General features: G+C 36.7%; 78 protein-coding genes and 8 pseudogenes (1 of these 86 running past the window's edge). 40 read left to right on the top strand and 46 right to left on the bottom strand.

What is annotated here, in order from left to right:
* Window positions 1-703: 703 nt before the first annotated feature.
* The gene (gene gmhB, locus B8W84_RS01425) at window positions 704-1,264 is read right to left on the bottom strand and encodes a D-glycero-beta-D-manno-heptose 1,7-bisphosphate 7-phosphatase (protein ID WP_094751548.1); all 561 of its coding nucleotides are present in this window, start codon (window positions 1,262-1,264) and stop codon (window positions 704-706) included.
* A 67-nt stretch (window positions 1,265-1,331) separates the two neighbouring features.
* Between gmhB and rcsF the strand changes: the two genes are divergently transcribed.
* Window positions 1,332-1,706: an Rcs stress response system protein RcsF gene (rcsF, locus tag B8W84_RS01420; protein WP_257797879.1), complete on the top strand. Its 375-nt coding sequence runs from the start codon at window positions 1,332-1,334 to the stop codon at window positions 1,704-1,706.
* A 2-nt stretch (window positions 1,707-1,708) separates the two neighbouring features.
* A complete protein-coding gene (tsaA, locus tag B8W84_RS01415; RefSeq protein WP_094751546.1) occupies window positions 1,709-2,419 on the top strand; it encodes a tRNA (N6-threonylcarbamoyladenosine(37)-N6)-methyltransferase TrmO in 711 nt (236 codons plus the stop codon).
* On the opposite strand, the gene B8W84_RS01410 is transcribed toward tsaA, so the two are convergent.
* Window positions 2,379-2,933, bottom strand: coding sequence for a rhomboid family intramembrane serine protease (locus B8W84_RS01410; protein WP_094751545.1), 555 nt, complete (start codon window positions 2,931-2,933; stop codon window positions 2,379-2,381). The two genes, tsaA and B8W84_RS01410, sit on opposite strands and share 41 nt — an antisense overlap.
* Window positions 2,934-2,994: 61 nt before the next feature.
* On the opposite strand from B8W84_RS01410, the gene B8W84_RS01405 reads away from it, so the two are divergent.
* The gene (locus B8W84_RS01405) at window positions 2,995-4,716 is read left to right on the top strand and encodes a proline--tRNA ligase (protein ID WP_094751544.1); all 1,722 of its coding nucleotides are present in this window, start codon (window positions 2,995-2,997) and stop codon (window positions 4,714-4,716) included.
* A gap of 213 nt (window positions 4,717-4,929) precedes the next feature.
* Window positions 4,930-5,436 (top strand): ribonuclease E activity regulator RraA, encoded by a 507-nt coding sequence (rraA, locus tag B8W84_RS01400; RefSeq protein ID WP_094751543.1) that lies wholly within the window; start codon window positions 4,930-4,932, stop codon window positions 5,434-5,436.
* 220 nt (window positions 5,437-5,656) lie between these two features.
* On the opposite strand, the gene B8W84_RS01395 is transcribed toward rraA, so the two are convergent.
* The 3 genes from B8W84_RS01395 to rlmD form a co-directional block, all read right to left on the bottom strand.
* Window positions 5,657-5,887 (bottom strand): cell division protein ZapB, encoded by a 231-nt coding sequence (locus B8W84_RS01395; protein WP_094751542.1) that lies wholly within the window; start codon window positions 5,885-5,887, stop codon window positions 5,657-5,659.
* A 799-nt stretch (window positions 5,888-6,686) separates the two neighbouring features.
* Window positions 6,687-8,900: a GTP diphosphokinase gene (gene relA / locus B8W84_RS01390; RefSeq protein ID WP_094751541.1), complete on the bottom strand. Its 2,214-nt coding sequence runs from the start codon at window positions 8,898-8,900 to the stop codon at window positions 6,687-6,689.
* Window positions 8,901-9,010: 110 nt separating this feature from the next.
* Window positions 9,011-10,348, bottom strand: a complete 1,338-nt coding sequence (gene rlmD, locus B8W84_RS01385; RefSeq protein ID WP_094751540.1) for a 23S rRNA (uracil(1939)-C(5))-methyltransferase RlmD — start codon at window positions 10,346-10,348, stop codon at window positions 9,011-9,013.
* Between the two features lie 91 nt (window positions 10,349-10,439).
* On the opposite strand from rlmD, the gene barA reads away from it, so the two are divergent.
* On the top strand, window positions 10,440-13,193 hold the full coding sequence (gene barA, locus B8W84_RS01380; protein ID WP_094751539.1) for a two-component sensor histidine kinase BarA: 2,754 nt from the start codon (window positions 10,440-10,442) through the stop codon (window positions 13,191-13,193).
* A 118-nt stretch (window positions 13,194-13,311) separates the two neighbouring features.
* Here barA and B8W84_RS01375 read toward each other — a convergent pair whose 3' ends face one another.
* The 4 genes from B8W84_RS01375 to rplU all read right to left on the bottom strand — a co-directional run bounded on the left by B8W84_RS01375 (window position 13,312) and on the right by rplU (window position 16,476).
* The gene (locus B8W84_RS01375; RefSeq protein WP_094751538.1) at window positions 13,312-14,388 is read right to left on the bottom strand and encodes a mechanosensitive ion channel family protein; all 1,077 of its coding nucleotides are present in this window, start codon (window positions 14,386-14,388) and stop codon (window positions 13,312-13,314) included.
* An 84-nt stretch (window positions 14,389-14,472) separates the two neighbouring features.
* Window positions 14,473-15,642, bottom strand: coding sequence for an Obg family GTPase CgtA (gene cgtA / locus B8W84_RS01370; RefSeq protein ID WP_094751537.1), 1,170 nt, complete (start codon window positions 15,640-15,642; stop codon window positions 14,473-14,475).
* Between the two features lie 248 nt (window positions 15,643-15,890).
* Window positions 15,891-16,148, bottom strand: a complete 258-nt coding sequence (rpmA, locus tag B8W84_RS01365) for a 50S ribosomal protein L27 (RefSeq protein WP_015464273.1) — start codon at window positions 16,146-16,148, stop codon at window positions 15,891-15,893.
* A gap of 16 nt (window positions 16,149-16,164) precedes the next feature.
* A complete protein-coding gene (gene rplU, locus B8W84_RS01360) occupies window positions 16,165-16,476 on the bottom strand; it encodes a 50S ribosomal protein L21 (RefSeq protein WP_094751536.1) in 312 nt (103 codons plus the stop codon).
* 1,404 nt (window positions 16,477-17,880) lie between these two features.
* On the opposite strand from rplU, the gene B8W84_RS01355 reads away from it, so the two are divergent.
* From B8W84_RS01355 to B8W84_RS01330, 6 genes and pseudogenes are all read left to right on the top strand, one after another.
* Entirely contained in the window at window positions 17,881-18,585 is a 705-nt protein-coding gene (locus tag B8W84_RS01355; RefSeq protein WP_094751535.1) for a porin, read from the top strand.
* A 39-nt stretch (window positions 18,586-18,624) separates the two neighbouring features.
* Entirely contained in the window at window positions 18,625-18,792 is a 168-nt protein-coding gene (locus B8W84_RS08225; RefSeq protein ID WP_094751534.1) for an OmpA family protein, read from the top strand.
* A gap of 360 nt (window positions 18,793-19,152) precedes the next feature.
* Complete coding sequence (ispB, locus tag B8W84_RS01345; RefSeq protein ID WP_094751533.1) at window positions 19,153-20,124, top strand: octaprenyl diphosphate synthase; 972 nt, start codon at window positions 19,153-19,155, stop codon at window positions 20,122-20,124.
* Between the two features lie 856 nt (window positions 20,125-20,980).
* Window positions 20,981-22,543 carry a sulfatase family protein gene (locus B8W84_RS01340; protein ID WP_094751532.1) on the top strand — a complete coding sequence of 521 codons (1,563 nt, stop codon included), beginning with the start codon at window positions 20,981-20,983 and terminating at the stop codon, window positions 22,541-22,543.
* 282 nt (window positions 22,544-22,825) lie between these two features.
* Window positions 22,826-22,924 (top strand): annotated as a pseudogene (gene treR, locus B8W84_RS08220) (trehalose operon repressor TreR); the annotation flags it as partial.
* 366 nt (window positions 22,925-23,290) lie between these two features.
* A pseudogene (locus B8W84_RS01330) lies at window positions 23,291-23,463 on the top strand (helix-turn-helix domain-containing protein); the annotation flags it as partial.
* A 34-nt stretch (window positions 23,464-23,497) separates the two neighbouring features.
* On the opposite strand, the pseudogene B8W84_RS01325 reads toward B8W84_RS01330, so the two are convergent.
* From B8W84_RS01325 to tsaE, 9 genes and pseudogenes are all read right to left on the bottom strand, one after another.
* A pseudogene (locus tag B8W84_RS01325) lies at window positions 23,498-24,613 on the bottom strand (adenylosuccinate synthase); the annotation flags it as partial.
* A 149-nt stretch (window positions 24,614-24,762) separates the two neighbouring features.
* Window positions 24,763-25,629, bottom strand: a complete 867-nt coding sequence (gene hflC, locus B8W84_RS01320) for a protease modulator HflC (protein ID WP_094751530.1) — start codon at window positions 25,627-25,629, stop codon at window positions 24,763-24,765.
* Entirely contained in the window at window positions 25,629-26,804 is a 1,176-nt protein-coding gene (hflK, locus tag B8W84_RS01315) for an FtsH protease activity modulator HflK (RefSeq protein ID WP_094751529.1), read from the bottom strand. The genes hflC and hflK overlap by 1 nt, the downstream gene beginning before the upstream one ends.
* Before the next feature lie 89 nt (window positions 26,805-26,893).
* Window positions 26,894-28,186: a ribosome rescue GTPase HflX gene (hflX, locus tag B8W84_RS01310; protein WP_094751528.1), complete on the bottom strand. Its 1,293-nt coding sequence runs from the start codon at window positions 28,184-28,186 to the stop codon at window positions 26,894-26,896.
* Between the two features lie 104 nt (window positions 28,187-28,290).
* Window positions 28,291-28,518 carry an RNA chaperone Hfq gene (gene hfq, locus B8W84_RS01305; protein ID WP_094751527.1) on the bottom strand — a complete coding sequence of 76 codons (228 nt, stop codon included), beginning with the start codon at window positions 28,516-28,518 and terminating at the stop codon, window positions 28,291-28,293.
* A 261-nt stretch (window positions 28,519-28,779) separates the two neighbouring features.
* Entirely contained in the window at window positions 28,780-29,733 is a 954-nt protein-coding gene (gene miaA, locus B8W84_RS01300) for a tRNA (adenosine(37)-N6)-dimethylallyltransferase MiaA (protein WP_094751526.1), read from the bottom strand.
* Window positions 29,726-31,552 (bottom strand): DNA mismatch repair endonuclease MutL, encoded by a 1,827-nt coding sequence (mutL, locus tag B8W84_RS01295; protein WP_094751525.1) that lies wholly within the window; start codon window positions 31,550-31,552, stop codon window positions 29,726-29,728. Before mutL ends, miaA begins: the two co-directional genes overlap by 8 nt.
* 18 nt (window positions 31,553-31,570) lie before the next feature.
* Complete coding sequence (locus B8W84_RS08085; protein ID WP_094751524.1) at window positions 31,571-34,147, bottom strand: LysM peptidoglycan-binding domain-containing protein; 2,577 nt, start codon at window positions 34,145-34,147, stop codon at window positions 31,571-31,573.
* The gene (tsaE, locus tag B8W84_RS01285) at window positions 34,144-34,602 is read right to left on the bottom strand and encodes a tRNA (adenosine(37)-N6)-threonylcarbamoyltransferase complex ATPase subunit type 1 TsaE (protein WP_094751523.1); all 459 of its coding nucleotides are present in this window, start codon (window positions 34,600-34,602) and stop codon (window positions 34,144-34,146) included. The genes B8W84_RS08085 and tsaE overlap by 4 nt, the downstream gene beginning before the upstream one ends.
* Window positions 34,603-35,158: 556 nt before the next feature.
* Between tsaE and B8W84_RS01280 the strand changes: the two genes are divergently transcribed.
* Window positions 35,159-36,751, top strand: a complete 1,593-nt coding sequence (locus tag B8W84_RS01280) for an ABC-F family ATPase (protein WP_094751522.1) — start codon at window positions 35,159-35,161, stop codon at window positions 36,749-36,751.
* A 99-nt stretch (window positions 36,752-36,850) separates the two neighbouring features.
* On the opposite strand, the gene clpB is transcribed toward B8W84_RS01280, so the two are convergent.
* The 3 genes from clpB to rluD form a co-directional block, all read right to left on the bottom strand.
* Window positions 36,851-39,421 (bottom strand): ATP-dependent chaperone ClpB, encoded by a 2,571-nt coding sequence (clpB, locus tag B8W84_RS01275; protein WP_094751521.1) that lies wholly within the window; start codon window positions 39,419-39,421, stop codon window positions 36,851-36,853.
* Between the two features lie 126 nt (window positions 39,422-39,547).
* Window positions 39,548-40,309, bottom strand: a complete 762-nt coding sequence (gene pgeF / locus B8W84_RS01270) for a peptidoglycan editing factor PgeF (protein WP_094751520.1) — start codon at window positions 40,307-40,309, stop codon at window positions 39,548-39,550.
* Window positions 40,310-40,350: 41 nt separating this feature from the next.
* Window positions 40,351-41,319, bottom strand: coding sequence for a 23S rRNA pseudouridine(1911/1915/1917) synthase RluD (gene rluD, locus B8W84_RS01265; RefSeq protein WP_094751519.1), 969 nt, complete (start codon window positions 41,317-41,319; stop codon window positions 40,351-40,353).
* Between the two features lie 171 nt (window positions 41,320-41,490).
* Here rluD and bamD point away from each other — a divergent pair, with 171 nt between their 5' ends.
* A complete protein-coding gene (bamD, locus tag B8W84_RS01260; RefSeq protein ID WP_094751518.1) occupies window positions 41,491-42,252 on the top strand; it encodes an outer membrane protein assembly factor BamD in 762 nt (253 codons plus the stop codon).
* Between the two features lie 121 nt (window positions 42,253-42,373).
* On the opposite strand, the gene glnB is transcribed toward bamD, so the two are convergent.
* The 6 genes and pseudogenes from glnB to murJ all read right to left on the bottom strand — a co-directional run bounded on the left by glnB (window position 42,374) and on the right by murJ (window position 48,907).
* Window positions 42,374-42,712: a nitrogen regulatory protein P-II gene (gene glnB, locus B8W84_RS01255; RefSeq protein ID WP_094751517.1), complete on the bottom strand. Its 339-nt coding sequence runs from the start codon at window positions 42,710-42,712 to the stop codon at window positions 42,374-42,376.
* A 67-nt stretch (window positions 42,713-42,779) separates the two neighbouring features.
* Complete coding sequence (fkpB, locus tag B8W84_RS01250) at window positions 42,780-43,214, bottom strand: FKBP-type peptidyl-prolyl cis-trans isomerase (protein WP_374220138.1); 435 nt, start codon at window positions 43,212-43,214, stop codon at window positions 42,780-42,782.
* Window positions 43,192-43,712 (bottom strand): annotated as a pseudogene (gene lspA / locus B8W84_RS01245) (signal peptidase II). Before lspA ends, fkpB begins: the two are co-directional and overlap by 23 nt.
* Window positions 43,713-43,779: 67 nt before the next feature.
* Window positions 43,780-46,407: pseudogene (gene ileS, locus B8W84_RS01240) on the bottom strand (isoleucine--tRNA ligase); the annotation flags it as partial.
* A pseudogene (ribF, locus tag B8W84_RS01235) lies at window positions 46,407-47,330 on the bottom strand (bifunctional riboflavin kinase/FAD synthetase). The pseudogenes ribF and ileS, both read right to left, overlap by 1 nt.
* Window positions 47,331-47,338: 8 nt before the next feature.
* Window positions 47,339-48,907: a murein biosynthesis integral membrane protein MurJ gene (gene murJ, locus B8W84_RS01230; protein WP_094751516.1), complete on the bottom strand. Its 1,569-nt coding sequence runs from the start codon at window positions 48,905-48,907 to the stop codon at window positions 47,339-47,341.
* Window positions 48,908-49,321: 414 nt separating this feature from the next.
* Here murJ and rpsT point away from each other — a divergent pair, with 414 nt between their 5' ends.
* On the top strand, window positions 49,322-49,582 hold the full coding sequence (gene rpsT, locus B8W84_RS01225) for a 30S ribosomal protein S20 (protein ID WP_094751515.1): 261 nt from the start codon (window positions 49,322-49,324) through the stop codon (window positions 49,580-49,582).
* Window positions 49,583-49,663: 81 nt separating this feature from the next.
* Here rpsT and B8W84_RS01220 read toward each other — a convergent pair whose 3' ends face one another.
* On the bottom strand, window positions 49,664-49,924 hold the full coding sequence (locus B8W84_RS01220; protein WP_094751514.1) for a DUF4404 family protein: 261 nt from the start codon (window positions 49,922-49,924) through the stop codon (window positions 49,664-49,666).
* A gap of 113 nt (window positions 49,925-50,037) precedes the next feature.
* Window positions 50,038-51,021, bottom strand: a complete 984-nt coding sequence (gene epmA / locus B8W84_RS01215) for an elongation factor P--(R)-beta-lysine ligase (protein ID WP_094751513.1) — start codon at window positions 51,019-51,021, stop codon at window positions 50,038-50,040.
* A gap of 256 nt (window positions 51,022-51,277) precedes the next feature.
* On the opposite strand from epmA, the gene frdA reads away from it, so the two are divergent.
* Genes frdA through frdD form a run of 4 tightly spaced genes read left to right on the top strand, consistent with a single transcriptional unit; the run spans window position 51,278 to window position 54,612 of the window.
* Window positions 51,278-53,059, top strand: coding sequence for a fumarate reductase (quinol) flavoprotein subunit (gene frdA / locus B8W84_RS01210; protein ID WP_219349754.1), 1,782 nt, complete (start codon window positions 51,278-51,280; stop codon window positions 53,057-53,059).
* A complete protein-coding gene (locus B8W84_RS01205; protein ID WP_094751512.1) occupies window positions 53,056-53,793 on the top strand; it encodes a succinate dehydrogenase/fumarate reductase iron-sulfur subunit in 738 nt (245 codons plus the stop codon). The genes frdA and B8W84_RS01205 overlap by 4 nt, the downstream gene beginning before the upstream one ends.
* Before the next feature lie 42 nt (window positions 53,794-53,835).
* A complete protein-coding gene (locus tag B8W84_RS01200) occupies window positions 53,836-54,225 on the top strand; it encodes a fumarate reductase subunit C (RefSeq protein WP_094751511.1) in 390 nt (129 codons plus the stop codon).
* 9 nt (window positions 54,226-54,234) lie between these two features.
* The gene (gene frdD, locus B8W84_RS01195; protein ID WP_094751510.1) at window positions 54,235-54,612 is read left to right on the top strand and encodes a fumarate reductase subunit FrdD; all 378 of its coding nucleotides are present in this window, start codon (window positions 54,235-54,237) and stop codon (window positions 54,610-54,612) included.
* A gap of 54 nt (window positions 54,613-54,666) precedes the next feature.
* Here frdD and efp read toward each other — a convergent pair whose 3' ends face one another.
* Window positions 54,667-55,236 carry an elongation factor P gene (gene efp / locus B8W84_RS01190; RefSeq protein ID WP_094751509.1) on the bottom strand — a complete coding sequence of 190 codons (570 nt, stop codon included), beginning with the start codon at window positions 55,234-55,236 and terminating at the stop codon, window positions 54,667-54,669.
* A gap of 29 nt (window positions 55,237-55,265) precedes the next feature.
* Here efp and epmB point away from each other — a divergent pair, with 29 nt between their 5' ends.
* Window positions 55,266-56,282: an EF-P beta-lysylation protein EpmB gene (epmB, locus tag B8W84_RS01185; protein WP_094751508.1), complete on the top strand. Its 1,017-nt coding sequence runs from the start codon at window positions 55,266-55,268 to the stop codon at window positions 56,280-56,282.
* A gap of 35 nt (window positions 56,283-56,317) precedes the next feature.
* Window positions 56,318-56,635: a hypothetical protein gene (locus B8W84_RS01180; RefSeq protein ID WP_094751507.1), complete on the top strand. Its 318-nt coding sequence runs from the start codon at window positions 56,318-56,320 to the stop codon at window positions 56,633-56,635.
* Window positions 56,636-56,728: 93 nt separating this feature from the next.
* Here B8W84_RS01180 and xerD read toward each other — a convergent pair whose 3' ends face one another.
* Complete coding sequence (xerD, locus tag B8W84_RS01175) at window positions 56,729-57,625, bottom strand: site-specific tyrosine recombinase XerD (protein ID WP_094751506.1); 897 nt, start codon at window positions 57,623-57,625, stop codon at window positions 56,729-56,731.
* Window positions 57,626-57,661: 36 nt separating this feature from the next.
* Here xerD and fldB point away from each other — a divergent pair, with 36 nt between their 5' ends.
* The 6 genes from fldB (at window position 57,662) to pta (ending at window position 66,651) form a co-directional block, all read left to right on the top strand.
* Window positions 57,662-58,180: a flavodoxin FldB gene (gene fldB, locus B8W84_RS01170; RefSeq protein ID WP_094751505.1), complete on the top strand. Its 519-nt coding sequence runs from the start codon at window positions 57,662-57,664 to the stop codon at window positions 58,178-58,180.
* Window positions 58,181-58,881: 701 nt separating this feature from the next.
* On the top strand, window positions 58,882-61,167 hold the full coding sequence (gene pflB / locus B8W84_RS01165) for a formate C-acetyltransferase (RefSeq protein WP_094751504.1): 2,286 nt from the start codon (window positions 58,882-58,884) through the stop codon (window positions 61,165-61,167).
* Between the two features lie 264 nt (window positions 61,168-61,431).
* Entirely contained in the window at window positions 61,432-62,172 is a 741-nt protein-coding gene (gene pflA, locus B8W84_RS01160) for a pyruvate formate lyase 1-activating protein (protein WP_094751503.1), read from the top strand.
* 80 nt (window positions 62,173-62,252) lie between these two features.
* The gene (gene rlmA / locus B8W84_RS01155) at window positions 62,253-63,086 is read left to right on the top strand and encodes a 23S rRNA (guanine(745)-N(1))-methyltransferase (RefSeq protein ID WP_094751502.1); all 834 of its coding nucleotides are present in this window, start codon (window positions 62,253-62,255) and stop codon (window positions 63,084-63,086) included.
* Between the two features lie 128 nt (window positions 63,087-63,214).
* Window positions 63,215-64,432 carry an acetate kinase gene (locus tag B8W84_RS01150; protein ID WP_094751501.1) on the top strand — a complete coding sequence of 406 codons (1,218 nt, stop codon included), beginning with the start codon at window positions 63,215-63,217 and terminating at the stop codon, window positions 64,430-64,432.
* Window positions 64,433-64,497: 65 nt separating this feature from the next.
* Window positions 64,498-66,651: a phosphate acetyltransferase gene (gene pta / locus B8W84_RS01145; protein ID WP_094751500.1), complete on the top strand. Its 2,154-nt coding sequence runs from the start codon at window positions 64,498-64,500 to the stop codon at window positions 66,649-66,651.
* Between the two features lie 82 nt (window positions 66,652-66,733).
* On the opposite strand, the gene B8W84_RS01140 is transcribed toward pta, so the two are convergent.
* The 6 genes from B8W84_RS01140 to B8W84_RS01115 all read right to left on the bottom strand — a co-directional run bounded on the left by B8W84_RS01140 (window position 66,734) and on the right by B8W84_RS01115 (window position 76,624).
* The gene (locus tag B8W84_RS01140) at window positions 66,734-67,648 is read right to left on the bottom strand and encodes a class I SAM-dependent methyltransferase (RefSeq protein WP_094751499.1); all 915 of its coding nucleotides are present in this window, start codon (window positions 67,646-67,648) and stop codon (window positions 66,734-66,736) included.
* Complete coding sequence (locus tag B8W84_RS01135) at window positions 67,626-68,708, bottom strand: AI-2E family transporter (protein ID WP_094751498.1); 1,083 nt, start codon at window positions 68,706-68,708, stop codon at window positions 67,626-67,628. The genes B8W84_RS01140 and B8W84_RS01135 overlap by 23 nt, the downstream gene beginning before the upstream one ends.
* 161 nt (window positions 68,709-68,869) lie before the next feature.
* Window positions 68,870-71,536, bottom strand: a complete 2,667-nt coding sequence (adhE, locus tag B8W84_RS01130; RefSeq protein ID WP_094751497.1) for a bifunctional acetaldehyde-CoA/alcohol dehydrogenase — start codon at window positions 71,534-71,536, stop codon at window positions 68,870-68,872.
* Window positions 71,537-72,283: 747 nt separating this feature from the next.
* A complete protein-coding gene (locus tag B8W84_RS01125; RefSeq protein ID WP_094751496.1) occupies window positions 72,284-72,997 on the bottom strand; it encodes an aldehyde dehydrogenase family protein in 714 nt (237 codons plus the stop codon).
* Complete coding sequence (putA, locus tag B8W84_RS01120) at window positions 72,994-76,182, bottom strand: bifunctional proline dehydrogenase/L-glutamate gamma-semialdehyde dehydrogenase PutA (protein ID WP_094751495.1); 3,189 nt, start codon at window positions 76,180-76,182, stop codon at window positions 72,994-72,996. The genes B8W84_RS01125 and putA overlap by 4 nt, the downstream gene beginning before the upstream one ends.
* Window positions 76,175-76,624 (bottom strand): FKBP-type peptidyl-prolyl cis-trans isomerase N-terminal domain-containing protein, encoded by a 450-nt coding sequence (locus tag B8W84_RS01115; RefSeq protein ID WP_094751494.1) that lies wholly within the window; start codon window positions 76,622-76,624, stop codon window positions 76,175-76,177. The genes putA and B8W84_RS01115 overlap by 8 nt, the downstream gene beginning before the upstream one ends.
* A 121-nt stretch (window positions 76,625-76,745) precedes the next feature.
* Between B8W84_RS01115 and B8W84_RS01110 the strand changes: the two genes are divergently transcribed.
* The 4 genes and pseudogenes from B8W84_RS01110 to B8W84_RS08080 all read left to right on the top strand — a co-directional run.
* A complete protein-coding gene (locus tag B8W84_RS01110) occupies window positions 76,746-77,729 on the top strand; it encodes a WD40 repeat domain-containing protein (protein WP_094751493.1) in 984 nt (327 codons plus the stop codon).
* 12 nt (window positions 77,730-77,741) lie between these two features.
* Window positions 77,742-77,951 (top strand): SlyX family protein, encoded by a 210-nt coding sequence (locus B8W84_RS01105; protein ID WP_094751492.1) that lies wholly within the window; start codon window positions 77,742-77,744, stop codon window positions 77,949-77,951.
* 640 nt (window positions 77,952-78,591) lie between these two features.
* Complete coding sequence (gene deoD, locus B8W84_RS01100; protein WP_094751491.1) at window positions 78,592-79,335, top strand: purine-nucleoside phosphorylase; 744 nt, start codon at window positions 78,592-78,594, stop codon at window positions 79,333-79,335.
* A pseudogene (locus B8W84_RS08080) lies at window positions 79,286-79,573 on the top strand (MFS transporter TsgA); the annotation flags it as partial. The gene deoD and the pseudogene B8W84_RS08080, both read left to right, overlap by 50 nt.
* Window positions 79,574-79,732: 159 nt before the next feature.
* On the opposite strand, the gene B8W84_RS01090 reads toward B8W84_RS08080, so the two are convergent.
* A complete protein-coding gene (locus tag B8W84_RS01090; protein ID WP_257797878.1) occupies window positions 79,733-80,506 on the bottom strand; it encodes a Crp/Fnr family transcriptional regulator in 774 nt (257 codons plus the stop codon).
* Between the two features lie 218 nt (window positions 80,507-80,724).
* Here B8W84_RS01090 and B8W84_RS08215 point away from each other — a divergent pair.
* Window positions 80,725-81,091: pseudogene (locus B8W84_RS08215) on the top strand (IS30 family transposase); the annotation flags it as partial.
* Window positions 81,092-81,220: 129 nt separating this feature from the next.
* Here the strand turns inward: B8W84_RS08215 and B8W84_RS01080 are convergent.
* Both B8W84_RS01080 and B8W84_RS01075 read right to left on the bottom strand, forming a co-directional pair.
* A complete protein-coding gene (locus tag B8W84_RS01080) occupies window positions 81,221-81,601 on the bottom strand; it encodes a hypothetical protein (protein ID WP_094751490.1) in 381 nt (126 codons plus the stop codon).
* Window positions 81,601-82,161: a hypothetical protein gene (locus B8W84_RS01075; RefSeq protein WP_094751489.1), complete on the bottom strand. Its 561-nt coding sequence runs from the start codon at window positions 82,159-82,161 to the stop codon at window positions 81,601-81,603. Before B8W84_RS01075 ends, B8W84_RS01080 begins: the two co-directional genes overlap by 1 nt.
* 273 nt (window positions 82,162-82,434) lie before the next feature.
* Between B8W84_RS01075 and acs the strand changes: the two genes are divergently transcribed.
* From acs to B8W84_RS01045, 6 genes are all read left to right on the top strand, one after another.
* The gene (gene acs / locus B8W84_RS01070) at window positions 82,435-84,387 is read left to right on the top strand and encodes an acetate--CoA ligase (RefSeq protein WP_094751488.1); all 1,953 of its coding nucleotides are present in this window, start codon (window positions 82,435-82,437) and stop codon (window positions 84,385-84,387) included.
* A gap of 207 nt (window positions 84,388-84,594) precedes the next feature.
* Window positions 84,595-85,482, top strand: a complete 888-nt coding sequence (gene prmA / locus B8W84_RS01065) for a 50S ribosomal protein L11 methyltransferase (RefSeq protein ID WP_094751487.1) — start codon at window positions 84,595-84,597, stop codon at window positions 85,480-85,482.
* A 135-nt stretch (window positions 85,483-85,617) separates the two neighbouring features.
* Window positions 85,618-86,577, top strand: coding sequence for a tRNA dihydrouridine synthase DusB (dusB, locus tag B8W84_RS01060; protein ID WP_094751558.1), 960 nt, complete (start codon window positions 85,618-85,620; stop codon window positions 86,575-86,577).
* A 13-nt stretch (window positions 86,578-86,590) separates the two neighbouring features.
* Window positions 86,591-86,890: a DNA-binding transcriptional regulator Fis gene (gene fis / locus B8W84_RS01055; RefSeq protein WP_094751486.1), complete on the top strand. Its 300-nt coding sequence runs from the start codon at window positions 86,591-86,593 to the stop codon at window positions 86,888-86,890.
* Window positions 86,891-87,297: 407 nt separating this feature from the next.
* Window positions 87,298-87,873 (top strand): YjaG family protein, encoded by a 576-nt coding sequence (locus B8W84_RS01050; protein ID WP_094751485.1) that lies wholly within the window; start codon window positions 87,298-87,300, stop codon window positions 87,871-87,873.
* Window positions 87,874-88,048: 175 nt separating this feature from the next.
* A complete protein-coding gene (locus B8W84_RS01045) occupies window positions 88,049-88,324 on the top strand; it encodes an HU family DNA-binding protein (protein ID WP_094751484.1) in 276 nt (91 codons plus the stop codon).
* Window positions 88,325-88,391: 67 nt separating this feature from the next.
* Here the strand turns inward: B8W84_RS01045 and purD are convergent, their stop codons facing one another.
* The 4 genes from purD to nudC form a co-directional block, all read right to left on the bottom strand.
* Window positions 88,392-89,678 (bottom strand): phosphoribosylamine--glycine ligase, encoded by a 1,287-nt coding sequence (gene purD, locus B8W84_RS01040; RefSeq protein WP_094751483.1) that lies wholly within the window; start codon window positions 89,676-89,678, stop codon window positions 88,392-88,394.
* 145 nt (window positions 89,679-89,823) lie between these two features.
* Entirely contained in the window at window positions 89,824-91,416 is a 1,593-nt protein-coding gene (gene purH / locus B8W84_RS01035; protein WP_094751482.1) for a bifunctional phosphoribosylaminoimidazolecarboxamide formyltransferase/IMP cyclohydrolase, read from the bottom strand.
* Window positions 91,417-91,579: 163 nt separating this feature from the next.
* Window positions 91,580-92,647 carry a uroporphyrinogen decarboxylase gene (gene hemE, locus B8W84_RS01030; protein ID WP_094751481.1) on the bottom strand — a complete coding sequence of 356 codons (1,068 nt, stop codon included), beginning with the start codon at window positions 92,645-92,647 and terminating at the stop codon, window positions 91,580-91,582.
* Window positions 92,648-92,693: 46 nt separating this feature from the next.
* Window positions 92,694-93,512, bottom strand: coding sequence for an NAD(+) diphosphatase (gene nudC, locus B8W84_RS01025; protein ID WP_094751557.1), 819 nt, complete (start codon window positions 93,510-93,512; stop codon window positions 92,694-92,696).
* 139 nt (window positions 93,513-93,651) lie between these two features.
* Here nudC and rsd point away from each other — a divergent pair, with 139 nt between their 5' ends.
* On the top strand, window positions 93,652-94,125 hold the full coding sequence (gene rsd, locus B8W84_RS01020; protein ID WP_094751556.1) for a sigma D regulator: 474 nt from the start codon (window positions 93,652-93,654) through the stop codon (window positions 94,123-94,125).
* Between the two features lie 313 nt (window positions 94,126-94,438).
* Here the strand turns inward: rsd and B8W84_RS01015 are convergent, their stop codons facing one another.
* Window positions 94,439-95,344: a peptidoglycan DD-metalloendopeptidase family protein gene (locus B8W84_RS01015; RefSeq protein ID WP_257797877.1), complete on the bottom strand. Its 906-nt coding sequence runs from the start codon at window positions 95,342-95,344 to the stop codon at window positions 94,439-94,441.
* 113 nt (window positions 95,345-95,457) lie between these two features.
* Between B8W84_RS01015 and metK the strand changes: the two genes are divergently transcribed.
* Window positions 95,458-96,606 (top strand): methionine adenosyltransferase, encoded by a 1,149-nt coding sequence (gene metK / locus B8W84_RS01010; protein WP_094751480.1) that lies wholly within the window; start codon window positions 95,458-95,460, stop codon window positions 96,604-96,606.
* A gap of 38 nt (window positions 96,607-96,644) precedes the next feature.
* On the top strand, window positions 96,645-97,103 hold the full coding sequence (locus B8W84_RS01005) for a SprT family zinc-dependent metalloprotease (RefSeq protein WP_257797876.1): 459 nt from the start codon (window positions 96,645-96,647) through the stop codon (window positions 97,101-97,103).
* Here the strand turns inward: B8W84_RS01005 and B8W84_RS01000 are convergent.
* A protein-coding gene (locus B8W84_RS01000; protein WP_094751478.1) for a TrmH family RNA methyltransferase crosses the window boundary here: on the bottom strand, window positions 97,083-97,601 show its 3' portion. 225 nt of this gene lie beyond the right edge of the window; 519 of the gene's 744 nt are visible here — the last part of the coding sequence; the start codon falls outside the window, past its right edge; its stop codon occupies window positions 97,083-97,085. The two genes, B8W84_RS01005 and B8W84_RS01000, sit on opposite strands and share 21 nt — an antisense overlap.

Raw genomic sequence — 97,601 nt, 5'->3', positions numbered from 1 at the left:
TATTTATGGTAGCCATGAGTTTTATAATGATCAAGTTTTTACACTGATTTTAAATTACGCAACATTATTATTTTACAATTGAAAATTACAAAAAAAACATTATTGCTAAATGTAGCTAAATACATAACCCTTTTAATAGTTCAACCTTCCTTTTTAGATTGAATTACTAACTTATTAATTCCCAATAACAATTTCATCTCACATGCACTTTAAGGTTGACGCTTAGGTTAGCGCTTTATCCCTAGTATTTTGAGCTTATGTCTAAATCTAAAGTATGATATTTCTTTGCGACAACATAGCCAGTTCATGACGAACAACGGCTTAAATTTTTACGGGTACACTTAAATAATAAAGATGGAAATGCCATATTAAACAGTAGTTTAACATGAGACTGGAACGATGCGCTCAGATATTTTGTGAATTTACTTCTTGTTTAGGGGGCGCATATTTTTTATATTTACCGTGAACGAGTAACTGCGCCTATAAGATAGAGACTGCGAATAAAACATTCTCACTTTATTCGCTTATTAATGCTCACCTCTAAATTCATAAATATCAATTTGGTATTCTAATTAACCTTACGAGTACACAATACGACCTGGTTTTCTCTGCGATGCGTCAACTCAAAAGCAGTCTATTTCTACACGATAAATATATCCTCGCAAAATGACGACTAAAATTCATTTACAGAGTAATTAATACATCAAGAAACTTGTTCTACCATTTCCTTTAAATCGTCAAAAACAGCCGTAGCTAAGGCTTCAGCCTCTGTCGTAAGTGTTTTTCCTGAGCGAACTAAATAATTATTTTTGACACCAGCTGCGATTCCCGCTTGTATATCGGAAATTTTATCACCCACTAATATAGATTCCGTCACATCAATATTTAACTCTTCTATCGCCTCAAGTAACATACCTGGTTTAGGTTTCCGACAATCACATTCTACTTTATATTTCCCACTTCCTTGCTCTGCATGATGCGGACAATAATAAATGCCATCTAAATTTACACCTCTATCAGCAAGTGACCAATCCATCCATTCTGTTAATCGATGAAACTGCTCTTCGGTGAAATAGCCACGCGCAATACCCGACTGATTAGTGATAAGAACTAATAAATAACCCTTTTCTTTAAATTTTTGTAGGGCATCTATCACGCCATCAATAAATTCAAAATCATCAATTTGAGAAATGTATCCTTTATCGACATTGAGCACGCCATCTCTATCAATAAAAATGGCACGTTTTACGTTATTTACTGTCATACTGTTTCCTATTATATTTTCATCGATACTATTATCGTCTTTTTTTATCTATTATAAAGAATTTATTATGCAACGTTTTATTATTATATTTACAACATTATTCTTAAGTGCTTGTAGCCAATATCCTTTTTCATCTAATGTTGATAAACAAAATTTTGTCACTTACTTTAAACCCAGTAGTGTTCTTATTTACAGCAAAGAAGAAGCAAAAAAATTAAATGTACAATGGAAAGGCACCGTAACCGGTAGTAGCTGTCAAATAAACGTCAACGATCGTCCCGCTAGCCAGAGCGATGCTCGCACTAAAGCACGCATTAATGCAGCAAACTTAGGCGCGAACGGCATTGTTTTTCAAACATGTTTAAATTTTGATGCTGATAGCAGTTGTCTATCTAATGTAATTTGCTATGCACGTGCCCTTTCCGTAGAAATAGATGAATAACAATGCTTAATACTATCGCGATTGTACATAGCCCCTACAAAGAAAAATTTGCCGTACCTCGTCAACCAGGATTAGTACCTAGTGCCAAAGGTTTACTCGAAATATTACCGCCTTACAATGATCCTAATGCGTTCTCTGGTTTAGATGATTTTAGCCATATATGGATAATGTTTCTTTTTCATAAAAACAAACCCGTAAAAAAATGGAGCCCTATGGTCCGGCCACCTCGTTTAGGCGGTAATAAACGAGTTGGCGTTTTCGCGACACGCTCACCTAACAGACCGAACCCTATCGGTTTATCTTTACTTGAATATCATGGCATGTTCCAAAAAAAAGGTAAATTATTCTTACGAATAGGTTGCCTTGATCTTGTTGATGGCACCCCTATTATTGATATTAAACCTTATATCCCTTATGCAGATGCCAAACCCAATGCCCTCGCAGGATTTGCGCAACAAAAACCACAGAGTTTAATGCAGATTCAATTTTCAACAGCGAGTTTAAATTTTTTACAGAATGAGCCTGAGCTAGAGATTTTAATCAGAGAAGTCTTACAACAAGATCCGCGACCTGCTTATAAAAAAAACAAAATCGATACTAAAACATATGCAATGTACTTGCTCGACTTTAATGTTTTCTGGCAAAGTGAGGGAAAAATTAGCACGGTTATCTCTATCGAATATCATTCTTCGCAAATAAATATCCACTTATAGCGCCGGAAAGCGAGCCTAATAAATGACCTTCAAAAGAGATCCCTGAACGTATCGAGAATAGTCCAAAAATAAGCCATCCATAAAAAAAAACAGTTAAAATGGCAATGCTAAGATGTAAAAAGTTTTTACACACAATGCCATAAACAATTAAATATCCCCAAAAAGCATAAATAATGCCACTCATTCCTACATGTACACTCTCTCCTCGAGCAAATAACCACACCAAAAGTCCAGTACAAAATAATTGTATTATAAATAAGTAATAAAATCGTTTTACATCTTTAATACCAACCAAACTTGAAAAAATAATAAAAGGAAAAAAATTACTCCATAAATGTAAGCCACTGACATGTAAAAAAGGTGCAAAAAATATCCCAAAAAGCATATTATTAGAACGAGGATAGATCCCATATTGAGTTAAATGCATTGGTAAAAACGTATTTATCGTCAAAATAAGTAAACAAATCATCATGATGAAGAAACTTGCTTTAACACTTTGTAGATACTGCTTCATTTAAGCTCCATTTTTATATAAAATCTATCTTTTATATTGACCTGAAAACTTAAGGATTACCATGCGGACCACTCAGTATTTACTTTCAACTAAAAAAGAAGCGCCTAGCGATGCGGTTATTATCAGCCATCAGCTTATGCTACGTGCGGGTATGATCCGTAAATTAGCATCAGGTTTATACACTTGGTTACCTACAGGTCTACGAGTATTACGTAAAGTTGAAAGTATTGTTCGTCAAGAGATGGAAAGAGCGGGTGCTATCGAAATATTAATGCCAGTAGTACAACCGGCGGATCTTTGGGTAGACACCGGTCGCTGGGATAAATATGGTGCCGAATTATTGCGCATAAAAGATCGCCATAACCGTGACTTTGTTCTGGGTCCTACACATGAAGAAGTTGTAACGGATCTTATACGTAAAGAGATCAATAGCTATAAACAGCTACCGATTAATTTATTCCAAATTCAAACTAAATTTAGAGATGAAACACGCCCGAGATTTGGTGTTATGCGCTCTCGTGAATTCACCATGAAAGATGGTTACTCTTTCCACCTTGAACACGATTGCTTAGAAAAAACATACAAAAAAATGTTTGATGCATATTGTCGAATATTTGAGCGACTAGGCCTTGAATATCGCTCCGTCATAGCTGACAGTGGCAGTATTGGTGGAAGTTCATCTCATGAATTTCATGTCCTAGCTAAAAGTGGTGAAGATGCAATCGCATTCTCAAGCGATAGCGATTATGCTGCAAATGTAGAGAAAGCTGAAGCACTTGCACCAACATATACTCGCCCAGCTGCCACCCAAAACATACAAAATGTAGAGACACCAAATGTCCATACTATCGCCGATGTCTGTCAGGCATTAAATGTAATATCGACACAGGTATTAAAAACATTATTAGTAGAGGGCATTGCAGACGAAGGACAAGATACACCTATCGTCGCTCTTGTTTTACGTGGTGACCATAGCTTAAATGAAATTAAAGCCGCAAATATTAAGGGTATTGCAAGCCCACTTGTTTTTGCAAATGAAAAACAAATACAAATGGCTGCTGGGTGTGAAGCGGGATCTATTGGTCCAATGGGATTATCTATTCGTATCATCGTGGATTTAAGCGCCGAACGAGTAGCAAACTTCATTTGTGGTGCCAATGAAAATAATCAACATTTAATCGGTGTGAACTGGGATAGAGATGTTAAAGATTATGAAAAAGCCGATATTCGTAATGTACAAGAAGGCGATCTTAGTCCATGTGGTAAAGGTATATTAAGTATTACACGTGGCATTGAAGTCGGTCATATATTTCAATTAGGTAAAAGCTATGCCGAAGCATTAAATGCCAGCGTACTAAACCAACAGGGAAAAAATCAAACACTGACTATGGGCTGTTATGGGATTGGTATTTCTCGTATTGTAGCAGCTGCCATTGAACAAAATAATGATGATAATGGTATTATTTGGAATAAAGCACTGGCACCTTTCTCGGTTGTCATTGTTCCTATGAATATGAAAAAATCACATCGTGTCGAAACTTTGGCTGAAAGATATTACACAGAATTGCAAGCAGCCGGAATAGAAGTGTTGTTTGATGATCGCAAAGAGCGCCCTGGAGTGATGTTTGCCGATGCAGAGTTGATAGGTATTCCACATATGCTTATTATCGGTGAGCGCAGTATTGACAATGGTGTGATTGAATATAAGAACCGTAAATCGGGTGAAAAACAAAACATCAATATAGATACAGTTATTGAATTTATTAAATCGAAACTAAATTAAGATTTATTACCCTTCTAAGCCAGTATTTTATACTGGCTTTTTTTAAAAAAATATCATTAGCGAACTCTATTTTTTAAACTCACAAACATTGCATTCACTAACACAAACTGGTATAAATTTTTAAAACGGAAGGTTTCATATACTAATTCATTGTAAAAAAAATCGTTCAGTTTATAATTAAATGACTCTCTATAACCATAGGCGAACTAATCCATGCAATATAATACATCTCTTCTTTGTGATATTTATGCAGACACTATTGATGTTGTTGAACCTTTACTCACTAATTTTGGTGGGCGGAATTCATTTGCAGGTGAAGTTGTCACTGTAAAATGTTTTGAATCGGTAGGAATGATTTATAAGGCACTCGAAGAAAATGGAGCCGGTAAAGTTTTATTAATTGACGGTGGTGGCTCTTTACGTCGCGCATTGATTAATGTACATATTGCAGAGCTTGCCATTGAAAATGGTTGGGAAGGCATTGTAGTTAATGGTTGCGTACGGGAAGTTGAGCAACTTGAAGAACTCGATTTAGGCATTCAAGCCATTACTGCAATCCCCGTCGGGGCAGAAGATACTGACGTCGGAGAAATTAATGTACCCATTAACTTTGCAGGCGTTACATTTTTACCTGAAGATATTCTATATGCAGATAGCACGGGTATCGTTATTTCACCAGAGCCTCTTGAGATAGATGAGCTTGAAGAAGAAGAAGAATAAAATAACGACCTCAGACGATTTTTTAAAGAATCCGATGTATTATATTTTTTAATTGAGCGTCAAATCAGAGAATAAACCCATGCATAGTAATTTCGCTATGCTTTGGTCTATACCGATGAGCTATTAGGTGTTTGATTTTACCCTAATAGCCTATGTTTAATATTATTAAAAATAGGCTATTACACAACTTTTAAAGTAATACGATGTAAGTAGATATACTTTAAAGCATACATTCAGCCTGTTCGATTTTCCCAACTAATGCACTTAAGCGAGATTGCCATTGTAAATGTTCATCGGCAAGTTTCATGTTTTCAGCTTGCAATAAATCGTTCTTGCTCGCTAACCCTATTTTGTCCTCTTTTAAATCTTCAACTTCCATTTGTAGTAATGCAATGCTATCAACAGCATTTTGAATTTTACTTTCTAGTTTTTCCAATAGATCTAATGTCATTTAATTCGCCCCTTAAAGGAATTTATTCAATTTTCTGAGAGTAAGCATTCCCGCGATTTTATTCAACCTTTGTTTTACATTTAGCTAAATAAAAACAAACATGTTGCTATTTTGACACTTTTAAAGCGTATTGTGAAAAACAAATACAGAATTTAGTCTCTTTTTTAAGATAGCAACACACCAACGGAATTGTTTATCCAATCAACAAGTATTGTGCCACACTCTAATATATATGCAAAATGCTTGGTTATCACTCATTTTGTCATAAACATTTAGATCAATGCTACTTTACACTCTCAATTTTATGAATTAACGAACCTGAAGTCGAGATAATGATAAGAATTAAAATAAATCAAAAAAGTGCCTGCTCCACAATCTGATGGTTTATAAAAAATAGGAATTACAGAGTGTGGAGAATATACAATGGGCTCATTTTTCGATTTTAAACTTCATCTATTGATTAATCTTAAAACTGAAATGATTTCTTTGAATATTATGCGGTAACACTAACGAATTCCAATGCTCGATTTATATGAAATTTTTACCGCTACGACACACAAAGAAGAAATACGTAGGATAAAAATTAAGTAAAACATTGACCTTATCAGATATTTAACGGATAAAATTTTAAGTAATAGCCTGATACAAAATACTTTACTCGAACTATACTATCAAAAACTTATACAACAGACACAATGAATTATCAGCTAAAAACATATACCGAATAGAGCATAGCTGTCATCTTAATAAAACAGGTTCATTTCCTCACGATTAAATGCAGTGCCAAAAAAGACTAAAATCATAAACGACGTACGTTACTAATATCTTCTAATTGACTTAATTTATTTATTAATTTATTAATATCTTCATTATTTTTAACTTCAATATTTAAGTCCATCACCACCAATCGATATTTAAAGTTAGAAGAACTATTCAGACTCAACATTTTCACTTTTTCATTACTTAAAAATGTCGTAATATCTTTTAATAAACCATTTCTATCTGAAGCTTCAAGGCGAATAGTTAATACATACCCAGAGCTTTGTTCCGTACCCCATGTCGCCACAATAATACGCTCTGGATGTACCTCACGTAAATCTTCGAGTTGCACACATGTTTTACGATGCACCGAAATACCTCGTCCTTGCGTGATGTAACCTTCTATTTCATCGCCGGGTACGGCTTGACAGCAGCGAGCAATAGAATGCATTAAATTACCCACACCATCAATGATAATGTTATTTCCAGAGACTTTTACAGGGAGTGAGCGTTTACGTTTTTCTAAAGCTTCAAGTACAGCGAAATCTTGTTGTTCTAATGTTTGTTGATGATAATGATCATTTAAAAAATGTAATAACTGGTTAATGCGTAAGTCGCCGTTACCGATTCCTGCAAAAATATCCTCGGCGCAATTTACATTAAAGCGGGCAATAGCAGGTGCGACATCTGCTAATTTAAGCTTTATTTTATAAAGCTCAACTTCAAGTACTTCACGTCCAGCTTGCACATTTTTAGCTCTGTCTTGTTTTCTAAACCAAGTGGATATTTTGTGTCTTGTACGTGGTGTTTTAATATAACCTAACGACAAATTCAACCAGTCTCGGCTTGGATTCGGCTCTTTTTGAGTTAATATTTCAATTTGGTCGCCCGTTTTAAGCTGGTAAGTAAACGGTACAATACGATTCGATATTTTAGCACCAATACAACGATGTCCAATTTGACTATGAATATAGTAAGCGAAATCAAGAGGGGTTGCACCTGCGGGAAGATCAACGACTTCACCTTTTGGGGTGAAAACATAAACGCGATCATCAAAAACCTGACTACGAACTTCTTCAATTAATGAATCATCCTCTGCAATATCTTCTTGCCATGCCAATATTTTACGTAACCATGCGATTTTTTCTTCATAGCCACTTGAGGCCTTGCCCCCTGCATTGCCTTCTTTATATTTCCAATGGGCAGCGACGCCAAGCTCTGCATCATCGTGCATTTTTTTCGTACGAATTTGCACTTCGATAGCTTGTCCATTTGAACTTAAAACCACCGTATGAATAGATTGATAACCATTGGCTTTAGGATTTGCAATATAATCATCAAACTCACTTGGGATATGATGCCATTGCGTATGAATAGCGCCGAGGGCTGCATAACAATCTTGTAATTTATCCACGACTACTCGTACTGCTCGTACATCAAAAAGCTCTTCAAATTTAAGGTTTTTTTTCTGCATTTTTACATAAATACTGTAAATATGCTTAGGCCGGCCATATGCGGCCCCTTTCACATGAACGTTTTCTAATAACTCTTGAATACGCGTGACAAATTCCTGAATATGTTTTTCTCTATCTATACGTTTTTCAGCAAGCAGCTTTGCTATTTGTTTATATATTTTTGGCTGTAAATAATGAAAAGCAAGATCTTCTAATTCCCATTTTAATTGGCCTATACCAAGCCGATTTGCAAGAGGAGCATAAATAGAGGTAACTTCTCGTGCCAATCGAATTTTCGTTTCTTCGCTGGAATTTTTTACTTGGCGTAAATAACAAATGCGTTCGGCTAATTTAATTACCACTGCACGTACATCTTCGACCATCGCAAGCAACATATGCCGTAAATTTTCAACTTGTGAGGCACTTATTTTATCTAGCCCTTGATATTGTAATACTCGGAAACCTTCCATTTCCGCAGCACCACAAACCAACTTAGCAATACGCTGATGCCACAACTCATGCACTTTCTCTACGGTTAATATTTTATTATCTAAAAGAGGAAAAATGAGTGCGGCATTTAGCGTATCGAGATCCATATTTAAAGTCACTAAGATTTCAACCATCTCAGTGCCCAATTTCAATAATTCAAATTGTTTTGAATCCGAACACAATGCGATAATCTTTTCATAGTTATCTAATAAACTGTGTTGATCAGAAATGCTCATATTGAGTGTCGTCACCCATTTTTGAGGATTTTTTTGTGCTGTTTGATAAAAATGTGTATCGCGAACAGAAACCATTTGAAACTCCAATATTCGATAGCAACCAAAATATTCTAGAATATTTACCAAAAAACCTTTACTCTTTTTTGTTCTGACAACCCCACTGCCTCTTTTATTTTTACACTTACCTAACAACGTAAAAATAATGCCATCGATTCCATATGCTTTGTTTGAGGGAACATATCTAATAAACCTAATTTATCTAATTTATAGCCGTTTTCAAGTAATACAGAACTATCTCTTGCAAGCGTCACCGCATCACATGAAATATATACAATATGTGAGACCTGTAATGATGCAATAAATTCCATACAATTTAAAGCGCCAGCACGCGCAGGATCTAACAATACTTTTGAAAACTTTTGCTGCGCCCATATCTGCTTATTAATTTGTTTATTATTTAAATCAGCTTGATAAAAAACCGAGTTAGAAATATGATTTAAGCGCGCATTTTCTGTCGCCCTATCCACCATTTTTTGTACTCCTTCCACACCGACCACGGTTTTTACCTGACGTGCTATCGGTAAGGTAAAATTACCTAAACCACAAAAAAGATCTAATACACGATCGTCAGCTTCAAGCGCTAACCATTGCAAAGCTTGTGCCACCATTTTTTTATTAACCTCTGCATTTACTTGCAAAAAATCAGTGGCGGCAAATATAAATTTACAATGCCATTCAGGCAGAGAATAAGAGAGTTTATGCTCTCCTGAGCATAACTTAAATTCATTGGCTTGGGCTTGTATAAAAAAATTTAATTGGTGTGCTTTTGCAAAATTAGTAATGCAAATAATATCTTTTTCAGAAAATGCCTTTAAATGTCGCAATAATATAACGACACCTTGCTCACTCTCTAATAATTCAACATGCCCCAGATGTTCTTTAATCTGTAAACTATTTAGTAAGGCATACAAAGGTACGATTAACTTTTCTAATTGTGGTAATAAAACCGGACATACTTTTTGTTTTATAAGTTTATTGGTTTGCGCAAAACGAAATCCCATATCTAACTCTTTACGTTTCCTATCATATTGTAAACCAAATCTCGCAGTGCGACGATAACCCCAAGGAGAACCCGAAATAAAAGGTTGTAAAATAATATCTGATAACTTAGCAAAACGTTTAAATAAATGCCCGAGTCCGGCCTCTTTAATCTGTATTTGAGTACTTTGATCAATATGCTGTAACTGACATCCTCCACAATCTTTATAATGGAGACAATCAGGTGAAATACGTAACGTACTCATTGTATTTATTCTTTTTACGCTTCCCTTTAAATAGCGTTTTTTATCTTCTGAGACTTGCACATCGACGCACTCATCCAATAAAACGCCTTCTATAAAAATAGGTTTTCCGTGCACATGACCCATTCCTCGTCCTTGATGATCTAACTTTTCTATTTTTATATTTTTATAAATACGATTTTTTGTACTATTTTTAGGTATTGCTTTGAAGAACTGAGCCATAAGTATTTCACAGGTTAGGCAAGCTATGCCATCATAGCTTTAACGACACTATTGTCCCACAAACAAAGATTAAAAGTTAGAAGTATTACCTATGAGAAGATACGGTTTACGAGCGCAAGTTATTATTTACACCCTTTTACCTACGATACTGATAGGGGGGGGGTTAGCTGCATATTTTACTTTCCACAGATTTCAGCAAGCAAATGATTATTTAATTAATTTTGCCATTAATATTACAGAGCCTTTAGCAATCACCAGTGAATATGGTATGCAAGATGATACACGTACAATATTACGCAGAGTAACAGGTGCAACTCACCGTAAAAACAGCCGTATAATAAAAAGTTTAACTATTTTTGATGCCGACAATCATGTATTTGTTACCAGTAATTATCATCGTGGTTTTGAAATCCAACGCCTACCCGATGGCGTTGAAATACCAAAGTATACGACTATTTCATATTACGGTGACAATATAATCGTACGCACTCCCATTATTGCACAAGGGGACTTTCTACAATACCAACTTACTTTTGATAACTCCCAAAAAATACTGGGTTATGTCGCCCTAGAAGTAAATCACTCAAGCGTTGAGTTATTATTATATCGAGATATTGTATTTTCATGTAGCATCGTTTTTCTAGGTATTCTCTGTAGTCTTTACTTTGCATTTAGACAAGCTCAACGTATTACAGCGCCTATTTCTAAAATGGTAAGTGTGGTTGAAAATATCAGTCTAGGTAGACTAAATTCTCGAGTGGAAGGCGTTTACACTGGCGAAATAAATGCATTACAACAAGGTATTAATGAAATGGCTCTCGCCATGTCGAAACACCATAAAGAGATGCAAGAAAGTATTGATCTGGCCACGAGTGAATTGCGTGAGACTTTAGATCAAATGGAAATACAGAATATAGAGCTCGATCTTACCCGTAAAAAAGCACAACAGGCAGCACAAGTTAAATCTGAATTTCTCGCGAATATGAGTCATGAACTGCGCACCCCTTTGAATGGGGTGATAGGTTTTGCACGCCAATTACTTAAAACAAAAATGAGCAGCCATCAACTAGATTACTTAGAGACTATTGAACGCTCAGCCGCGAACTTACTCAATATTATTAATGATATTTTAGACTTTTCAAAAATTGAAGCGGGTAAACTTTTACTTGAAAAAATACCTTTTGATCTTCGAGATTGTGTTGACGAGACCATGGCGTTATTAGCGCCAAGTGCCCATGAAAAAAATCTTGAATTAAGTGTATTCATTGATGTAGAAGTCACCCAATCTGTTTTAGGCGATACCATGCGCTTACAACAGATCCTTACAAATTTAGTTGGCAATGCCATTAAATTTACCCAACAAGGCAACATTGAAGTTAAGATACAACAACTCGCCGATAAAAATAATATTATTACCTTAAAAATAAGTATTACAGATACGGGTATTGGCATCTCCAAAGCTCAACACTCTCAAATTTTCCGAGCCTTTGAACAAGCGGACAGTAGTATTACACGCCAATATGGAGGCACTGGATTGGGCTTGGTTATCACTCAAGAATTAATTCATAAAATGCACGGTAAAATACATTTTGATTCGATTGAAAATCAAGGATCTACTTTTTGGTTTACGATAAAACTTAAAAAAAATAGTTCAAATATTCTTAGTTTCTTATCGACCAAACACCTACAAAATAGCAATATATTAGTCTTTGAACAAAATGAACCTTCTGCACGCGCTTGTCAGTTATTGCTTTCCCAGTGGGGCTCTATCAGCACGATTGTAAGCACAGACAAACAATGGATAAAATCCTTACATAAAAATTATGAAAGCATTGTAATAGGACATAGTAATAACGCTGATATACCCGCACTTCTAACACGTATTGACCAAGCTCAAGACTATACTAAAAACGTTATTGTATTAATAAATAGTAATAATATTAGCCTTTATGAACATTTGAAATCGCCCTCAGTTAGCCATTGTCTATGTAAACCAATTAATCATAAAAACTTCGCAAATGCTCTACTTGAAAATCAGCATAAAAAACCTAGGCTAAACTTATTAAAAAAACATAAATGCGTCACTAGAGAATACTTATCAGTACTTGCAGTCGATGATAATCCCGCAAATTTAAAACTTATATCTGTGATGTTAAAGGACATTGCAACACACATAGTAACTTGTGTTGATGGGTTAGAAGCCGTTGAAATTGCTACAAAAGAAAAATTTGACCTCATATTTATGGATATACAAATGCCTCGCTTAGATGGTATCAATGCTTGCTCTTTGATTAAAAAAGAAAGTAAGAATAAAAAAACGCCGATTATCGCAGTAACCGCTCACGCCTATCCCGAAGAAAAAGAACAATTTTTACAACAAGGGATGGATGATTGTTTGGCCAAACCCATTGATGAGCGAGCCTTAAAAAAAATAATTCAACGCTGGTTTCCTAAAAACATTGAAAATGAGATTAAAACAATTAACACTCAGCAGACAGAAAATAAAAACATGTCGTTTAATTGGATTTTAGCTGTACAACAATCGGCAGGAAAAGAAGATCTTGCTAAAGAAATGTTAATATTACTACTAGATGAGTTTCCTAATATAAAGAAAAGTACTCAGAATTTTATACGCTCGACAAAACAGCAAGCCTCTTTTACTAAGATAATACATAAATTCCACGGGGGCTGTAGTTACAGCGGAGTGCCCAGACTGATTAAAATTATTAAAGAGATTGAAAAAGGTCTGCATAAAAATCAAACAAAAGAGCAACTAATGCCTGAACTTCTTGAGTTATTAGATGAACTTGAAAATGTAAAAAATGCTATCCCAAAACGTTTATAAATAAATAAATAAATACGTGTATATTACCCATGATGCAGCGATATTAACTTAAATATAAAGACGAACCATTGGGCTGAATATTGGCATACTATATCCATCTAATATGCCATTTCCTGTGTTAATTAACAGAATCATCAAAATATAATTGCCGTGATGGTAATGCAAATTCAGCATTATTCTGAGCGACTATATCTGCTATTTTCAATAATATATCTTGTTTTATTTCGTGAAAACGAACCCAATTAGTTGTTTTCGTAAAGGTATAAATAAAGAAATCCAAAGAACTATGATTAAAAAGATCAAAGTTAACAATAATCGTTTGTCGATTATCAATTTCAGGATGTTTTTCTAGCATATCTCGCACATTTTTAATGATATTCTCAATCACATTTATATCGCAATAGCGCAATCCAAATGTTTCTTTTATGCGACGGTTACTCATTCGAGATGGGTTCTCAACAACAATTTGAGTGAATAAACTATTTGGCACATATAAAGGACGTTTATCAAAGGTTCTAATTCGAGTAACACGCCAACCAATATCTTCTACTGTACCTTCTATCGATTTATCTGGACTACGGATCCAATCACCAACACGAAAGGGTTTGTCTAGATAGATCATAAGAGCACCGAATAGATTCGACAACAAATCCTTACCTGCCATACCGACAACAATTCCTCCCATACCACCAAAAGCAAGTAAACCAGAAATACTGACACCTAATGTTTGAATAATAGCTAAAGTTAGAATAACCCAAATTGATAATTTTCCTAATTTAGCCATAGCAACAACAGTCGTTGTATCTTTATTTTCAATCGCAACAAAAGTACTTTCAGCTTTTTTAACTAAACGCCAAAAAGCCCAAAAAATCAAAAATAAAATAACTATTTGTTGTACTGTCGGAAAATATGTAGCCAGACTAATTTTTAATTTATCAGCTAAAATACGCAAGGTCATCGAGACCCCCATTAAGATTAGCAACCAATTAATTGGTCTATGAATCGCAAACCATGCGATTTTATCCCAATAATTAACTGTCCGTTCAATAATCTTTTCTGTTTTTTTAGAAAACATACCCCATGAGATCAAAAGTAAAAATGCAATAATAAAGACCAATGCAATATTAAGGATCCAATTTCCAATATTAAGAGAAATCAATAATTGTTGTAAATATAACTCAGTTTCTTCAATCACAGATTTATTCCTTTATTTAAAAAAGCCCACTTTTGATACTATCAAATGCGGGCTTATTTTAAAATATAATGATGATATTAAAGATTATTCTCGAGTATAAATCACTTCCATCGTTTCGTCATCATCCTCTGCATCCTCTGCATCTTCTTCGATATATGCATCGTTAACATCATCCATTGCAGATTCATGGTAATCATCCCATTGAAATTCAATCTGCTGGCGCTCTTCTTCCGGCGTGAACTCCTTCGGCATCTCTTCGAGATGATTTGCAACATTTTGGCAAACTTTTTGTGTGCCTGTTTTAGAAATAGCAGCAACCTTATAAACAGGTCCTTCCCATTGTAGGCGCTCAATGACACTATCTATGATGACTTGTGCATCTTCAGCAGGCATTAAATCTATTTTATTAAAAATCAACCAACGCTCTTTTGCGGCTAATTTAGGACTATGTTTGGCAAGTTCATCTAAAATGATGACTGCGTTATCCGCCGGAGAACTACCGTCAGCGGGTAATAAATCTACCATATGTAATAATACACGGCAACGTTCTAAATGGCGTAAAAAGCGAGTTCCAAGTCCAGCACCTTCTGATGCACCTTCGATTAACCCTGGAATGTCCGCAATAACAAAACTACGTCCATGCCCCATACTTACCACACCTAGATTAGGGATAAGAGTAGTAAATGGGTAATCAGCAACTTTTGGCTTAGCCGCTGAAACGCTACGAATAAATGTAGATTTACCCGCATTCGGTAGACCAAGCATACCTACATCTGCAAGCAATAATAACTCTAATTGCAAATTACGAACTTCACCAAAAGTACCATCTGTTTTTTGACGAGGTGCACGATTAGTACTTGTTTTAAAACGGGCATTTCCCAGACCATGGTATCCGCCTTTGGCAACCATTAGCTTCTGCCCGTGAGACGTTAAATCTCCTAGTATTTCACCCGTATCTTCATCACGAGCACGAGTTCCAACAGGAACAGAGATCACTAAATCTTTACCTCGTGAGCCGGTACAATCACGAGTTTGACCGTTTTCGCCACGTTCGGCCGCATAAAAACGTATAAAACGAAAATCCACTAAAGTATTTAAGTTTTCATCCGCTTGTAAATAAACATCACCACCATCACCACCGTCGCCACCATCAGGTCCACCACGTGGGATATATTTTTCTCGGCGGAAGCCGATACAGCCATTGCCACCATCTCCAGCGTCAACCTTTATTTTTGCTTCATCAACGAACTTCATTACAACCTCCAAGAAAAACTATTTCCAGCACTGATATACATGAGCCATACCCAATGATAACCAGTCTGAATCCATATTTATTACTTACATTTATACTTAGGTTTTAATATTTAAACCTTTAGCATTAATCACTATTATACTTATTTCTATTTTTGACACGATTTAATTGTGTCTAACACAAAAATAGAAATAAATACAAAAAAAAACCCCGCATCTGCGAGGCTTTTATAATTCGGAGTTGAAATTACTTATTCAGCAACAATGCTTACGAATGAACGTAAAGGCTTGCCTTTCTTCTCGAATTTAACAGTACCAGTCGCTTTAGCGAATAGTGTATGATCTTTACCAAGACCAACATTTGTACCCGCGTGGAATTTAGTACCACGTTGACGTACAAGAATATTACCAGCTAAAACTGATTCGCCACCAAAACGTTTAACACCTAAGCGTTTACTTTCTGAATCACGACCGTTATTAGTACTACCACCAGCTTTTTTATGTGCCATTTTTAATAACTCCTAATTACGCGTTAATCGCAACGATTTTAACTTCAGTAAACCATTGGCGGTGTCCCGCTTGTTTACGTGAATGCTTACGACGGCGGAATTTAACGATTTTAACTTTTTTACCACGACCGTGTGCAACTACTTCAGCAGTTACTTTACTTCCTTCAACGTATGGAACACCAACTTTGATGTCATCTTCGCTTGCGATAAGAAGAACTTTATCAAATTCAACTATTGCTCCCGCTTCTACATCTAGTTTTTCCAAACGAAGAGTTTGTTCTACAGCAACACGGTGTTGCTTGCCACCACTCTGGATAACAGCGTACATGTTTATTACTCCGTTCAGGCATCTCGAGCTCTTTACTTTCTAGGTTAGCAACGAGAGCACACTTATTAATCTCAATGGTGGCGGATTCTACGGCAAAAAAACACGTTTGGCAATGTATTTAAGCAAAATAAAACAATAACATTTGATCTAAAAGTGCGTTTATTATATTCATTACCATTGCGCCAATCCCTTAAAATAATGGCACATAAAACGCGCAGTTAAACCATTCGCCTATATATGGAACAAACCACCCTTAACAGGTAATAAAACTGGCAACGTAAAAAGCACACTTTAGTGTGGAACTAAATAACATCTTGCCGAATGAAAAATCTGCAGTTAAAAGATGAAATGTATGCATTACTCTACCGTTATAATTATTTTTATCTGCACTTACTTTTAAACATTAACACTCTTTTACAGGTGTGACCATATGGGAAATAACGGCATAAAAAAGAGCGTTAATAAGCGACTCAAAATCGACTATATCCACATCAAAATAAGGCTGAGTTTATGCTTTAGATAGTCCATAATGATAAAAATCTAGCCATTAAATTTACAACACCTAATTGAATCATGATAATAACTGATTAAACGATGCCATTTTCATCAATGACATATCTCGAACATGCAAAATAAAAAGCATCCTCGGTCACATTTACAGAACTTACCCTCTAATTTCAAATCTAAAAACGCTTATTTTTTTTGATTTCAACCATGTTTTTTATATTATCCTATACTAGCAATATATTGTTTTATCTATTAATTAAGATTATTTCCTGTTGATAAAAAATTCTTTGATATCTCAAAAAAACAAATGATAACTATAGGTTTATTTTTTATTTACAAATTAACAATTTGTTTTCCGTTGTAAATAGACCATCTATGATGGCTTTGAGTTGCAACTCTTTATTGTCTTCAATGGATAATAATATTCAGCTAGCTAGAGTGAGATTTTTATGGCTTTTCTATTGTTAAATCTATAATAAGAGGCATAAATGCGAAAAATAACATTGGGGCGATCCCCTTAACGGGGGTGACAGTAGTGCAGTCGCTGACAATTTAAAAAACATACAAGTAATTTATGCTAATGATCGTGCTTTTGCGGCACTTCGAGGAGATGGTGTTGTTATTACTTGGGGGGATACTCCTAAGGGTGGCGATAGCAGTCTCGTTTCTAAGTATTTAACCAATATAAATAAAGTTTTTTCGACGCGTTTTGCTTTTGCAGCGCTTAAAAATTAAGATCACAAAGCAATATTTAACCTAAAATGGAAATATTTAGCCTTTTATAGAGACATTAAATATAGGTATTCTAATGATGACATTATTGAATGTAATAAGAATACCTATATATGAAGGCATAGATATTCTACTAAAACTGTTGATATAAATTAGGAATATAATATGACATTTCGGACTTCTACTTGGTTGCTCAGTTTAGCCACATTGGTATCGACCAACTTCTTGGTGCCTGTTCTTGCTGCAGAGCAAGACGCTGTACAATCAACATATTCGAGACAAGATAACCGTCACTTTTATTTAGGAGCGAGAGTTGGTTCCAATTATTTAAAAGATGCATGTAATGAAGGTGTTCTGGATTGTGATAGTACCAGCCTGGGATACGGATTATATGGTGGCTATCAATTTAATCCTTGGTTTTCATTGGAAGGTGGCTTAACGGATAATGGTGATTTCTCTTCGTCAAATAGAGGGAATAATGCCAGTGTTGATATAAAAGGAGCTGAAGTTTCTGCGATGTTTACGTATGGATTATCTAAAAACTGGTCTGTTTATACTCGACTAGGTGCTGCTTATCAAAATATTGATAAAGAGTCATCGACTTATGGCGAACAATCGAGTAATGGTTGGAATGGTCTCGTTGCCGTAGGGGTTGATTATGCATTATCAACCCGCTGGTCAGTACGCGCTGAATATCAGCTTATTGATGGTATCGGTGATAGTAATATTAGCAAAGCTGATATGTACTTTACTTCTCTTGGTTTAACTTATCATTTTGGACAAAATAAGATTCAAACGGTAAAGGCTGCAACGCAACCCGTTACCCGTGAAAAGTGTATATCTAGATTCGCAGGTGTTGTTTGTTTTTGATTCGGCGACTTTAAAACGTAAGATGATTTAAATGAATTTATTAATGAGCACCAGCCCAGAATAATTATTATCAAGGGTTATTCAGATAACGCTGGTTCGGAAAAATACAATATGCGCTTATCTGAAAAAAGAGCACAAGCTATCGAGAATTATTTAGTAGCCAAAGGTGTAATAATGTCACGTATGTCTGTGTCTGGCTTAGGATAAGCATCCCCATAGAGAATAATACTACTAAGGCTGGGCGGGCTAATAACCGACGTGCAGACATTGTTTTTAAAGTGGAAATCAAGGCAATATCGCAGAGTGAACAGTGATTTTTTTGTCGAAAGCACCGTAACATAGGGTGCTTTGAATGTTTGTATTAACATTGGTTATATTTCACCCATTGTCGATGAAGTGTCGCATGATAAAGGCAAGCTTAAATCAGAAACAGAATATGACCTTATTTATAGGACAAAATAGAGGAGGATCATTGTAAAAACATTTTATAATATTGAGTTGAGAAAAAATACGTAACAAGCAATAATGGCTGTCTTTAAAAGTATGAACGTGGGAATCATAATAAATATGGATATAAAACAGATCCAGAAAATCTCAAATGCAGAAATGACTCAAGTAAACGTATTAATCAACAAGCAATTAACCTCTGATGTCATACTTATTAAGCAACTGGGGTTTTATATCGTGCATAGTGGCGGAAAACGTATTCGTCCATTGATAGCCATATTAGCAGCCAAAACTCTTAGCGTCCACAATGATAAAATAACAAAATTAGCGACTATTATCGAATTTGTACATACCGCAACATTATTACATGATGATGTTGTTGATGAATCAGATTTACGTCGTGGTAAAAAAACGGCAAATGCGCTCTTTGGGAATGCTGCGAGTGTATTAGTGGGTGACTTTTTATATACACGTTCTTTTCAAATGATGAGTGAATTAAAGAATTTACAAGTCATGGAGATATTGTCGAGTGCAACAAATGTTATTGCAGAAGGTGAAGTATTACAACTTATGAATTGTAATGATGTAAACATTACTGAAAAAATATATATGGATATTATTTATTGTAAAACAGCAAAACTCTTTGAAGCAACCACTCAATTAGTCGCGATATTAACGGAGCAATCTCCCGAAATAGAAATGGCCTTGTTAAATTATGGTAAGTATTTAGGCACTGCATTTCAACTCACTGATGATGTGATGGACTATTGTTCAAATGCCGAAGAAATGGGCAAAAATAGTGGGGATGATTTGGCGCAGGGTAAGCCGACATTACCTCTTATTTATGCAATGCAAAAAGGAAATAAAGAGCAACGTGCATTGATTACTGATGCGATAGAAAAAGCGGATGGGATGCAATATTTTAGTCTTATTATGCAAGCATTGGTTGCAACACGTGCTTTGGAGTACGTCAGGTCGCGCGCACAAGAAGAAGCGGATAAAGCGATTAAGGCCATTGCAATACTACCTGATAATCAATATAAAGATGCGCTAATAAGCTTAGCTCACTTGGCCGCAAATCGTAAAACATAAGGCGGAGGGATATAGTGTCCTCACTCGTTTCCCTTTACGGATGTCGGTTGTTAAGCATAACGTTTTTTGTTCATTGATAACTCGCTTTGCTTGTAGATTTAAATCTAACGGAGTGCTATTTTTTTGTCAGTGCATTCTGTGATAAATTAACCTTTGTTTAGAGTCGAAAATAATTTAGAGTCGAAAATAAGTCTAATAGGCATCCTTTAAAATGAGAATCGTTTTTAAATGTTGGCTCTTTGGCATAATGGTAACTATGATTGTTCTCTTATTAATACGCATCGAATATTGGCATATATTGTGCCATGTATTATTGATGGCCTAATTTTTTGCTTATATTGTTAAATGTAATTCAGGCCCGCGTAAATGTGCTTATACCTTATTTATAAGCAGTTTATAAATAAAATTCAAACACCCCCTCAGAATGTATCAATTAAGCATCATAACCGTTTAAAACTGTCACTATTAATAAGTCATATTTTGGTACTCACATGTCGACAAAATATCAGATGTGAAGTCAATGATTTTTGTCGTAGCACAATGGTATCAGTATGCAAAATGTTTTAATTACGTTGGAATTATCGCGGTTGAAGTTATTTGGATGCATAGATTATTTAAGCTGTTTATTGTGTCACTATTCTTTATATGGGGTGTCAGCGATGTATCTATACCTTTTTTATATTGGAGTGCTCATAAAAGTTCATGCTCTTTTAGAGGGAAATACTTAAATTTGGAATTCATTTAGTTGTTTTTATTTTCTATTATTTGATTAATTGAATATTTGTTTTTGGTTACTATGCTTATTTTGCTGGTGACTGATTTTTATTTTACTTTTATATCTATTTAGGAGAAATTTATGTCCATCACTCGTAGGGGCTTACTTAAGGGAATGTTGGCAACTAGCGCTGTGGCAGCGACGGGCTTAAATGCGGGCTGCGTTATGTCATCGATGAAGAATAGTGATCAACAAGCTTCTGACAATGGCGACAAAAAACCTAATTTATTAATTGTTTTTCCTGATGAAATGCGTGCACAGGCGCTAGGGTTTATGAAGCAAGATCCCTCACATACTCCCAACATTAATAAATTTGCTCAGCAAGGTGTCACATTTAAACAAGCTGTTTCTAATTATCCATTGTGTACCCCTTTCCGAGGTATGTTAATGACGGGGCAATATCCATATCGGAATGGTATTCAAGGTAATAGTCATGCCTCTACCCCGGGTATGTTTGCAGGCAGTGATTTTGGTATTGAGCTAAAACAAAATGCATTAACATGGTCAGATATATTAAAGGGGCAAGGATATAGTTTAGGGTATATAGGGAAATGGCATTTAGATTTGCCTAAAGTACCTTTTGTTCCCAGTTATAATAATCCAATGGAAGGGCGTTATTGGAATGACTGGACTCCTCCTGAGCGTCGTCATGGTTTTGATTTTTGGTATTCATATGGAACTCATGATCATCATTTGCATCCAATGTATTGGACAAATGAAACACCAAGGGATAAACCGTTACATATTAATCAATGGAGTCCTGAGCATGAAGCGGACATCGCTATTAAATATTTACGTAATGAAAACGGTAAATATAGAGATAGCAATAAGCCGTTTAGTCTCGTCGTTTCAATGAATCCACCACACTCTCCTTATGATCAAATACCTAAAAAATATTTGGACAAATATAAAGGCATAACATCGAAAAGTCTAAATACTCGGCCGAATGTTCAGTGGGATAAAGAATATGGTGAAGGGTACGGGCCAGAATATTTCAAAGAATATATGGCAATGATATACGGTGTTGATGAGCAATTTGGGCGTATTATTGATGAATTGGATAGTCTAAAATTAACGGAAGATACTTTAGTTCTGTTTTTCTCTGATCATGGTTGTTGTATGGGCTCTAACGGTAATCCAACTAAAAATGTGCATTATGAAGAAGCAATGCGTATTCCGATGATTTTTAGATGGCCAGGTACATTAAGTGCAGGAAGCAGTGATATTTTATTTTCAGCGCCAGATATTTACCCCACTATATTAGGGTTAATGGGGATGGAAGATTTAATACCAGATACGGTTGAGGGAATTAATTTTGCGAAGACTGTGCGAGGAATGCAAGGAGATATACATCCCTCTTCACAATTTTATACCTTTATGCCATACGGTGCACAATCCTATGGACGCAGAGGAATACGTACGGATAGATATACTTTGGTTATTGATCGTAAAATAGGAAAGCCTCTTAGTTTTGTTTTACATGATAATAAAAAAGATCCGTATCAAATGGAAAATATTGCGGAGGAGAGTCGCGATCTAATTAAAAAATTAATTGCAGAAGAGTTAATGCCTTGGTTAGATAAAACAGGAGATCCTTGGCGCCCGACAGAAGTTTCTGAAAAAGTGTTAAATGCATATACATAATGGAGCAACTTTGTATGATTGAATGAGAGGTAAGATAAAATGTTACTTGTGATTTTTGTGTTATAGATGCGACTTTTTATACATCTCTTGAGTAATACGAAATAGCGGTTGTTTTTGTTATTATCTCCTAGCAATAGTACCGCGACTTAATGAGAGAAGCCCTTAGTATTGTAAAATACTAAGGGCTTCTCTCTTTAAGGAACAGCTTGCCCAATGAGTAAAAAATTGACTATTATGGATATTGCTAAGCTTGCGGGCGTTGGGAAATAAACGGTATCAGGAGTATTAACACCACATGCCAATGTAAAAAAAAGTACACGTGAAAAAGTAGAGCGTGCGATAAAAAAATCTGCTTTTATACCATCTAAATCTGCTCAATAAATAGGAGTTGGAAGTAGTAAACTAATAAACTAATAAACTAATAAGGTATTAAGGGTTTTAGTGCTAGTTTATCGAATGCCAGAGGGGTGATGAGTGAATATACCCCAAAGTGTTTAAATATTGATGTATACCCTATGATTAGACTAAGATGTTTGATGGCGGTAACAACATAACGTTCTGCGATAAGCTTTATTCCCGAAAAACTTCATTGTCTCTGAGGTGACTTTAAACTACTAAATTTTAATTTTAGACAAAAGCATAGATTATATTGCTTAGATTCAACTAATAAGTGTATAACTTGGATGGTAGAAAAATTGGTCAGCTGAATATATGCTAATTGCTTTTTATCCAGAAAAAGATGCAACAATAAAAACATATAAACAACTGACCTATGAGCTAAGAGGCCATATTTACGCCTTAAATAAAAAAGGGTTGAGTCAAAATAAAATTGCTCGACAATTACATATTAATCAATCCATTCTCAGCAGAGAGCTTTCCCGCAATAGGAAAAAAGAGGTTGTCACATAAAACAGGCGCAATGGTAATCCCCCAAGAAAACATCACCGCACTTGCATAACCTTCTGCAGACATCGGTGGCACATCAACAACACGACCATCCGGCATACGATAGCCAATACAAATTTTTATTTCTTTTAAACCATCTAAAACATCAAGTTTCGTTAGGCAAAAACCAGTGATACTGTTTAACTGTACTGCGCGTTTAATAGCAACCGCATCAAACCAACCAGTACGACGCAAACGTCCCGTGGTAGCGCCAAATTCATGACCTACTAGCCCTAAATGTTTGCCCGCTTCATCCAATTTTTCAACGCCATCATAAAGCTCCGTTGGAAAAGGACCAGAGCCAACACGAGTTGTATAAGCTTTAACAATACCCAGCACATAATTCAGATGAATAGGGCCAAAACCACTACCCGTTGCAACGCCACCGGCAGTCGTATTTGACGATGTTACATAAGGATAAGTACCATGGTCAATATCCAGCAAAGTACCTTGAGCGCCTTCAAATAAAATGTTTTCACCGCGTAGGCGAGCTTTATCTAATTCATCAGTGACGTCGATAACCATACTGATCAACATAGGCGCCATTTTTATCATTTGAGCAAGCACTTCGGTATAGTTAACCGGCTCAACATGATAATAGTTTTCTAATTGGAAATTATGGTATTCCATTACGTCTTTTAATTTGAGCGCAAATGTATCCATATTATACAAATCATCAACACGTAACCCGCGACGCGCAACTTTATCTTCATAAGCAGGACCAATACCACGCCCAGTCGTACCGATAGCCTTGCTACCCAGTGCTTTTTCACGCGCCATATCGAGTGCAACATGATAAGGCATAATAAGAGGACACCCTTCACTGATAAAAAGACGATCTTTAGCGGGAATACCGCGCTCTGCAAGTGTGTTCATTTCTTCAAATAAAGCATCTGGGGCAAGTACTACACCGTTGCCTATTACACATTTAACATTATCTCGTAATATACCCGATGGGATTAAATGCAAAACTGTTTTTTTCCCATCAATAACTAATGTGTGCCCTGCATTATGCCCGCCTTGATAACGAACAACCCATTGCGCTTTGTCTGTTAATAAGTCTACAACCTTACCTTTACCTTCGTCACCCCATTGAGTGCCGAGAACTACTATATTTTTTCCCATCAGAATCACATTTTCTCTAGCGAATTGAGGAAATATTTTAGCAAATATTAATCGAGATTATCAATCTCTTTATGAAAAATTTGCTTAAAGTACGAATTTTAGATATAAAAAAAGGCAGATAACTGCCTTTTTTAAAATTAAAGTCACCTTTAACCATTAAATTTCATAAATTTAAAGAATTCCGAGTCGGAACTTAAAACCATCACATCACTTTTATTCGAAAAACTTTTTTCGTACGCACGCATACTGCGTAAGAATATAAAGAATTTTGGATCTTTAGAGTAAGAATCCGAATAAATTTTAGATGCAGTTGCATCACCAATACCTCGAACTTCTAATGATTTTTTATTCGCAGTTGCCAACATAATTGAAACTTTACGATCAATTTTTGCGCGAATAATCTCAGCTTGCTCATGCCCTTGTGAACGATGCTCTTTAGCTACAGCTTGACGCTCTGCACGCATACGCTTGTAGATACTATCGCTAACTTCATCGGGTAAATTAATCTTTTTAATACGTACATCAACAACCTTAATACCTAATTCAGCCGAACGAGCCAAGCGTTTTAGCGCGGTTTCCATTAATTCACCACGTTTGCCTGACACAATTTCACTTATAGTGTGAGAAGCAATCTCGCTACGTAATCCATTGTTTATTTTGCGTTTTAACAATGCTTCCGCCTGCATTTTATTACCCCCTGTCGCGAGATAATAAACAGATAAATCATCGATTTCCCATTTCACATAGGCATCAATGATTAAATCTTTTTTCTCTAAGGTTACATAACGATCTGCTTGATCATCTAACGTTTGAATACGTGTATCCATCACACGAACCGTATCAATAAACGGCACTTTAAAATGTAATCCTGGCCCATAAATAATACTTTCATTCGCCGCATCACGTTTTACTTTACTAAATTGCAAAACGATACCGCTTTGCCCTTCATAAACAATAAACGTACTGCTAAAGAGCCCAAGTAATATTATAACAACGATAATTAATAGTTTATTCATTAGTAACTTCTCCCCGTATTACGCGTGCTACGAGAAACCCTACCACTTACACTCGCACGATCTGTTGCCATTTTTGTGTTTGCTTGCTCTACACGAGCATCAATATCTAATTCCGATGTCGTTAACGCTTTTTTAGCTATCGCACTATTAGTCATAAGTTTATCTAATGGAAGAAAAGTCATATTAGACCCCGATTTATTATCTAGTAATACTTTTGATGTATTGCTTAATACCCTTTCCATCGTTTCAATATAAATACGCTGACGCGTTATATTCGGTGCGTCTTGATAGGCAGATAAGACTTTATTAAATACTGCAACCTCACCTTGTGCTTTTAATACTACGCCTGCAGTATAAGCTTCTGCTTCTTGCTCAATACGCTTCACTTTACCACGAGCAAGAGGTTCTTTTTCACGTTCATAAGCTTCGGCTTCTCGTACGAAACGTTGTTCATCTTCTTGTGCAGATATCGCATCATCAAAGGCAGCTTTTACCTCTTCAGGAGGGCGTGTCTGTTGTAAATTCACATCTACAACTTCAATACCTAGCTGATACGGCTCTATAATTTTTTCTAACATTTTCCACGTATTTTGACGTACAAGTTCACGACCCGTCGTTAATACATCATCCATAGAGGCATGGCCAACGACAAAACGCAAGGCACTGTCTAAAGCTTGTAATAAACTATTGTCTGCATTAGTGACACTAAATAAATACTTTTCAGGGTCAACAATTCGGTACTGGACCTCCATTGCAACTTTAACCACATTTTCATCACGCGTTAACATAAAGCCGTTTGTCGGCATCGTGCGAAAAGCTTTAACATTGATAGGAATAACCTTATCGATAAATTTAGGATTCCAATGTAGACCTGGTTCAACTTGCCCGTTATAAGCACCAAAACGTAATACAACACCTCGATCTGATTCTTTAATCGTATACCAACCACTGATAAACCACACCACAACCAGTAAGCTTACAATCATCATTATAACTAATTTACTATAATTATTGCTTCCATTTTTGTTTGAATTTTGTTTTTTGCCAAATAACGCACCGAGAGTATTACTCAGCTTTTGAAAAATAACATCGAGATCAGGAGGCCCCTGATCTTTTTTCTTTCCGCTGTTGTTCCACGGGTCTTTATCATCTTTTCCCGGTTCGTTCCAAGCCATAGTTAGCTCCCGATTGAATAATATAAGTTATTGAATATTGGAATGTAGCAATGTTCTCTCAAATAATAAAGAGAACTCGACATAATCTGTTATTTGTTTCCAGTTAGACAAGCATCCATCGTATCAGGGAAACGTTTTCTCAGGCGCGACAAATCGACATTATTAATACGAATGTCGAGTAAACAATCACCATTTTCAGCATAAGATTCTTCCACGATACAATTGAGTTGGTGTAATTGCGCACGCAATTTTCCTTGCTCGGGTGGAATAGATAACTGCAATGCACGAATAGGCCCCGACAACAAAGAACTCAAAGCATTTAATAATAAATCACAACCTTCACCTGTTTTGGCCGATAACCAAACACGTGTTGGCTTGCCTTCATCATCGACATCTACACGTGGCTTTAAATCATCAAAAGCATCTATTTTATTCATGATCGTAAGTTGAGGCACATCACCGGCATCAATATCATTTAAAACACGCTGCACTGCATCAATATTACCTCTGTAGTTTTCATCAGAACAATCGATAATATGTAAGAGTAAAGTTGCTTCGCGAGTCTCTTGTAATGTCGCTTTAAATGCCGCAACAAGATCATGTGGCAAATGACGTACAAAACCCACTGTATCCGCTAAAATACAATTACCTACATCATGCACATTAATTTGTCTTAACGTAGGATCAAGAGTAGCAAAAAGTTTATCCGCAGCATAAACATCGGCTCCAGTCATTGTATTAAATAAGGTAGACTTACCGGCATTAGTATAACCCACCAAAGATACCGTCACTACTTCGCTCCGAACACGCGCACGACGCCCTTGATCGCGCTGTTTCGATACTTTGGCTAAGCGTCCTTTTATAGCAGTAATGCGCTCACTGAGTAAACGCCTATCACTTTCTAGTTGCGTCTCACCTGGCCCGCGCATGCCTATCCCGCCTTTTTGTCTCTCAAGGTGGGTCCACCCACGTATCAAACGTGTAGACATATGCTTTAACTGAGCAAGTTCAATTTGTAATTTACCTTCATAAGTACGTGCGCGCTGTGCAAATATATCTAAAATCAAAGCGGTTCTATCAAGTACTAAACATTCACAAAGTGCTTCTAAATTTCGTTGCTGTGCAGGTGATAACGCATGGTTGAAAATAACAACATTTGCTCCTAACGTCCGTACGCTATCCGCTATTTCTTGCGCTTTACCGGTGCCCACAAAATACCGAGGATGTGGTGATTTTCTAGGCCCTGTGACTACTCCAACAGACTTTACGCCCGCAGAACTCACTAATAATTTTAACTCCTCTAGGTCCTCTTTTTTATCATCATCTGAAAAAGTAATGTGGACTAAGAGTGCCAGCTCTCCGGCTTTATAACGATCAAACAATAAAAGCTCCAAAAATAAAAAGTATAAAAATTCATCCTAACACAACAAAGATCAAAGGTTAGATAAAAAACAATCCGTAAAAAAAGTATCTAGCACACAAAAAATCATTCTGGTGGATGAAAAATAGGGACATCTCGTGTCGGTACAACTGTCGAAATAGCATGTTTATATACCATTTGACTCACCGTGTTTTTTAACAAAATTACAAACTGATCAAAAGATTCTATTTGCCCTTGTAATTTAATACCATTCACTAAATAAATAGCAACAGGAATGTGTTCTTTACGTAACGTATTCAAAAAGGGATCTTGTAATGATTGTCCTTTAGCCATTATTGTCTCCTATTATTGTTATTAGTAGTAAGTCAGTATAAACAACCACTCCAAAAAAAATGTACTGCATGTTGTTTTTTTTGATCTATACCACTTTCTTTATTTTTATTTCTATAAAAGTATACGATACTCAGTGTGTTACATCTTAAATATAGACGCTAATGCAAGCACACTAATACAGCTAAATAATAGACCGAGAAAGAAACTTTTTTTTAAAACGCCACTTCAAATTATGGCAGAACACATAACCGCACTTGCGGCTTAGCGGTTATGCACTTCAAGGTTGAATCTGCCTATTAATTCATTCATTATTTTATCATAATTGCACGAATCTGTACTCTCAAGCCAAGTTAACTCTGTTTTCCAACCACGTAGCCAAGTCATTTGCCGCTTCGCAAGTTGACGTGTTGCGACAACACCTCTAAATTGCATTTCATCATAGCCAATTTCACCCTCTAAATATTGCCACATTTGCCGGTAACCCACACAACGCATTGAGGGAAGATCCATATGTAAATCTGCACGTGATTTCAACTCTCTCACTTCTTGCTCAAATCCAGCTTGTAACATTTTCGTAAAACGTAACTCAATACGTTGATGTAATGTCGATTTTTCTTGGGGTGCAATCGCAAATTGGCGAACATTAAAAGGGATAGGCTCACTTTTAATTTGCGTGAGCTCTGTCATGCTTTTACCCGATATTCGATAAACTTCAAGTGCTCGTGAAAGACGTTGCGGATCATTAACATGGATCCTTTTCGCCGCTATAGGGTCTATTTTCTCAAGTTGCTCATGCATAAATTGCCAACCCGACAGTTGCGCTTCTTGCTCAATTTGCGCACGAATATCCAAATCTGCAGCAGGTAATGGTGAAAGCCCATCAATTAATGCTTTGTAATACAACATCGTACCGCCAACTAATAACGGAGTCTTACCCCTCTTACAAATAGAAGCCATTAAAGATAATGCATCCCTCCGAAAATCGCCAACTGAATACGCTTGTACTGGATCTAATATATCTACTAAAGCATGTGGTGCAAGTTGACGTTCGCTAAGCGTTGGCTTCGCTGTACCGATGTCCATACCTTTATAAATTAAAGCAGAGTCCACACTAATAATTTCACAGTTTGCTTGTGTTGCTAAGCGTATCGCAAGATCCGTTTTACCCGAAGCCGTTGGCCCCATTAAAAAAATAGCAGAAGGGTGTTTATGCATCACAGACGCCTTGCAGTAAAAGAGAAAGATCGGGCTCTAAAAAAAGCCCTTGAGATGTTGATTGAAAACTATCTTGTTCGATAAGTTGTAATAATTCGTTTGCTTGGTGCATGCTCCATTTCTTTTCTTGTGTTTGTTGTACTAATAATGTCTGCACTATCAATGAACAAAAATCATTAACCTCAAGATCCGTTAATGATTCAGGGAAATTTTTTAAATGCTCTAATAATACAGGCAATATTTTAGCAACGGGGGCTTGGCGCAATAATGTAGGCACCTTGTTAACAATGAGTTTCTGCATTTTTAGTTTTATGTGAAAGCCTAAACGTTGTAAAAGAATTTCAACATGAGTGCTTAATGGTAATAATTCTGAATTCAATGATAAACGTACAGGTAATAATAACGGCTGAGCTATTACTTCTCCATTTTGCCATGCCTCAAATAATATTTTTTGTTGTAAAAAGTTATCGGCTTTCACTAAGGATAAAAGGCATAAGGCTCGTTCACTTTGTGGGTTGCTCTGTGAGATTTCCCTTTGTACTAATAAATAACGATTTTCGATTAATGCTAACGCCAAAGTGTGCTTTACCTTTTTTGCCACGAGCGCCGAAGGAGCCGGTAACTCATTAGGACGAATAAAATCACAATACGCATTAATCTGTGCATTATCCATGCTTGATTGATAATTGTGTTTAGGTGCAGGGTGAATGTTTGATGGTGAAGATATAGATGCCTTACTTAAACCAACATTTGATGAGCTTACATTTAAACGGTGCTGTTCCGACTCATCTGCCAAGTTCTGACTTTGTTGCATTAACATGTCAGGATCATTTAACGTCATACTCAACGTGCTCACTATAAAATCATGTACCCAACGAGCTTGATGAAAACGCACTTCATGTTTAGATGGGTGTACATTTACATCTACTTGCTCAGCAGGACAATCAATATAAATCACAAATCCAGGGAATAATCCTGTCGGCAATAAACGCGCATATGCTTGCTTTATTGCATGATTAACCAACCTATCACGAATAATTCGTCCATTAATATAACAATATTGCACATCACCTAATGTCCTTGGCGATAATCTATTTGAGATCCAACCCGATATTTTTAAACCCTGATCCGCACTTTCAAAATGTAATGCATTTTTTACAAAGCTTTCACTACAAATACTCGCCAGACGTTTTTGTTGCTGCGCCTGTGTTTGCGCTGCGCGATATTGACGTATCACTTTACCATTATGCTTTAACGTAAAAGAGATATTAAAATAACTGAGCGCTAAACGACGGATTAATTCATCAATGTGTTGAAATTCTGTTTTTTCTGTTTTTAAAAAACGTCGCCGAGCAGGAGTATTAAAAAACAGATCTAGCACTTCGACGGTTGTGCCTTGTGGATGCGCACATGGCTTAATATGCACGTCCATATCACGACCTTCGGCAATGGCTTGCCAAGCCTGATTTTGCTGCTCGGGCTTAGAAGTAAACGTTAAACGCGAAACTGAACTAACACTTGCTAATGCTTCGCCTCGAAATCCCAAACTAGTTATCGCTTCAAGATCATCTAAGTGGCTAATTTTACTCGTGGCATGTCTGCTTAATGCTAAAGTGAGTTGATCTTTTGCAACCCCTTTCCCATTATCTTGCACACGTATACATTTTGCGCCACCTTTTTCGATATCAATATCAATACGCGTAGCACCCGCATCTAAGCTATTTTCTAATAACTCTTTAACGACCGATGCGGGCCGTTCAACCACCTCACCCGCAGCAATTTGATTAGCGAGACGAGGGGCTAAAATTTTAATAGGCATAATGATAGATCCGAAAATTTAACTAACAGGAATACGTAACCGTTGCCCAACAGAAATATCTGTTGTATTTAAATGATTAAATTGTTTTAATTTCTTTACCGATACCCCATAACGCTGAGCAATAATAGAAAGAGATTCCCCACGACGAACTTTATAGGGAGTAGCAACAGCATTAACCGCTGGTATTTTTATTATCTGCCCAATACTTAAAGAACTTGACGACAATTGATTATAACGCATTAATGTTGTGACGCTAAGCGCATTTTCCTTTGCTATCCCAGATAAATTTTCACCTGAACGAACCTTATGCACTCTATCTTTTGATGCTGTTCTAAAATCCGATAACTTTAATTTTTGTCCTATTTTCAAAACACTACTACGTAATTGATTAATACGTTTTAAACATTCTGTCGTCGTTCCATATTGTTGCGCAATCACCGACAATGATTCACCACTTTTAACCTTATGCGTACGCGAGAGTTGTGTTACTTTTTGGCGCGATGAAACCAGTGTAGTTAAACGCAATTTTTGCCCAATCGCAAGTTCTGTAGAACGTAATTGATTAAAGTTTTTAAGCTGCGCGCTGGTTAGCCCATAACGATGTGCAATTACCGACAATGATTCACCACGTTTAACTCGATGTATGCGCGCGCGTTTTGTTATTTTTGCACGCGATGAAACAGGCGCAGTTAAACGCAATTTTTGCCCAATCGCAAGTTCTGTCGAGCGTAACTGATTAAAGCTTTTAAGCTGTGCGCTTATTAGTCCATAGCGATGTGCAATCACCGATAATGAGTCGCCACGTTTTACGGTATATATTTTAATTTGAGCACGCTTATAAATATTTGACGCGCTATTCTTTAACGCACTCAAGTATAATTTTTGCCCCACAAAAACAGAGTTAGAGCGTAATGTATTAAAACGTTTAATTTGCGCTAATGATATATCATATTTAGCTGCAATTTCAGATAATGTATCCCCTTGTTGCACTTTATAAATACGTTGTTTATATTTATCTTGCGAAGAGATATTCGTCTCCATGCCTCCGGGTATTTTTATTTTTTGTCCAACCCATAACACACTTGAGTGCAAATTGTTTTTTTGCTTTAATTGGCTAACTGTCGAGCCATAGCGTTGCGCAATAATCGAGAGTGATTCTCCATTTTTAACTTTATATATGCGTGTTTTTTGCCATATATCTTCAACTAAAGAAAGATTATTAGTCTTATCTTCCAATTTTACAACGAGTTCATAATCTGCAGGGATTTTTAATGTCTGGCCAATTTTAAGCCGGTTAGAGTGTAAATTATTATAAGATTTTAATTGCAGAAGAGGGATGCTATAACGTTGAGCAATATTAGATAATGATTCACCACTACGCACAGTATGTTTGATTGTACGTCTACGCTGAGCGAATAATGAATCATGCGGAGGCGAGTCTATAAAATGTTTATAAATCGCATTAAAAATCGCATTAGCCACTTTGTTTTGATAAGACGCTTGGCCTAATAAACGCTCCTCTCGATAATTAGTAATAAATCCTGCTTCAACTAAAATAGAGGGGATATAAGGTGACTTTAATACCGCAAGGCTGGCACTCTCTGGTTTCTTCTTATGCAATTTTGTTATTTTATTTAATTCAGCGACAACATTATAGGCGACTTCTTCAGCCACCAACATTGAATTAGATTTAGACATATCAAAAAACATTTTATTTAAAAAAGGAACGCTCGAAGATTCATTTTTTATATTACCAATACCCCCCAACAATTCAGAATGAACTTCGTGACGCTCCATACGTCGCCCCATTTCAGAATTGGCTCGTCTATCTGACAAAATCCATACTGATGCTCCACTTGGCTGACTTGATGTAAAGCCATCTGCATGAATAGACACTAAGAAATCAGCTTTTCCCTGATGAGCTAACTCCGAGCGCTTATTTAAATTAATATAATAATCCCCCGTACGAATTAATATCGCCGACATGCCTTTTTGTTGATCAATGCGTCTTTTAAGACGCTGAGCAATTTGCAATGTGATTTTTTTTTCTTGAGTCAAACGCCCTGATGCACCTGGATCTTCTCCTCCGTGCCCCGCATCAACCGCAATGATCACATTACGTCCAACCGGCGTTATTTTTCTAATCACTTTTTCCGGTTTAGTTTTTATTGTTTTTTTATAAGGTAAATCTATGACCAATCGATGTCCGTAAGGAGGTTCTGGAGAAAGAGAAAAAACAACCGCTTTACTTGCTTGTTTTAAATCGATAACTAACCGATATACACCCGATTGCCGAGTAATACTACGCCGAATATTTTTAACTAAAGGTCCCGTATGTTTTATTTTTTTAAAATCGAGAACACTAGTTGTGCTTTTTAGATCTATCACTAAACGATCTGGCTTTTTTAAATAATGAATGCTATATCTTGCTTGTTTTGACAAGTCCAAAACAACACGAGTATTATCTGGAGAAGGCCAAGATCGTACGCTATTTAATTTATTTTGCACTCCGGCAGAAACAGAACCCGAAAAAAAACAGAATAAGAAATTAATAATCAATAAAGATAAGGTCAGTCGTATTTTTAACACTTTCATAATTTTTGTAACACTCTTTGTCCATTTTCTGTATTAGCTTGTAATTCAATACTACGTAACTCGCCAACATAACGTAATGTTAAATCAATATCCGCTTGCGTTAAAACACCTTCACCTCGTTCTGGCCATTCTACAAGACAATGACTTTGCGCTGTAAAGTAATCACGGATACCCATAAATTCTAACTCTTCAGGTGAACCTAACCGATATAAATCAAAATGATAAACAGTCCAGTTCTCTAACTCATAGGGTTCAACAAGTGTATAAGTAGGGCTTTTAACATGGCCTTTATGACCTAACCCTTGAATAAAACCTCGGGTCAAAGTTGTTTTACCTGAGCCTAAATCACCGTGTAAATAAATACAAATAGCAGTATCACACGCAGCACTCAAACGTCGACCAAACCGCACAGTATCCTCTGCGCTCATTAAATTTTCTTTATATAAATCAACCATTATGGGTTTACTAATTTCCTAATATAGGAGGAAAGATCGCTCTAAAATTAATCTTTACACTCTGTTTTTACAGCTAATACAGCAGAAAAATCATGAATACAAAAGCAGGTTTTAACCGCCACTAAGAGATAATGTAAAACATTATCGATATCACTAACAAACGTATATAAGTCTTGTCTATTTTTACTTAAGTTGGTTTCTCATTACAAAAAACCATCAACATTTAAAAAATACCACCAGACAAGGTTATTATCACGCAACTACAATATAAAAATAATTTGAAACTCGGCGACAATTACTTACAAATAGAATTATATTTGTAGTTATATTATATGAAGACTTATGACATCAGACTCAAGGTTGTAAATATTAAAAATATTTTATATAAAAAAACATCGACGATATATAATACTAAGCCACACGCCCGACTATAGACATTAACTATTTACTTCTGCGGATAAAATAAGCATTTATTATGCGCTCTGATTTTGCATCTTGAGGTATCATAGGTATAATAGTAGCACTTTTTATTCATGCTTAATTTAGGAACATTGCCTTGCTTAGTACAAACAATATCACCATGCAATTTGGTGCAAAACCACTTTTTGAAAATATTTCAGTTAAATTTGGTACGGGTAACCGTTACGGTTTGATCGGCGCCAATGGCTGTGGTAAATCTACTTTTATGAAGATCTTAACCGGTGATCTTGAGCCGAGTGCAGGCAATATAAATAAAGATCCTAATGAACGTATTGCAAAATTACACCAAGATCAATTTGCTTTTGAAAAGTTTAACGTTATTGATACCGTTCTTATGGGCCATAAAGAAATGTGGACAGTAATGAATGAGCGTAATCGTATCTATTCACTGCCTGAAATGAGCGAAGAAGATGGTATGAAAGTTGCCGAACTTGAAACTGAATTTGCAGAAATGGATGGTTATACTGCAGATTCTCGCGCAGGAGAAATATTACTCAGTGTAGGTATTCCCCTTGAATTACATTATGGTTTAATGTCAGAAGTCGCTCCCGGCTGGAAACTACGAGTACTACTTGCCCAAGTCCTATTTTCAAATCCAGATATTATGTTACTTGATGAACCAACCAATAACTTGGATATTGACACAATTCGCTGGCTTGAAGCTGAATTAAATGCACGTCAATGTACAATGGTAATTATTTCTCATGATCGCCATTTCTTAAATTCTGTCTGTACACATATGGCCGATATCGATTACGGTGAATTACGCTTGTATTCTGGTAACTATGATGAATATATGACAGCGGCAACCGCCGCCCGTGAACGCTTACTATCACAAAATGCCAAGAAAAAAGCACAACTTTCTGAATTGCAAGATTTTGTAAGTCGCTTCTCAGCAAATGCATCTAAAGCAAAACAGGCAACATCTCGTGCAAAACAGATGGATAAAATCCAACTCGAAGAAGTCAAAGCATCTAGCCGAGTGAATCCGTATATTATATTCAAACAAGATAAAAAATTGTTCCGTAATGCGCTGGAAATGGTGAATGTCAGTAAAAGCTTTGATAAACCATTATTTCAAAATTTAAGTTTAATGATTGAAGTGGGCGAACGCGTTGCAATTATTGGCCAAAATGGTGTCGGAAAAACTACGTTACTACGCACATTAATGGGTCTCGTCGATGTGGACTCAGGCTCATTTAAATGGTCTGAAAATGCCAACTTAGGCTACTACGCACAAGATCATTCGTATGCCTTTGAAAAAGATCAAACGCTTATGCAATGGATGGCTCAATGGATGCAACCAGGTGATGATGAACAATTCGTCCGTGGCACATTAGGGCGCTTATTATTTGGCTCAAATGATATTGGAAAATCCGTTAAAATCATTTCTGGTGGCGAGCAAGGACGTATGCTCTTTGGTAAACTAATGATGGATAAGTCCAACATCTTACTGATGGATGAACCAACGAATCACTTGGATATGGAATCTATTGAGTCTCTTAATTTAGCACTTGAGAACTATGATGGCACATTAATTTTCGTCAGTCATGATCGCGAATTTGTATCATCTATTGCGACACGAATTATTGAGATAAAAGAAAATGAAGTCATAGACTTCCACGGCACTTATGCAGAGTATTTAACAAGTCAGGGTGTAGAAATTTAAACTCTTCTTCTCTGAAATAAAAAAGGGTTAACACCCTTTTTTATTATGCATAAGCACCAATAAAACATTTACTTTTCTCGTTTCTACAACCACATCAGCCTAACTTGATTGATTAAAAACAAGTACACCATCAAGCACATCTACATTTATATTTTGCCCTTCTTTTAATGTTTCGGAGAGTATTTTATGCGCTAAGGGATCCTCTAATAATTGCTGTATTGCACGTTTTAAAGGGCGAGCCCCGTAAACCGGATCATAACCAGCCTCTACCATAAAGTCGACACTCGCATCACTAAAGGATAAAAAGTAATTCCGCGCTTTAAGACGTGTTTTCAATTTGTTTAATTGAATAGTGGCAATCAATTTAAGGTGCTTATGTCCTAATGGATGAAAGACCACAATTTCATCAATTCGATTTAAAAATTCAGGTTTAAATTGATCACGTAAAAGACCTAACAAACGTTGTTTAATCTCATCATAACTGGATTTTTCAAATGAATTTTGAATAATATCGGAACCTATATTCGAAGTCATAATTATGACCGCATTCCTAAAATCGACTGTCCTTCCTTGTCCATCCGTTAGGCGACCATCATCGAGGACTTGTAATAAAATATTAAATACATCGGGATGTGCTTTTTCTATTTCATCGAGTAAAATCACAGAATAAGGTTTACGCCGTATAGCTTCGGTTAAATATCCACCCTCTTCATAACCTACATACCCCGGAGGTGCTCCGACCAATCTTGCCACAGAATGCTTTTCCATAAATTCCGACATATCAATACGCACCATATTATCTTCACTGTCGAATAAGAAATGAGCTAATGCTTTGCATGATTCGGTTTTACCTACACCTGTTGGCCCTAAAAACAAAAAAGAACCTATAGGTTTATCAGGATCACTTAAGCCTGCTCGACTGCGTCTTATGGCATTAGCAATCGCATTAATCGCTTCATTTTGTCCGACAACACGAGTATGCAAATGTTTTTCCATTTCCAATAATCTTTCACGCTCACCTTGAAGCATCTTATTAACCGGGATCCCTGTCCAATGTGCTAATATTTCTGCTATCTCTTTTTCTGTTACACAATGTTTTAATAGTGTCATATCGCTCATATCAGCCTGTGTGGCCAAATCTAATTTTTTTTCAAGAGCCGGTATCTGTCCATATTGTAATTCAGACATTCGGGTAAGATCGCTAGTACGTGTTGCGACATCAAGATCTAAACGTCTTTGTTCCAGCTCTTTTTTTATGTTTTGGGTACCCGCAAGTGCCGCTTTTTCAGTTATCCAGACTTCGTTCAATTCTTTATATTTTTTTCCTTTTTGACGTAATGATGCTTCTAAATCTTTTAATCGTTGCATACTCGCATCATCAGTTTCATCTTTAAGAGATTTTTTCTCTACTGTTAACTGAATTATTTTCCGTCCTAATTTATCTAAACATTCGGGTTTAGAGTCCATTTGCAAGCGAATACTTGAAGCAGCCTCATCAATTAAATCAATCGCTTTATCCGGTAAACGCCTATCCGGTATATAACGATGCGATAAGGTAACTGCCGCCACGATAGCAGGGTCGGTGATTTCTACTTTATGATGTAATTCATAGCGTTCTTTAAGTCCACGTAAAATAGCAATACTATCTTTTACATTTGGCTCATCAACTTGTATCTTTTGAAAACGTCTTTCAAGTGCAGCATCTTTTTCAATATATTTTCGATATTCATCTAATGTCGTTGCGCCCACGCAATGCAACTCACCGCGAGCCAATGCAGGTTTTAACATATTTCCTGCATCCATAGCACCATCACTTTTACCTGCCCCTACCATAGTATGTAGCTCATCAATAAAAAGGATCACTTGCCCTTCTTTTTTGGCCAACTCAGACAGTACCCCTTTTAAACGTTCTTCGAATTCACCTCTATATTTAGCACCCGCAATTAAAGCCCCCATATCTAAAGATAAAACACGTTTGTTTTTTAACCCCTCTGGAACTTCACCATTAATAATACGCTGTGCAAGCCCCTCTACTAAGGCGGTTTTTCCTACACCAGGCTCTCCAATAATCACAGGATTGTTTTTCGTACGACGCTGTAAAACTTGGATCATACGACGCACTTCATCATCACGTCCTATAACAGGATCCAATTTTCCTAATTCCGCCAGCTCTGTAAGATCAATAGTAAATTTTGCGAGTGCTTTATCTTGGTCATTGCCTTCTTTATTTTGTTCCGTTCGCATTCTTTTCATCGACTGATGCACTTTATCTTTTTCGATACCAAGCTGTTTTAAAATATCACCGAGCACCCCCTTATCGTCACAAGCCGCCAATAAGAAAAATTCAGAGGAAATAAGTTTTTCTTTGTTTTTTTGTGCATATTTATCACAAAGATTAAATAAGATACCCAGTTCCGCAGATAGCTGAATATCCCCACCACTATCTACAATGCGTGTAATATTCTCTAATGCGCTAGAAAGACGAGATCTAAAAATATTAATATTAACTTCTAAATCTGCTAAAATTTGACGAATAGCCCCCCCTTCTTGATCTAATAATGCACGCATGAGATGAATGCCATCAATATATTGATGATCATGCCCTAATGCTAAAGATTGGGCTTCTGAGATAGCTAATTGAAATTTACTGGTAAGTTTATCTAAGCGCATAATAGCCTCCTGTGTATTACTAAGATGCTATCATGTTGTCTTTAATTCAAGGTTTAAAAGAAAAGTTTTAGAGGCAGAGTGATATTTTTTTACTAAACGATAAGTACTTCAAATATAAAAATGAGATTATACTCTACACGTTTCATCAATATAGATAAGTGTCGCCATTCGTCCACATTGGCCATCACGACGATATGAATAAAAAAGTTGAGGTTCACTAAAGGTACAAGATTTGCACGCACTGATTTCTGCCACATTCAAAACTTGTAAACGTAAGCGTGCTAGGGCATGTAAATCAGCAAGGTAAGCTTCATTTTGAGCATAAAAAGCGAATTCTGCTTGAGCATGATGACGTATAAACTCAGCACGAACTTCCGGACCAACCTGAAATGCATCAGGGCCAATACAAGGACCGAGCCAAACTAAAAGATCGCGACTGCTTATCTGTCGTTGTGCACAAATATGCTCTATAGATTGCTCAATAATACCATGACATAAACCTCGCCAACCGGCATGAATGGCGCAAACAAAAGATCCCACTTTATCTGTCAACAAAATAGGTAAACAATCTGCAGTCATAACGACACATACTTGTTGGTTTAAAACTGTCCAGACAGCATCCGCTTCGGTTGCATATGTATTGTTATGTCCATCTAAGTTTAATAACGTAGTACTGTGTGTTTGATTTAACCAATAAAAAGGTGAGTCCAAAGATAAATGTTGTTGTAACTTTTTACGATTTTGCAAAACCAAATTAGGCTTATCATTGACATGTAGACCTAAATTTAAACCTTGGTAAACACCACTACTAACCCCACCTATTCGTGTGCTTGAGTAGCATTTTATATGCTTAGGAGCCGACCAGTTTGGTTCGATTAACGTTAACATCCGACTCCTTAGCACCATCTAGAGGTAATACTTACAACATTTTACTGCTCATAAAAAATAGCATCCGCTCGTAGCACCGCGGATAATTTCTGCATATCTTCAGGTACTGGCGCATGCCACTCCATTATCTCACCCGTAATAGGATGCTCTAAACGTAACATAGTTGCATGCAAAGCTTGACGCTTGAAATTACGTAATGTTGTTGTTAGCATTTCACTAGCACCTTTGGGTGGGCGAGGACGTCCGCCATAAACGGGATCTCCTGCTAATACATGCCCAATGTGTGCCATATGAACACGAATTTGATGCGTACGCCCAGTTTCTAAACGTAAGCGTAAACGCGTATGTGCACGATATTTTTCAGCCACTCGGTAATGTGTGACGGCATGCTTTCCTCCGACCGTTGCAACCGCCATTTTTACGCGATTTGCTTTATCTCTACCAATCGGCGCTTCAACACGTCCTCCTGCCGTAAAGCAACCCATCGCAATAGCATCATATTCACGTGTAATTTCACGCGCTTGTAGACTTGTCACTAAATGTGTTTGAGCGGGTACCGTTTTAGCGATAATCATTAAACCGGTAGTATCTTTATCAAGGCGATGCACTATCCCAGCTCGTGGCACTTCGACAATCTCTGGAAAATGATATAATAAAGCATTTAAAATAGTCCCATCAGGATTACCGGCGCCAGGATGGACCACTAAACCCGCAGGTTTATTGATAACCAAAATATGCTCATCTTCAAAAACAATGTTCAATGGGATATTTTGCGCTTGAAAAATAACTTCGTCTTCTAACGTGGCGTTCACTTCAACTTGTTGCCCTGTGTATACTTTTTCGCGAGGACGATTAATTATTACATCATCAATTTTAACAAGATCATCTAAAATCCATTCTTTAATACGCGTACGAGAATAATCGGGAAATAATGCAGCCAGTGCTTTATCTAAACGAAATCCCAGTTGCTGAACGGTCACTTCTGCAGTTAAATGTAACGGTTGACTCATATTTTATTCTCTTCTCTTTCTCTGCGCATATTGCGTCAATAATTTTATTTATACGATTTAATCGAAGATCTTGACACTTTTCTCTTTTTTAACTTTTCTTTTGCAAGTTGATCGAAGATACTGTGCGTTTTACTTCGTATTATTAATTCAGTTATAGGTATTATAACACTTATGAAAAAGATCCTCAGACTAATAAGCACTTCCGTATTGATTGTTTTATTTATCAGTAGCTGCTCTTCATCGAAAACAGAGAAGCCACAGGTAGAAGATAAAGCACCCAGTCTTTTATACCAAGATGCTCAAACTCAATTACAAACGGCAAATTATGAAAAAGCGAGTGAAATACTAGAAGCTTTAGATAGTCGCTATCCTTTTGGACCCTATTCAGATCAAGTTCAATTAGATCTTATTTACACCTATTATAAACGTGATGAAAGCGCCTTAGCCCTTGCTAATATCGACCGTTTTATACGTTTAAACCCTACTCATCCAGATCTTGATTATTTATACTACATGCGTGGCCTTACAGAGATAGGAGCTGATCAACAATTTTTTCAGAGCCTCTTTAATATTGACCGTTTTGAGCGAGATCCTAGCCTTGCATTGCAAGCATTTAAAGATTTTTCTTACGTCATTACCTTCTACCCAAAAAGCCAATATGCGCTTGATGCACACAAAAGACTGGTATCTATTAAGTCTCGTTTAGCACGTTACGAACTCAGTATCGCACAATGGTATTTTAAACGAGAAGCTTACATTGCTAGTATTAACCGTGCTAAAATAATTTTAAACAATTACCCGGATAGCTCTGCCGTAGAAGATGCATTAACGCTTATGATAACATGCTATGACAAACTTGATTTAATCGTGCCAAAAGAAAATGCACTGGCCATTTTAAAAATGAATTATCCCAAAAATCGCCTTCTTAAATAAGAGATAATATAACGAAGATATACTTCTTATTATATCTTTTCAGGCCCAATATAAAAAGCCGAGGTTCACGAGATAACATCGGCTTTTTATCACATTCATCAAGAATAAAGAATACATCAAATTAAACAGCTTCCGCATCTTCTTCGCCCGTACGGATGCGAATAACACGTTCAACTGGCATAACAAATATTTTTCCGTCACCTATTTTCCCAGTCTGTGCAGTTTGCATTATCACTTCAATACAACGCTCTACATCTTCTTTTTTTACCACTAATTCAATTTTAACTTTAGGTAAAAAATCAACCATATATTCCGCACCACGATATAACTCAGTATGTCCTTTTTGACGACCAAAGCCTTTCACTTCAGAGACAGTCATCCCCGTAATGTTTATATCTGCAAGCGCTTCTCGTACATCATCCATTTTAAATGGTTTAATGATAGCCTCGATTTTTTTCATCATGATCTCTTTATTTTTAATCTATGTTATAAAATATTGTATAGAAAGCATCATACGTAAAAAGCTCCTAATTTAACACTTCTAAAACATCAATATCAAACGTTAACGTTTGCCCTGCAAGGGGATGATTAAAGTCAACAGTGACACTCTCCGCGACAACTTCTCGAATAATTCCGGGTAATTCACTACCATCGGGTTGTGTAAATGCAATAATAGTTCCGACTTCAGCAGGGGCTTCTTTATTGAAATGACTAAGCTCTAGATGATGGATGTTATCTGGATTTACTAAACCAAAAACATCTTCCGGTGCTAATGTAAACGTTTTAGATTGACCTTCGATTAACCCCAATAAAGAGGCTTCAAAATTAGCACTCAAACTACCATCACCTAATATAAATTTATGCGGTTTATTCGCAACTTTACTGCTATCAACCGCTGATCCATCTGCCAACCGTATTGAAAAATGCATTAAGACAGAGCTATTTTCTTTTATTATGTTCATCTTTATTTTCCTCTCTAGCGACATGTAGGACACTCTCTAAAATCAATAAAGCAGCGCCTATAAAAATAGAAATATCTGCAATATTAAAGGTTGGCCAGCGATAAAAACCTAAATTAAAATCTAAAAAATCAACGACATAACCAAACATCAAACGATCTAGAAGATTACCTAACGCGCCAGCCAGCACCAATGAAAAAGCGATATTTTCAAGGTGTTTTTTTATACTGTTTTTTTGTAATGAATACACTAAAAAAACAGAAACCAGTACAGCAATTGCCGTAAACAAATAACGTTGCCAACACCACCTGCATCGCCTAAAAAGCTAAAGGCGGCGCCATAGTTTCGTGCATAAGTAAAATTAAAAAAGGAGTATACTTCGATACTTTGATGCAACTCAAATCCTTCGACCACCCAATATTTAGACGCTTGATCTAACAACAAGATAAGCATGGTTAGCCATAACCAGCGAATTCCCGATTTTTCAACATTTTGTGTCATCTCTATATAAAAAACGCCTTAAAATATTAAGGCGTTTTTTTATATAATTATGCAACTTTATTTTACATTAGGCAAACTTTCTTGATTCCCCTTCACCCTCTATATTGGTGATACAACGCACACATAAAGAGACATGTGTATTGTTACTACCAACACTTTCATGGTGATGCCAACAACGCTCACATTTTGTATGTGCACTTTTTTCAATAACAACCGTTAAACCATCAACTTCTGTTTTAAATGCATTAACGGGCGCATCCACAAACGCTTTAAGGGTGACTTTTGAAGTGATTAATATAAAACGTAACTCATCAGAGAAAGCATCTAACACGCTTTTTAATTCATCGCTAACATAAAGAATAACTTGCGCTTCTAAGCCACCACCTATCACGCCATCTTTACGTGCAACTTCTAAAGCTTTGTTAACGGCTGCACGTACTGCTATTACCTTTTCCCACGTTTGATTAGTTAATATTTCATTTTCATTTAATGCAAAAAGACCATCATACCAAACGCCAGTGAAGACAAACTCATCTCGACTACCTGGCATACGGCCCCATATTTCATCCGCAGTAAAGCTCAATATAGGTGCTATCCAACGTACCATTGCTTCAATGAGATGATACATTGCAGTTTGACAACTACGACGTGCTAGCCCATCCGATTTTGCTGTATATTGGCGATCTTTAATAATATCTAAATAAAAGCTACCTAGTTCAATCGAACAAAAATGAGTTAATTTCTTATGTACACTGTGTAAATTATATGCGTCATAGTCAACGATTAACTCTTTTTGTAATGCATCGGCTTGCCCAACTATCCAACGATCTAGTGCGACCATATCCGCATTAGCAACCATATCCGTTTTAGGATCAAATCCATTTAAATTAGATAATAAAAAACGCGCCGTATTACGTATACGACGGTAACTATCCGCACTGCGATTTAATATTTCATCTGAAACAGTTATCTCGCCAGTATAATCTGTAGAAGCAACCCATAAACGCAATACATCCGCACCTAATCTATTCATTACCGTCTGTGGCGACATAACATTACCCAAGGATTTCGACATTTTTTTACCGTCTCCATCCACCACAAAACCATGTGTTAACACCTCTTTATAAGGTGCTTTATTTTTAATTGCCATGCTCGTCATGAGAGAAGATTGGAACCAACCTCGATGTTGATCCGATCCTTCAAGATAAAGATCAATTTCAACACAACTCGCATCCGCTTTTTTGTATTCATCACGCGCAGCAACTACTGTTTCATGGGTTGTACCAGAGTCAAACCAAACATCAAGCGTATCGGTTACTTTACGATATTCCTTCGCTTCAAAACCTAATAATGTTTCCGCATCAAGATCCCACCACGCTTGGATCCCTTCTTTTTCAATTTTCAGGGCAATCAGTTCCATCATTTCGATGCTATTAGGGTGTAATTCATCCGTTTCTTTATGTACAAATAACGCCATGGGAACACCCCACGTTCGTTGACGTGAAATACACCAATCAGGTCTGTTTTCAATCATTTTTTCAATGCGTTTTTCACCCCAAGTTGGTAGCCATTTCACATCCTTTATCTCTTTTAGTGCACTCTCACGTAATCCTTTTTGATCCATAGAAATAAACCATTGAGGTGTCGCACGGAAAATAATAGGCGTTTTATGACGCCAGCAATGAGGATAGCTATGCTTCACCGGTTGATAACAAAGTAATGCATCTTTTTCAGTTAAGACTTCAACAACACGATCATTCGCTTTAAAAACATGCATACCTGCAAAATATTCAGTGTCTTCACGAAAGACACCATTATCACCGACAGGATTCGCGACTTCTAAGTCATATTTAAGACCTACAGCATAATCATCTTGTCCATGCCCAGGAGCTGTGTGCACACAACCAGTGCCCGCTTCAACCGTAACATGATCAGCAACAATTGCAGGTATTTTTAGATCTAAGAATGGATGTTTAAATAATTGTTTTTCTAAATCAATGCCGCTACAAATTGCTAATGTTTTAGCATCTTCAATTTTATAACGTTGCAAACAACTCTCCATTAAACTGGTCGCTAAGATTAATCGACGAGAGCCTGCTTGCACTAAGGAATATTCTACTTTGGCAGCCAACGCCAACGCTCGGTTAGCGGGGAGTGTCCAAGGGGTTGTTGTCCAGATAACAATACAAATATCCCCTGAGCCTAAGTCATCACTTTGCGCATTAAAACAAGCGAGTACCTTTTCAGTCTCGATCGCTCGAAAAGCAACATCAACGGCAGGCGACATTTTATCTTCATACTCAACCTCCGCTTCAGCAAGAGCTGATCCACAATCCGTACACCAATGCACAGGTTTAGAGCCCTTAAGTAAATGCCCTTTACTAATAACTTTAGCCAACGAACGCACAATATTTGCTTCCGTTTTAAAATCCATAGTGAGATAAGGATTATCCCAGTCTCCAAGTACACCTAAACGCTTAAAATCTTTACGTTGACCATCTACTTGGCGCGCCGCATATTCACGACATTTGACACGAAATTGTGCAGGTGTTAATTTTTTACCAGGTTTACCGTGTTTTTGTTCTACTTTTAATTCAATCGGTAAGCCATGACAATCCCAACCGGGAATATAAGGTGCATCAAAATCAGATAACGTTTTAGATTTAATAATAATATCTTTTAATATTTTATTAATTAATTGTTATGCCACTGTTGGGCTTGCGTAATATCTTTTTTTATTTGTTCTTTTAAAGCGTCAAATGAGCAAAACTTAACTTCATCTCGTAATTTCTTTTCTAAAATCACTTGTAGCTGAGAGCCATAAAGATCACCCTCAAAATCTTAGAATATGTACTTCTAACTGTTGCGAGTTCCATTGACGGTAGGTCTTGTGCCTATGTTTGCCACACCACGATAAATGCGTCCAGCGATACCTTGAACACTGACCACAAAAACACCTGGAACAGGTGCGACACGACGTTTTAAAAAGATATTAGCAGTAGGGACACCAATCGTTCGTCCTAATTTTTTACCATGACTTACTCGTCCCGCTATATTGTATTTTCGTCCCAACATTTTTTGAGCTTGTTGTAATTCACCAGACGCTAAAAATTGTCGAATAGCGGTACTACTTATTCGCAGATCTTGATGCATTAAGCTTTGTGTATCAAGTACCACAAAACCCTGTTTTTTACCCGCCTCAAGTAACTCAAAGTTACCTTTGCGCTGATACCCAATCGAATGGAAATCATCACCCACGACTAAAAACTTTACATTTAATTTCAAAATCAATAATTCATTGATAAAGGTGTGAGCCTCCATATTAGCAAATTCTCGCGTAAACGAAATACACAATAATCGATCTAATTTTAATTTTTGCAATTGCACAAATTTATCGCGCAATCGGCTCAAGCGAGCAGGGGCTTTTGCACCTAAAAATAATTCTGCTGGTTGTGGCTCGAATGTCATTAACATGGAAGGAACGCGTAAGCGCTTAGCTTCCTGCAATAGGCGAGATAAAACAATTTGATGACCTAAATGAATGCCATCAAAATTACCAATTAAGACGCAGCCTTGGTCGGCCGTTTTAAGATTATGAATACCACGCACTAATTCCATTAGCGTCATTAAATGCTTGCTGACGATATTTTAAAATGATGCGGACGCAAGCCAATAGCAACGCCCAAAAGACCATAGCCACCCGCCCCACACAAAATAAATAGCGCAAGTTTATACATCGCGTCTATTTGAGATAAGTGACTCCAAACAAGTAATATAGGATTAAAATAAAACATGACAGCCCCCATCACTAACGATGCGATAACGATTCTAAATAATACAAAAATGGTCCCATCTTGCTTATCGTAAATACCCCGACGATATAAACCAAACCATAATAAACCTGCATTTAACGAAGCTGACAATCCTGTCGCGATAGCAAGACCCACATAACCAAACGGGATCACAAAAATAACATTAAGGATCATATTACTAAGCATGGCAATGATGCCGAATTTTACCGGTGTTTTGGTATCTTGTCGGGCATAATATGCTGGCGCTAATACTTTTACTAACATGAAACTGAGTAACCCAGAGCCATAGGCCCATAAGCTCATTGCTGCATGGTTTATATCACTAATACCAAATTCACCACGCATAAATAAAACACGTAACATTGGCTCCGCTAAAATAATCAAGCCGAGCATTGCAGGCACTCCCAATAAAAATACCATGCGAATTCCCCAATCAATGGTTTTCTTAAAATCATCATTAGATTTATGCAAATGTGAAGCGGATAAACTTGGCAATATCACTGTCGCAATCGCGATACCAAAAAGTCCCAATGGAAACTCTAATAATCGTTCTGAATAATAAAGCCAGCTAATCGAACCCGTTTGTAAAAAACTCGCAATAAATGTATCTAATAACATATTAATTTGACTTACCGACACACCAAATAATGCAGGAAGCATTAGTTTTCTTATTTTTACAACACCAGGATGATGCCAATCCCATTTTGGACGAACCAATAAACCTTCTCTATAAAGGAAAGGAATTTGAAAACAAAACTGAACGAGCCCCCCTAATAATACACCAATGGCTAACGCAAATTCAGGCTGGGCCATATGTGGTGAAAGAAGTAACGCACAGATAATTATAGAAATATTTAAAAAAACCGGAGTGAATGCAGCGACAGCAAATTTACCGAGTGTATTTAAAATTGCACCAGAAAGTGCGGTGAAAGTAATAAACCATAAATATGGAAACGTAATTTTAAGTAAACTTGATGCTAATTCAAATTTATAAGCATCGGGTCCCCCATTATACCATTCTAAAAACCACCCAAAACCAAACAACGCGGTTATAACTGACGAGCCTAGTACACCAATTAGGGTTATCAGCGTCACAATGCCACCTAATGTTCCAGAGACTGCCGCCACTAATTTTTTTATTTCACTTTTAGGCTGATTCCTTTCGTACTCTGTAAGTACTGGAACAAAAGCTTGAGAAAAAGCACCTTCAGCAAATAAACGGCGTAAAAAATTAGGAATTTTATTGGCAAAGAAAAACAAATCAGCGGAAGCACCCGCTCCCATTAAATGAGCGGTAACAACATCCCGCACTAGTCCCAACAATCGAGAAACAAGGGTCATTACACTTACAATTAACCCTGACCTTAATAACTTTTTACTCACAAAAATCCCCTAAACTTTATTCATTAAATTTATTAATTAACACCCGATATTAAGCCATGTAACCAAATGTAAAGTAGCAGACATAACAGACGCTCAAAAAAAACACAAAAATCATAAATCATATATTTTTTAGCATACTGAAAAACAATATACTCAGAGGCATGTTACAAGGAAAAAGCACAACAAAAATAACTATTTTGACAAAACAAAGCAAAAAGATGCAAATTAAATAGTTCTTAATTTGCATCTTCCTAATGTAAAGTATAAAATGCGCGCAGTTTAACCATCTGTCAGGATCATTCACAGTTTTTTTCAGCGGTTAATAATAAAAACCATTTGACAATACACGTGTTACAAGGCATATTCCCCGATCTTTGATTATACCTTGTTATACAGAATTTAGGAGTTAAGATCTTGGCTAATATCAAGTCTGCTAAAAAACGTGCGATTCAATCTGAAAAACGCCGTAAACATAATGCTAGCCGTCGTACAATGATGCGTACTTTAATTAAAAAAGTTATTGTAGCGATTGAAGCTGGTAATAAAGAAGTTGCTAAAACAGAGTTTATTAAATTACAAGCAATGCTAGATAAGTTTGCAATTAAAGGCTTAGTAAACAAAAATATGGTTGCTCGTAAGAAAAGCCGTTTATCAGCTAAAATTAAAGCACTTTAATTTTAGACTGAATAAAAAAACCGACTTTTATGTCGGTTTTTTTATATTCAAACATTTATTGGTTAATCTATTTACTCAATATTAAATCCCCATGCCCGAAAGTGTATTCAGAATATCTTTAATCACTTTTGTGACCACCGGATTTGTTTCTTCAAAAAGTAACAATTGTTGCATTATTTTTCTATTACGTAAATATTGTGCGGGATCACCCGATAATATCGCCTCTTGCAATTGATCATGCACCTCTTTTAACGCACCAGCAGTACATTCATCCGCAATAAGATCGTTGTTTAAAATTTCAGACAGTTTATCAAATTCAGATTTTATTTTTTGTATTGACATAATCACCTCAACAAATAATCATTTCCCATCTATTACTTATCATAGATCAAATAAATTAACAAAAGGTCACAGAACATAAAAACAGTGATCTCTGCCTACTTAAAAAGGTATATTCATGCATTTTTAATCGGAAATGCAATGACTTTATCTATGTGTTTTTGCTCTGTCGCCAACATGACTAGACGATCAATGCCCAGCGCTACCCCCGCACAATTAGGCAATTTATTCAACGAAGCCAGAAAACGAAAGTCTATTGGCATCTCAGGTAACGCATTTTTTTTACGTAAACGGTTATCATTTTTAAAACGTCGCAATTGTTCATCGCTATCCTTAAGCTCATGAAAGCCATTTGCGAGTTCTATTCCTTTATAATACACCTCAAAACGTTCAGAAACACGAACATCAAGCGGGCTAATACGTGCTAACGCAGCCTGTGATGCAGGAAAATCATACACAAAACAAGGTTTTTCATTCGCAATGACAGGTTCAATCGCAACGCAAAAGAGTAATTGTAAAACCGTATCAAAATCATTTTCATTATTTAAAACATCACCTAAATTAAGGCTAGCACCTGCGTTTTTTAAATCCTTTAATGTCGAATTTAAAGGGTCGACATCAAGTATCTTCATAAATGCGTGTTGATACGTTATCTTGTTTGCCACATCACAATGTAAAATAAGTTGTAATAATTCATCCATTTCTTGCATTAATTTAAAATGATCAAAATCGATACGATACCACTCTAATAATGTAAATTCTGGATTATGATAGCGTCCCGACTCTTCATTACGAAATGCTTTTGAAATTTGAAAAATAGAACCACTTCCCGCAGAAAGTAAACGTTTCATATGAAATTCAGGAGAAGTTTGCAAGTATAAAGGCACACCTAATGGCCCCCTATTATTAGAAGAACTAATTTCTGGTCCAATAAAATGTGTTTTAAAGCACATAAGGTGCTGATCTGTTACACCGGATTGACTCAAGCTTGCCGTTTCAACTTCTAATAGTTCTCTATCTATAAAAAACTGGCGAATTTTTTGTATTATCAGAGCTCTTTTTTTTAATAAAATAATATCTGCATTCGGTAACCAGTTCATGTTTTTTCCTTTAAATTTAAAAACTAAAGTTTATCAAACTGCGCCCAAAACGTCAGCCTACTCTACATTTAAAAAAAATAATAATTAAACAAGAGACTTTATCTATTTATCTCTTATCAAATATTTGACTTAAAACAAATATGTCGCAAAAAAGTGATATCTCAGCGTTAAAAACATTACCATTCTCACGTTTTTTTTTAGTGTGCTTGCTACACTCAACTTTCTAAAATTCATGTTTTTTTGATGGGAGATAAATGTGAAAACAATTACAATGGATGTCGCGATCATCGGAGCAGGAGGTGCAGGATTACGTGCAGCTCTTGAAATCGCACAGCAACACCCAAACTTGAAGATTGCTCTTATATCTAAAGTTTACCCTATGCGTAGCCATACCGTTGCGGCAGAGGGGGGAGCTGCAGCAGTAACCCAAGAAACAGACTCACTTGAGCATCATTTCGATGACACTGTTTCTGGAGGCGACTGGCTCTGTGAGCAAGATGTTGTACAGTATTTTGTAGAAAACGCGCGTAAAGAATTAATTCAATTAGAACATTGGGGGTGTCCATGGAGTCGTAAAGAAGATGGATCCGTTAATGTTCGTGCCTTTGGTGGCATGAAAATAGAACGTACTTGGTTTGCAGCAGATAAAAGTGGTTTCCATCTATTACATACACTTTTTCAAACTTCATTAAAATACCCAAATATCAAACGCTTTGATGAACATTTTTGTTTAGATTTGATCATTGAAAATGAAACGGTTCAAGGCGTACTACTTTTAGACATAGCAGAAGGTGAAATAAAACTAATACAAGCTAAATCTGTGATCATGGCAACAGGTGGTGCAGGCCGAGTTTATCGTTATAATACCAATGGCGGTATTGTTACCGGTGATGGCATGGCAATAGCTTATCGTCATGGCGTTGCATTGCGTGATATGGAATTTATACAATATCACCCAACTGGGTTACCAGGAAGTGGCATACTAATGACCGAAGGTTGTCGCGGAGAGGGTGGCATTTTAATGAATAAAAATGGCTATCGTTATTTACAAGATTACGGTTTAGGCCCTGAAGTTCCTCTCGGACAAACTAAAAACAAATATATGGAACTGGGTCCTCGAGATAAACTCAGTCAATCTTTCTGGCAAGAACAAAAAAAAGGCAATGTATTTAAAGGTAAACGTGGCGATTACATACATCTTGATCTACGCCATCTTGGTGAAGCTCTCATCAATGAACGCTTACCATTTATTCGAGAATTAGCAAAAGCATATGTCGGCGTTGATCCGGTTCATGAGCCTATTCCTGTGCGTCCTACCGTGCATTATACAATGGGAGGGATTGCAACAAACAACAAAACAGCAACATCTTTAAGTGGCCTGTTCGCAGTTGGAGAATGTGCATCCGTTGGCTTACATGGCGCAAATCGTTTAGGCTCTAATTCACTGTCTGAATTAGTTGTATTCGGTAAGCTTGCAGGTCAAGAAGCCGCCCTTTACGCACAAGAAAAGAAACATATCGATATAAAAATATTAGAACAAAAAGCGCAAAAGATAGTTCAACGCACTGAAGATTTTTTACACAGCAATGGCAGTGAAAAAATGGTGGATATACGCCAAGAAATGGGTGATACCATGGAAGAAGGGGTGGGTATCTATCGCACTAAACCTTCGATGCAAAAAACGATTGATAAATTACATGAACTTAAAAAACGCTATAAGAATATAAAAATAGAAGATAAATCAAGTGTATTTAACACTGAATTTTTATATGCAATTGAATTAGGTCACCTCCTAGATATGGCTCTAGCCATGGCTTATAGTGCGATTAATCGAGAAGAATCACGTGGATCACATCAACGTATTGATGGTTTTGAAAAACGTGATGATAAAAATTATTTAAAACATTCTCTTGCCTATTATCAAGGTGATGACGCACCAGAGATCAAATATGGAAAAGTCACTATCACGCGTAGCCAACCGGCACAGCGAGCTTATGGCGCTGCCGGTGATAAAAAAATAAAGGAGGATATAAAATGAATAAAAAAACTATAGTCATCGATATCCTACGTTATCGCCCCGAAATGGACGAAAAGCCTTTTACACAAAGCTTTGAAGTCCCTTACATCGAAGACACGTCTATTTTAGAAGCTTTACAGTACATCAAAGATCATCTTGATTCGACTATCAGCTTCCGTTGGTCATGTCGAATGGCTATCTGTGGTAGCTGTGGCCTCATGATAGATAATATCCCGAAATTAGGCTGTAAAGCATTTTTACGAGATTATTATCCTAATAAAATCAGTTTAGAGCCTTTAGCTAATTTTCCGATTGAACGTGATTTAGTTGTTGTCATGGACGATTTCATGCAAAAACTCGAATCGGTAAAACCTTATCTTATCCCGGGTGATAACGCTTGTATGTCTTCTGGTGAATATCAACAAACTCCCTTACAAATGGAAAAATACAAACAATTTTCTATGTGTATTAACTGTGGACTTTGTTATGCTGCCTGCCCTCAATATGGTTTAGATAATAATTTCATTGGCCCTGCCGCATTGGCTTTACTTGCTCGTTATGACCGAGATAGTCGCGATGCTGGAAGTGCTCAACGAATGAAAATACTAAATCAAGAAGAAGGTGTTTGGGGTTGTACTTTTGTCGGTTATTGTTCAACCGTTTGTCCTAAAAAGGTGGATCCCGCTGCTGCTATTCAATTGCTCAAGGTTGAAAGTAGTAAAGATTATCTTATCGGTTTATTTAAACCCGATTAAAAACATTAATCCATATTATTGTTATCGATGTAGGAGAGACAGATGAGTAAACGTAAACCTTATATACGTAAACTAGAAACAAATTGGTGGTTAAAAACAGGCTTTTATACCCGATATATGCTTCGTGAAGGAAGTTGTATTTTTATTACCCTATATAGCCTTATTTTAACTTGGGGAATATTTAATCTAAGCCAAGGTGAAAGCTCTTTTAATATGTGGTTAGACACATTGCAAAATCCTTTTTTTATTATATTGCACCTAATAGTCCTTATTTTTGCGCTATATCACAGTATAACGTGGTTTGCTTTAGCACCTAAAGCAATCGCATTATGGGTAAAAGGTACACGGATTGAAGACAGTGTTATTATTGCGACACACTACGCCGCCTTTGCAATAGTTACTGTTTTATGTTTATTAATCATAACTTTATAGGAATGTATGATGAATGAATTGAAAGAGAAAACATATAAACGTTCACATGAGCCTGTTTTTTGGGGATTATTTGGTGCTGGCGGAATGCTTTGTGCATTTATTACGCCAGTCATGATACTTATTACAGGCCTACTGATTCCTCTTGGTTATATTAATAGAAGTCATTTTGATTATAACAACTTGCATGCCTTTGCAAGCACATGGTATGGGGCACTCATTATTTTAGTGCTCATTGCACTACCATTGTGGCATACCTTTCATCGTATATTTCATGGGTTACATGATTTAGGGATCAAACGAGGTAGAGATTGGCAACGCGTGCTTTGTTATGGCTTCGCCTTTACTGTAAGCGTGTTTATTGCAACTTTATTGTTCGCGATGTTTTAATTTACACAATAAAAAACCAGCGTAATGCTGGTTTATTTTATTAAAATAAATATGTTATTTTTTAACTCTGCTGACATACTCTGCACTACGAGTATCAACCCTAACCACTTCACCTATTTGAATAAAGAGAGGCACTCGAATCGTAGCGCCAGTTGCAAGGGTCGCAGGTTTTCCACCAGTTCCCGCTGTATCGCCTTTTAGGCCTGGATCCGTTTCTGTCACCTCTATTTCTACAAAATTAGGCGGTGTAACCGCAATTGGATTATCATTCCAAAGAGTTAAAGTGCAAATATCTTGTTCCACTAACCATTTGTCCATATCACCTACCGCTCTCGCATCTGCGGCAACTTGCTCAAAAGAAGAATTATCCATAAAATGATAAAATTCACCATCGTGATATAAATACACAAGCTCAAGATCCATTACATCGGCCGCTTCAACGGATTCACCTGATTTAAAGGTTTTCTCAACCACTTTACCCGACAATAATTTACGAAATTTAACACGGTTAAAGGCTTGTCCCTTACCCGGTTTCACCAATTCATTATCAATAATGGCACAAGGCTCTTTATCGAGCATGAATTTTAGCCCACCTTTGAATTCACTGGTACTATATGTAGCCATAATAACCTCTTTATAAATTAATTTTAAAAATGATGAAAGTAATTAACGTGAATAATACCTATACCGCACCCACTTGGCAAAAAGAACTGGCCAATGCCATCAAAAATCCACTACAACTATTAAAATTATTAGATTTAACACCCGATATGTTCCCTTTAAGTGCGTCGGCTCGTAAAAACTTCCCGTTATTAGTGCCTTTACCGTTTATTGCAAAAATGAAAAAAGGAGATATTAACGATCCACTTTTAAAACAAATCTTGCCGATTACAGAAGAAGATAAACAAGTCTTAGGCTATAGTCTCGATCCACTACAAGAACACGACAATAGCATACAGGGTGTATTGCATAAGTATAAAAGTCGCATTCTACTTGTTTTAAAGTCAGGCTGCGCCGTTAATTGTCGTTATTGTTTCCGACGCCACTTTCCTTACAATGAAAATAACTTAAATAAAAAGCAATTTGCAGAGATACTTCTCTATATCAAAGCACACCCAGATGTTAATGAAGTTATTTTAAGCGGAGGAGATCCCCTCATGAGTAACGATGATTTTTTACATTATATTATAAGTGAATTAGAAAATTTAAAGCAGTTAAAACGCTTACGCATTCATACCAGATTACCAGTTGTTATTCCGCAAAGAATAACCGACACACTTTGTAAAATATTACAAAACACACGATTACAAGTCATTGTCGTTCTACATATTAACCATCCGAATGAAATTGACCTTCATTTAAAGACCGCCCTAAAAAAACTACACAAAGCAGGTATTCAACTTTTGAATCAAAGTGTATTACTCCGTGGAATTAATGATAACTGTGCGACATTAGTTGCTCTGAGTGAAGCGCTTTTTGATGCTCATGTGCTCCCGTACTATATTTTCCTATTAGATAAAGTACAGGGCGCACACCATTTTGATGTGTCTGAAAATAAAGCAAAACAGCTTATCTTAGAGATAAGTGGCGAATTACCGGGATATCTAGTGCCGAGATTAAGTCGAGAAATTGCAGGAGAAAAAAGTAAAACACTAATAAATCCGCTATAATCAGAGTAAATCAAACTCAATATCAAGGCGATTAAATGAGCAAAGAAAATGTATTAAAACTACTACAAGAAAATGTGAAGAAAATTTATCATCTAGCTGTCGAAGCGGATAAACAACTTGCACATTTACATGGCGATAAAAAAAATAGTTTCACACACATTTTTAAACAACAGAGTGCGTTTAAAAATCAAGCCTCCACTTTTCTTCCTTATGTCGAAGAACTGGTAGCGGATTTACAAGCAATACAAATCGAAGATGACACACAATTTCAAACATTGTTACCTAATATTATTGTAAAAATAGAACTTTTATTTAAAACGTTAGATTCTTTTAAAGTACAACTAGAAAATTAAATTCGTTGCTTTAATATGAAAATATTAATATTTCTATATTAAAGCAATGGGATTGCATATAGGAATATAGAATTAACCTTACTGATTAAATCTTTATGAGCGTGGATGATGCGTTTTATGTAATTGTTTTAATCGATCTTGAGCAATATGCGTATATATCTGTGTACTTGAAAGATCACTATGCCCAAGTAACATTTGTACAACACGTAAATCTGCACCATAATTTAAAAGATGCGTTGCAAAAGCATGGCGCAATACATGTGGTGATATCAGTGTTTTATCAATGTTACAACGCAGAGCATAAAACTTAATCCGATGCCAAAAAGTTTGCCGAACCATTTGTGTGCCTCGACGACTAGGAAAAAGAATATCACTACTTCGCCCTTTGAGTAACTCTGGCCGCACTTCGATAATATAGCGATCTAACCAATAATTAGCTTCTTCTCCAAGAGGCACCAACCGTGTTTTTTCGCCTTTTCCGGTCACACGCACTACACCTTGCTGTAAATTAACCTCTTGCATTTGCAACCCCACCAACTCAGAAACACGTAATCCCGTTGCATACAATAATTCCAACATAGCTTTATCTCTAAATTGCACATCGTCTGTTATCTCCGGAGCCGATAACAGAGCATCTACTTCAGATTCTGACAATGATTTAGGCAAAGGCTTGATTGTTTTGGGACTTTGTAATTTAGCACTTGGATCGTCGTCACGTAATTTTTCACGGCATACAAATTGATAATAACGACGTAAAGCGCTCATCAAACGCGCCGTTGAGCTGTTTTTATATTGCACATCACAATGTAACCGAAAACTAAAATAATCCGATAGATCCATATAACTTGCTTCGAGTAATTTTTTACTTTTTGTTTTTAAAAAATCTTCGACTAAACATAAATCAAAACGATAAGAAGCAAGAGTGTTTTTTGATAAACCACGCTCCAGCCATAATGTATCTAAAAATTGGTCAATTGTTAACGCTTGCATTAAACTATCGCTCTCTTTTATATAAAGGTAATGAAAATGAAAATCGGCTTATTTTATGCATCAAGTACCTGCTACACCGAAATTGTGGCAGAAAAAATTCAAGCCTGCATTGGCAATGATATTGTTGATATTTATAACATAAAAGAGACAGGATTGAGCCATATAAAAGACTATGATATTGTTATTTTTGGCATTTCCACTTGGGACTATGGCGAGTTACAAGAAGACTGGGGATCATTATGGCATGCCGTCTCAAGCTTACCGATGCACAATAAAATCGTGGCCATTTTTGGTCTAGGAGATCAACTAGGATATGGAGAATGGTTTATTGATGCAGTCGGCATGCTTCATGACGAATTGTGTGCTCAATCTCCTACTTTTATCGGCCAATGGCCTATCACCGGTTATGATTTTAACGCATCAAAAGCCCTCAGTGTCGATAAACAGCATTTTTTAGGACTTGCTATCGATGAAGACTCTCAATATGAACGCACCGATGAGCGCATTGAAACATGGTGTTTACAGATTTTAAACGAAATACAAACGTATATTTAAAAGTATAAAAAATACTTAGCGATAACACACAGACATAATAAATATAAATTGAAGTGCATTATTTTATCTAAGTATTAAAAAATAAAGTATACTGCGTGACTTCACAGTATTCTTGTTATAAAACAAACAAAATTACTTGTAAACGACATTTTAGAAAATAAATAACCGATATTAAGACTAAAAACAGCATTTTTGCGCGCAAAATAAGCAAATTATCTAAAAAACGCAATAAACTGTAATAAAATTACAGCCTCTATTGAAAATTTGACCTATATCAAGTTTGCACTAGATACCATTTGTTAGACTTATTTTGTTCTAAATATATAAGATAACAGCTGACATGAAGTGAGCCTAAGCAGCTAGTGTATCTCCGCATCTTAGCCTTGATACATACGTTCAATACCACGTCAATAAAGATGTTATTTCTCTGCCTTTTTTAAGACGAGTTCATTAAGTATTTTGAACAGTATGTTAAAATATTTTTACTCGGGACTATCCCGTTTTAATACATTAATTAGAATAATTTTATTTGCCTTCTACAATGGCCATGAAATTTTAAACGATGCAAATTTATTACCTATTATTCATTCTTAAAATATCAAGATGAATACAATAATTGGTGAGAGAGGCAAGTTTAGATGCTTACCTTAAAACCAATTAACCAGTTTTTTTAATACTCTAACAATTAAAGGTTAATCTTTATGATTAAATTAAATGAAGACTTTATATCAGCATGGAATGGCTTTGCTGGTGACGAATGGAAAACCGACGTAAATGTTCGTGATTTTATTCAAAAAAACTACACACCTTTTGATGGTGACGAAAGCTTTTTGGCCGGCGCAACTAAAGCAACTGATGTGCTTTGGGAAAAAGTCATGGTCGGCATTAAACAAGAAAATAGCACACATGCTCCTGTTGATTTTGATACTGATGTAGTTTCAACAATTACAGCTCATGATGCTGGTTATATTAATAAAGATTTAGAAGTAATTGTTGGTTTACAAACTGAAGCACCTCTTAAACGTGCGCTGATCCCCAATGGTGGTATCCGCATGATCGATGGTTCTTGTAAAGTTTACGGTAAAGAACTTGATGCAAACATTCGCAAAACTTACTCTGAATTCCGCAAAACACATAACCAAGGTGTTTTCGATGTATACACAGGTGACATCCTAAAATGTCGTAAATCAGGTATTTTAACTGGTTTACCTGATGCATATGGCCGTGGACGTATTATTGGTGATTACCGTCGTATTGCATTATACGGAATTGACTACCTAATGGTTGACAAATCTAAACAACATAAAAGTTTAGAAGCAGAACTAGTTAAAGGTGACACTTTAGAAGATACCATTAAACTACGCGAAGAAATTTTTGAGCAATACCGCGCTTTAGGCCAAATGAAAGAAATGGCTGCTAAATACGGTTTTGATATTTCAGGCCCAGCGACATCAGCTAAAGAAGCCATTCAATGGACTTACTTTGGTTACCTTGCTGCCATAAAATCTCAAAATGGCGCTGCAATGTCATTTGGTCGTACTTCTACTTTCATTGATATCTACATTGAAAAAGATATTAAAGAAGGAAAAATCACAGAAGAAGAAGCTCAAGAGCTTATCGATCACCTAGTAATGAAACTACGTATGGTTCGTTTCTTACGTACACCTGAATATGATGACCTATTCTCAGGAGACCCTATTTGGGCAACTGAATCTGTTGGTGGTATGGGTGTTGATGGACGTACATTAGTTACTAAAAACAGTTTCCGTTTCTTACATACTCAATACACAATGGGTCCATCTCCAGAGCCAAATATCACTATATTATGGGCTGAAGAATTACCGATTAACTTCAAAAAATACTGTGCAAAAGTATCTATCGATACTTCTTCTATCCAGTATGAAAATGATGATCTAATGCGTAATGACTTCGATAACGATGATTATGCAATTGCGTGTTGTGTTTCACCAATGATTGTTGGTAAACAAATGCAATTCTTTGGTGCACGTGCCAACTTAGCAAAAACACTTTTATACGCAATTAACGGTGGCGTAGATGAAAAAACAAAAACACAAATAGGTCCTACAACAATACCTGCCATTACATCTGAAGTTTTAGATTATGATGAAGTATACAAAAACTTAGATTTACTTATGGATTGGCTTGCTGATACTTATGTAACAGCTCTGAACTGTATTCACTACATGCATGACAAATATAGCTACGAATCAGCATTGATGGCACTACATGACAGAGATGTTGAACGTACAATGGCATGTGGTATCGCGGGCTTATCTATTGCTGCAGATTCACTTTCAGCTATCAAATACGCAACAGTTAAACCAATTCGTGATGAAAATGGTATTGCTATTGATTTTGATATTACTGGTGAATATCCTAAATTCGGTAATAATGATGCACGTGTTGATGATATGGCTTGTGAACTTGTTGAATTGTTCATGAAAAAACTTCAATCACACAAAATGTACCGCAATGCACGTCCTACACAATCTATCCTAACTATCACATCTAATGTGGTATACGGCAAGAAAACAGGTAATACACCTGATGGTCGCGCAGCAGGTGCTCCTTTTGCTCCTGGTGCAAACCCAATGCATGGACGTGATGAAAAAGGCGCAGTCGCATCTTTAACATCTGTTTCTAAACTCCCATTTGCTTACGCACAAGATGGTATTTCATATACTTTCTCTATCGTACCAAACGCACTGGGTAAAACAGAAGATTCTCAACGTTCAAATCTTGCGGGTCTAATGGATGGTTACTTTAAACACACACCTGACATTGAAGGTGGTCAACACTTAAATGTTAATGTAATGAACCGTGAAACATTATTAGATGCTATGGATCACCCTGAAAAGTATCCACAACTTACTATTCGTGTATCAGGCTATGCGGTACGTTTTAACTCTTTAACTAAAGAGCAACAAAACGATGTTATTACCCGTACTTTTACATCAAATATGTAAATAGTACAGATAATCAGGTTAAGTGGTAACATAGCCTGATATACTAAAAAAGGTTTCATCTTTGCAGATGAAACCTTTCTTTTTATGTAACAACACCTTTAAATTAACGTGATATTTATTTCGTAATACACATAGTATTTATTTAAAGGATAGCGCATATACTCGCTAGGTAAATCACCTACCACGAGTGATAAATGCAAATTTAAGTCATAATACTCATTATCATTAAATTGAGTGTTACACTCATTATTTTAGAGGACTAACATGTCAGTAATGGGACTTGTTCATTCAATTGAAACTTGTGGAGCCGTTGACGGCCCTGGTATTCGCTTTATTATCTTTTTACAGGGTTGCTTAATGCGCTGTAAATATTGTCATAATCGCGATACGTGGGCGCTTAATGGTGGCAAAGAAATGAGTGTCGATGAATTGATAGCAGAGATCGTACAATACCGCAGTTATATGCAAGCTTCTGGTGGAGGTATCACTATCTCTGGCGGAGAAGCAATGCTTCAACCTGAATTTGTTAAAGCAATGTTTGAGGCCTGCCATTTAGAGGGCATTCACACTTGCCTTGATACTAATGGTTTTGTAAGACGCATTGATGATTTGACTAAAGAAGTACTCAAATTAAGCGATCTTGTCTTACTCGATATAAAGCAAATTGATGACCAAAAACACATTGACTTAACTCATGTGAGCAACAAATATACGCTACAATTTGCAAAATACTTAGCAGAAATAAATCAACCCGTTTATTTGCGATATGTCATCGTCCCAGGTTATACGGATGCGATTGAAGATGCCCATGCTTTAGGCCGATTTATTGCACCTATGAAAAACATCGAAAAAATAGAATTATTACCTTATCATGATTTAGGTCGACACAAGTGGATAGCAATGGGTGAATCTTATCCATTAGAAGGTGTTAATCCACCGTCAAAAGATATCATGGAAAACATAAAAAACATTTTATTAACCTATAATGATAATGTTATTTATTAAGCGTTATCGCATTATTTTTTATCGCTGGGGGTTACTCCCCTATTCCCCCTCATCTAGATTAATACCTGATAAGATTTATTATGCACGCATTTATTTGTCCGCTTTGTCACACCTCGTTCTTAACCAAAAACAATACTAAAATTTGTCAGAACAATCATCATTTTGATATTGCCAAAGAAGGTTACTTAAATCTTTTACCCGTACAGGCTAAAAGCTCAAAAAACCCTGGTGATAACAAAAAAATGATGCAAGCACGACGCGCATTTTTAAACAGCGAGGGTTACCGCCCGATGGCGGATAAACTTTGTGAATTAGTAACAAAAAAATTACTCGGCAAGAGTGCACCTCATATTTTAGATCTTGGCTGTGGTGAAGGTTATTATACGAACTTACTCGCAAACAGCCTAAGCCCAGAAGCACATGTCAGCGCCTTAGATATATCTAAAGTTGCGATACGTTATGCAGCTAAACGCTATAAGACAATAAGTTTTTGTGTCGCGAGTGCCTATGCAGTTCCACTTGTAGACAGCTCTCTCGATGCGATCATTCGAATTTATGCGCCCTCTCTAGAAAGCGAATTACAACGTTTAATAAAACCTGGCGCTTACCTTTTTACCGTTACACCTGCACCACGTCATCTTTTTCAACTTCGAGAAAAAATTTATACACATGTTAATGAACATATTAGTAGTCACAATGCGCCTTTAGGCTTTCATAAAGTAGACAGCGTGAATGTTAATTATATATTGAGCATAGATAACGCTCAAATTTTGCATGACTTGATTCAAATGACCCCTTTTGCATGGAAATTTAATCCACAAAAGATGCAAGATCTATTAAATGCACGCAAATGGAAAATTGAATGTGATTTCAATATTGAGATATACCAAAAATCCGCACCTTCGTTAACATAAAAGATAAATACGATGCATCTATCTTTTATGTATTATAATTTAGGATAACTTGGTAGGCTCTTTGACAGCACATTAACACGCTTTAATGTACTGATTTTACCCTATTTAATTACTTATTGGAATTTTTTATGAGCAGTAAACTCGTTCTTGTTCTCAACTGTGGTAGCTCTTCTCTTAAATTTGCAGTCGTCAATGCAGAAAATGGTGAAAACCTTATCAGTGGCCTTGCCGAATGTTTTAACTTAACCGATGCACGCCTAAAATGGACGATTAACGGAAAAAAAGAATCAACTTCCCTTCCTCCAATGAGCGCTCATTCTGAAGCAATTGCTTATATTGTTGACCATATTATTAAAAAAGAAACGGGCTTAGCGAGTAAATTTGTTGCTATCGGTCACCGGGTTGTACATGGGGGTGAAAAATTTACCCACTCAGTACTTATCGATGAAGATGTTATCAATAGTATTGAAAAATGTATTTCACTTGCCCCTTTACATAACCCAGCTCATATTCTTGGCATTCGAGCTGCGCAAGTTGCTTTCCCTGAACTTTCTCAAGTTGCCGTTTTTGATACTGCATTTCATCAAAGTATGCCAGCCAAAGCGTTTATGTATGCCTTACCTTACGAACTCTACAAAGAAAAAGGAATTCGTCGTTACGGTATGCATGGCACGAGCCACTTATTTATCACTCAAGAAGCAGCAAAAGCTCTGCATAAGCCAATTTCAGAAGTAAATATTATATCTGCACACCTTGGCAATGGTGCATCTGTCACCGCCATTAAAAATGGACAATGTGTTGATACAAGTATGGGGATGACTCCTCTTGCGGGCCTTGTTATGGGCACACGCTGTGGCGATCTAGACCCAAGTATTATCGAGCATTTAATTGCACATGAAGGCTACACCCTAGAACAAGTCATGGATATTTTGCAAAAACAAAGTGGCCTCTTAGGTATCTCTGGTATTTCTAGCGATTTTAGAACCATCACAGAAGAACATTTAAAAAACAACCCTAGAGCAACTCTTGCTCTCGATATGTTCTGCTACCGTTTAGCAAAATATATCGCCTCTTACGCCGTGCCATTAGGTCGTATTGATGCACTTATCTTTACTGGGGGTATCGGTGAAAACTCGGCATTGGTTCGCCAAAAAATATTAGAACTTCTTTCTATCTTCTCTTATCACCTCGATACAGAAAAGAATGCAACAACAATACTGGGTAAATCAGGTATTATCAGCGCTAAAAATAGCCCTGTTGTAATGGTTATCCCAACCAATGAAGAATGGGTTATTGCACAAGATGCCGTTGCACTTGTTGCTAAATCAGCGCTTATTGGAGCTTGATTATTTTTTTAAATGGAGTAAAACAACTCCATTTATTATCCAGATCTTAATTTTAAGGAATTATTATGTCTCGTACTATTATGCTCATTCCTATCGGCACTGGCGTAGGTGTTACCTCTGTCAGCTTAGGTATGGTTCGCGCCTTAGAGCGCCAAGGTATTGCAGTTAACTTTTTTAAACCTATTGCACAACCTCGTTCTGGCGATACAGGCCCAGAGCGTTCGACCGCTACACTGCGTAATGCATCTAGACTTTCTCCACCAGAGCCTTTTGCAATGGACTATGCTGCAAAAATGCTCTCTTCAGGACGAAAATCTGATCTTCTCGAAAATATCGTAGAACGATTCAGCCAAGGCACTCAAGGAACAGATGTTATCGTTGTTGAAGGTCTCGTACCCACAGACAAACATCAGTTTGCCAATGAAATAAATTACAGTATCGCTAAAGCATTAAATGCAGAAATGATTTTTGTTACTCATCCAAGTAATGATTCATCACAACAATTAAAAGAGCGTATGGAAATAGCAGTTGACGCTTTTGGTGGTAAAAATAATAAACGTATCGCAGGTTGCATTATTAATAAAGTCGGTGCCCCTCTTGATGCAAATCTGCATGATATGTTCGATATTCCAGAGGTAAATGCGAAAACAAATCTTGAAGTGTTACAAATGTTTAGCAAAAGCCCATTACCTATTCTGGGCTGTATTCCATGGTGTGCGGATCTCATCGCCCCTCGGGTACAAGATCTTGTACAATATTTAGATGCTGAAATTTTAAATCATGGAGATTTAGATCTCCGCCGCTTACGCTCAGTGACCTTCTGTGCGCGCTCAATTCCAAATATGTTAGAGCATTTTAAAGCTGGCTCTATGTTAGTGACATCTGGCGACCGTAGTGATGTTATCATTGCTGCATGTTTGGCCGTCATGAACGGTATGAAAATTGGCTGTTTATTACTGACAGGTGATTACATGCCTGAAGACTCCGTACTAAAAATTTGTAATCAAGCAATGGAAGCAGGTCTACCAATCTTACTGATAAAAAGTAACACATGGAAAACAGCACAACGCTTACAAAACTTCAATATGGAAATACCGATTGATGATATTGAACGCATTGAAAAAGTACAAGACTATATTGCCAGTCATATCGATAATCATTGGTTAAAAACATTAACAAGTGATTCATCTTTATCTCGTCGTTTATCCCCACCTGCATTCCGTTATCATTTAACTGAGCTTGCACGTCAAACTAAGCAACGTATCGTATTACCTGAAGGTACTGAGCCTCGGACTATCCAAGCGGCTCTTATCTGTGCTCAACGTGGCATAGCGACACCGGTTTTATTAGGTGATCCTATTGAAATAAAACGTATTGCTTCACAACAAGGCATTGAATTAACTAATGATGTTGAGATCATTAACCCGGTTGATGTTATAGAAAAATATGTAGCACCAATGGTTGAATTACGCAAAGCAAAAGGACTAACGCCTGTTGTTGCAAGAGAGCAATTACAAGATACGGTTGTATTAGGTACGATGATGCTAGCGGAAAATGAAGTGGCAGGGCTTGTCTCTGGAGCGGTACACACCACCGCCAACACTATTCGTCCAGCACTGCAATTAATTAAAACAGCACCGGGTGCAAGCTTAGTTTCATCTGTATTCTTTATGTTACTACCCGATCAAGTTTTTGTTTACGGCGATTGTGCAATTAATCCAGACCCAACGGCTGATCAACTTGCCGATATTGCTATCCAATCTGCAGATTCTGCGATTGCTTTTGGTATTGAGCCTAAAGTTGCAATGATCAGTTACTCAACGGGCGACTCTGGTGCAGGATCTGATGTTGAAAAAGTACGCGAAGCAACGAAAATTGCACAACAACGTAGACCAGATCTCTTAATCGATGGCCCTCTACAGTATGATGCTGCAGTAATGGAAAATGTCGCAAAAAGTAAAGCGCCGAATTCTAAAGTTGCGGGTCAAGCCACCGTATTTATCTTCCCAGATCTAAATACAGGTAACACAACTTATAAAGCAGTACAACGTAGTGCAGATCTAATCAGTATTGGTCCAATGTTGCAAGGTATGCGCAAACCAGTAAATGATTTATCACGTGGTGCTTTAGTGGATGACATCGTTTATACCGTTGCATTAACCGCTATCCAAGCAACACAAGCTGAACAAGCAGCACAATGTACAACTGAAAAAAGTTAAATTTAAATAGTATAAATAAATAGTATAAAGCCCCCTTAAATACATTTATTTAAGGGGGCTTTATACGTTTAATCAACCCGTCTTAAAATTTGACGAGTAAACATTTTAAACCTCGCTCCGGATTAACATTTATAAAGTGACTTTCAGGATCGATTCTTTTTATAATCTTTGCCTCTGGGCATTCATGCATTAAAATTTTCTCTAAAAATGAAAAGTCTAAATTTGGAGAGTTTAAACACAGCAAAGCGACTCCACCACTGTTCAATAAATCGGCTAAGCGACGTATAATTTTAGGATAATCCCGCTCAATGTTAATAGAGCCTTTTTGTAAGGAAGGTGGATCTACAATCACAATATCATAAGCGCCAAGGCGTTTTAGCTTTCCCCATGATTTAAATAGATCATGACCCAGATATTTAACCTTACTTAAATCATGTCCATTTAAACGATGATTTTCACGTCCAACCGCTAACGCGGCTTTACTCATATCTAAGTTAATAACTCGTTTTGCTCCCCCCTCTATAGCCACATTTGAAAAACCACAAGTATAAGAGAAAAGATTTAAAATAGATTTGTTTTGTGCATTCTCACGCAACCAATTTCGTCCATTTTTCATATCTAAAAATAAACCATAGTTTTGATTACGCCCTAAACTTAAGGTGTATTTTAAACCCTGCTCCACACCTATAAAATCCGTTATAGCATCCCCCCAGAGTAATTGAGTAGGAGCATGATCTCGACATCGATATTGCACTTGTACACTTTTGACTAAAAAATTAATTTTTTGCATTTGTAACAAAAGTTTTTCGGTTAATTGCTCAAGGGTTGCTTGAGTTTCTTCTTTATACAGAATAATTAAGATCACTGGCGACAGCCACTCTATATTAATATGGCAAGTATCCAAATGTTGAAATCCTCGCCCATGATAAAGTCTTTGTAACTCAATTTGTGGGAGTGAAGCTATGCGCTTCCAATCAATTTTCTCTAATAGTGTCATTGCGGCAGGTACTCTTTTCTTCTTTTATTAATTCATCTATCTCTTCATCTGAGCTAAGTAATATAGCAAACCAAGCACCCTCTTTGCTATTTTCTAAAGCAATTTTACAGATCATAGTTAATGGAACAGATAATAACATGCCCACCATACCTAATAACCACCCCCAAAAAATTAAAGATAAGAAAACGACTAATGTTGAGAGCCCTAAACTACGCCCCATATATTTAGGTTCAATGACATTACCCATCAACATATTTACCGCCACAAAAAGACCTAAAACAATAGATGCGGAACCCAGACCTAATTGCAAAAAAGTTAATATCACCGTCGGAATAGCAGCAAGAATAGATCCAATATTAGGTATATAATTTAATAAGAAAGCCAATACCGCCCAAAGAACAAAAAAATCAACGTGTAGGATCCATAAGAAAAAACCAATAATTAGTCCCGTAGCAAGACTTATCAATGTTTTTATTGCCATATAGCGGTTAACCATGTTTAAAAAACGTTGCATACGCTTCTCTTTACCAATCGGATCATCAAATGCAATATGTAATTTTTTACTAAACCCCTGACCTTCAAGTAGCATAAATATAACCGTTAATAACAGTAAAAAGATATTACCTAACATACTACTAAAACCACTTAATGCAGTCGTCACTAATGACATCATTTTAGCGGGATCAAAATATGATTCGATTTCAACTTTTGAAATTTGTAAATGATGTGCTTTCATCCAACTTACCACCCAATTTAATTGAGTAGTAAGTTGAACTTGATAAAGAGGTAGTGCCTGCCTAAATTCATTGACAGAACTACCTATGATCCCACCTAACCCAATAAACATAACAAATATAAATAAAATAATAAAAACAATTCCTAAGCCTCTCGGTATGCGATAACGCTCTAAAAAATTAACCGCAGGATTACAGATAATAGCAATAAATAAGGCCAGTAAAAAAGGCACAACAATAGGTGTCGCAACTTTAATTCCCGCAAGAGCAATGACCAAGGCTGCGAAACACAGCGTAGAACGCATAAAGGTAGATACATGCTTCATGATAAATCCATCCACGAAAAAATTAAAAAGATAATTTAATATAGCAGGCTAATCGTCACTAATAAATATGTTATTATCGGTAACATATTTGGCGTAAATATTTAACATTACTCTTTTTTGTCAACACAAATATAGGGTTTATGAAGTAAAAGAAAAACAGATTAGATTACTTTTTCTTTTACTTTTTCTTTTGATTTTTTTACTTGAACAACTTCAGCAGGAACATCCATTACATCCACGTATTCTGTACCATAGTATGACGCGAGTAATACTTCTTTGATTTCAGAAATTAGAGGGTAGCGTGGGTTAGCACCAGTACATTGGTCATCAAATGCTTGTTCCGCAAGATCATCAAGAGCTGCCAAGAAATCAGCCTCACTAACACCCGCATCGCGAATTGAAAGTGGAATGTTTAATTCGACTTTTAATTCGTCTAACCAAGTTAATAAGCTCTTGATTTTTTGCTCAGTATTGCCTTCGTAGAAACCAAGATGAACCGCGATTTCTGCATAACGAGCGCGCGCTTTAGGACGGTCGTATTGAGAAAAAGTACCTTGTTTTGTCGGTGTATTCGTTGCGTTGTAACGAATTGAATTTGTGAGTAACAAAGCATTCGCTAAACCGTGTGGAATATGAAATTGATTACCTAATTTATGCGCCATTGAGTGACAAATGCCTAAGAAGGATTGTGCAAAGGCAATCCCTGCAATCGTCGCCGCATTATGTACTTTTTCACGTGCTTTCGCATCATTTTTGCCGTTGTGATATGAGCTTGGTAAAAATTCTTTTAATATTTTGAGGGCTTGTAATGCTTGACCATCAGAATATTCATTAGCAAGAATCGATACATAAGCTTCTATCGCATGAGTTACTGCATCATAGCCACCAAATGCACAGAGTGATTTAGGCATATCCATGACCAAGTTAGCGTCGATAACCGCCATTGTTGGGGTTAATTCATAATCGGCAAGTGGATATTTTTTACCTGTTTTATCATCGGTAACCACAGCGAAAGGTGTAACTTCTGAGCCAGTACCTGAGGTTGTTGTAATACAAACAAGATCTGCCTTAATACCCATTTTAGGAAATTTGTAGATACGTTTACGGATATCCATAAAGCGCATTGCTAAATCTTCAAAATTTGTTTCAGGATGTTCGTACAGAACCCACATGATTTTAGCTGCATCCATTGGTGAGCCACCACCTACGGCAAGAATTACATCAGGATTAAATGCATTTAATGCCTCAGCACCTTTTTTGATAATTGAAAGCGTTGGATCTGCTTTAACTTCATGAAATATTTCTACTTGGGTTCCTTGACTTTTTAATATATCGACAAGATTATCTACGTAGCCATTGGCGAATAGGAAACCATCTGTGACTATCATCGCACGTTTTTTATCGGCTAAATCAGTCATTGCAATAGGTAGACAGCCTCGACGGAAATAGATTGATTTGGGTAATTTATGCCACAACATATTTTCAGCTCTCTTTGCAATTGTTTTAGTATTCAGTAGATGTTGGGGACCAACATTTTCTGAAATTGAGTTGCCACTGTGAGAGCCACAACCAAGTGTTAGAGATGGAGCCAATCCAAAGTTATATAAGTCGCCAATACCACCGTGAGATGTTGGAGAGTTAATAAGGATTCGACATGCTTTCATTGCAACACCAAAGGCATCAACACGCTTAGAGTTCGCATCTTGATCTGTATAGAGTGCCGCTGTGTGACCGACACCGCCTATATCAAGAACAAGTTGTGCTTGACGAACTGCATGCTCATAGTCTTTTGCTTTAAATAAACCTAAAGTAGGGGATAGTTTTTCATGAGCAAACATGTGGTCAACACTTACTTCTTTTCCTTCACCGACTAGAATTTTAGTAGATGTCGGTACGCGAACGCCAGCAAGTTTAGCGATGGTATATGCAGATTGACCAACAATTTTAGCGTTAAGTGCGCCATCAATAAACATGGTTTTAGCTACTTTGTCCGCATCTACTTTATTTAGAATAACCGCGCCGTATTTTTCTAAACGCGCTCTAAATGCATCATATTGAGATTCAACAACAATAACGGCTTGTTCAGATGCACATATCATACCGTTATCAAATGTTTTAGACATTAGAATCGAAGAAACTGCACGTTTGATATCTGCTGTTTCATCAATGACAACAGGAGTATTACCAGCACCAACACCAATAGATGGATTACCTGAAGAGTATGCAGCTTTAACCATACCCGGTCCACCCGTTGCAAGGATAACCGCTGTATCTTTATGCTGCATAAGCATATTAGTTAGCTCTAAAGATGGAGTATCAATCCAGCCAATAATATTTTTTGGTGCACCTGCTTCTACCGCTGCTTCTAAAACAATTTGAGCTGCGTAGTTAGTACATTTTGCCGCACGTGGATGCGGAGCAATAATACAAGCATTACGAGTCTTGAGTGCGATTAATGTTTTAAATATCGCGGTTGAGGTTGGATTTGTAGTAGGAATGATGGCACAAATTATTCCCATTGGCTCAGAAAGAGTTACCGTGCCTAACTCATCATTGCGTGCAACTTCGTCACATGTTTTAGTATTTGCATATTTGCTATAAACAAATTCAGAAGCAAAGTGATTTTTAATTACTTTATCTTCCATTATGCCCATACCCGTTTCTTGCACTGCCATTTTTGCCAGTTCGATGCGGTGTGTTGAAACTTTTAGTGCTGCGACTCGGAATATCTCATCTACTTTTTCTTGTGAAAAAGTAGAAAATTCTTCCTGTGCTATTTTGACTCGGCTAATTAAAGCCTCTAAATCAGCAACTGTGCTTACCGTCATATATTTCTCCAAAAGTGTATCAAGTTTAAAAATATTTATAATCTATGAAGTATTTAATATTCTGTTTTTCTTTGGACAATCTGTTTTTGTCTATTTTTTGCATCCTTACAACATTATCAATAATTGTCATTTAAATTTATGTTTAATAAATGTAAAATACTCGCTTTATCTCATGTACTCGATAATTCCAGAGTATTAAAGATTAAGCTCATTCTAATCAGAGAATTCTAGCCACTCAGACACCCTTCTCGTTAACAACTGCAACAATAACTTAACATGCCGATAACATTTACGATGAGACATACAGCAGATGATAATAAATAATAAACGTATAATTGCCAATATGTGACATGCAGTAGGTATTTAAATTATGCTTTTTTGATTCGGCATATAGATCTTATGCGCGTTTCGCTACGAAAGTATTTGAAATGACTTTTAATTTTGTACGGCATTAAATTTTATTCTGTTATTCAGATAAATCACATCACCGTGCTTATGTGGATATTTTTACATTTTTTTGTGTTTCTTGATCTCGAAAAGATAGATCGATAACATCGCCAAACTATAACAGCTGACTACCGAATATAAGAACTGAATCTTATTCTCCGAAGTCAGGACATCACAATTACAAAGGTAAATGTTTATTAATTTTTTTAACGTCTCGCGTATCAATATCTGTAGACTTAAAAGCGCGTTATCTTTAAAAATAACTTAATGCTTAACCTACCCGTATGATTACTATTTTACTTATAAATCACCATTACCAAGCTCAAGTAATATTGCATTACCTCCTACAGCTGTAACATTGATGGTGCGTACTTTTTCTGTTATATAACGTAAAATAAAATGTTTATCGGTTAATGTACTTAATTTGTCGAGATCTGTTTCTGAAATTAATTGCACAATAGAGCCCGGGGCACTAGCAAGTAAGCGATTAATATCAATACATTCTTGCTCATTTCCAATATATGCCACACCCGCTAATAAAGGTGTTTTCATTAAGACTTTACTTATTTCAGGTGTACTGACCTGCACGACAGAGGCAGGAATACCGGCTAATATTAATGAACTTAATAATTTATCTGCTAATATTTGATGGGCTTTAGGCAGGCAGAGAATCAAACAATTGCCAGCAACTAATGCGCTTGCAATATGCGCAATTACACCATAAAAAGGAGCATCAATACTCATTCTAACGACAAATAAACCACGCCCTGTCGTATATAACACATTGGTTTCTCCTGTTGGGCCAGGCATACTTTTCTCTGTCGAGATTAAATGTAACGCTTGTTGAACTTGATACAACGCCATCTTTGCACATTTAGCACCTAATTCTGGCGATTTATAAAGTTCATCAGCCCAGACCTTTAAAAACTCTGCACGTGCAACTACTCCTATTTCATTCCACATTTCCCATTGGTCTAAAGCCGACGTCACCATATTTTTAGTGAATAAATTCATACTAGATCCTCCTGTGTTTGTTCTTGCATCATTTGTTGATCTAGAATGACTTGTTTAGTAAATCGATACAAATAACGAGGTCCACCCGCTTTAGGCCCTGTCCCCGACAGACCCTGTCCACCAAAAGGTTGTACCCCTACCGCTGCACCTATTTGATCTCGATTAATGTAGCAGTTTCCAACTTTTACTTGCGTAGCAATATGCAAATAATTGGCCTCGTTACGGCTATGTATGCCTAAAGTTAACCCATATCCACTGGCATTTATTTGAGAAATAACTTGCTCTAATTGATCCGAGCTATAACGAATAACATGTAATATAGGTCCAAATTGTTCATGCTCTAAGTTACCTAAGCTTTCTATCTCAAACATGCTCGGTGCAATAAAATATCCGTATGCACACGTAGAATCTAACTTACATTGCGCCAATAATTTATATTTTTTAGTCATAGTTTGAATATGTACCGCTAATTTCGCTTTAGCTTGTGCATCAATAACAGGTCCGATATCGGTACGATGTAAAAAAGGCAAACCGATTTTCAACTCTGTCATTGCGCCTTTAATAAGCGTTATCACCCGATCCGCAATATCTGTTTGTACAAATAAAATACGTAATGCAGAGCAACGTTGCCCCGCCGAAGAAAATGCCGAGTTTACAACGTCTCGCGCCACTTGTTCTGGCAATGCGGTGCTATCAACGATCATTGCATTCAACCCACCGGTTTCGGCAATAAAAGGAATAGGTAGAGAAGTTCGGTTTGCTAACGTGCGATTAATTAATTGAGCCGTTGGTGTAGAGCCTGTAAACACAACGCCTTTAATACGTTTATCCTTAGTTAGTTGCACGCCAACATTTTTACCCGTTCCAGGTAATAAATGAATAGCATCAGCAGGGAATCCAGCTTTGAGCATCAGCTCTACAGTACGCGCTGCGATTAATGAGGTTTGCTCTGCAGGTTTTGCAATCACCGTATTACCACTGACCAAGGCTGCCACAACTTGGCCCAAAAAAATAGCTAAGGGGAAATTCCATGGGCTAATACACACAAAAACACCGCATCCTTGGCGGGCAATATTGCGAGTGATATCATCAAAACCTTTATGGGCATGTACTGATGCAAGATTAACATTCGCCTGATTAGCATAATAGCGACAAAAATCAACGGCTTCTCGCACTTCGTCAATACTATCATGTAATGTTTTACCTGCTTCTTTATGGCACAAAGCCACCAGCTCTGGCATATTACTTTCTAATAAATTGGCTAATACTTTTAATTTTTTAGCTCGAATCGCAACGGGGGTAGCATTCCAAACCGGATAAAATTCGGTGGCAGATTGCATCGCCTTTTCCACTAACTCCGAACTTGAGAAAAGAACCGACCCGACATGTACCGTATTATCATAAGGCGTATTTACTTGCTGTAATAATTGCAGAGAATTATGTTTTTGACTGGCATAATAGCGTTCACCACTTACAATAGCTCCCCCTAGCCAAGTACGTTGCATCTGTAAACTTAAACGAGCTTCAAAGGGGATACATTGGCTTTCTATGTCTAAATTAATACTAAATGAATTTTTACGATCTGCAAAAATAGAAGGAGGTAAAGGAATCAATCCATTATGTAACGTTGAACGTTTTTGTAACGTTTCTACAGGATGTTCGATTAATTCATCTACTGGGTAGTTTGCATCCACTAAACGATGTACAAACGAACTATTAGCACCATTTTCTAACAACCGACGTACAAGATAAGGTAGAAGATCTTGATGACTACCAACTGGCGCGTAAATACGTAGCTTATCAACAAACATATCCATCGCATGCTGATAAAGAGATTCTCCCATTCCATGCAAGCGTTGAAATTCATAATGTGGGTGACTAGACATAACCGCAATCGCACTGATTGTTTGTGCATTATGACTCGCAAATTGAGGATATATCAGCCCTTCTATATGCTTACTTAATAAAAATCGAGCACAGGCTAAATAAGAAACATCTGTCGCTTCTTTGCGTGTATAAACAGGATATGCTAAATAACCTTTTTGTTGTGATAATTTTAATTCACTGTCCCAATAGGCTCCTTTAACAAGGCGCAGAGGAATAATGTCGCCTTGTTCCTTAGCTAATGCTGCAAGCCAAACCAAAACCGGTAATGCTCGTTTCATATACGCTTGCACCACTAAACCTAAATTACCCCAACCTTCAGCTTCTTTACTTTTATACAATTTTTCAAATAAAACCAGTGACAGCTCTAATCTATCCGCTTCTTCTGCATCTATCGTTAAACCTACGTTGAGTTCTCGGGCAAGTTTAATTAAGCGTATCACCGTATTATACATTTCATTTAAAACGCGATCTTTTTGAGCGACTTCATAGCGAGGGTGTAGTGCCGATAACTTAATCGAAACGGTTGCTGCTGTTTTTGACAATCCCTGCAAATTGTTTTTAACGCCGACAGACTCAATCGCCTGCACGTAAGATTTGAAGTATTTTTTAGCGTCTAAGGCAGTTAATGCAGATTCACCTAACATATCATAAGAATAATTAATGCCTTTATTGGTAAACTTTGTCCCATTCTTTTGTGCTTCTTTAATACTACGCCCAAGTACAAATTGATAGCCCATTATTTTCATTGCCTGATTCATCGCTTTACGAATAATCGGCTCTGACACTCGGTTCACCAACCGGCTTATAATATTAGCTGGTGATCCATCGTCACGGACATCCATACTGACAACTTTGCCTGTCAATAGTAATCCCCATGTGGAAGCATTAACAAAAACGGAATCTGAACTTTTAAGGTGCGACTTCCAATCCGCAACGCTCAATTTATCACGTATAAGAGCATCTGCAGTGGCAATGTCAGGGATACGCATTAAGGCTTCTGCCAAGCACATTAATAAGACTCCCTCTTTACTGTCCAAACTATACTCGAGCAATAATGCATCTATCATCTGAACCGCATTTTTATCTGCACGCACACGCCGAATAAGTTCAGATGCATTATCCAATATATTCTTTTTCTCTAGTGTGGTGGCACATGCCATGGGTAATAATTCATTTAACCAAATATCTTCATCTATCATATATAACGGAGAAATCAGGGACCATAAATCCTCTATTGGTTGTTGAATAAAATCTTCTTTCAACGCATCGTTAGCACAAAAATGTTGTAAATCATCCATAACTTATCCTTGATATATAATCTTTATAAAAATAAATGTAATATCTGTTCTTATTACTTTCTACTGCCATTTTAACTTTATTTTCGGCCTTCTTTTTCGTCACAGCTACTTTAACGGTTTCGTCATATTTCTGTAGTGTATCCATTATTTCATCGTCAGTTAACTTAGCATGTCCGCGCAAAGTGTCAGAAATACCATCAATAATCATCTCTTTATCTAAAGTCATTCCAAATTCAGCTTGTTTCTCTAGTGTTCCCTCTACATAACGAGAAAATGAAGCGCCAATAGCATAAGCAACTTTATCTTGATCTGTTGCAAAACTCGCAACAGATTCAGAAGTAGCAGTCTTTGATGTTGTCACTTTGGTTTCTGTTTTATCATTACAACCTACTGTAAGTGCAATACAGACTGCAAGTAAAGATACTTTAAATACGTTTTTCATTGTTACTCCAAATTAGTTTATTAGTTTATTAAAATATACCTAAAATAGGTGGCATACGCTATTAAATGTTTTTAAGATATACTAATCTTAATTATTATTCCTATCAAAAGTTAATAACTATATGCAACTAAATTTTTCGGTTAAAACACTTTTATTATTATTGAGTTTTTCTTTTATCGTATCCTGCACACAATCTGATACCCCTTTAGAACAACATGAACATGCTATAGAGGGTACTTTCGCAGCAGAAATATCTCTAAATGGAGATTACTCAATTATATCTACCATTTCTCATGGTATTCGTCTCTGGGACAATCGTAATCATCAACTATTATACAATTGGCGCCATAGTAACATTAAAGATAATGATGTCTTTATAGTGCGTATTTCAGCAAATAATCGTTTCGCTCTCTCCTCAAGCACCCATGAATTTGCAATTTGGGATATAAAAACAGGTCATTCGCTGGGTTTTTATAAAGTCAGCGAATCGCCTATTCGAGATATCCAAATTTCTGCAAATGGACGTTACATCCTCTATGGACAAGTAAATGGTAAAGTAGTTCATCTTGATTTAAAAACAGGCCACCGTCTAGAGATGCCCATCCACACTGAAAAAATAAATAGTATTGATATGTCCGCCAATGGCCTTTATGCCCTTACTGGTGGTAATGATCACCGAGCTTTTTTATGGAATACTAAAACAGCACAAATTATTCAAGAATTTGATTTTGAAAATCGTATCTCTAGTGTACGGTTAGAACCCTCTGGTCGCTACGCTTTTATCGCCGACACACAAAAATCTGCACAAATATGGGATCTAAAAACAGGAAAATTACACAGTACGCTCATTTATAGCGCTCGGCAGTCTATTTTTTCTAGCGTTCGTTTTATTGATAATGGTAAATATTTATTAACCGGTAACAGTACTAAGATGCTTCGTTTATGGGATGTAGACACCGGTTTATTAATACAACAATGGATGATTAGCGCCAGAAAAGGTACCCGGCCTAAAACAGCAGTAGTATATTCTGCAACATTATGGGATGCTAATAAAATTGCCAGTGAAAGCTCTGCAGGGCTTCTTGAAATCTGGCCAATGAATTAACTTGGATCAACAATGACTATAGAAAAACGTCTCGACCAACTTGAAATGAAGCTTTCTTTTCAAGAAGATAATATTGAAACTTTAAATACGGAGATTTTTGAACAACAACGTAAATTACACACATTAAAGGGACAAGTTTCGTATTTAGTACAAAAATTAAAAGAAGCTGAGCCTGATAGCAGCGGCACTGATGAAGTCGAGATGCGTCCCCCTCATTATTGAAAAGTGTTATAAATAAAGTATTTAGCTTATTTACTAAATGTTCAGTAGGTAACTGATGCCCTTCAAAATAAATAGCGAGTTGAAATTAACAAAGACTCCACATATAAATCACTACTGTTTTTTCTCTGCCGTGGCTACATGTCGATACAGATTAATTTCAGCAAGCTATTTTTGTTGAAAAAACCACTCTAATCATCGACTTAACATCACTTAACAATCTATAAAAAACGATGTGATATACGGTTGTTGCCTATCATTTAGAATGCATATCAACAAACGAAATAAGAGAATAATAACTATTACAAACTATTTAAACCGGGTATTTAGCCCACGATTTATCATTTGCGTACCTATAAAAAACATTGATAACATCCTTATTTTTCATATCTTACCGTACACTATTAATCCGATAAATATATAGTACCTTTTTGTTTCCCTATGTAGCCTTGCATTTTTATATTTTTGGCTCTTTATCTATGTTGGCTTAATTGAATACTTCAGTACAACACAATGAAATATATTACTCTTACAAATCAATTGATTCTAAATGAGAGTAAACGAATGATCCGGACTTTAGTCCTAAAGAATTAATCCCGCCTTCCATTAGTATTCGCTCAAACAAACTAAAGAGAATACTTACATGACAGCTCATATCAATGCACTACCAACAGACTTTTCTGAAACTGTTATTATGCCCGGAGATCCCTTAAGAGCAAAGTATATTGCAGAAACATACCTAACAAATACTACTAATGTCTGTAATGTTAGAAATATGCTCGGATACACAGGATACTATCAAGGAAAACGTATTTCTGTGATGGGTCACGGTATGGGAATCCCATCAATGGTTCTTTATGCCCATGAATTAATTAATTATTTCAATGTGAAGCGAATTATTCGAGTTGGTAGCCTAGGAGCAACACAAAGACATGTGAAAATGCGGGACGTCATTTTAGCACAAGCGGCTGGAACGGATTCACCAACGAATATGAAACGAAGCAGTGGTTATAATATGGCGACATCCGCCACTTTTGAACTCCTAAATAAAGCCTTTAATATTGCATCTAAAAAAAATGTAGAAGTAAAAGTTGGAAATGTTTTTAGTGGCGATTTATATTACGATCCAGATGAAGATATGATCCCTGCACTCGAGCGCTTCGGTGTCCTTGGGATTGATATGGAAGTTGCAGGGCTTTATGGCTTAGCTCATCAATACGGAATTGAAGCTTTAGCTATTTTAACCGTATCCGACCATTGTTTAACAAATGAAGAAACATCCTCTGAAGAGCGCCAATTATCATTTAATCAAATGATTGAAATAGCATTAGAAACGGATGTCTTACTTAACTTATGGTTATGGTTTTTCTTGTGCGGCACTATATAATGCTTTCATTGCTTACGGAGTATCTTTTGTGAAGAACGCAAGTAGTAAAAATGTGTCCTTCATTTTGATTAGTGGTAGTGCAGGAGCGATGTTCAGCCCTGCTATCAGCTCCATTTTAGAGCGTATTTTTAGTTTACAAACCGTTATGTATGGAATTCCATTCATATACGTTATTATTCTCAGTTTACTATTAATATCGAGTAAAATAAAAACTTATAATAAAGCTGAAACAATCTAATCCTGAAATCAGATAAATAAGTTTAATTTCTCAGATTATATGATCAGCTGTTATAGTTCGTCGATTTTCTCATCAAAGAAAATTGCTTTAATGAACGATAAACAGCTGAATTTAAGTTTTATTTAAGAATATAAACTGGGCTAAATAAAATTTATACTATTACTCTCCCCGCTCAACATATAACTTTAGCTTTTCAATATTATCAATGTGGATTATGTTTTTATCTTTTCTAATCAAGCCTAACTCTTCTAGGTTTTTAAGTGCTCTTCGATAAACTCTATCTGTAGTGCCAAATCGTTCAGCCTCTAGATATCCTTTATTAAAGCCACTAACTGGCTGATCATCAAGTAATTGATGGTACAAATCATGAGCTACATTATATACTATAGTATGTAGCATTCGACGAAGAAAAATATCAATTGTATCTTGATAATCTATCGCAATAGCACTAGCAAAGAAAAGTGCAATGGTTGGATGCTCTATCATTGCCTGATGTAACTTTTCAAAGCTGATAACAGAAATGGTTAATGCTTCTTTAGCTTTTATATCCATCTGACACGGATAATCCGTAAAAAATTCCATTTCGCCAAAGATTTGGTTATCACAATTCATTGTTCCAAGTTGAAATGAGCGCCCATTTCTTGCTGTATATCCCATAGAAACAAGGCCACTTTCAACCAGAATCAGTGAGCTAATACACTTACCTTGAGTCAATAATAATGTCCCATCCTCTATAATTTTATGCTCAATAATACATTTTTTAATAACACTTTCTATCAAGTTATGTTCATCTTCCCATAATTGGCAATATCTACTTTTTTGCAGAGATTTTAATTGCATTTTCACCTCAAAAATAACTTTAGATATAGCTAATTGACACTTTAGTTGAACATGATAATCCGAATGTGAGGAAAAACATACCGGATCATTCATCAACGTTCCTTAACCAATCTCTTTTGTATTATCAATAACATTCTTAATCTCTTAGATTCAAATAATAAGTACATAACTTGAATAGGTAGAAAAAGTGGTCAGCTGAATATATGCTAATCACTTTTTCTCCGGCAAGAGATGCAACAATGAAAACATATAAACAACTGACCTATGAGCTAAGATGCCAGATTTATGCCTTAAAGAAAATAGGGTTGAGTCAAAATAGAATTGGCGATTGGGAAATTGACTTGGTTATTGGCAAAGGCCACGGTGGTGCACTGGTCACTATTGTCGAACGGAAAACCAGTTTTACAGTATCTATGCGGGTTGACGACAAATCAGCGAGATCAATGACTGCAACGACTATTTCTCTATTACAGCCCTTTAAAGGGGTGGCGTTTACTTCGCAGATCCTTATTGCTCGTGACAACTGGGCTTTAATGAAAATACCAACGGCCTGTTACTGCAATACATTCCAACATTAACGGATTTTAAAAAACATCGCAATCAGTAATTGAAGATGAATGATAGACAAAAAAACTTAATAAAAAAACACCAGCCAAACCCATAGCGGAGCATCGGTAGCTATCGCTACTTAGTGATTATGCACTGCAACATTGAATCTGCCTTAAAATTATCATAATTTATAAAAAACAACTTTAAATCAATATATTTGAGTCACAAAAGTATAAATGGAATCGTTTGTTTATACTTTCATGGGATTTTCCGGATTAACTTAGTCAGGGAATATACTTTTTCTTGTGCATTAAAATCTAACCAATATATACTAATTTTTATTGCCGACATATTTTGATCGTAAATCGAGATATGCTTAATTTCTTTATTTATCCTATATTGTGTCTGTCCTAGGACATATACCTCTTCCTTTAGAGAAATATGCACTGTAGAAGCATTAAATATACTGGCAAACTGGTCATTAAATAAGGACAATGCACCAACATATGACATATTATTACTTTGTTGGGTATTTAATGATTTTTGCAGGCCTAAAGTACTCAATATAGCTAAGCTCACAACCCATAATGAAACTAATATTTCTATAAAAGAAATGCCTATAACACGTGATTTAAACATTAAAAATCTCTCCATGTTAAAGGGACTATACGATAACAACCTCCAATATAATTATCTAGATTGACTACCTTGCCTCTATTTTCAAATCCACTACTACAATCCGAGATATCATTGGAAAATTTAACATTAATATGTATTTTTTTATGTGCTTGACCATCTTTAGACGCTCCCATTGATATAAATTCTATCGTCTTATCGTGGCGCCAAGATAAAATCAACGTGAAAGGTGGCTCATTATTTTCAATATAAGGTAAACAGTTTTTTATATTTGCAAAATGGCAGGATTTATCTAAATACGTTGTAATTCGTTGCGTGCCAGAGACTGAGACTAACTGCGACAAAAGAAGATTCATACCTGATTCTGCATTAATAAACGCTTCTAGACTACGAAAGTTATCGCCTAAACGTTGATTTTCCCATCGCACTATAGAAACCATTTTTAAACTAAAAGTAAGACAGGCCATAGTTAATAAAGTAACCAGAGTAAAAATAGCGAAACCTTTCTGTTTTTTATAAAAAGTTCCTCTTAAATGCACCTTTCCTTGTGTGCGTATAAACATGCGCTCTATATCCTTTTTATGCCTAGTAAATTTAAGTTTAGTATTTTTTTAGGAAAATACTTATTAATAAGAATTATTGTATGATTACATATACTTCACATAAAAATTAAATACTATCCCTTTACAAAGGCCTTTTTCATTAACTTTTCACTAACTTTTTATTAACAATTAGATCTCTGCTCCTCTTCTTTTAAAATTGACATCTACACTTATCGCTTAATGATGAACAAAACCACTAAATATACCTGAACGTCTCGAATTAATGGAGTACATATGATAACCAAAAAAAATTATCCTGTTTCCCAAGCTCGTGCTAATCAAAGTTTATTCAACAACAACTCTTATTTAAGTGAATACGCAAAGTCAATTAATGATGCAGATGCTTTTTGGAATGAAAAAGGTAAAATATTAGAGTGGTTTAAACCTTATACTAAAGTTAAAAATAGCTCTTTTGAACCAGGAAATATTAGTATCAAATGGTTTGAAGATGGCCAACTTAATGTTTCAGTGAATTGTTTAGATAGGCATTTAGAGAAATATGGCGATAAAATCGCGATATTATGGGAAGGTGATGAAATTGGAGAAGAGCAACGTATCACCTACAAGGAATTACATGCGCGAGTATGTCAGTTTGCAAATGCATTACGCGCACAAGGCATTAAAAAAGGAGATGTTGTCTGTTTATATATGCCAATGATCCCTGAAGCTGCCATCGCGATGCTCGCTTGTAGCCGAATCGGGGCTGTACATTCCGTTATTTTTGCTGGATTCTCCGCAGAAGCGATTGCCTCAAGAGTTATCGATAGTCAAACTAAACTCCTAATAACAGCAGATCAAGCTCGCAGAGGCGGACGCGTCCTTAATCTTAAAGAAAATGTAGATAAAGCCCTACAAAAAGAAAAAACAGAGTGCGTTAAAAAAGTCATTGTGTTTAAAAATACAGGCGCAAAAATAAACTGGGAAAATCATCGAGATCTCGATTGGGATAATATTTGTCATCCGCAACTTACTCATTGTGAACCCGAAATAATGGCATCTGAAGATCCTCTCTTTATTCTATATACCTCCGGTTCAACCGGCACTCCGAAAGGAGTTTTACATACAACTGGAGGCTATCTCGTTTATGTGGCTTTAACCTTTAAATATGTTTTTGATTATCAAGAAGATGATATTTATTGGTGTAGCGCGGACGTTGGTTGGATAACTGGTCACAGCTATACTATCTATGGTGCACTAGCAAATGGGGCCACTACTCTTTTATTTGAAGGTGTACCTAACTACCCCACCCCCGCTCGAATGAGCCAAATCATCGATAAATATCAAGTGACTTTACTCTATACAGCTCCCACCGTGATACGGGCATTAATGGCAGCAGGACAGAAAGCAACCGAAGGGACCTCTCGAAAATCTTTACGTATACTTGGATCAGTGGGTGAGCCGATTAACCCTGAAGCATGGCTTTGGTATTATAATGAAATGGGTAATCGCTCTTGCCCCATTGTCGATACGTGGTGGCAGACCGAAACCGGAGGAATATTAATTACGCCACTTCCTGGCGCAACAGATTTAAAACCGGGCTCAGCAACACGCCCTTTCTTTGGAATACAACCTGCTTTAGTGGATAAAGAGGGTAAGATTTTAAAAGGCGAGGGTGAAGGCTCTCTAGTAATACTAGAGAGCTGGCCCGGTCAAATGCGTACTTTATTTAATAATCATAAACATTTTGAAAACACTTATTTTTCAAAATATAAAGGTATGTATTTTACAGGCGATGGAGCAAGAAGAGATAAAGATGGATATTATTGGATCACAGGAAGAATTGATGATGTATTGAATGTATCAGGGCATCGAATGGGAACAGCTGAAATAGAAAGTGCATTACTAACGCATCCTAACGTTATCGAGGCGGCGGTTGTTGGTATTCCACATGACAAAAAAGGACAATGTATTTATGCGTATATTGCACTGACGCCTAACACCCTTAATGATAACAATTTGCAAACTGAAATAAAACAATGTGTGCGCGAAGAACTTGGATCTCTTGCAATCCCCGAGATTCTACACTGTACTCAAGATCTTCCAAAAACACGATCTGGTAAAATAATGCGGCGCATACTACGCAAGATAGCAAATGGTGACGGATATCAACTCGGAGACACCTCAACACTCGCAAATCAATCTGTGGTTTATAGGCTTCTTGAAGAGCACAAAATCATTAGTAAATAACCCATATATCAGTGCAGACTTTAGACGCGTATTATTCTGAATTAAAAACTGTCTAGTGAAATGTGGGAAGTCCACAGATCAAAAATAACAAACCAGTATAGGTGGTCACATCATGCAAAGCGAAGTGCTTCCACGTACGGATAAATTGGTATAATCAACTTATCCCCTGTATTGTTGCGCCCTTAACACTTTTTTATGGAATGAATCATGCCTTGGATACAATTAAAACTTAATGCAAACGCTAAAAATGCCGAAGCAATTGGTGAGTTATTAATGCAAAACGGGGCGCTTTCAGCCACCTTTACAGATGCAAAAGATACACCGGTCTTTGAACCCTTACCGGGGGAAACACGACTTTGGGGTGACACTGATATTACAGGTCTTTTTGAAGCAGATTCGGACATGCAATCCATTATTAAAGAACTCAAAACTAGCCCGCTTATAGATAATGATTTTGCTTACAAAATTGAGCCTTTAGAAGATAAGGACTGGGAGCGTGAATGGATGGACAATTTCCATCCGATGCAATTTGGTAAACGCTTATGGATTTGCCCAAGTTGGAAACCTATTCCCGATGAAAATGCAGTGAATGTACTGCTTGATCCCGGTCTCGCATTTGGTACGGGCACACACCCAACAACCGCACTTTGCCTAACATGGCTTGAAGGTCAAGATTTACGTGATAAAGTGATCATCGATTTTGGTTGTGGCTCTGGTATTTTAGCCATTGCAGCACTCAAATTAGGCGCTAAACGCGTAATCGGTATTGATATCGACCCACAAGCTATTACAGCAAGTCGAGATAATGCCACTCGAAATGGTGTATCTGAACAACTTGAACTGTATTTACCTGACGATCTCCCAGTTGGGATCCAAGCCGATGTTTTAGTCGCAAATATTCTCGCAGGCCCTCTTCGTCAATTATCGACTCAAATTGAAGCACTTGTAAGTGCTCAAGGCAGCCTCGCACTCTCGGGCATACTTGACTCTCAAGCTGATGAATTAATTGGAGTTTACAGCAAATGGTTTGTAATGAAACCGGCGAATATTGAACAAGAATGGGCTCAACTTTCCGGTGTTAAAAGATGCGTATAACATTGTAGAAAAAACAAGATCTTAATGTTGTTGAATTTGCAAGACAAATAATTTGCAAATGGTCAATTATTAACCTTTATTATCGGTGTAAAAATGCGTACACTACGCGCCCTTGACTTAGAGAACGTTCATTATATGCGCATTGGGCAATATCAATTAGATAACAATCTTATTCTAGCACCTATGGCTGGGGTAACTGATCTACCTTTCCGTGAACTTTGTAGGAAATTGGGTGCCGGCTTGGCAGTCTCAGAGATGTTGTCTTCTAATCCGCGTGTATGGAATAGTAAAAAATCTAGATTAAGAATGGATCAGCACAATGAATCAGGTCTTCGCTCCGTGCAAATAGCTGGAGCTGAGCCCCGTGAAATGGCTAGAGCGGCACAAGAATGTGTGCATAGAGGCGCACAGATTATTGATATTAATATGGGTTGTCCCGCCAAAAAAGTGAATAAGAAAAAAGCAGGATCAGCTTTATTGCCTCACCCTAAACTAGTACAAGCAATTTTAGAAAGTGTGGTTGATGCGGTTGATGTACCTGTAACTTTAAAGATTCGAACTGGCTGGGATCCTGAAACTAGAAATGGTCTGCAAATCGCTCAAATTGCTCAACAGTCTGGTATCCAAGCACTTGCTGTGCATGGTCGTACTCGGCAATGCCTTTATAAAGGTGAGGCTGAATACGATACAATAAAAATAATTAAAGAAAACGTAACAATTCCTGTTATTGCGAATGGTGATATCAACAGCGTAGAAAAAGCAAAATATGTGCTTGAGTACACTGGTGCAGATGCCATTATGATTGGACGAGGTGCACAAGGTGCTCCTTGGATATTCAATGAAATAGACCACTACTTAAAAACAGGCGAGAAAAAACCTCCTCTGGGAAAAATGGAAGTGGCCCAAATACTCTTACAGCATGTACAAGCGTTACATGCTTTTTACGGAGAAATAATGGGCCCTCGTATTGCTAGGAAGCATGTAGGTTGGTATTTACAAGCGCAAGACACGTTTAGTTGCTTTAGACAACAATTTAATCGTATTGATTGTGCGAAAACACAATTAATAATATTAGAAACTTATTTAAATAATTAAAGAGTTAATACCCATGTTTGAACAAAATATTCACCAAGAAGCACTTATAACCACCTCTAGTATTCCTGCTACAGGGCAAATAACTCAAAAACCATTACGAGATTCAGTACGCCAAGCCGTTTCAGGCTACGTTGCACAACTTAATGGTCAAGATACAACAGAGCTCTATGAGCTCGTTTTATCCGAAGTAGAAGCCCCGATGTTAGATATTATCATGCAATATACACGTGGCAACCAAACACGCGCAGCAACAATGTTAGGTATTAACCGAGGCACTCTACGTAAAAAATTAAAAAAATATGGTATGGGTTAATATTTTATCATAAATAAAAATAGCGACAATAGTCGCTTTTTTATTTATGATAAAATCGAAACATCCCGATTAAAAAATAAAGTTGTCAGACTTATTGTCTAAATTTACATCCGAGAAAAAACATCGACACCTTGCGGTTTTTAGCGGTAAAATGACTACAATGAGTGAATTAACACATCAGTTATCGTCATTACTCATTAATATTAACGTATTAAATAGAGTAGCTTTTAATAAAGTTCGCTATACTCTACTTTTCTTCTTCCTGTTAACACTCGGCTAAATTGGCTCAGACTTTAACGAATTATCAATATAGAGTAATAGAGCCCCCTTTATGCTTTTATATAATGTGTAACTATATCGCCTTTCCCATAGGTATCATTACTTTCTTCTTTTAGTTTAGGAAAAATATGCTTTCATTACCCATTAACCAACAATTAACAAATTTACAAAACTGGCAACAACGTGTTTTTTGTATGGCCTTAAGTGAACAGTCTCGTTTACATTTTCATCTTTTTTGTGAAGCCATTGAAAGTAATAATACACAAAAAATAGATCTTTATAACCAGTTATTCTGGGATAAAATGATCAACAAAGGTTCAAAAGTAAATTTTGCAATACAACAAGAAGCTTTTGATGAAATAATCCCGAACGCCGCCGATTTTGATTTTTATGGTGTCTATCCCGCTATCGATCACTGCGTTATATTAAGTTGTACCTTCAATTCTTTTATCAATAAGTCCAGCGAAGAAGCTCTTAATGCGAGTCAAACCGCTTTTTCCACTATTGCCAGCTTTATTGAACTACAACAAAGTGAGCTGAGTGAAATACAATTAAAAGAAACAATGCTTTTCCAAACACAACTTGCCTTTCAAAAGGAACTATTAATAAAACTCGATAACTTACGTAGTCCTGAATTAATTAAAAGTATTCGACAGTTTGTCATAGAGCAAGGATCTACAAATTTAGGTATCGCTTATAATTAATACTATTTATTATACTTTTTGTGATTTTTAACACAATAAAACCAAATAATAATTATAAATAAGGTATTTAACATATTTAACCTTTACTTATATGGCTGATATGCAATACATTCGTTAATAGTCTTTACTTTATATAAAGCTAAATTTAATAACTTATAATAATGGAAATATATCGATGAACAAAACTCAACTTGTTGCACAAATCGCAGAAAAATCAGAACTTACTAAAGTGCAAGCTAAAGCTGCTGTAGAGCAAATTCTTGCTAGTATCACCGATAGCTTAAAAGATGGTGAGCCAGTACAATTAATCGGCTTTGGTACATTTAAAGTAAATCACCGAGCTGCACGTATTGGCCGAAACCCACAAACTGGTGAGGATATCCAAATTAAGGCGGCGAATGTACCTACCTTTGTTGCAGGCAAAGCATTAAAAGAATCAGTAAATCACTAAATATCTCTTTAGTTTTAAGCAAAAAAAATGAGCCTTTATGGCTCATTTTTTTTGCTTTTTGATTCAGTTACTTTAATGCTTCTCGTGCCACCGCACGATACGCTATATCATTACGATAAAATAAATCCGGAGCATCTATCTGTTGGCAAAGTGCATACGCTTTCTTTTGCGCTTGTGTAACGTCAATACCTAATGCGGTCGCACACAGTACACGGCCTCCATCACTGAGCAACTGCTCAGAACCTCTTTTCGTCCCCGCATGAAAGACTTTTAAATCATCACTATCTTTTGGAAGTGCAGATATGGATAAACCTTTCGCATAATGAGCAGGGTAACCCTTAGCGGCCAATACAACACCAACAGCAGCTCTATCATCGAACTGCGCTTGCATCCCATCTAACTCGCCATTAACGCCCGCTAAACATAATGCCACTAAATCAGAACGCATACGTAATAAAATAGGTTGTGTTTCAGGGTCGCCTAAACGGCAATTATATTCAATCACTTTTGCAGTGCCATCCGCTTGAATCATTAGTCCAGCATAAAGAAATCCTGTATAGGTATTACCTTCTGCAGCCATGCCATCGACCGTAGGACGAATGACGGTTTGCATAATGTGTTGATGCATATCAGGCGTCACCACCGGTGCCGGTGAATAAGCGCCCATACCTCCCGTATTTGGCCCTAGATCACCCTCTCCAACACGTTTATGATCTTGGCTTGTCGCCAACTCAACAATGTTTTTACCATCAACCAACACAATAAAAGAAACTTCTTCACCCTCTAAAAACTCTTCGATAACAACTCGGTGCCCAGCTTCCCCGAAAACATTACCTGCTAACATATCTTGCACAGCCTTTTCGGCTTCGGCTAAGGTAAGTGCGACGATTACACCTTTCCCGGCGGCTAAGCCGTCAGCCTTAATAACAATCGGAGCCCCTTGTGCGCGTACGTAAGCTAAGGCAGGCGCAATTTCCGTAAAGTTTCTATAAGATGCACTTGGAATGTTATGTCTAGCTAAGAAGTCTTTACTAAAGGCTTTAGAGCCTTCTAGCTGCGCAGCCGCTTTACTTGGTCCAAAACAGGCCAGACCAGCATCCTGGAATATATCGACAATACCCATCACTAAGGGACCTTCTGATCCAACTATTGTTAGTTCTATATTATTTTGTAAAGCAAAGCTCTTTAATGCCGTAATATCCTGCGCATCAATATTTATATTTGTAACTTTATTTTCTTGCGCGCTTCCAGCATTACCTGGCGCGACGAATACATTTTCTACTTGTTTATTTTGAGCCACTTTCCAAGCGAGTGCATGCTCTCGCCCACCACTACCAATAATTAAGATATTCATATTAAATCCTTTACTGATGTTACTCTCTCACTATCGATTAAAAAGGAATAATGTCGATGTACTAAGAGGACTTTATTCATTTTTGACATTCTGCAACGTGCAGATATCAATATATCCACACGTATTATCCAAGATAAAAATAATATTAATGACGGAAATGGCGCATATCTGTAAAGACCATCGCCATATTATGTTCATCCGCAGCAGCGATGATTTCAGCATCTCGTATAGAGCCACCAGGTTGAATAACACAAGATATGCCGGCTTTAGCCGCCGCATCAATGCCATCTCTGAATGGAAAAAACGCATCCGATGCCATCACAGATCCTGCGACTTCTAAGTTTTCATCCGACGCTTTAATTCCTGCGATTTTTGCACTGTACACACGACTCATTTGCCCAGCACCTACACCAATTGTCGCATTTTTCTTAACATAAACAATGGCATTAGATTTTACGTATTTAGCCACTTTCCAACTAAATAACAAGTCCGCAAACTCAGCCTCAGTTGGTTGACGTTTAGACACAACACGTAAATCAGCACGACCTACCATACCAAGATCTCGCTCTTGTACTAATAAACCACCGTTCACACGTTTAAAATCAAAATCAACACTCGGCTTACTCAGTTGCCCGCATTCAAGTAAACGTAAGTTCTTTTTAGCAGCCACAATTTGAGCTGCTTCTGGGCTTATTTTGGGAGCAATAATTACTTCTACAAATTGACGCGATACAATCGCTTCAGCCGTATCAGCATCTAACTCTCGATTAAAGGCAATAATGCCACCAAAAGCAGAAGTTGGATCGGTTTTATAAGCACCTTCATAGGCTTCTAAAATAGAATTAGCCATCGCAACACCACAAGGATTCGCATGTTTTACTATCACACAAGCTGGTTCTGAAAATTCTTTAACACAAGATAATGCAGCATCCGTATCTGCAATGTTATTATAAGAAAGTGCTTTGCCTTGTAATTGCTTCGCCGTAGAAACAGATGCATCTTGCAGATCATGCTCAATATAAAAAGCGGCTTTTTGATGTGCATTTTCGCCATAACGCATATCTTGTTTTTTCTGAAATTGCATGTTGAAAGTACGAGGGAAAATAGACTCAGCATCACCCTCTTTATTTTCACCATAACTTGGAACCATACTACCGAAATAATTTGCAATCATGCCATCATATTGTGCACAGTGCTCATACGCCACAATCGCCAAATCAAAACGTGTGCGGTAAACTAAATGCCCGTCATTTTTATCCATCTCTTGAAGTACACGTGCATAATCACTTGCATTAACAATAACCGTGACATCTTTATGGTTTTTTGCAGCTGCACGTAACATCGTCGGCCCACCTATATCGATGTTTTCGATTGCGTCTTCTAATGTACAATTTGGATCTGCCACCGTTGCTGCAAAAGGATACAAATTAACGACGACCATATCAATCGCATCAATTGCGTTGTCACGCATGATAGCCTCATCAATACCGCGACGAGCTAAAATGCCGCCATGAATTTTGGGATGTAATGTTTTGACACGTCCGTCCATCATTTCAGGATATCCGGTATAGTCAGAGACTTCTGTCACTTTAATTCCATTATCACACAGTAGCTGGCAAGTGCCTCCTGTTGATAAGATAGCAACACCTCTTTCCGTTAATTCACGCGCAAACTCGATGATACCAGTTTTATCAGAAACACTAATTATCACGCGTTTAATTGGTTGGCTATTTTCCATTTTCTTACACATTCCTCGGTTAAATAAATCTCGAGCAACAACCCAAAGAGGGCTGCTTTGAACTCATGTAATACAGATATAACTTGCTCGCTCCCTCCCGAGAGCACAACGAGCATTGGATAGATTTCGTTATAAAGACGATAAAACAAAAAATTATTTCATTTTATCGTATATGGTATGGCACACTTAATTCATGGACAGCATCCACAAATATTTTGGCATTTTCAGGGGGCACATCAAGATGAATTCCATGGCCTAAATTAAAAACATGTCCAACACCCTTACCATATCCCTGTAATATAATATCAACTTCTTGGCGTATACGTGTTTCTGATGCATATAAAATTGAAGGATCCATGTTTCCTTGTAATGCAACTTTATCGCCCACGCGTTCTTTCGCACTAGCTATATCAATGGTCCAATCTAAACCAATACAGTCACAACCGGTGGCAGCTATCTTTTCTAACCACTGCCCCCCATTTTTTGTAAAAAGAGTCACAGGCACTTTTTTACCCGCATAAGTACGATGTAGCCCATCGACTATTTTATGCATATATTGCAGTGAAAAAAGCTCATAATCACGAGGAGATAACACTCCACCCCATGTATCAAAAATCATAACGGATTGTGCACCAGCTTCAATTTGCGCATTCAAATATTGAATGACACTCTCAGATAATTTATCCAGTAATGCATGTAGGATTTCTCCATCAGCAAATGCCATTTTTTTTATTTTAGTGAATGCTTTCGATGTACCACCTTCAACCATATACGTTGCTAAGGTCCATGGACTCCCCGAGAAACCAATAAGAGGTACGGAGCCATTTAGCTCTTTTTTAATACGACGAACAGCATTCATCACATATTGTAACTCAACTTCTGGATCAGGCATTATCAAGTTATCAACATCTTTTTTACAACATATAGGCCGTTCGAACTTAGGGCCCTCACCATTTTCAAAATAAAGCCCAAGACCCATTGCATCGGGAATCGTTAAAATATCCGAAAATAGAATTGCGGCATCAAGATCAAATCGACGTAACGGTTGCATGGTTACTTCACACGCGAGATCAGCATTACGACAAAGAGACATAAAGTCTCCTGCTTGTGCACGGATTTCTTTATACTCAGGTAAATATCGTCCCGCTTGTCGCATCATCCATACAGGTGTTTTATCTACTTCTTGCTTTAGTAAGGCACGAATATAACGATCATTTTTTAATTCAGTCATTCTTTTTTATCCCATTATTCGATTGATACATATGCTAACTTAAATATTAGCAAGAAGCACACTCTACCGATACTTGGTGAATTAATTCTCTAGCAACCGTACCTTTATTCGGCAATACCGGTAAGTTGTCGATGTGATACCAAGCCGCGCTATATATTTCATTTTTATCGATACAAATATCGCCTGAATCATACTCAGCAATATACGCCATCATTAGCGAGTGTGGAAAAGGCCATGGCTGACTACGTATATAACGAATGTTTTTTACTTTGATGCCCACCTCTTCATAAACTTCACGTTTTAAGCAGTTTTCTAATGTTTCGCCCGCCTCAGCAAAGCCCGCGAGCACAGTATAAATCGCATCATTATTTTTATAATGTCGTTGATGTAACGCTAATAATATCTCATTTTTCTTACGAATAGCGACAATGATACATGGCGAAATACGCGGATAAGAACGATGCAAACATTGTTCACATTGGCAGGCTATTTCCTCTTCTATGCGGTACGTTTTTTCCCCGCATTGACCACAATATTGGTGAGTTTGGTAAAATAAAGAAACTTGTAGTGCTCGGCCTACCATATTAAATAAATCACTGTCCACTTTGCCCAATAAAATATGTGCATCTTCATAGGATCCAAAATCAATAATTGAGGCATCGACGCCTTCAATCAGATAACAAGGGTGAGATTGATATTCTCCAATTTTTATTTTATTGGCGAGTATCTCAATAGGTAAATTCAACGCACTTATTCTCGCATAAGGAACCATGTCACTATTATCCTGTATGAGTATCTTTTGATGCGCAATAAGAAACCACCACGCACGACCCTGCTCTTCGATTCTGTTTTTTGGTTCACTCATTTGAGATCCTTCTGGTTGATGTTTTTTGCTTAGCTCACAGTTATACATGAAGATACCCCTTAAACTCAAATTCAAGTTGACGACTGCACTTTTTTTATTTAGTTTTGATATAAATAAAAACAATAATACGGGAGCAAATATGTTAGAAAACATAAATAAAGCAAGAGAAGAATGGGGTGGAACACTGAATGTTATTGATAGTTGGCTCGCTAAACGCCAAAAGTTAGTTGTTTTATACTGTCAACTTGCAGGCACATCCCCCGCCCAACAAAAAAAACGTGAACTACCGAGCCAAAAAGAAATGACAATCTTTTGTCAAACCCTTTTAGAATATGCATCAACGGGTCACTTTGGTATTTATGAGCAGATTATATTAAAATGTAAACTCGATGGAAAAGAAAACCTTAAAATTGCACAAGAATTATACTCACGCATTACAACGACCACCGATACAGCACTTAATTTTAATGATAAATATTCAGAAAATGCCACGGATGCGGCCTTACTAGACTTTGATAAAGATTTATCAGAATTAGGTCAGCTTATGGAAGAACGTTTTGAACGAGAAGATCAACTACTCAGTGTTGTTATGCTACACAATACTCTTGCTTAATAAATATACTTTCAGTAACCTTTAATATGTCTTGATTACTTTACTGAAAGTATATGCCATAGCACGTAATTTAAATTACTTGTTGAGAACAAAGCCCTAAAATATCAACAACTTGATAGTTAACTATATCAAGCTTCAACGCACTAGAAACGGCACGAGTCTTTGATTTCTCTTTATCAATGTAAATTAATAAACGCTTTATCCTCTTATCTCAGCAAGTATCTGCTCCCATAAAGATCGTACTTAAAATTAATATAACCTTTAAATACGATCTTTATGTATGGCAGATTCAATAATAAAACCCGATTAAAGATTATATTTCCTGCATCTCTTTTAAATATTGATCTCTACGTAGATTAAAAGCTTTTCTATCTTTTGCAAGAACGCTTTTTGATGACGGTAAATGTACATTCATTGCATTAACCGCACGACCATAAATTTGAAATTCATAATGTAAGTGAGGCCCTGTAGAACGTCCTGTATTACCCGACTTAGCAATTAAATCGCCCATTTCAACTCGTTGTCCTCTACGTACTAATATTTTACTTAAATGTAATACTCGAGTTGTGTATTTACGACTATGCTTGATCACCACATAATTTCCCGCAGCCGGATGATAACCCGCACGAACAACAACACCATCCGCAATAGCATAAACTTTGGTTCCAACTATAACGGCTAAATCAGTACCTAAATGAGGGCTTATTCGGTGGGTTATAGGGTGTAAGCGTTTTAAATTAAAAGGCGAACTAATACGAGGATTTCCATCAACAGGCAGACGACGATAAGCCTTACTCAAGCCAAAACCATCATCATCATAATAACGACCATCTTCGCTTAAAAAAGCGGTGTATGTTTTAGATCGAGTTTTAAGTACGATAGCCAAAACTTCACTATCAAAACTATACTCACCATTTATATAATTTTTAGCAATAAGAACTTTAAAACTATCCCCGGAGCGTAACTGCCGATTAAAATCAATTTTTTCTTGTAATACATTCGATATTTGCTGTATTTGACCGGCTGATAAACCCGCATTTATGGCATTGATATAGAAACTACCGGAAATAGCACCTTGATATAAACTATGCGCCCATACACCTTTTTTCGTCTCTAATTGCGCAAGATATTCACCCTCATTAAACGTAAAGGTCAGAATGTTAGCATTATCAATAATAACTTTTAATACTAATAATTTGTTTTTAGCATTAATTAGCATTTTCAACTTCTGGCCCGGTAAAAGATTACCTTTTTTTGTGTAACAGATGTACTATAGCCATCTAGATGTAAGAACATCTAAATATATTTTAGTTCACTATTCAAGGAATTCACATGTCACGTGACTTATTCACTTCAGAATCTGTATCTGAAGGTCATCCAGATAAAATTGCCGATCAAATCTCTGATGCGGTACTTGATGCTATTTTAAAGCAAGATAAAAAAGCACGAGTTGCGTGTGAAACTTATGTTAAAACCGGTATGGTGATGGTGGGTGGAGAGATAACTACCGATGCATGGGTAGATATCGAACAAATTACCCGAGACACCATACGTGAAATCGGTTATACCAGCTCTGAAATGGGCTTTGATGCAGATTCATGCGCCATCTTAAATGTAATTGGTAAACAATCTCCAGACATCAACCAAGGCGTTGATCGCGAAGACCCACATGAACAAGGGGCGGGCGATCAAGGTTTAATGTTTGGTTATGCAAGCAATGAAACGGAAGTATACATGCCAGCGCCGATTACTTATGCACATCGCTTAGTAAAACGACAAGCAGAGGTTCGTAAAAGTGGAAAATTAAATTGGTTACGCCCCGATGCAAAAAGCCAAGTCACTTTTGCGTATGAAAAAGGCGTCATTGTCGGTATTGACGCGGTGGTTCTATCTACTCAACATTCTGAAGAGATAGCGCACCATGATCTTGTTGAAGCGGTTATGGAAGAGATAATCAAACCCGTACTCCCTGCTGAATTACTGTCTAAACACACTAAATTCTTTATAAATCCAACCGGTCGTTTTGTTATCGGTGGACCCGTTGGTGACTGTGGTTTAACCGGTCGTAAAATCATTGTTGACACCTACGGTGGTACAGCTCGTCACGGTGGCGGTGCATTCTCGGGTAAAGATCCATCGAAAGTAGATCGTAGTGCGGCTTATGCTGCACGATATGTTGCGAAGAATTTAGTCGCTGCAGGTTTCGCCGATCGTTGTGAAATTCAAATTTCTTATGCTATCGGTATAGCAGAGCCTATATCCATCAGCGTTGAGACCTTCGGAACCGAAAAAATTCCTAAAGATCGTATTATTGAATTGATCCGTAAACACTTTGATCTTCGCCCTTACGGTCTAATTCAAATGTTAGACTTAATTCAACCGATTTACCTTTCTACCGCAGCATACGGCCACTTTGGTCGTGAAGAGTTTCCTTGGGAAGCTTTAGATAAAGTTGAAACGTTAAAATCTGACGTTTTCTAATTTAAAGAATGCTCTCAGAAGAAGATAAAAAAGTACTTATGCAAAAAGGTGAAGATTGTTTCATCGATGCAGAGTGCTTTTTTAATCGACCTTTTAAACGTCCGATCTATCAATTTGACCAACGCGGAAAAGTGGCTGCGACCGCTCATTTGCAACGTAATATGCTCCGTTTTAATCCTATTTTATATTGCCAAAATAAAGATGAATTTATACAACAAATAGTTGCACATGAAGTTGCTCACCTAATTACCTTTTCTCTGTATGGTAAGGTACGTCCACATGGTAAAGAGTGGCAAAAAATAATGCAAAAAGTCTTCACACTTAACGCCAAAACAACACATTCCATGGACACTAAAAATGTACAAGGGAAATTGTTTTTATATCATTGCTTATGTACCGAGCACCCTTTAACTATACGTCGACATAATAAAGTATTAAAAGGTGTTCAATACCGCTGTAAAAAGTGTCAAAGTGAATTAACGCTTAAAATTATCTAAAATAATGCCCGTTGCCATCGCAACATTAAGCGACTCTGCACCACCAAAATTAGGGATCGTAATTTTATCTGTTATTAAATGCTGTAACGCTTCTGAAATTCCATGCGATTCACTACCCATTACAATAAAAGCTTTCTCTGGTAACACGTATTTATGTAAATTATGTCCTTCTAAATACGCACCAAAAATAGGTGCATCCTGCAGAGACAAATACTCGACTAAATTAACATGACTGACACTCATTCGTGCAAAAGAGCCCATGCTCGCGGCGATCACTTTAGGGTTGTAGAAATCGGCACAATCAGGACTACATACAATATTTTTAACCCCATACCAATCTGCAACACGAATAATTGTCCCTAAATTTCCAGGATCGCCCACTTTATCTAACACTAAGATCAATTCCTGAGGAGCAATATCTGGCAGTGTCGTTGTTTTACACTTTGCTACGACCAACACGCTATTATTTGAGACTAATGTGCCCATTTTTTTTAAGTC

Source organism: Psychromonas sp. CD1, assembly GCF_002239585.1.
Lineage (GTDB): Bacteria > Pseudomonadota > Gammaproteobacteria > Enterobacterales > Psychromonadaceae > Psychromonas.
The sequence above is the reverse complement of the archived record's forward strand: the minus strand, read 5'-3'. Positions and strand labels throughout refer to the sequence as shown.

Coding starts and splice junctions, on each gene's coding strand:
- gmhB (WP_094751548.1), bottom strand. CDS start 1,264: ATGACAGTAAATAACGTAAAACGTGCCATTTTTATTGATAGAGATGGC.
- rcsF (WP_257797879.1), top strand. CDS start 1,332: ATGCAACGTTTTATTATTATATTTACAACATTATTCTTAAGTGCTTGT.
- tsaA (WP_094751546.1), top strand. CDS start 1,709: ATGCTTAATACTATCGCGATTGTACATAGCCCCTACAAAGAAAAATTT.
- B8W84_RS01410 (WP_094751545.1), bottom strand. CDS start 2,933: ATGAAGCAGTATCTACAAAGTGTTAAAGCAAGTTTCTTCATCATGATG.
- B8W84_RS01405 (WP_094751544.1), top strand. CDS start 2,995: ATGCGGACCACTCAGTATTTACTTTCAACTAAAAAAGAAGCGCCTAGC.
- rraA (WP_094751543.1), top strand. CDS start 4,930: ATGCAATATAATACATCTCTTCTTTGTGATATTTATGCAGACACTATT.
- B8W84_RS01395 (WP_094751542.1), bottom strand. CDS start 5,887: ATGACATTAGATCTATTGGAAAAACTAGAAAGTAAAATTCAAAATGCT.
- relA (WP_094751541.1), bottom strand. CDS start 8,900: ATGGTTTCTGTTCGCGATACACATTTTTATCAAACAGCACAAAAAAAT.
- rlmD (WP_094751540.1), bottom strand. CDS start 10,348: ATGGCTCAGTTCTTCAAAGCAATACCTAAAAATAGTACAAAAAATCGT.
- barA (WP_094751539.1), top strand. CDS start 10,440: ATGAGAAGATACGGTTTACGAGCGCAAGTTATTATTTACACCCTTTTA.
- cgtA (WP_094751537.1), bottom strand. CDS start 15,642: ATGAAGTTCGTTGATGAAGCAAAAATAAAGGTTGACGCTGGAGATGGT.
- rpmA (WP_015464273.1), bottom strand. CDS start 16,148: ATGGCACATAAAAAAGCTGGTGGTAGTACTAATAACGGTCGTGATTCA.
- rplU (WP_094751536.1), bottom strand. CDS start 16,476: ATGTACGCTGTTATCCAGAGTGGTGGCAAGCAACACCGTGTTGCTGTA.
- B8W84_RS01355 (WP_094751535.1), top strand. CDS start 17,881: ATGACATTTCGGACTTCTACTTGGTTGCTCAGTTTAGCCACATTGGTA.
- ispB (WP_094751533.1), top strand. CDS start 19,153: ATGGATATAAAACAGATCCAGAAAATCTCAAATGCAGAAATGACTCAA.
- B8W84_RS01340 (WP_094751532.1), top strand. CDS start 20,981: ATGTCCATCACTCGTAGGGGCTTACTTAAGGGAATGTTGGCAACTAGC.
- hflC (WP_094751530.1), bottom strand. CDS start 25,629: ATGAATAAACTATTAATTATCGTTGTTATAATATTACTTGGGCTCTTT.
- hflK (WP_094751529.1), bottom strand. CDS start 26,804: ATGGCTTGGAACGAACCGGGAAAAGATGATAAAGACCCGTGGAACAAC.
- hfq (WP_094751527.1), bottom strand. CDS start 28,518: ATGGCTAAAGGACAATCATTACAAGATCCCTTTTTGAATACGTTACGT.
- miaA (WP_094751526.1), bottom strand. CDS start 29,733: ATGCATAAACACCCTTCTGCTATTTTTTTAATGGGGCCAACGGCTTCG.
- mutL (WP_094751525.1), bottom strand. CDS start 31,552: ATGCCTATTAAAATTTTAGCCCCTCGTCTCGCTAATCAAATTGCTGCG.
- B8W84_RS08085 (WP_094751524.1), bottom strand. CDS start 34,147: ATGAAAGTGTTAAAAATACGACTGACCTTATCTTTATTGATTATTAAT.
- tsaE (WP_094751523.1), bottom strand. CDS start 34,602: ATGGTTGATTTATATAAAGAAAATTTAATGAGCGCAGAGGATACTGTG.
- clpB (WP_094751521.1), bottom strand. CDS start 39,421: ATGCGCTTAGATAAACTTACCAGTAAATTTCAATTAGCTATCTCAGAA.
- pgeF (WP_094751520.1), bottom strand. CDS start 40,309: ATGTTAACGTTAATCGAACCAAACTGGTCGGCTCCTAAGCATATAAAA.
- rluD (WP_094751519.1), bottom strand. CDS start 41,319: ATGAGTCAACCGTTACATTTAACTGCAGAAGTGACCGTTCAGCAACTG.
- bamD (WP_094751518.1), top strand. CDS start 41,491: ATGAAAAAGATCCTCAGACTAATAAGCACTTCCGTATTGATTGTTTTA.
- glnB (WP_094751517.1), bottom strand. CDS start 42,712: ATGAAAAAAATCGAGGCTATCATTAAACCATTTAAAATGGATGATGTA.
- fkpB (WP_374220138.1), bottom strand. CDS start 43,214: ATGAACATAATAAAAGAAAATAGCTCTGTCTTAATGCATTTTTCAATA.
- B8W84_RS01220 (WP_094751514.1), bottom strand. CDS start 49,924: ATGTCAATACAAAAAATAAAATCTGAATTTGATAAACTGTCTGAAATT.
- epmA (WP_094751513.1), bottom strand. CDS start 51,021: ATGAACTGGTTACCGAATGCAGATATTATTTTATTAAAAAAAAGAGCT.
- B8W84_RS01205 (WP_094751512.1), top strand. CDS start 53,056: ATGAATAAAAAAACTATAGTCATCGATATCCTACGTTATCGCCCCGAA.
- B8W84_RS01200 (WP_094751511.1), top strand. CDS start 53,836: ATGAGTAAACGTAAACCTTATATACGTAAACTAGAAACAAATTGGTGG.
- frdD (WP_094751510.1), top strand. CDS start 54,235: ATGAATGAATTGAAAGAGAAAACATATAAACGTTCACATGAGCCTGTT.
- efp (WP_094751509.1), bottom strand. CDS start 55,236: ATGGCTACATATAGTACCAGTGAATTCAAAGGTGGGCTAAAATTCATG.
- epmB (WP_094751508.1), top strand. CDS start 55,266: ATGATGAAAGTAATTAACGTGAATAATACCTATACCGCACCCACTTGG.
- B8W84_RS01180 (WP_094751507.1), top strand. CDS start 56,318: ATGAGCAAAGAAAATGTATTAAAACTACTACAAGAAAATGTGAAGAAA.
- xerD (WP_094751506.1), bottom strand. CDS start 57,625: ATGCAAGCGTTAACAATTGACCAATTTTTAGATACATTATGGCTGGAG.
- fldB (WP_094751505.1), top strand. CDS start 57,662: ATGAAAATCGGCTTATTTTATGCATCAAGTACCTGCTACACCGAAATT.
- pflB (WP_094751504.1), top strand. CDS start 58,882: ATGATTAAATTAAATGAAGACTTTATATCAGCATGGAATGGCTTTGCT.
- pflA (WP_094751503.1), top strand. CDS start 61,432: ATGTCAGTAATGGGACTTGTTCATTCAATTGAAACTTGTGGAGCCGTT.
- rlmA (WP_094751502.1), top strand. CDS start 62,253: ATGCACGCATTTATTTGTCCGCTTTGTCACACCTCGTTCTTAACCAAA.
- B8W84_RS01150 (WP_094751501.1), top strand. CDS start 63,215: ATGAGCAGTAAACTCGTTCTTGTTCTCAACTGTGGTAGCTCTTCTCTT.
- pta (WP_094751500.1), top strand. CDS start 64,498: ATGTCTCGTACTATTATGCTCATTCCTATCGGCACTGGCGTAGGTGTT.
- B8W84_RS01140 (WP_094751499.1), bottom strand. CDS start 67,648: ATGACACTATTAGAGAAAATTGATTGGAAGCGCATAGCTTCACTCCCA.
- B8W84_RS01135 (WP_094751498.1), bottom strand. CDS start 68,708: ATGAAGCATGTATCTACCTTTATGCGTTCTACGCTGTGTTTCGCAGCC.
- adhE (WP_094751497.1), bottom strand. CDS start 71,536: ATGACGGTAAGCACAGTTGCTGATTTAGAGGCTTTAATTAGCCGAGTC.
- B8W84_RS01125 (WP_094751496.1), bottom strand. CDS start 72,997: ATGAATTTATTCACTAAAAATATGGTGACGTCGGCTTTAGACCAATGG.
- putA (WP_094751495.1), bottom strand. CDS start 76,182: ATGGATGATTTACAACATTTTTGTGCTAACGATGCGTTGAAAGAAGAT.
- B8W84_RS01115 (WP_094751494.1), bottom strand. CDS start 76,624: ATGAAAAACGTATTTAAAGTATCTTTACTTGCAGTCTGTATTGCACTT.
- B8W84_RS01110 (WP_094751493.1), top strand. CDS start 76,746: ATGCAACTAAATTTTTCGGTTAAAACACTTTTATTATTATTGAGTTTT.
- B8W84_RS01105 (WP_094751492.1), top strand. CDS start 77,742: ATGACTATAGAAAAACGTCTCGACCAACTTGAAATGAAGCTTTCTTTT.
- deoD (WP_094751491.1), top strand. CDS start 78,592: ATGACAGCTCATATCAATGCACTACCAACAGACTTTTCTGAAACTGTT.
- B8W84_RS01090 (WP_257797878.1), bottom strand. CDS start 80,506: ATGAATGATCCGGTATGTTTTTCCTCACATTCGGATTATCATGTTCAA.
- B8W84_RS01080 (WP_094751490.1), bottom strand. CDS start 81,601: ATGTTTAAATCACGTGTTATAGGCATTTCTTTTATAGAAATATTAGTT.
- B8W84_RS01075 (WP_094751489.1), bottom strand. CDS start 82,161: ATGTTTATACGCACACAAGGAAAGGTGCATTTAAGAGGAACTTTTTAT.
- acs (WP_094751488.1), top strand. CDS start 82,435: ATGATAACCAAAAAAAATTATCCTGTTTCCCAAGCTCGTGCTAATCAA.
- prmA (WP_094751487.1), top strand. CDS start 84,595: ATGCCTTGGATACAATTAAAACTTAATGCAAACGCTAAAAATGCCGAA.
- dusB (WP_094751558.1), top strand. CDS start 85,618: ATGCGCATTGGGCAATATCAATTAGATAACAATCTTATTCTAGCACCT.
- fis (WP_094751486.1), top strand. CDS start 86,591: ATGTTTGAACAAAATATTCACCAAGAAGCACTTATAACCACCTCTAGT.
- B8W84_RS01050 (WP_094751485.1), top strand. CDS start 87,298: ATGCTTTCATTACCCATTAACCAACAATTAACAAATTTACAAAACTGG.
- B8W84_RS01045 (WP_094751484.1), top strand. CDS start 88,049: ATGAACAAAACTCAACTTGTTGCACAAATCGCAGAAAAATCAGAACTT.
- purD (WP_094751483.1), bottom strand. CDS start 89,678: ATGAATATCTTAATTATTGGTAGTGGTGGGCGAGAGCATGCACTCGCT.
- purH (WP_094751482.1), bottom strand. CDS start 91,416: ATGGAAAATAGCCAACCAATTAAACGCGTGATAATTAGTGTTTCTGAT.
- hemE (WP_094751481.1), bottom strand. CDS start 92,647: ATGACTGAATTAAAAAATGATCGTTATATTCGTGCCTTACTAAAGCAA.
- nudC (WP_094751557.1), bottom strand. CDS start 93,512: ATGAGTGAACCAAAAAACAGAATCGAAGAGCAGGGTCGTGCGTGGTGG.
- rsd (WP_094751556.1), top strand. CDS start 93,652: ATGTTAGAAAACATAAATAAAGCAAGAGAAGAATGGGGTGGAACACTG.
- B8W84_RS01015 (WP_257797877.1), bottom strand. CDS start 95,344: ATGCTAATTAATGCTAAAAACAAATTATTAGTATTAAAAGTTATTATT.
- metK (WP_094751480.1), top strand. CDS start 95,458: ATGTCACGTGACTTATTCACTTCAGAATCTGTATCTGAAGGTCATCCA.
- B8W84_RS01005 (WP_257797876.1), top strand. CDS start 96,645: ATGCAAAAAGGTGAAGATTGTTTCATCGATGCAGAGTGCTTTTTTAAT.